Origin of the sequence: Actinomadura chokoriensis, assembly GCF_041463665.1 — a bacterium.
GTDB lineage: Bacteria > Actinomycetota > Actinomycetes > Streptosporangiales > Streptosporangiaceae > Spirillospora > Spirillospora chokoriensis_A.
The window spans coordinates 56139-168916 of sequence record NZ_JAXCEJ010000015.1; the positions used below are offsets into that span (position 1 = coordinate 56139).

Annotated in this window: 117 protein-coding genes (2 of these 117 cut by a window edge); 36 read left to right on the forward strand and 81 right to left on the reverse strand. The window is 70.7% G+C overall.

Annotated elements, in window-relative coordinates; genetic code table 11:
• Positions 1-264: the beginning of a LuxR C-terminal-related transcriptional regulator gene (locus tag SM418_RS22615; protein WP_371942885.1), read on the reverse strand. Its footprint begins 378 nt before the window's first position; the window shows 264 of its 642 coding nt (coding positions 1-264); its start codon is at positions 262-264; the stop codon falls past the left edge of the window.
• A gap of 49 nt (positions 265-313) precedes the next feature.
• Positions 314-1516, reverse strand: coding sequence for an ATP-binding protein (locus tag SM418_RS22620; RefSeq protein WP_371942886.1), 1203 nt, complete (start codon positions 1514-1516; stop codon positions 314-316).
• A gap of 149 nt (positions 1517-1665) precedes the next feature.
• Between SM418_RS22620 and SM418_RS22625 the strand changes: the two genes are divergently transcribed.
• The 3 genes from SM418_RS22625 to SM418_RS22635 all read left to right on the forward strand — a co-directional run bounded on the left by SM418_RS22625 (position 1666) and on the right by SM418_RS22635 (position 4080).
• The gene (locus SM418_RS22625; protein ID WP_371942887.1) at positions 1666-2961 is read left to right on the forward strand and encodes a PspC domain-containing protein; all 1296 of its coding nucleotides are present in this window, start codon (positions 1666-1668) and stop codon (positions 2959-2961) included.
• A 112-nt stretch (positions 2962-3073) separates the two neighbouring features.
• Positions 3074-3277 (forward strand): hypothetical protein, encoded by a 204-nt coding sequence (locus tag SM418_RS22630; RefSeq protein ID WP_371942888.1) that lies wholly within the window; start codon positions 3074-3076, stop codon positions 3275-3277.
• Between the two features lie 77 nt (positions 3278-3354).
• Positions 3355-4080, forward strand: coding sequence for a TetR/AcrR family transcriptional regulator (locus tag SM418_RS22635; RefSeq protein WP_371942889.1), 726 nt, complete (start codon positions 3355-3357; stop codon positions 4078-4080).
• Here SM418_RS22635 and SM418_RS22640 read toward each other — a convergent pair whose 3' ends face one another.
• Positions 4081-4494 carry a cysteine dioxygenase gene (locus SM418_RS22640; RefSeq protein WP_371942890.1) on the reverse strand — a complete coding sequence of 138 codons (414 nt, stop codon included), beginning with the start codon at positions 4492-4494 and terminating at the stop codon, positions 4081-4083. It abuts the gene before it with no gap.
• A 569-nt stretch (positions 4495-5063) separates the two neighbouring features.
• Here SM418_RS22640 and SM418_RS22645 point away from each other — a divergent pair.
• The 6 genes from SM418_RS22645 (at position 5064) to SM418_RS22670 (ending at position 11627) form a co-directional block, all read left to right on the forward strand.
• On the forward strand, positions 5064-5903 hold the full coding sequence (locus SM418_RS22645; RefSeq protein ID WP_371942891.1) for a peptidoglycan-binding domain-containing protein: 840 nt from the start codon (positions 5064-5066) through the stop codon (positions 5901-5903).
• Positions 5904-6087: 184 nt separating this feature from the next.
• On the forward strand, positions 6088-6579 hold the full coding sequence (locus SM418_RS22650; protein WP_371942892.1) for a (2Fe-2S)-binding protein: 492 nt from the start codon (positions 6088-6090) through the stop codon (positions 6577-6579).
• Positions 6576-8984 carry a xanthine dehydrogenase family protein molybdopterin-binding subunit gene (locus tag SM418_RS22655; protein ID WP_371942893.1) on the forward strand — a complete coding sequence of 803 codons (2409 nt, stop codon included), beginning with the start codon at positions 6576-6578 and terminating at the stop codon, positions 8982-8984. Before SM418_RS22650 ends, SM418_RS22655 begins: the two co-directional genes overlap by 4 nt.
• Positions 8981-9835 carry an FAD binding domain-containing protein gene (locus SM418_RS22660; protein ID WP_371942894.1) on the forward strand — a complete coding sequence of 285 codons (855 nt, stop codon included), beginning with the start codon at positions 8981-8983 and terminating at the stop codon, positions 9833-9835. The genes SM418_RS22655 and SM418_RS22660 overlap by 4 nt, the downstream gene beginning before the upstream one ends.
• Before the next feature lie 165 nt (positions 9836-10000).
• Positions 10001-10834 carry an SRPBCC family protein gene (locus SM418_RS22665; RefSeq protein ID WP_371942895.1) on the forward strand — a complete coding sequence of 278 codons (834 nt, stop codon included), beginning with the start codon at positions 10001-10003 and terminating at the stop codon, positions 10832-10834.
• A gap of 91 nt (positions 10835-10925) precedes the next feature.
• Complete coding sequence (locus tag SM418_RS22670) at positions 10926-11627, forward strand: class I SAM-dependent methyltransferase (protein WP_371942896.1); 702 nt, start codon at positions 10926-10928, stop codon at positions 11625-11627.
• A gap of 49 nt (positions 11628-11676) precedes the next feature.
• Here SM418_RS22670 and SM418_RS22675 read toward each other — a convergent pair whose 3' ends face one another.
• The 4 genes from SM418_RS22675 to SM418_RS22690 all read right to left on the reverse strand — a co-directional run bounded on the left by SM418_RS22675 (position 11677) and on the right by SM418_RS22690 (position 21316).
• Positions 11677-15201, reverse strand: coding sequence for a bifunctional glycosyltransferase/CDP-glycerol:glycerophosphate glycerophosphotransferase (locus SM418_RS22675; protein ID WP_371942897.1), 3525 nt, complete (start codon positions 15199-15201; stop codon positions 11677-11679).
• Between the two features lie 44 nt (positions 15202-15245).
• Positions 15246-18689 (reverse strand): bifunctional glycosyltransferase/CDP-glycerol:glycerophosphate glycerophosphotransferase, encoded by a 3444-nt coding sequence (locus SM418_RS22680; protein ID WP_371942898.1) that lies wholly within the window; start codon positions 18687-18689, stop codon positions 15246-15248.
• 127 nt (positions 18690-18816) lie between these two features.
• Positions 18817-19749 (reverse strand): LysR substrate-binding domain-containing protein, encoded by a 933-nt coding sequence (locus SM418_RS22685; RefSeq protein WP_371942899.1) that lies wholly within the window; start codon positions 19747-19749, stop codon positions 18817-18819.
• Positions 19750-19861: 112 nt separating this feature from the next.
• Positions 19862-21316, reverse strand: coding sequence for a carotenoid oxygenase family protein (locus SM418_RS22690; protein ID WP_371942900.1), 1455 nt, complete (start codon positions 21314-21316; stop codon positions 19862-19864).
• 398 nt (positions 21317-21714) lie between these two features.
• On the opposite strand from SM418_RS22690, the gene SM418_RS22695 reads away from it, so the two are divergent.
• Positions 21715-22269, forward strand: coding sequence for a peroxiredoxin (locus tag SM418_RS22695; RefSeq protein WP_371942901.1), 555 nt, complete (start codon positions 21715-21717; stop codon positions 22267-22269).
• Positions 22270-22336: 67 nt separating this feature from the next.
• Positions 22337-22879 carry an alkylhydroperoxidase, AhpD family gene (ahpD, locus tag SM418_RS22700; RefSeq protein WP_371942902.1) on the forward strand — a complete coding sequence of 181 codons (543 nt, stop codon included), beginning with the start codon at positions 22337-22339 and terminating at the stop codon, positions 22877-22879.
• 153 nt (positions 22880-23032) lie between these two features.
• On the opposite strand, the gene guaA is transcribed toward ahpD, so the two are convergent.
• Positions 23033-24601 (reverse strand): glutamine-hydrolyzing GMP synthase, encoded by a 1569-nt coding sequence (guaA, locus tag SM418_RS22705; RefSeq protein ID WP_371942903.1) that lies wholly within the window; start codon positions 24599-24601, stop codon positions 23033-23035.
• Positions 24602-24840: 239 nt separating this feature from the next.
• On the opposite strand from guaA, the gene SM418_RS22710 reads away from it, so the two are divergent.
• The gene (locus tag SM418_RS22710) at positions 24841-25776 is read left to right on the forward strand and encodes a zinc metalloprotease (RefSeq protein ID WP_371942904.1); all 936 of its coding nucleotides are present in this window, start codon (positions 24841-24843) and stop codon (positions 25774-25776) included.
• Between the two features lie 18 nt (positions 25777-25794).
• Here the strand turns inward: SM418_RS22710 and SM418_RS22715 are convergent, their stop codons facing one another.
• Positions 25795-26526, reverse strand: coding sequence for a DNA alkylation repair protein (locus SM418_RS22715; RefSeq protein WP_371942905.1), 732 nt, complete (start codon positions 26524-26526; stop codon positions 25795-25797).
• A 167-nt stretch (positions 26527-26693) separates the two neighbouring features.
• Here SM418_RS22715 and SM418_RS22720 point away from each other — a divergent pair, with 167 nt between their 5' ends.
• Positions 26694-27578, forward strand: coding sequence for a zinc metalloprotease (locus tag SM418_RS22720; protein ID WP_371942906.1), 885 nt, complete (start codon positions 26694-26696; stop codon positions 27576-27578).
• A 107-nt stretch (positions 27579-27685) separates the two neighbouring features.
• On the opposite strand, the gene SM418_RS22725 is transcribed toward SM418_RS22720, so the two are convergent.
• On the reverse strand, positions 27686-29437 hold the full coding sequence (locus SM418_RS22725) for an FAD-dependent oxidoreductase (protein WP_371942907.1): 1752 nt from the start codon (positions 29435-29437) through the stop codon (positions 27686-27688).
• A gap of 9 nt (positions 29438-29446) precedes the next feature.
• Complete coding sequence (locus tag SM418_RS22730) at positions 29447-31027, reverse strand: succinic semialdehyde dehydrogenase (protein ID WP_371942908.1); 1581 nt, start codon at positions 31025-31027, stop codon at positions 29447-29449.
• Between the two features lie 403 nt (positions 31028-31430).
• Here SM418_RS22730 and SM418_RS22735 point away from each other — a divergent pair, with 403 nt between their 5' ends.
• Positions 31431-32096, forward strand: coding sequence for a TetR/AcrR family transcriptional regulator (locus SM418_RS22735; RefSeq protein ID WP_371942909.1), 666 nt, complete (start codon positions 31431-31433; stop codon positions 32094-32096).
• 30 nt (positions 32097-32126) lie between these two features.
• Here the strand turns inward: SM418_RS22735 and SM418_RS22740 are convergent, their stop codons facing one another.
• The 3 genes from SM418_RS22740 to guaB form a co-directional block, all read right to left on the reverse strand.
• The gene (locus SM418_RS22740; protein ID WP_371942910.1) at positions 32127-33866 is read right to left on the reverse strand and encodes a glycerol-3-phosphate dehydrogenase/oxidase; all 1740 of its coding nucleotides are present in this window, start codon (positions 33864-33866) and stop codon (positions 32127-32129) included.
• A 127-nt stretch (positions 33867-33993) separates the two neighbouring features.
• A complete protein-coding gene (locus tag SM418_RS22745; RefSeq protein WP_371943031.1) occupies positions 33994-35109 on the reverse strand; it encodes a GuaB3 family IMP dehydrogenase-related protein in 1116 nt (371 codons plus the stop codon).
• A 234-nt stretch (positions 35110-35343) separates the two neighbouring features.
• Entirely contained in the window at positions 35344-36840 is a 1497-nt protein-coding gene (gene guaB / locus SM418_RS22750) for an IMP dehydrogenase (protein WP_371942911.1), read from the reverse strand.
• A 244-nt stretch (positions 36841-37084) separates the two neighbouring features.
• Here guaB and SM418_RS22755 point away from each other — a divergent pair, with 244 nt between their 5' ends.
• Positions 37085-37474, forward strand: a complete 390-nt coding sequence (locus SM418_RS22755; RefSeq protein WP_371942912.1) for a DUF5319 domain-containing protein — start codon at positions 37085-37087, stop codon at positions 37472-37474.
• A gap of 70 nt (positions 37475-37544) precedes the next feature.
• Here SM418_RS22755 and SM418_RS22760 read toward each other — a convergent pair whose 3' ends face one another.
• From SM418_RS22760 to groES, 4 genes are all read right to left on the reverse strand, one after another.
• Positions 37545-38288, reverse strand: a complete 744-nt coding sequence (locus SM418_RS22760) for a hypothetical protein (RefSeq protein ID WP_371942913.1) — start codon at positions 38286-38288, stop codon at positions 37545-37547.
• Positions 38285-38977 carry a sigma-70 family RNA polymerase sigma factor gene (locus SM418_RS22765; protein WP_371942914.1) on the reverse strand — a complete coding sequence of 231 codons (693 nt, stop codon included), beginning with the start codon at positions 38975-38977 and terminating at the stop codon, positions 38285-38287. Before SM418_RS22765 ends, SM418_RS22760 begins: the two co-directional genes overlap by 4 nt.
• Before the next feature lie 296 nt (positions 38978-39273).
• Positions 39274-40899, reverse strand: a complete 1626-nt coding sequence (groL, locus tag SM418_RS22770; protein WP_371942915.1) for a chaperonin GroEL — start codon at positions 40897-40899, stop codon at positions 39274-39276.
• 85 nt (positions 40900-40984) lie between these two features.
• Positions 40985-41293: a co-chaperone GroES gene (gene groES / locus SM418_RS22775; protein ID WP_067454521.1), complete on the reverse strand. Its 309-nt coding sequence runs from the start codon at positions 41291-41293 to the stop codon at positions 40985-40987.
• A 235-nt stretch (positions 41294-41528) separates the two neighbouring features.
• On the opposite strand from groES, the gene SM418_RS22780 reads away from it, so the two are divergent.
• From SM418_RS22780 to SM418_RS22790, 3 genes are all read left to right on the forward strand, one after another.
• A complete protein-coding gene (locus tag SM418_RS22780) occupies positions 41529-42743 on the forward strand; it encodes a THUMP-like domain-containing protein (protein WP_371942916.1) in 1215 nt (404 codons plus the stop codon).
• Between the two features lie 642 nt (positions 42744-43385).
• Entirely contained in the window at positions 43386-45035 is a 1650-nt protein-coding gene (locus SM418_RS22785; RefSeq protein ID WP_371942917.1) for a hypothetical protein, read from the forward strand.
• A 192-nt stretch (positions 45036-45227) separates the two neighbouring features.
• Complete coding sequence (locus tag SM418_RS22790) at positions 45228-46163, forward strand: phosphotransferase family protein (RefSeq protein WP_371942918.1); 936 nt, start codon at positions 45228-45230, stop codon at positions 46161-46163.
• Positions 46164-46191: 28 nt separating this feature from the next.
• Here the strand turns inward: SM418_RS22790 and tsaD are convergent, their stop codons facing one another.
• From tsaD to SM418_RS22830, 8 genes are all read right to left on the reverse strand, one after another.
• Positions 46192-47226 carry a tRNA (adenosine(37)-N6)-threonylcarbamoyltransferase complex transferase subunit TsaD gene (gene tsaD / locus SM418_RS22795; protein WP_371942919.1) on the reverse strand — a complete coding sequence of 345 codons (1035 nt, stop codon included), beginning with the start codon at positions 47224-47226 and terminating at the stop codon, positions 46192-46194.
• Positions 47223-47717 carry a ribosomal protein S18-alanine N-acetyltransferase gene (gene rimI / locus SM418_RS22800; protein ID WP_371942920.1) on the reverse strand — a complete coding sequence of 165 codons (495 nt, stop codon included), beginning with the start codon at positions 47715-47717 and terminating at the stop codon, positions 47223-47225. The genes tsaD and rimI overlap by 4 nt, the downstream gene beginning before the upstream one ends.
• Positions 47714-48382 carry a tRNA (adenosine(37)-N6)-threonylcarbamoyltransferase complex dimerization subunit type 1 TsaB gene (gene tsaB, locus SM418_RS22805; RefSeq protein ID WP_371942921.1) on the reverse strand — a complete coding sequence of 223 codons (669 nt, stop codon included), beginning with the start codon at positions 48380-48382 and terminating at the stop codon, positions 47714-47716. Before tsaB ends, rimI begins: the two co-directional genes overlap by 4 nt.
• 53 nt (positions 48383-48435) lie before the next feature.
• Positions 48436-49527 (reverse strand): hypothetical protein, encoded by a 1092-nt coding sequence (locus tag SM418_RS22810; RefSeq protein ID WP_371942922.1) that lies wholly within the window; start codon positions 49525-49527, stop codon positions 48436-48438.
• Positions 49528-49718: 191 nt separating this feature from the next.
• Positions 49719-50150, reverse strand: coding sequence for a tRNA (adenosine(37)-N6)-threonylcarbamoyltransferase complex ATPase subunit type 1 TsaE (gene tsaE / locus SM418_RS22815; protein WP_371943032.1), 432 nt, complete (start codon positions 50148-50150; stop codon positions 49719-49721).
• A 35-nt stretch (positions 50151-50185) separates the two neighbouring features.
• Positions 50186-51256 (reverse strand): alpha/beta fold hydrolase, encoded by a 1071-nt coding sequence (locus tag SM418_RS22820; protein WP_371942923.1) that lies wholly within the window; start codon positions 51254-51256, stop codon positions 50186-50188.
• An 11-nt stretch (positions 51257-51267) separates the two neighbouring features.
• Positions 51268-52392 (reverse strand): alanine racemase, encoded by a 1125-nt coding sequence (alr, locus tag SM418_RS22825; protein WP_371942924.1) that lies wholly within the window; start codon positions 52390-52392, stop codon positions 51268-51270.
• A gap of 374 nt (positions 52393-52766) precedes the next feature.
• Positions 52767-54242, reverse strand: coding sequence for an NAD(P)H-hydrate dehydratase (locus tag SM418_RS22830; RefSeq protein WP_371942925.1), 1476 nt, complete (start codon positions 54240-54242; stop codon positions 52767-52769).
• Between the two features lie 224 nt (positions 54243-54466).
• On the opposite strand from SM418_RS22830, the gene SM418_RS22835 reads away from it, so the two are divergent.
• From SM418_RS22835 to SM418_RS22845, 3 genes are all read left to right on the forward strand, one after another.
• The gene (locus tag SM418_RS22835) at positions 54467-55327 is read left to right on the forward strand and encodes a helix-turn-helix domain-containing protein (RefSeq protein ID WP_371942926.1); all 861 of its coding nucleotides are present in this window, start codon (positions 54467-54469) and stop codon (positions 55325-55327) included.
• Positions 55218-55589: a DUF397 domain-containing protein gene (locus SM418_RS22840; RefSeq protein ID WP_371942927.1), complete on the forward strand. Its 372-nt coding sequence runs from the start codon at positions 55218-55220 to the stop codon at positions 55587-55589. The genes SM418_RS22835 and SM418_RS22840 overlap by 110 nt, the downstream gene beginning before the upstream one ends.
• A gap of 260 nt (positions 55590-55849) precedes the next feature.
• On the forward strand, positions 55850-56056 hold the full coding sequence (locus SM418_RS22845; protein ID WP_371942928.1) for a DUF397 domain-containing protein: 207 nt from the start codon (positions 55850-55852) through the stop codon (positions 56054-56056).
• Positions 56057-56212: 156 nt separating this feature from the next.
• On the opposite strand, the gene glmS is transcribed toward SM418_RS22845, so the two are convergent.
• On the reverse strand, positions 56213-58057 hold the full coding sequence (gene glmS, locus SM418_RS22850; protein WP_371942929.1) for a glutamine--fructose-6-phosphate transaminase (isomerizing): 1845 nt from the start codon (positions 58055-58057) through the stop codon (positions 56213-56215).
• 123 nt (positions 58058-58180) lie between these two features.
• Here glmS and coaA point away from each other — a divergent pair, with 123 nt between their 5' ends.
• Positions 58181-59122, forward strand: coding sequence for a type I pantothenate kinase (gene coaA / locus SM418_RS22855; RefSeq protein ID WP_371942930.1), 942 nt, complete (start codon positions 58181-58183; stop codon positions 59120-59122).
• Between the two features lie 44 nt (positions 59123-59166).
• Here the strand turns inward: coaA and SM418_RS22860 are convergent, their stop codons facing one another.
• A complete protein-coding gene (locus tag SM418_RS22860) occupies positions 59167-60537 on the reverse strand; it encodes an alkaline phosphatase PhoX (protein ID WP_371942931.1) in 1371 nt (456 codons plus the stop codon).
• Between the two features lie 93 nt (positions 60538-60630).
• Here SM418_RS22860 and SM418_RS22865 point away from each other — a divergent pair, with 93 nt between their 5' ends.
• Positions 60631-61935 carry a sensor histidine kinase gene (locus tag SM418_RS22865; RefSeq protein WP_371942932.1) on the forward strand — a complete coding sequence of 435 codons (1305 nt, stop codon included), beginning with the start codon at positions 60631-60633 and terminating at the stop codon, positions 61933-61935.
• Between the two features lies 1 nt (position 61936).
• On the forward strand, positions 61937-62572 hold the full coding sequence (locus tag SM418_RS22870) for a response regulator (RefSeq protein ID WP_371942933.1): 636 nt from the start codon (positions 61937-61939) through the stop codon (positions 62570-62572).
• Here the strand turns inward: SM418_RS22870 and SM418_RS22875 are convergent.
• The 5 genes from SM418_RS22875 to SM418_RS22895 all read right to left on the reverse strand — a co-directional run bounded on the left by SM418_RS22875 (position 62569) and on the right by SM418_RS22895 (position 67097).
• Complete coding sequence (locus SM418_RS22875) at positions 62569-63285, reverse strand: ABC transporter permease (RefSeq protein WP_371942934.1); 717 nt, start codon at positions 63283-63285, stop codon at positions 62569-62571. The two genes, SM418_RS22870 and SM418_RS22875, sit on opposite strands and share 4 nt — an antisense overlap.
• Entirely contained in the window at positions 63282-64214 is a 933-nt protein-coding gene (locus SM418_RS22880) for an ABC transporter ATP-binding protein (RefSeq protein WP_371942935.1), read from the reverse strand. The genes SM418_RS22875 and SM418_RS22880 overlap by 4 nt, the downstream gene beginning before the upstream one ends.
• Positions 64211-65089, reverse strand: a complete 879-nt coding sequence (locus tag SM418_RS22885) for an ABC transporter permease (RefSeq protein ID WP_371942936.1) — start codon at positions 65087-65089, stop codon at positions 64211-64213. The genes SM418_RS22880 and SM418_RS22885 overlap by 4 nt, the downstream gene beginning before the upstream one ends.
• A complete protein-coding gene (locus SM418_RS22890) occupies positions 65086-66054 on the reverse strand; it encodes an ABC transporter ATP-binding protein (protein ID WP_371942937.1) in 969 nt (322 codons plus the stop codon). Before SM418_RS22890 ends, SM418_RS22885 begins: the two co-directional genes overlap by 4 nt.
• 86 nt (positions 66055-66140) lie before the next feature.
• Complete coding sequence (locus tag SM418_RS22895; protein ID WP_371942938.1) at positions 66141-67097, reverse strand: DUF389 domain-containing protein; 957 nt, start codon at positions 67095-67097, stop codon at positions 66141-66143.
• A 120-nt stretch (positions 67098-67217) separates the two neighbouring features.
• On the opposite strand from SM418_RS22895, the gene SM418_RS22900 reads away from it, so the two are divergent.
• Entirely contained in the window at positions 67218-67910 is a 693-nt protein-coding gene (locus SM418_RS22900) for an HNH endonuclease family protein (protein WP_371942939.1), read from the forward strand.
• Between the two features lie 33 nt (positions 67911-67943).
• Here SM418_RS22900 and glmM read toward each other — a convergent pair whose 3' ends face one another.
• The 3 genes from glmM to rplM form a co-directional block, all read right to left on the reverse strand.
• Positions 67944-69287, reverse strand: a complete 1344-nt coding sequence (gene glmM / locus SM418_RS22905; protein ID WP_371942940.1) for a phosphoglucosamine mutase — start codon at positions 69285-69287, stop codon at positions 67944-67946.
• A gap of 119 nt (positions 69288-69406) precedes the next feature.
• Entirely contained in the window at positions 69407-69916 is a 510-nt protein-coding gene (gene rpsI, locus SM418_RS22910) for a 30S ribosomal protein S9 (RefSeq protein ID WP_371942941.1), read from the reverse strand.
• 94 nt (positions 69917-70010) lie between these two features.
• The gene (gene rplM / locus SM418_RS22915; protein ID WP_371942942.1) at positions 70011-70463 is read right to left on the reverse strand and encodes a 50S ribosomal protein L13; all 453 of its coding nucleotides are present in this window, start codon (positions 70461-70463) and stop codon (positions 70011-70013) included.
• 759 nt (positions 70464-71222) lie between these two features.
• On the opposite strand from rplM, the gene SM418_RS22920 reads away from it, so the two are divergent.
• The 3 genes from SM418_RS22920 to SM418_RS22930 are packed head-to-tail and all read left to right on the forward strand — an operon-like array spanning position 71223 to position 74698.
• The gene (locus tag SM418_RS22920) at positions 71223-71966 is read left to right on the forward strand and encodes a CAP domain-containing protein (RefSeq protein WP_371942943.1); all 744 of its coding nucleotides are present in this window, start codon (positions 71223-71225) and stop codon (positions 71964-71966) included.
• A gap of 41 nt (positions 71967-72007) precedes the next feature.
• Positions 72008-73045: a hypothetical protein gene (locus SM418_RS22925; protein ID WP_371942944.1), complete on the forward strand. Its 1038-nt coding sequence runs from the start codon at positions 72008-72010 to the stop codon at positions 73043-73045.
• Between the two features lie 24 nt (positions 73046-73069).
• The gene (locus SM418_RS22930; RefSeq protein WP_371942945.1) at positions 73070-74698 is read left to right on the forward strand and encodes a hypothetical protein; all 1629 of its coding nucleotides are present in this window, start codon (positions 73070-73072) and stop codon (positions 74696-74698) included.
• A 67-nt stretch (positions 74699-74765) separates the two neighbouring features.
• On the opposite strand, the gene truA is transcribed toward SM418_RS22930, so the two are convergent.
• The 8 genes from truA to infA form a co-directional block, all read right to left on the reverse strand.
• The gene (gene truA, locus SM418_RS22935; protein WP_371942946.1) at positions 74766-75632 is read right to left on the reverse strand and encodes a tRNA pseudouridine(38-40) synthase TruA; all 867 of its coding nucleotides are present in this window, start codon (positions 75630-75632) and stop codon (positions 74766-74768) included.
• 174 nt (positions 75633-75806) lie between these two features.
• Positions 75807-76322 carry a 50S ribosomal protein L17 gene (rplQ, locus tag SM418_RS22940; protein WP_371942947.1) on the reverse strand — a complete coding sequence of 172 codons (516 nt, stop codon included), beginning with the start codon at positions 76320-76322 and terminating at the stop codon, positions 75807-75809.
• A 96-nt stretch (positions 76323-76418) separates the two neighbouring features.
• The gene (locus SM418_RS22945; RefSeq protein ID WP_371942948.1) at positions 76419-77432 is read right to left on the reverse strand and encodes a DNA-directed RNA polymerase subunit alpha; all 1014 of its coding nucleotides are present in this window, start codon (positions 77430-77432) and stop codon (positions 76419-76421) included.
• A 114-nt stretch (positions 77433-77546) separates the two neighbouring features.
• Entirely contained in the window at positions 77547-78173 is a 627-nt protein-coding gene (gene rpsD / locus SM418_RS22950; protein ID WP_371942949.1) for a 30S ribosomal protein S4, read from the reverse strand.
• A 20-nt stretch (positions 78174-78193) separates the two neighbouring features.
• Positions 78194-78595 (reverse strand): 30S ribosomal protein S11, encoded by a 402-nt coding sequence (gene rpsK, locus SM418_RS22955; protein WP_021596710.1) that lies wholly within the window; start codon positions 78593-78595, stop codon positions 78194-78196.
• A gap of 48 nt (positions 78596-78643) precedes the next feature.
• Positions 78644-79024: a 30S ribosomal protein S13 gene (rpsM, locus tag SM418_RS22960; protein WP_138636292.1), complete on the reverse strand. Its 381-nt coding sequence runs from the start codon at positions 79022-79024 to the stop codon at positions 78644-78646.
• Between the two features lie 186 nt (positions 79025-79210).
• Complete coding sequence (gene rpmJ, locus SM418_RS22965) at positions 79211-79324, reverse strand: 50S ribosomal protein L36 (RefSeq protein ID WP_021596712.1); 114 nt, start codon at positions 79322-79324, stop codon at positions 79211-79213.
• 70 nt (positions 79325-79394) lie between these two features.
• Positions 79395-79616 (reverse strand): translation initiation factor IF-1, encoded by a 222-nt coding sequence (gene infA / locus SM418_RS22970; RefSeq protein WP_067629441.1) that lies wholly within the window; start codon positions 79614-79616, stop codon positions 79395-79397.
• A gap of 258 nt (positions 79617-79874) precedes the next feature.
• Here infA and SM418_RS22975 point away from each other — a divergent pair, with 258 nt between their 5' ends.
• The gene (locus SM418_RS22975) at positions 79875-80432 is read left to right on the forward strand and encodes a hypothetical protein (protein ID WP_371942950.1); all 558 of its coding nucleotides are present in this window, start codon (positions 79875-79877) and stop codon (positions 80430-80432) included.
• A gap of 294 nt (positions 80433-80726) precedes the next feature.
• Complete coding sequence (locus SM418_RS22980) at positions 80727-81542, forward strand: phosphodiesterase (protein WP_371942951.1); 816 nt, start codon at positions 80727-80729, stop codon at positions 81540-81542.
• 59 nt (positions 81543-81601) lie between these two features.
• Here the strand turns inward: SM418_RS22980 and SM418_RS22985 are convergent, their stop codons facing one another.
• The 31 genes from SM418_RS22985 to SM418_RS23135 all read right to left on the reverse strand — a co-directional run bounded on the left by SM418_RS22985 (position 81602) and on the right by SM418_RS23135 (position 102692).
• On the reverse strand, positions 81602-82048 hold the full coding sequence (locus tag SM418_RS22985; RefSeq protein WP_371942952.1) for a DUF1707 SHOCT-like domain-containing protein: 447 nt from the start codon (positions 82046-82048) through the stop codon (positions 81602-81604).
• Between the two features lie 14 nt (positions 82049-82062).
• A complete protein-coding gene (map, locus tag SM418_RS22990; RefSeq protein ID WP_371942953.1) occupies positions 82063-82902 on the reverse strand; it encodes a type I methionyl aminopeptidase in 840 nt (279 codons plus the stop codon).
• 85 nt (positions 82903-82987) lie between these two features.
• Positions 82988-83638, reverse strand: coding sequence for an adenylate kinase (locus tag SM418_RS22995; protein WP_371942954.1), 651 nt, complete (start codon positions 83636-83638; stop codon positions 82988-82990).
• Complete coding sequence (gene secY / locus SM418_RS23000) at positions 83638-84936, reverse strand: preprotein translocase subunit SecY (protein WP_371942955.1); 1299 nt, start codon at positions 84934-84936, stop codon at positions 83638-83640. The genes SM418_RS22995 and secY overlap by 1 nt, the downstream gene beginning before the upstream one ends.
• 232 nt (positions 84937-85168) lie before the next feature.
• Entirely contained in the window at positions 85169-85645 is a 477-nt protein-coding gene (gene rplO, locus SM418_RS23005; RefSeq protein WP_371942956.1) for a 50S ribosomal protein L15, read from the reverse strand.
• Between the two features lies 1 nt (position 85646).
• Positions 85647-85829, reverse strand: a complete 183-nt coding sequence (gene rpmD / locus SM418_RS23010; RefSeq protein ID WP_021596720.1) for a 50S ribosomal protein L30 — start codon at positions 85827-85829, stop codon at positions 85647-85649.
• Complete coding sequence (gene rpsE / locus SM418_RS23015; protein WP_371942957.1) at positions 85826-86446, reverse strand: 30S ribosomal protein S5; 621 nt, start codon at positions 86444-86446, stop codon at positions 85826-85828. Before rpsE ends, rpmD begins: the two co-directional genes overlap by 4 nt.
• A gap of 49 nt (positions 86447-86495) precedes the next feature.
• The gene (gene rplR / locus SM418_RS23020; RefSeq protein WP_371942958.1) at positions 86496-86882 is read right to left on the reverse strand and encodes a 50S ribosomal protein L18; all 387 of its coding nucleotides are present in this window, start codon (positions 86880-86882) and stop codon (positions 86496-86498) included.
• 58 nt (positions 86883-86940) lie between these two features.
• Positions 86941-87477, reverse strand: coding sequence for a 50S ribosomal protein L6 (gene rplF, locus SM418_RS23025; RefSeq protein ID WP_371942959.1), 537 nt, complete (start codon positions 87475-87477; stop codon positions 86941-86943).
• Positions 87478-87494: 17 nt separating this feature from the next.
• Positions 87495-87893: a 30S ribosomal protein S8 gene (gene rpsH / locus SM418_RS23030; RefSeq protein WP_371942960.1), complete on the reverse strand. Its 399-nt coding sequence runs from the start codon at positions 87891-87893 to the stop codon at positions 87495-87497.
• Between the two features lie 142 nt (positions 87894-88035).
• The gene (locus tag SM418_RS23035) at positions 88036-88221 is read right to left on the reverse strand and encodes a type Z 30S ribosomal protein S14 (RefSeq protein WP_371942961.1); all 186 of its coding nucleotides are present in this window, start codon (positions 88219-88221) and stop codon (positions 88036-88038) included.
• 2 nt (positions 88222-88223) lie between these two features.
• Positions 88224-88799, reverse strand: coding sequence for a 50S ribosomal protein L5 (gene rplE / locus SM418_RS23040; protein ID WP_371942962.1), 576 nt, complete (start codon positions 88797-88799; stop codon positions 88224-88226).
• Positions 88800-88804: 5 nt separating this feature from the next.
• Positions 88805-89113, reverse strand: a complete 309-nt coding sequence (gene rplX, locus SM418_RS23045; protein ID WP_371942963.1) for a 50S ribosomal protein L24 — start codon at positions 89111-89113, stop codon at positions 88805-88807.
• Positions 89113-89481 (reverse strand): 50S ribosomal protein L14, encoded by a 369-nt coding sequence (rplN, locus tag SM418_RS23050; protein WP_067629407.1) that lies wholly within the window; start codon positions 89479-89481, stop codon positions 89113-89115. Before rplN ends, rplX begins: the two co-directional genes overlap by 1 nt.
• Before the next feature lie 97 nt (positions 89482-89578).
• Entirely contained in the window at positions 89579-89851 is a 273-nt protein-coding gene (gene rpsQ / locus SM418_RS23055; protein ID WP_371942964.1) for a 30S ribosomal protein S17, read from the reverse strand.
• Positions 89848-90093: a 50S ribosomal protein L29 gene (gene rpmC, locus SM418_RS23060; protein WP_371942965.1), complete on the reverse strand. Its 246-nt coding sequence runs from the start codon at positions 90091-90093 to the stop codon at positions 89848-89850. Before rpmC ends, rpsQ begins: the two co-directional genes overlap by 4 nt.
• Positions 90093-90512, reverse strand: coding sequence for a 50S ribosomal protein L16 (gene rplP, locus SM418_RS23065; protein WP_021596731.1), 420 nt, complete (start codon positions 90510-90512; stop codon positions 90093-90095). Before rplP ends, rpmC begins: the two co-directional genes overlap by 1 nt.
• A gap of 7 nt (positions 90513-90519) precedes the next feature.
• A complete protein-coding gene (rpsC, locus tag SM418_RS23070) occupies positions 90520-91383 on the reverse strand; it encodes a 30S ribosomal protein S3 (RefSeq protein ID WP_371942966.1) in 864 nt (287 codons plus the stop codon).
• Positions 91383-91769 carry a 50S ribosomal protein L22 gene (gene rplV / locus SM418_RS23075; RefSeq protein WP_371942967.1) on the reverse strand — a complete coding sequence of 129 codons (387 nt, stop codon included), beginning with the start codon at positions 91767-91769 and terminating at the stop codon, positions 91383-91385. Before rplV ends, rpsC begins: the two co-directional genes overlap by 1 nt.
• A 39-nt stretch (positions 91770-91808) precedes the next feature.
• Complete coding sequence (gene rpsS / locus SM418_RS23080) at positions 91809-92090, reverse strand: 30S ribosomal protein S19 (protein WP_132200473.1); 282 nt, start codon at positions 92088-92090, stop codon at positions 91809-91811.
• 12 nt (positions 92091-92102) lie between these two features.
• Positions 92103-92936, reverse strand: coding sequence for a 50S ribosomal protein L2 (rplB, locus tag SM418_RS23085; protein WP_371942968.1), 834 nt, complete (start codon positions 92934-92936; stop codon positions 92103-92105).
• Between the two features lie 43 nt (positions 92937-92979).
• Positions 92980-93279, reverse strand: coding sequence for a 50S ribosomal protein L23 (gene rplW, locus SM418_RS23090; protein WP_371942969.1), 300 nt, complete (start codon positions 93277-93279; stop codon positions 92980-92982).
• Positions 93280-93291: 12 nt separating this feature from the next.
• Complete coding sequence (gene rplD / locus SM418_RS23095) at positions 93292-93894, reverse strand: 50S ribosomal protein L4 (RefSeq protein ID WP_371942970.1); 603 nt, start codon at positions 93892-93894, stop codon at positions 93292-93294.
• The gene (gene rplC, locus SM418_RS23100) at positions 93891-94541 is read right to left on the reverse strand and encodes a 50S ribosomal protein L3 (RefSeq protein ID WP_371942971.1); all 651 of its coding nucleotides are present in this window, start codon (positions 94539-94541) and stop codon (positions 93891-93893) included. Before rplC ends, rplD begins: the two co-directional genes overlap by 4 nt.
• A 15-nt stretch (positions 94542-94556) precedes the next feature.
• A complete protein-coding gene (gene rpsJ / locus SM418_RS23105) occupies positions 94557-94865 on the reverse strand; it encodes a 30S ribosomal protein S10 (protein WP_018657599.1) in 309 nt (102 codons plus the stop codon).
• Positions 94866-94994: 129 nt separating this feature from the next.
• Positions 94995-96188 carry an elongation factor Tu gene (gene tuf / locus SM418_RS23110; RefSeq protein WP_371942972.1) on the reverse strand — a complete coding sequence of 398 codons (1194 nt, stop codon included), beginning with the start codon at positions 96186-96188 and terminating at the stop codon, positions 94995-94997.
• 83 nt (positions 96189-96271) lie between these two features.
• Positions 96272-98383 (reverse strand): elongation factor G, encoded by a 2112-nt coding sequence (fusA, locus tag SM418_RS23115; RefSeq protein ID WP_371942973.1) that lies wholly within the window; start codon positions 98381-98383, stop codon positions 96272-96274.
• Positions 98384-98423: 40 nt separating this feature from the next.
• Positions 98424-98894, reverse strand: coding sequence for a 30S ribosomal protein S7 (gene rpsG / locus SM418_RS23120; protein WP_021597494.1), 471 nt, complete (start codon positions 98892-98894; stop codon positions 98424-98426).
• Positions 98894-99268, reverse strand: coding sequence for a 30S ribosomal protein S12 (gene rpsL, locus SM418_RS23125; protein WP_089324469.1), 375 nt, complete (start codon positions 99266-99268; stop codon positions 98894-98896). The genes rpsG and rpsL overlap by 1 nt, the downstream gene beginning before the upstream one ends.
• Positions 99269-99859: 591 nt before the next feature.
• Entirely contained in the window at positions 99860-101470 is a 1611-nt protein-coding gene (locus tag SM418_RS23130; RefSeq protein WP_371942974.1) for a hypothetical protein, read from the reverse strand.
• Between the two features lie 241 nt (positions 101471-101711).
• Positions 101712-102692: an aldo/keto reductase gene (locus SM418_RS23135; protein WP_371942975.1), complete on the reverse strand. Its 981-nt coding sequence runs from the start codon at positions 102690-102692 to the stop codon at positions 101712-101714.
• A gap of 185 nt (positions 102693-102877) precedes the next feature.
• Between SM418_RS23135 and SM418_RS23140 the strand changes: the two genes are divergently transcribed.
• A complete protein-coding gene (locus SM418_RS23140) occupies positions 102878-103300 on the forward strand; it encodes a DUF7144 family membrane protein (protein WP_371942976.1) in 423 nt (140 codons plus the stop codon).
• 89 nt (positions 103301-103389) lie between these two features.
• On the opposite strand, the gene SM418_RS23145 is transcribed toward SM418_RS23140, so the two are convergent.
• The 4 genes from SM418_RS23145 to SM418_RS23160 form a co-directional block, all read right to left on the reverse strand.
• Positions 103390-103632, reverse strand: a complete 243-nt coding sequence (locus SM418_RS23145) for a hypothetical protein (protein ID WP_371942977.1) — start codon at positions 103630-103632, stop codon at positions 103390-103392.
• Between the two features lie 97 nt (positions 103633-103729).
• On the reverse strand, positions 103730-104752 hold the full coding sequence (locus tag SM418_RS23150; protein ID WP_371942978.1) for a DNA polymerase IV: 1023 nt from the start codon (positions 104750-104752) through the stop codon (positions 103730-103732).
• A gap of 48 nt (positions 104753-104800) precedes the next feature.
• Positions 104801-104983, reverse strand: a complete 183-nt coding sequence (locus SM418_RS23155; protein WP_371942979.1) for a DUF397 domain-containing protein — start codon at positions 104981-104983, stop codon at positions 104801-104803.
• Complete coding sequence (locus SM418_RS23160; RefSeq protein WP_371942980.1) at positions 104974-105789, reverse strand: helix-turn-helix domain-containing protein; 816 nt, start codon at positions 105787-105789, stop codon at positions 104974-104976. The genes SM418_RS23155 and SM418_RS23160 overlap by 10 nt, the downstream gene beginning before the upstream one ends.
• A gap of 161 nt (positions 105790-105950) precedes the next feature.
• Here SM418_RS23160 and SM418_RS23165 point away from each other — a divergent pair, with 161 nt between their 5' ends.
• Together SM418_RS23165 and SM418_RS23170 are read left to right on the forward strand one after the other, a co-directional pair.
• Positions 105951-106346 (forward strand): ATP-binding protein, encoded by a 396-nt coding sequence (locus SM418_RS23165; protein ID WP_371942981.1) that lies wholly within the window; start codon positions 105951-105953, stop codon positions 106344-106346.
• Positions 106331-106681 (forward strand): hypothetical protein, encoded by a 351-nt coding sequence (locus SM418_RS23170; protein WP_371942982.1) that lies wholly within the window; start codon positions 106331-106333, stop codon positions 106679-106681. Before SM418_RS23165 ends, SM418_RS23170 begins: the two co-directional genes overlap by 16 nt.
• 9 nt (positions 106682-106690) lie before the next feature.
• On the opposite strand, the gene SM418_RS23175 is transcribed toward SM418_RS23170, so the two are convergent.
• Positions 106691-107980, reverse strand: a complete 1290-nt coding sequence (locus SM418_RS23175; RefSeq protein ID WP_371942983.1) for an ABC1 kinase family protein — start codon at positions 107978-107980, stop codon at positions 106691-106693.
• 131 nt (positions 107981-108111) lie between these two features.
• On the opposite strand from SM418_RS23175, the gene SM418_RS23180 reads away from it, so the two are divergent.
• From SM418_RS23180 to SM418_RS23190, 3 genes are all read left to right on the forward strand, one after another.
• Positions 108112-109278, forward strand: coding sequence for a sensor histidine kinase (locus tag SM418_RS23180; RefSeq protein ID WP_371942984.1), 1167 nt, complete (start codon positions 108112-108114; stop codon positions 109276-109278).
• Positions 109275-109907 carry a response regulator transcription factor gene (locus SM418_RS23185; protein WP_371942985.1) on the forward strand — a complete coding sequence of 211 codons (633 nt, stop codon included), beginning with the start codon at positions 109275-109277 and terminating at the stop codon, positions 109905-109907. Before SM418_RS23180 ends, SM418_RS23185 begins: the two co-directional genes overlap by 4 nt.
• 117 nt (positions 109908-110024) lie before the next feature.
• Positions 110025-110597, forward strand: a complete 573-nt coding sequence (locus SM418_RS23190; RefSeq protein WP_371942986.1) for a hypothetical protein — start codon at positions 110025-110027, stop codon at positions 110595-110597.
• 115 nt (positions 110598-110712) lie between these two features.
• Here SM418_RS23190 and SM418_RS23195 read toward each other — a convergent pair whose 3' ends face one another.
• Positions 110713-112778 carry the 3' portion of a DNA-directed RNA polymerase subunit beta' gene (locus tag SM418_RS23195; RefSeq protein WP_371942987.1) on the reverse strand. Its footprint extends 1807 nt past the window's final position, so only the last 2066 of its 3873 coding nucleotides appear in the window; its start codon lies off the right edge, out of view; it ends in the stop codon at positions 110713-110715.

Below are 112778 nucleotides of genomic sequence, written 5' to 3' on the forward strand. Positions count from 1 at the left end.
CGCCGCGTCCGACACCGACAGCGCGAGGAACCTGGACGGGACGGCGCCGTGCAGCCGGCGCAGCACCTCGATGCCCCCGCCGCCGGGCAGGTGGACGTCCAGCAGCACCACGTCCGGCAGCGTCCCGCGGATCACCGTGACCGCCTCGTCGACGTCGCCCGCCTCGCCGACGATCTCGACGCCGCCGCCGAGCTCCGCCTTCACGCCCGTGCGGAACATCTGGTGGTCGTCCACCAGCACGACCCTCTTCAGAGACTCGCCCATGCCCACCCCTTCGCGGGGGACGGCGCCGCACGCCCCCGGTTCGCTCCGCTCATGCCTTCTTGATCTCCAACCGCACTTCCGTGCCCTCGCCCGGCGCCGTGCGGACGGTCGCCGTGCCGCCGTTGCGCTCCATACGTCCGATGATGGACCCCCGGACGCCCATCCGGTCCGCCGGGACCTGGTCGAGGTCGAATCCCTTGCCGCGGTCGCGGACGAAGATGGCGATCTCGTCGTCCGCCACCTCCGCGTACACCGACACCGACGGCGCCTCCGCGTACTTGGCGGCGTTCACCATCGCCTCCCGCGCCGCCTGCAGCGCCGCGCCGAGCCGCTCGTCCAGCGCCGTGTCGCCCACGCAGACGATCTCGATGGGCACGCCGTGGTCGTCCTCGACCTCCCCGGCGACCTCCTTGATCGCGGCGGCGAACATCCGGTCGGCGTCGTCGCGCGGCTGGTAGAGCCACGTCCGCAGCGTCCGCTCCTGGGACCGGGCGAGCCGCTGCACCTCCCGCGTGTCGTGCGCGTTCCGCTGGATCAGCGTCAGCGTGTGCAGCACCGAGTCGTGGATGTGCGCGGCCAGCTCGGCGCGCTCCTGGGAGCGGATGCGCTCGTGCCGCTCGGCGTCCAGGTCCTGCCAGAGCCGCACCACCCACGGCGTCACGATCACCGCGACCCCGGTCAGGATGATCAGCATCGCGATGATCACCGACCGCGCCTGGGCGGCCTCCACGTTCTGCACGACGACGCCGCCGATGCCGCCGACCACCAGCAGCAGGCCGAGCAGGCTGCGCAGCCACCGCTGGCGGAGCGGCAGCGTCCACCGCTGCCGCTGGTCGCGGTCGGCCTGCTGCCACAGGATCGCGGCGCCGACGCCGCCGACGACGAACGGCCACAGCGCCCACTGGACGACCCCGGCCGCGCCCCAGGGCAGCACCGCGAGGCCCAGCGTGACCGCCGTGTAGGCGAGCAGCTGGCCCCAGTCGCGCCCGCGCCGGCGCCCGGCGGGCCGCTCGGCCGCCGCGTCCTTCTCGGGCGCGGGGACGAGGATCCAGAACGCGGCGTACGCGGCGACGCCGAGCCCGCTCGCCACCGTCAGCAGCACGAACGCGGCCCGGACGAACAGCACGTCCACGCCGAGATGCGCGGCCAGGCCGCGGCACACCCCGGCCACGAGCCTGCCCTCGGCGGCGCGCTCCAGCGCAGGCGGCCGTGCCCGCGGCGCCTCCGGCCGCTCCACCGTCTCCTGGCTCACGGCCGCCCTCTTCCCGGTACTCCCACGTCATCGATCGTCACACGCGCGTACGCGAACCGCATCAGGGGCCTACCCCGGAACCGGCTCAGGGTCGGCTCAGGGACGTCCCCGATACCGCTCGCGGGAGGTGACGGGCCACGATGGCAGGCATGGAAAACGAGATGGCGCGGGAGAGCACGGGCTACCAGCGGCTGGCGCGGGACGCCGACCGGAGGCTGCTCGCCGGTGTGTGCACCGGCCTCGGCCGCTACACCGGCATCGACCCCGTCATCTTCCGCGTGGGCTTCGCGATCCTGGTCCTGGCGCACGGGCAGGGCGTCTTCCTCTACATCGCGGCGGCGCTGCTGATGCCCGCGAGCACCGGCGAGTCGTCGCTCGCGGAGCAGTTCTTCAAGCGGTGGTTCGACGCGCAGGCCGTCCTGTCGATCCTCGGCGCGCTGCTGTGCGTCGGCGTCGTGTTCACCCTGTTCGGCGGGGCCTACACCGACGCGATCGCCGTCCTGGTGGTGTTCGGGCTGGTGCTGCTGGTCGCGCACTCGCGGGGGACGGACCTGGTGGCGGCGGCGCGGTCCGTCCCCGAACGGCTCGCCGGGCATCCGCCGGAGCCGTCGGCGGCGTGGGCGCGGTCGGGGGACGCCACGGCCGGCGGCGTGTCCCTCCACAAGGACCTGCCCGGTAATGACCTCCTCGACGAGGACCTGCCGGGTGAGGCGCCGGCCGGCGGCGGGCTGCCCGACGGCATGATCGACCTCGCGGACTACTCGGCCACGCGGGCCGACGCCCTCGCCGACGACGTTCCGTCGGCGGGCAAGGCGCGGCGGGAGGGCGGGCGCGGCGACCGGTCGCCGGCGGCCGCGATCGCGCTGCTGGCCGCCATGGCCGCGGGCGCCGCGATGCTCCCCGTCGCGAAGGGATACCCGGCCCCCGACTCCTGGCTGATCGTCATGGCGCCCGCGCTCGCGGTCGTCGGGCTCGGCCTCGTCGCGGGCGGCTGGTTCCGCACGCACGGCCTCATGGCGGTGGGGACCCTCCTGACCCTCAGCATGCTGACAACGACCGTGGTGGGTGACATGCCGCGCAACGCCGAGTACGGGGACATCGACTGGCGTCCCACGAACGCATCGCAGACGAACCAGACCTACAAGATCGGCGTTGGCCAGGGCGACCTCGACCTCACCGCGCTCTCGCTCGCCCCGGGCCAGCACGTCACGATCGACGCGCAGGTGGGCCTCGGCGGGATCGCGGTCACGCTGCCGCCCGCCGCCCGGGTCACGGTGAACGCGCGAATCGCGCTCGGCGACCTGCGCGTCCAGCATCGGACGACGAGCGGCCCGAACGTGAAGGTCGTCCGCGTCCTCGAACCGGAGACGCGCGGCGGCAACCCGCCGGTGATCGAGCTGCGGATACGCGGCAAGGTCGGAGACGTGGACGTGCACCGTGGCTGAGCGACGGGAAACAGAACGGCGGGGAACAGAACGGCAGGGAACAGAACGGCGGGGAACAGAACGGCAGGGAACAGAACGGCGGGGAACTGAGCGGCCGGGAGCGGAGCGAGACGTGGCCAGGCGACACCGGTTCGACCCGGCGGGCCCGGTGACCGGAGTGTTCTTCCTCGTCCTCGCGGGGCTGTTCCTCGCGGACGGCCTGTCGGAGGAGCGCCTCCTGTCCGCGACGGTGCTGGCCCCGGTGGTGCTGATCGGCCTCGGCCTCGTCGGGACCGTCCGGGTGCTGACCCGCTCGCGCCGCCGCGACCTGCGCTGATCCGCCGACCGCGGCTCCCCTCGCCCGCCGGACGGGAAGTAGTGTGATCCCGACGGCAGGTGACGGAATGGGGCTGGATGTCAGGGCAGACCGGGACACCGGAGACGGGCCCCGCGAACGTGCTGCCCGGGTCTCGATCCGCGCTGGACCCGGGCCGCGCCATCAAGCCCGGACGGCACGGCCTCTCCCCCGAGACCGTCGCCGCCATCCAGCGGGAACGGCTGATCGACGCGTTCGTCCAGGTCGCGTCCGAGCGCGGGTTCACGCACACCACGATCAGCCGGGTCACCGAGGGCGCGGGCGTCACGAAGAAGACGTTCTACGCGCACTTCACCGATCTGGACGACTGCTTCCTCGCGGCCTACCAGCGCGGGATGGACATCCTGCTCGGGCGCATGACGCGGGCCTACGAGTCGGCGTCCAGCCGGCCGGACGGGATCCACGCGGTGCTGCGCACTCTGCTCGTCGACCTGGCCCGCGAGCCCCGGTTCGCACGGGTGTCGCTGGTCGAGGCGAACGCGGCGGGCCGGCGGGTCCGGCAGGCGCGCATCGACGACCTCGCGCGGTTCCGCGGCTTCTTCACCGGCCCGTCGCTGCCGCCGGTCCCGGCCGCCGTGGTGGACGCGATCGTCGGCGGCATCTACAGCGCGATCCACGTCCAGATGGAGACGGGCGAGGCGGAGGAACTGCCGTCGCTGCTGCCGTCGCTGACCTACTTCGCGCTGCTGCCGCTCATCGGCCGGGAGGCCGCCTCCCCCTATCTCACCGACGAATCCGCTGAAGAGCCGCCCGAGCGCGGCTGATCAGCGGCGTGCGGCGGCGTGCAGGCTGACCGCGAAGGCCGGGCCCGGGTTCGTCAGCGCCTGCGGGCCGCCGTGCACCCGGATCCGGTTGGCGCGCAGCGGCCGTTCGGTGACGCCGCGCTCGGTGATCGTGACGACGGCCAGCTCACCCGCCACCAGGGTGCTGACGCCGCCGTGCACCGTCCCGACATGACCGGGTGGCCACATCGTCAGCCAGGCGGTGTCGTCCAGCGGGACGTCGCGCGGCCGGACGGTGTCGAACGCGACGAGCCGCCACCACTCGTCGGGGCGCCCGGCGAGCTCGCGGACGCGGGCGGCGAGCTGCCCGACGGTCGGCGGCCGGACGGCGATCGCGCGGTCGTGCGGATCGTCCTGGCCGCGCATGGTGAGATCGGGAACCACGGAGAGGTCCACGGGAAGGTCCTTCGTGTACGTGTGTCAGCCGGAATGAAGGGGTTCAGCGACAACACGAAGGACACAGCGCGCTGGCCGCACGGCGCAGGGCCACGGGGCTGTCGGTCGACACGCGCTCGGTCACGGTCCCAAGGAGACACTCCGTCACCGAGGATTGTCAAACCGATCACCGCGAGTCCACCCGGAATCCGTCCCGCCCGGAGTCCACCCGCGAGACCGCGGGCGGGGTCAGCGGCTGATGATCAGGTAGACGACCGCGCTGAGGAACAGCGTCACGATCAGCGACCCCAGGCAGCCGAGCCGGGACGACAGGAAGATGAACATAGGCCGGGCCTACCCTCGAAATCCCCAATTATCGCCCGTCGGCGGGCGATGCACCCCCACGCCTTACCGTGCCGGAAGGGTGGTGTGCACGGTTGAGTTTGTTTTAGCATGGAAATAGAAGAAGTAATGGTTTACTCCATTACAGTCGGGCGGGAGGCGCGCCGGAACGGCGCGGCCGGGACCGATCGCTCCTGGAGGAGCATGTGACCCCCCAAAATAGAACAAGTGCGAACGAAGCCGACCATATGGACGAGGTGGACGTGCATTACGGCGTCCATCACGCCACCGAACCCGACGAGGAACAGATTCTCCGGGAGCTTTACGGCGAACCGGACGCCGCCGGTGTCTTTCCGGCCGCGCGGCTGATCAGCGCGGCGGCGGGCGCGACCGAGATGATCGACGAGGCCCGCAAGTCCCTCGGAACGTCGGGCCGCCCCAACGCCATCACCAAGGAGTACGCCTCCAGGCACGGGGACGACTTCCTCCGGGCGGCCTGGTGCGACATGGCCGTCACCTACTGGGCGCGGCACAGCGGGAACGCCGACGCCGTCCTCCCAGGTGGAGATCGCGCCTACACGCCGTGGCATGCGGAGGATTTCCGCAACGTCGGACGGTGGCACGCCGGGACGACCGCGAGCGTCGACCAGGCGAAACCCGGCGACATCGTGTTCTTCGACTGGGGCGCCACCAACACGATCAGCGCCATCGACCACGTAGGCGTGGTCGAGAAGGTGCTCGGCGGTGGGCGGCTCCAGACCATCGAGGGCAACACCGATGATGCGGTGAAGCGCCGCGTCCGCGGCTCCGGCGTGATCGCCGGTTACGGACGGCCCGCGTACGGCGGAGGCAACTGGACGGAGGACATGGTGAGGAAGCTCCCGGAACTGAGCAAGGGCGACACGGGCGAGCACGTCGAGAGCGTGCAGGGGCTGCTGATGGCGCGCAGCCATTCCGAGGTCAGGATGACCGGGACGTTCGACGACACCACCGAGGCGGCCGTGAAGGCGGTGCAGCGGTGGGGCGGCGTCGAGGACGACGGCATCGTCGGGCCGAAGACCTGGCCGGTTCTGCTTCGCGTGCACTAGCCGCCATCGTTGCCTCAGACGTCGGTAAATAAGCGGCGCAAGGGGCTAGTACGGGATTCAACCCCGGCATAGGTTCATAGGGTCGCTTCCACGGAGGTGGCCCCGATGACGTGGCCTGACCAGCGTGCCCCGCCCAGCGGGACGTCTCTCAATGTCCACCCCGAGACGTCCCTGGGAGAAACGCATGCCACGTATCCGTGTCGAGGTCGACGGCGCGACGTATGAGGACGACGTCGAACCGCGCCTCCTTCTCGTCCACTATCTACGCGAACGGCTGGGAAAGGTCGGGACCCCGGTCGGGTGCGACACCAGCAACTGCGGAGCCTGCACCGTCCTGATGGACGGCATGAGCGTGAAGAGCTGCTCCGTGCTCGCCGTCCAGGCGGACGGCCGTGACGTGACGACCGTCGAGGGGCTCGGCGTCAACGGCGTCCCGCATCCGATGCAGCGGGCCTTCCACGAGGAGCACGCGCTCCAGTGCGGCTACTGCACTCCCGGCATGATCATGGCATCGCTCGATCTCCTGCGGGAGGACCCCGACCCGTCCGAGGACGAGGTCCGGGAGGGCCTGGAGGGCAACCTGTGCCGGTGCACGGGCTACCAGAACATCGTCAAGGCGGTGCGGCGGGCCGCGAGCGAGATGCGCGAGCCCGCCGGGCAGGAGGTGACGCCGTGACCGTGCAGGAGGTCGGCAGCCCGCGCAAGCGGTCGGAGGACGCCCGGCTCATCACCGGCCGCACCCGGTGGACCGACAACATGACCCCGGCCGGGACGCTGCATGTGGCGTTCCTGCGCAGCCCGTACGCGCACGCCAGGATCGCGAACCTCGACACGTCCCAGGCGAAGCGGAGCCCCGGTGTGGTCGCCGTGTTCACCGGTCAGGACCTTGCTGAAGAACAGGGGTCGCTGCCGTGCGCATGGGTGGTGACCGAAGACATGAAGCACCCGGACCACCCGTCCATGGCGGTGACCGAGGTGCGCTACGTCGGTGAGCCCGTCGCGTGCGTCGTGGCCCGCGACAAGGCATCGGCCGTTGACGCCCTGGAAGAGATCGACGCCGACTACGAGCCGTTGTCCGCTGTGGTGGACATGGAGGCGGCACTGGCCGACGGCGCCGATCTCGTGCATGAAGACCTGGGGACGAACAAGTCCTACACGTGGGTGTTCGAGAACGGGGATCTCGACGCCGCGATGAGGGACGCACCGGTCGTCATTGAGCGCCGCTACGTCCAGCAGAGGCTCATCCCCACGGCGATGGAGCCGCGGTCGGTCCTGTGCGTCCCGGACGGGGACGAGTTCACGCTGTACTCGGCCACGCAGATCCCGCACATCCTGCGGCTGATGCTGGCCACGGTCACCGAGATCCCCGAGCACCGGATCCGGGTCGTCGCCCCGGACGTCGGCGGAGGCTTCGGCTCCAAGCTCCAGGTGTACGGGGAGGAGGTCATCGCGCTGCTGCTGGCCCGCAGGCTGGGCCGTCCCGTCAAGTGGACGGAGACGCGTAGCGAAGGCAACATGACCGTCCACCACGGACGCGACCAGATACAGCGGCTCACGCTCGCGGCAGAGCGGGACGGCCGGATCCGTGGGCTGAAGGTGGATCTGCTGGCCGACATGGGGGCATACCTCATGCTGGTCACGCCCGGCATCCCGTTGCTGGGCGCGTTCATGTTCAACGGCATCTACAAGATGGACGCCCTCTCGTTCACCTGCACGGGAGTCTTCACGACGAAGGTGCCCACCGACGCGTATCGCGGCGCGGGCCGTCCGGAGGCCACGTTCGCGATCGAGCGCCTGATGGACGAACTGGCCGCCGAACTGGGCATCGACCCCATCGAGGTCCGCCGCCACAACTGGATCAAGCACGAGGAGTTCCCGTACGAGACGATCGCGGGTCTCACGTACGACTCCGGCAACTACGAGGCGGCGACGGACAAGGCCCTGGAGCTGTTCGAGTACGACAAGCTCCGCGCGGAACAGGCCGACAGGCGGGAACGGCAGGATCCCGTGCAGCTCGGCATCGGGGTGTCGACGTTCACGGAGATGTGCGGGCTCGCACCGTCGCGCGTGCTCGGCTCGCTGTCGTACGGCGCCGGCGGGTGGGAGCACGCGGCGGTGCGTGTCCTGCCGTCCGGCAAGGTGGAGGTGGTCACCGGCTCGTCCGCACACGGGCAGGGCCACGAGACCGCCTGGGCGCAGATCACCGCGGACAGGCTCGGTGTCCCGTTCGAGGACGTGAAGGTCCTGCACGGCGACACGGCGATCTCGCACAAGGGCATGGACACGTACGGTTCCCGTTCCCTGACCGTGGGCGGGGTCGCGTTGTTCGCCGCCTGCGAGAAGGTCGTCGACAAGGCCCGCACGGTCGCGGCGCATCTGCTGGAGGCGTCCGAGCAGGACCTGGAGTTCACCGGCGGGCGGTTCAGCGTCCGCGGCGTCCAGCAGGAGGGCAAGACGCTGCAGGAGATCGCGCTGGCCGCGTTCGCCGCGCACGACCTGCCGGACGGCATCGAACCCTCGCTGGACTCCGACGCCACGTTCGACCCCGACAACTTCTCCTTCCCGCATGGCACGCACCTCTGCGCGGCGGAGGTCGACACAGAGACGGGGATGGTGAAGCTCCGCAAGTACGTGGCCGTGGACGACGTCGGCAAGGTGGTCAACCCGCTCATCGTCGAGGGGCAGGTCCACGGCGGGCTCGCGCAGGGCATCGCCCAGGCGCTGTACGAGGAGGCCGTGTACGACGCCGACGGCAACCTGACGACGACCACGATGGCCGACTATCTGATCCCGTCCGCGAAGGACCTGCCGACGTTCACGACCGACCGCACCGAGACGCCCGCGACGTCCAACCCCATGGGCGTGAAGGGCGTCGGGGAGGCGGGCACGATCGCCTCCACCCCGGCTGTGGTCAACGCGATCGTGGACGCGCTGCGCCCGCACGGCGTCAAGGACGTGCCCATGCCGTGCACGCCCGAACGCGTATGGCTCGCGCTGCGCGGAGAATCGAAGGCCGCCGTCGACACGAGCGCGCAACCGGGCGCGGGCGGCGGGCTCGGCTCGGCCGGAGGTGACCAGTGATCCCCGCGACGTTCGACTACGTGCGCCCCGCCTCGCTGGACGACGCCGTCACGGCGCTGTCCGACGCGGGCGAGGACGCGAAGGTGCTGGCCGGCGGGCAGAGCCTGATGCCGCTGCTGCGGATGCGGCTCGCCATCCCGGACGCGCTGATCGACCTGGACCGGGTCGGCGGGCTCCGCGAGATCCGCGACGCCGGCGACGCGATCGTGATCGGCGCGATGGCGACGCACTACCAGGTGATCCGCGACCCGCTGGTGCGCGAGCACGCCCCGCTGGTCGCGGAGACGACGGAGACGGTCGCCGACCCGGCCGTCCGGCATCGCGGCACGTTCGGCGGGTCCCTCGCGCACGCCGACCCGGCGGGCGACCTTCCGGCGGTCGCGCTGGCGCTGGACGCGGTGTTCCTCGTCCGGTCCGTGCGCGGCGAGCGGGAGATCCCCGCGTCGGAGTTCTTCGTCGACTGGATGACGTCGGCGATGGAGCCGGACGAGCTGCTCGTGGGCGTGCGCCTGCCGAAACTGGGCGCGGGCTGGGGCGTCCACTACGAGAAGTTCCATCGGACGGCGCAGGCGTGGGCGATCGTCGGTGTCGCGTGCGCCGTCCGCCGCAGCGGTGACGGGATCGAGGACGCGCGCGTCGCGCTGACCAACATGGGTCCCGCACCCGTGCGGGCCGGCGCGGTGGAGGTCGCCGTCAAGGGCGGGCCCGCGTCCGAGGACGCGTTCCGGACCGCCGCCGCGCAGGCCGCGGCCGGCACCGAGCCGCCCGCCGACCTGCACGGGTCGCCCGAGTACCGGACGCATCTCGCGACGGTGCTCACCGCGCGGGCGCTGGCCGCCGCCGCGGGCTGAGGCGATCCGCCGGGCATGCGGCCGGGTCCCGTCGCCCCGGGACCCGGCCGCATGATCGCCCCGCGGCCGGGTACCTGATCGCCTGTCGGGGTGCACCCACTGGCGGCGGGACGGGCCACCACCGTATGGTCGCGGCAGGTTCTCCGGACGATAAGGACTTTGATCATGGAGCTCGACCACGATTTCACCGTCCCCGTACCGGTGGATCAGGCCTGGTCGGTGCTGCTCGACGTGGAGCGGGTCGCGGCCTGCATGCCGGGCGCGACGCTCGACGCGGTCGAGGGCGAGGAGTACTCGGGGCGGATGAAGGTGAAGGTCGGCGCGATGACCATCACCTACCGCGGCACCGCGCGGATCGTGTCGGCGGACGAGTCGGCCCGGGTCGTGACGCTGGAGGCGTCGGCGAAGGAGGCACGCGGCTCCGGCACGGCGTCGGCGACGGTGCAGGCGAGGCTGCACGCGCAGGACGACGGCACGACGCGGGTGACCGTGCACACCAAGCTGAACGTGACGGGACGCCCGGCGCAGTTCGGCCGCAACATCCTGTCCGAGGTCGGCTCGAAGATCATTTCGCGGTTCGCGAAGGCGCTGGCGACCGAGCTGGAGTCGTCCGGTGAGACGGCCGAGGGCCCGGCCCCCGGCGCGCCCGCCGAGAGCGCCGAGACGCCCGCCGAGAGCCCTGCGGAACCCGCTGAGAGCCCCGCGAAGCTCGCCGAGGAGCCCGCCGAGGCGGTGCTGCCCGGGGAGGGGCAGGCCGACAAGCCCGGCCCGGTCAAGGCCACGGGGGAGGCCGTCGCGAGGGCCGAGGCGGCCGTTCCCGCCGCCGCTCCGGAGCGGCCCGCACGGCGGCCGCTGCACGTGGCGGACGAGGACGACGCGATCGACCTGCTGGAGGTCGCGGGGCCGTCCGTCGTCAAGCGCGCCGTCCCGGCCGCCGGCGGCCTGGTCGCGCTGCTGCTGGTCATCCGGTTCCTCGTCCGGCGCCGCCGGAAGCGCTGACGCCCGGCGGGGGTCAAACGCGGGTCAACGATCCGCCCGCGGACGGCGGCGACGGTGGAACGGGCCGCCGCCGATGCCGTCGGCTTGTCGCGTGGACACCATCGAGCTTCAGCGGATCGCGCGGATCGAGAACGACAACTGGTGGTACCGCGAGCGGCGGGAGACCCTGTCCGCGGAGCTGCTGCGGTTCAGCGCGCCCGGCACCGCCGTCGACATAGGCGCCGCGTCCGGGACGGGCTGCCGGGTGCTCGCCGAGCACGGATGGCGTGCGACGGGCATCGACCTGAGCCCGGACGCAGTGGCGCTGGCGCGCGCGCACGGCGTCGAGGCGTACGAGGGTGACGCCCGCTTCCTGCCGCTTCCGCCGTGCGAGTACGACCTGGCGCTGGCGCTGCACGTCCTGGAGCACGTCGAGGACGACGCGCGGGCGGCGGCGGAGATCACCCGGGTGCTGCGGCCCGGCGGGATCGCGCTGGTGTCCGTGCCGTGCGACATGGCGCTGTGGTCGGCGCACGACGTGGCGCTCGGCCGCGTCCGCCGCTACACCCGCCGCGCGCTCGTCGAACTGGTCGAGGGCGCCGGGCTGGTGGTGGAGGCGGTGTGGAGCAGGGGCGTGCTGCTCCGTCCGCTCCTGCGCCGGCTCAGGCATCGGACGGCGCGCCGCGAGGACCTGGCCCCGCTGCATCCGCTCGCCAACGAGGCGCTGCGCGCGTACGCCGCGCTGGAGCGGCGCCTGCCGGTGTCCGGATGGCCGGGCGTGTGGCTGTTCGCACGGGCCCGCCGTCCGGGCTGACCCGCACACGGCTGACCTGCGTTCGGCTCGCGCTGCGTCCGGCTGACGTTCAGCGGAAGACCCGGTCGACCACCCTGGCGGCCGCCTGGCCGTCGTCGTACGGGCAGTACTTCACGAAGAACCTGTCGTAGGCGTCGGCGTACCGCTGCTCGTTGTCCGGTGCTGCCTTGACCTCTTTGGCGACCGCCGCCGATGTCGTCACGACGGGTCCGGGTGCCTCCGCCTCCAGGTCGAAGTAGAAGCCGCGCACATGGTCGCGGTACCGCTGCAGATCGTAGGTGAACAAGACGATGGGCCGCCCTAGGACGGCGTAGTCGAACATCGCGGACGAGTAGTCCGTGACGAGGACGTCCGCCGCCATGTAGAGCTCGGCGATGTCGGGGTAACGGGAGACGTCGATGACGAAGTCGTCCGTCACCGTGCGGGCCTTGTCGGTGACGAGGTGGTGCGTCCGCAGAAGGAGGATGTGGTCGTCGCCAAGGGCCTGCCGCATGGTCTCCACATCGAGCTCCAGCGAGAAGCCCTGCCTGCCGGGGCCGTGGCGCCGGTCGTCTCGCCATGTCGGCGCGTAGAGGACGACCTTCTTGCCGTCGGGGATCCCCAGGCACTTGCGTATGCGCGACCCGACGCTCTCCCATTCGGGGGTGCTCAGGATGTCGTTGCGTGGATACCCGGCCTCCAGGATCTCTCCGTCGTACCGGAACGCGCGGCGCATGATCTGGGTGGCGTACGGGCTCGGGGACAGCAGCAGATCCCATCGCCGCACCTCCCACTCCAGCCAGTCCTGGCGTTCGGTGCGCTGGTAGGGCATGTCCCGGAGGTCGTGGGCGAGACGCTTCAGCGGGGTGCCGTGCCAGGTCTGGACGTAGGTCTGGCCGTCGCGCTTGAAGTACCAGGGCGGAAGCCCGCGGTTGGTGACGATGTGCCGTGCGCGCGCGAGAACGCGATAGTGCTCGCGGCTTCCGGCCAGAACCGTCCTGGTCTTCACATCCGTCGTGAGGTCGACCGAGAACTGGCCGTCCTGGGTGATCCAGACGCATTCCATCTCGGGGCCGCGCCGGGCGAGTTCCTCGTAGATGGCCCTCGGGCTACAGCCGTACTGCGTCCCGTCGTAGCTGTCGAAGACGGCGATGTCCGCCAGCGGGCTTCGCAGATAAACCGGGTAGTCGCGCTGCTGGAGCAGCACTTGCGCGTGGCAGCCTCGCTCATCGTCGCCCAGGGCGGGACGGCTGTGCAGCGTCAACGCGTCGATCTGGTGTACGCCGACCTCGAATTCGTGCATTCCGACACGTCGCCGGTCGGGCAGCGCCGAGATCGCCTCGCGCTCGACGACGACCGCGACTTCCCCGGAACGCGCGCGCGCCAGCACGTCCCATGTTCCGCTGCTCAACGGCAGGTCCGTCCCGAACACGGCCATGGTCGCGGGTGTGCAGGTGGCGGTGAAGCGGTGCTGTTCCCACGTGACGGGGATGCGGTGCTCGTCGCCCGACCGGCGGCGCCGCAGGACGAAGTGGTCGGGCCGGTCGGCGGGGTCGGCGAAGTCGCCGGTCAGGGTGAGCAGCCCACCGGCGTCCCATTCGGCCGCGCGGACGACCGGACGGAAGCTGCGCTCGACGGCCCGCAGGTTGCCGAACGCCGTCCGGGTGAGCGCCAGCTCCCTGCCTTCTCCGGCCGCCGCGGGCAGGGCGAACCGGACGGGCCTGACGTTGCTCGCGGCGGTGAGCCGCAGCGGGCCGCCCTCGCCGGTCAGCCGGATGTCCCAGTCGATGACGTCGCGCAGGTGCGTCTGGTGGGGCGCGGGGACGTCCCGTATGGACGTCAGGAACTCCAGCGGGAGCCGCGCCGTGAAGTCGAAGCCCGTGCCCTCCGCCATGCGCATGACGGCCGACTGGCGCAACATCACCTGGCCGCGGATCTCCTCTCCCCCGTGCCGGCGGGCCGCGACCATGGCGGCGCCCGCGCCGAGGGCCCGGCGCGTCCAGCCGGCCAGTACCAGGGTGTCCCCGTCGCGCCGGATCCGGGTGAGGACGGCCGTGGCCCGCTTGACGTGGACGACGAACGCGTCGTCGTCACCGGCCGCCGGCTGGACCGCCACGTGCTCGTCCACCTGGCGCGCCGCCGTCCACCGCACGGCCGGAGCCGTCGCGGTCAGCCGCTGCACCGCTCTGCGCCCGGCCGTGGACACCTCGGCGAACAGATCGTAGGTCGCCGTCCGCCATTCGTCGCCGTCCAGCAGGTACTCGGGCTCCACGCGCACGATGAACCCGGACCAGTCGTAGGAGACGCGCGACTGCCCGGAACGTGCCGTGACCTCAGGGCAGCGGGTCCGTTCGACGGGCAGCCGGATCTCCCTGCCGGTCTTGGCGTCCCGCATCCACACCCGGATGCGGGAATCGACGTCCGCCGACACGTCGAACCGGTCGAAGTAGGCGTGGCCCTCGACGATGAGGGTGTCGACGTCCCACTCGACACGGTCGACGTCCGCCCACAGGCCGATCTCGTCGGTGACGTCGTACACGTCCTCGGGAATGGCACGTTCCACATCGTCGAAGAAGGGGTAGCGGGCGTACCAGCGTGCGCGGAGCCGCCCCCTGGGCACGATCGGGACATCCTGGAGCCCGGCCTCCTCGAAGCGGAGCACTTCGAGCAGTTCGGGCACCATGCGCTCGCGGAGCAGATACAGCTCCAGGCGCCTGATCGCCTCCAGCCCGTCCGCGGCCGAACGGTCGGCGTCAGCGACGATATCCGCCCCCAGATCGACCAGGCGTTCGCGCTCCTCCCAGGTGGCGGCGGGCAACGCGAGCATCAGCTCGCGCACGTCCAGGTCCAGCGCGTACATGTCGTGGACGGCCAGAAGCTCCGGTTCATAATCGTGAACGAGGTTCCGGACGGCCGCGAGGAGCGCCATCCGGGCGGTGATGTGGGCAGGGTCGGGACGGAGCCGTGTCGCCGTCCCGGAGCGGTCACGCCAGTAGTAGACGGTGGTGTCCAGGACATCCACGACGGTGGCCAGGAGCTGGGTCTGCACGGCGACCAGGGCGTCCTGGTCCGTCCCCAGTTCGATGCGGTGCTCGTCCCAGAACGAACGCCGGTACACCTTGTTCCAGAGCGTCCGGTCTTGCAGGAGGGTGGGGCGACGGGTGACGTGCGTGGACCTCACCGTCTCCGCGTAGGGCTCGCGGTGCAGCGGCGACTGCCAGACCTGGTCCCCGTCCAGACACATGACGTTTCCGCCGGCCAGGTCTGATCCGGTCGAATCCAGGGTCCTGACCATCAGCTCGTAGGCGTAGGGCGGTAGCGCGTCCTCGCCGTCCACGAAAGCCAGGTACCTGCTCTTGGCCTGTTCCACACCGGCGTCACCGGCGGACATACCGGGACCCGGCTGGAGCAGCGTGAAACGGTCGTCGCGCCTGGCGAACTCCGTCGCGACGGACGCGCCGCCGTCGTCGGAGCCGTCGTCCACCATGAGCACCTCGACATCGCGCAGGGTCTGCCCTGCGAGCGATTCCAGGCACTCGGCCAGCCGGCCACCGGTGTTGCGGAACGGGACGACGATGCTGATCTGCGGGGACACGAGCGACTCCGTGATGGGGATGAGCGAGGTTTACGTGGAGCTGGTCAATGACCGGGTTGGAGGAGCCGATCGAGCACGCGGGAGGCGGCATGGCCGTCGTCGTGCGGGCAGTAGCGGGCGGCGAAGGCGGCGCGGGCGTCCCGGAACCCGGCGTCCAGCGCGGCCGGGTCGCGCAACGCGTCGACGACCTCCCGCGACGTGCTCAGCAGCGGCCCCGGGGCCTCCGCGTCGAAGTCGAAGTAGAAGCCGCGCACGTGGTCGCGGTAACGCTCCAGGTCGTAGGTGAAGAACACCATCGGGCGGCCGGTGACGGCGAAGTCGAACATGGAGGACGAGTAGTCCGTCACGAGCACGTCGCTGATCAGGAAGAGCTCGGAGATGTCGGGGTAGACGGACACGTCCATCACGCAATCGCCCGGGCGCAGCTTCGGCCGGTCGGTCACGAGATAGTGCGTGCGCAGGAGCAGGACGTGGTCGCGGCCCAGCGCCGCCCTGAACCGGTCGATGTCGAGTTCAAGGCGGAAGGCGCGCTTGCCGATGGCGTGGTGGAAGTCGTCCCGCCAGGTCGGCGCGTACAGAACGACCCGCTTGCCCTCGGGGATGCCCAGGCGCCGCCTGACCGCCGCCGCGATCTCGTGCCGGTGCGGGCTGCTCAGGACGTCGTTGCGGGGATAGCCGCTTTCGAGGACGTCCCCGTGGTAGCCGAACGCCCGCCGGAACAGCGGCACGGAGAACGAGTTCTGCGCGAGGAGCAGATCCCACTGGGGGACGTCGTACTCCATCCAGTCGACACCCTCGGTGCGCTTGTAGGGCATCTCCTTGACGTCGTGGCCAAGCTTCTTCAGCGGCGTCCCATGCCAGCACTGCACGTATGTCTGGTCGTCGCGTTTGGTGAACCATTCCTGCTGCGACCAGTTGCCGAAGACGAAGCGCGCGCGGGCGAGAGCCTCGTAGTGCTCCCGCGTGCCCACCAGAACAGTGCGGGCACCGGTCGGCTTACCGAACTGGCCGTTCTCGGTGACCCAGACACACTCCAGGTTGGTTCCGCGCCGTCGAAGCTCGTCATAGATGCCGCGCGGGTTGCACGAGTACTGGCGTCCCCGGTACGCGTCGAACACCGCGAGGTCGCGAACGGGCAGGTTGAGGTGGCGCCGGTAGTGGCCTGACCGTATGCGGCTCTGCGCGTAGGCTCCGCGCTCGTCGTCGTCCAGGGCCGTCTCGATCCGCAGCATCAACTGGTCGGTCTTGTGCGCGCGGACGGTGACGCGGTGCAGGCCCGCCTCAAAGGGTTCGGGCAGATCGCGGAGGGTGTGGCGCCTGACGAGGACCGGTTGTTCCTGTCCGCCGATGGTCGTGAGGACGTCCCAACGGCCGGCCACCAAGGGACGGGACAGGCCGAGCACGGGCATGCGCGCGGGAGAGAACTTCGCGGTGAAACGGTCGCCCTCCCAGAGCAACGCGACGGTGTGCTCCTCGGACGACCGTCGTCGCCGGAGGAACAGGGAGTCGGGCAGTCCGGCGCGGCCGGTGCACGTCCCGGCCAGATGCAGGGCACCGTCGGACTTCCAGGACACCTCGTCGAGGACGAGGGCCCGCCCGCGCACGACGATCCGCAGCGTGCTCCGCCTGGTCCTCGCGATCTCCAGCTCTCCGCCGGGGACGGGGAACGCGGACCCGGCCGCGTCCTCGTCCAGGTAGGGGCGGACGCCGTCGGGCAGGCAGACCTCCCAGTCGCCCTGGCGCCGCACCAGCCCGGCCGCGGGCAGCCTGGCCCGGAATCTCTCGCCGCCGGCCCGTTCGACCGGGCCGGTCACCGTCGCCCGGCCCGCCTTCGGCGTGGCCGTGACGCGCGGCTCGTCCCCGAACGGGACGCGGCTCCAGCCGTCCAGGCACAGCTCGCCGCCCTCCAGACGGCACCCGACGACCGCCGCCGGCGTCCGCCGCACCTGCACGACGAACCGGCTCCGCGCCGCCACGCCCTGGACGAGGACGCCCGGCGCGCACTCCCGGTCGTCCGGCCACTGCAGGCCGGTGAGGCGCGGGTTGGCGAGCGTGGAGCGCCGCCGCAGCCCCCGGTTGACGATCTCCACGCACGGGACCCAGTCGACGTCCCGCCAGCGTCCGAACATCTTCAGCGCGGCCGGGTCGATCTCCGCGACGAACCCGGACCAGTCGTAGGAGACCGTCGACTGCCGCGACCGGGCGGTCACGTCCGGCCGGCGGACCCGGCTCACCGGGACGCGCATGAGGCCGCGCCGGTTCGACGCCACCAGCCACAGCCTGATGCGCGAGCCGTCCTCGCTGGAGGAGTCCAGGTGCCGGATGTAGGCGTGCCCCTCGATGCGGAGCCGCCCGTCCACCCAGGAGGCCCGGTCGACCGCCGCGACCGGCCCCAGCTCGTCGGTCACGTCGTACACGTGCGCCGGGACGGCCAGCTCCTCGTCCTCGAAGAACGGGAACTCCGCGTACCAGCGGTGCCGCAGCCCGCGCCGGACCCGCGGCGCGTCCGCCACCCGCCGGAACCGAACGAACCGCAGGACTTCCAGCAACTCCGGCAGCATCCGGCGGCAGAGCAGGTGCAGTTGCAGGCGCGTCATCGCGGGCATCCGCTTCACCACGCGCGGGCTGATGCGCCGCGCCAGCGCGGCGCCCATGGCGAGGAGTTCCTCACGGTGCTCGTCCTGCGTCCTAGGGAGGGCCTCGAAAAGGACGCGCAGCTCGATCGGGACAAGGGCGTACTCGTCGTAGGCGTTCAGCAGGTGCGGCGCGTAGTCGGCCAGGCCTTCCCGCAGCAAGCGTGCCGATGCCATGCGCTGGTTGAGGTTGTCCCAGTCATAGCGTTCCTCGGTGATGGACCCGGGCCGCTTGCGCCAGTAGTAGACCGTCTCGCTCAGGACGTCCACGGACCGGGCCAGCGCGTGCGCGCGCGCCGTGACGGGAGGGTCCTCGTAGAAGCCCCTGGGGAATTCCAGGCCGACCTTGTCCCAGAACCCGCGCCGGTACACCTTGTTCCACGGCGTACGGTCGCGCATGAGGACCGGCTTGGACGACACATGCGTCCGCGAACAGGGCTCGGTGAACACACCGTCATGCAGAGGCGACTGCCATTTGCGGTCCGCGTCCATACGTTCGACGTTGCCCGAAGCCATGTCGGAACCCGTCCGGTCAAGCGAACCGACCAACCGCGCGTAGGCGTCCAGCTCCACGATGTCGTCGGCGTCGGCGAACGCCAGGTACTTGCCCCTCGCCTGCCGCACCCCCGCGTTGCGCGCGGGCCCAGGGCCCTCCTGCTCGCGCGGGAACAGCCGGAACCGCTGGTCGCGCGCGCACACCTCCTTGGCGATCACCGCGCTGTTGTCGGTGGACCCGTCGTCCACCAGGACCACCTCAAGGTCGCGCAGCGTCTGACGGGCCAGCGACTCCAGGCACTCCCGGAAGTACTCCTCGGTGTTGTGGAACGGCACGACGACGCTGAGCTTCGGGGACATGGGGCCTCCTTCTCGCCCACAGAGCATGATGACGCCGCGCGAGCATCTGAACGCGCATCGCTATTGCCAGCCCGTCCCCTGACGCAGACTTGACCTCGCCTGGCCGCGATTTACCGGCGCGTTAAGGTCAGGCCCGGCGGATGCCCGGCGCCACCCCGGACTCGGCGACGGCGACGCGGACGCTCTCGGCGAGCGCCTCGAACTCGTCCGCCCGGGGGGACGTCGCCCGGAAGCCGAGGCCGATCCTGCGGAACGGCGCCGGCGACGCGAACCGGTGCAGGCCGAGGTTCGGCGCCCGGCGCGTCTCCACCGGCAGCGCGGTCTCCGGGACGAGCGTCACGCCGAGCCCGCCCGACACGAGCTGGACCAGCGTCGCCAGGCTCGTCGCGTACGTCGCCGCGGCGGTGCGCGCGCCCACGTCCCGGCAGATCTCCAGAGCCTGGTCGCGCAGGCAGTGCCCCTTGTTGAGCAGGAGGACGTCCATGTCGTTCAGCGCCTCGCGCGCGATCTCCTCGTCGCCCAGCTCGAACCCGGCGGGCGCGACGAGCACGAAGTCCTCGTCGTACAGGACGATCTCCGTGACCCCGGCCGCGGGGACGGGCAGCGCCAGCAGCACCACGTCCAGCCGTCCGGCGAGCAGCTCCGCCACGACGTGCTCGGTCTGCTCCTCGTGCACCGACAACTCCAGGTCGGGGTACTCCTTGGCGAGCCTCGGCAGGACGATGGGCAGCAGATATGGCGCGACGGTCGGAATCACCCCGACCCTGAGCGGACCCACCAGCAGACCTTGGACGGCCTTGACCTCGTCTACCAGGCGATCCAGTTCCGCTAGGACGACCTCCGCGCGCCGTGCGACCTGCTCACCGGCGGGCGTCAGCAGAACCTTCCGGGTCGTCCGCTCGACGAGCCGTGTTCCCAGGTTCTCTTCGAGCGCGGCCACCGCGCCGGACAGCGCGGGCTGGCTCATGCGCAGCGCGGCGGCGGCGTCCCGGAAGTGCAGATGCTCGGCGAGCGCCAGGAACGCCCGCAACTGAGCCATCGTCGGTCTGCTGATCGCCATCTCGACCGAACGGTACCGAACGACCGTCACAGATCGTGATGCATCGCTGGTCAAGCCCCGGTGGGATTCACCACAACGTGCAATTCACCACAGCCTTGACCACAGGATCGCCCTACAAGAGGGGCAGCCGATCAGGGTGCGGGATGGGGGCGCCCGGTTCGGCGACCCGGCCGGTGAAGGTGCCGTGGAATCCGAACGGGAGGTGGTGCTTCAGCTGGAGCGTCGCGACACGTTCCAAGCCGCGGGCGTCCAGGATGGTGAGCTGCGAGCGGTGCTCTGCGGCGAGATACACCACGGCCAGCACCCACCCGTCGTCCTCGGCGGCATCCGGCGTGCGGGGAACGAAGATGGGTTCGCCCACATACGTGTCCGGCCCCATCTCGTGGACGTCCGTGCGGCCGTTGTCGTTGTCGACCTTCACGACGCTGTCGTACTCGCCACTGGGGCCCGTCCGTCCGGTCATGTAGGTGTACCTGTGCGGGCGGGTGGAGCGGCGCCAGTCGTACTGCGGGAACTCGCCGGGGGTGTCGGACAGCTGCGTCTCGATCACGCGGCCCGCCGGGGTGATCCGGTACCGCATGAGCCTGCTGGGCGGCAGGTCCGTGAAGCGGGTGCGGAACTCCGACAGGTCGCGTCTGATCGCGGCGAAGTCGTCCAGCAGCACCAGGTCGACGACGGTGTCGGTGCCGTCCTCGAACGCGTTCGCCACATGGACGTGGACGAGCGCGTCATGTTCCACGATCCGCGCGGGGCCGCCGTTGCGCGGGACGAGCACGAACCGCGTCCCCTTCTCCGGACGATGCTGGATCGCGTCGAAAACGGGGGCGCCGCTCAGCATGGTGCGGAGGTCGAACATGTACGGGTCCAGGACGAACACCATGTGCTGGGTCGTGAGCGCCACATCGTGGTTCCACGGCATGTTCAGCATGCGGACCTTGGCGAGCCGCTGCATCCGGCCGCGCCGGTCGACCTTCCAGCAGTTGATGGCGGGCAGCGGTGAGAAGTCCTGGCCGAAGTTGAACATCTCCCCGGTCGCGGGGTCCCACTTGGGGTGGGCGGAGAACGACTTGAGCGCCCCGCGCAGCCGGCCGTCGAAGTCGTAGGTGCCGAGGGTTTCCAGGGTGTCCGGGTCGAGGCGGTACGGGGGGCCGCCCTCCCATAGGGCCAGCAGCCGGTCGGCGTGCAGCGCGACCCCGGTGTTGGCGACGTTGGCGGGCCCTTTCGCCTTCGCGAAGTTGGCCCAGAACCCGCCCGGGACGGCCGTCCCCACACCGGGCTTGCGGGCGTGCCCGGCGACCATGCCGTCCTGGAACTGCGGCGTCCGGACGTACCGGTTGCGGAACCGGACCTCGCGGCCGTCGAAGCTGAACTGGGAGACCATCCCGTCGCCGTCGAACAGGTGGTGCAGCAGCGTGCGGCCGACCTCCCACTTGCCGGGGCCGATGCGGTACAGCGTCCCGGTGAGGCCGGACGGAAGCTCGCCGTCGATCTCGTCGACGACGTAGTCGTGCTCGTGCATCAGCGGGGCGAAGATCTTCCCCATGTCCGGTGCGGTCTGCAAGGGCACGGCGGCCTCCCGATCTGGACACAGACGTCGCCAGAAACGTAAGTTCAAACTTACCCTCGCGTCAATCGCCGTCTCCGGGGCCGCCCGACCGCGCCCGGGGGCTGCGCGGCCAGCTACAATTTGCGCGCTACGCAGCGTTAAGCGGGTTTTAGGGCGATTCTGTGTGATTTACGTCTACCGAACGGCCCTCCCACATTCCCTGCCGCCATGTCGGCGCAGGTCAGCGCGATCTCTCAAGGATTGATAGGCAGCCCCTATCGCATTCTTGGGATCTATCGATTTCTCTTTTCGATCGAGGCGCGGCACTCTGAGTGACATCGGCCGCCGAGGCGGAGACCCCGCGGCCTCCTGCGCCTCCTCATGTGGAGGCGACCCTTTCTCATGACGAAGGAGCATGCGTGCTTACTGTCGGTGACCAGTTCCCCGAGTACGAGCTCACCGCCTGCGTCTCGCTGGACGCCGAGAACGCGTTCGAGACGATCAACCACAAGTCCTACGAGGGCAAGTGGCGGGTCGTGTTCTTCTGGCCCAAGGACTTCACCTTCGTGTGTCCGACCGAGATCGCCGAGTTCGGCCGTCTCAACGAGGACTTCGCCGACCGCGACGCGCAGGTGCTCGGCGCGTCCGTCGACAACGAGTTCGTCCACTTCGCCTGGCGCAAGGACCACCCGGACCTGCGCGAGATCCCGTTCCCGATGCTGTCCGACCTCAAGCGCGAGCTGAGCGAGGCCCTCGGCATCCTCACCGAGGACGGCGTGGCGCAGCGGGCGACGTTCATCGTCGACCCCAACAACGAGATCCAGTTCGCCATGGTGACCGCCGGCTCCGTGGGCCGGAACGTCAAGGAGGTCCTGCGGGTCCTCGACGCGCTGCAGAGCGACGAGCTGTGCCCCTGCAACTGGAACAAGGGCGAGGACACCCTCGACGCCACCGAGCTGCTGGCCGGCGCCTGATCCGCCGAGATCGTTCACGGCCGGCCGCGACGCGCGGCCGGCCGTTCGCAGGAAAGGACGCATGATCATGAGCGTTGACGCGCTGAAGAGCGCCCTCCCGGGCTACGCCAAGGACACCAAGCTCAACCTGGGCTCGCTGACCTCCACCTCCGCGCTCACCGAGCAGCAGCTGTGGGGGACGGTCCTCGCCTGCGCCCTCGCCACGCGCAGCGCCGTCGTCATCCGGGAACTGGCCGAGGAGGCGGGCGACTACCTGTCCGCCGAGGCGTTCGCGGCGGCCAAGGGCGCCGCGTCGATCATGGCGATGAACAACGTGTACTACCGCGCCACCCACCTGATCGGGGACGAGACGTACGCGACGCTGCCCGCCAAGCTGCGGATGTCGATCATCGGCAAGCCCGGGGTGGACAAGGTCGACTTCGAGCTGTGGTCGCTGGCCGTGTCCGCGATCAACGGGTGCGGGCGGTGCCTGGAGTCGCACGAGAAGGTCGTCCGCGAGGGCGGACTGTCGCGCGAGCTCGTCCAGGAGGCGCTGCGGATCGCCGCCGTCGTCAACGCGACCGCCGCGACGCTGGAGGCCGAGGCCGCCCTGGCGCCCGCCACCGTCTGACCTGCGCGAAGACCGCGGCCGTCGCTGTCGGCCGACCGCGCTGCGAGATCGCGAAACGCCCGGCCGGGCTACCCGGCCGGGCGTTTCGCATCGTCGGCGGTCCGCCGATCGAGCGATGACCGATGGCTGCGCGGAATGCTCAGCGCGGCGGTCTCACTCCCACTCGATGGTGCCCGGGGGCTTGGACGTGATGTCGACCGTGACGCGGTTGATCTCGCGGACCTCGTTGGTGATGCGGGTCGAGATCCGCTGCAGGACGTCGTAGGGGAGCCTCGCCCAGTCGGCCGTCATCGCGTCCTCGCTGGTCACCGGGCGCAGGACGATCGGGTGGCCGTACGTCCGGCTGTCGCCCTGCACGCCGACGGACCGGACGTCCGCCAGCAGCACGACCGGGAACTGCCAGATGTCGCGGTCGAGGCCGGCGCGGGTCAGCTCCTCGCGGGCGATGGCGTCCGCGTCGCGGAGGATGTCCAGGCGGTCGCGCGTGACGGCGCCGATGATGCGGATGCCGAGACCGGGGCCCGGGAACGGCTGCCGCCAGACGATCTCGGGCGGCAGTCCGAGCTGCTCGCCGAGCGCCCGGACCTCGTCCTTGAACAGCGTCCGCAGCGGTTCGATCAGCTTGAACTGCAGGTCGTCGGGGAGGCCGCCGACGTTGTGGTGCGACTTGATGTTGGCCGCGCCGGTGCCGCCGCCCGATTCGACCACGTCCGGGTAGAGGGTCCCCTGGACGAGGAACTCGACCGGTTCGGCCGCGTCCTCGCCGACGATCTCCCGGGCCGCCTCCTCGAACACGCGGATGAACTCGCGGCCGATGATCTTGCGCTTCTCCTCGGGGTCGGTGACCCCGCCGAGGGCGGCCAGGAAGCGGTCCTGGGCGTCCACGACGTGCAGGTTCACGCCGGTGACCGCGACGAAGTCCTTCTCGACCTGTTCGGGCTCGCCCTTGCGCAGCAGGCCGTGGTCGACGAACACGCAGGTCAGCTGGTCGCCGATGGCCTGCTGGACGAGCGCGGCGGCGACGGCCGAGTCGACCCCGCCCGACAGCCCGCAGATCGCCCGCTTCGCCCCGACCTGCTCCCGGACGGCCTGGATCGACTCGTCCGCGATGTTCACCATCGTCCAGTTGGGGCGGCATCCGGCGCCCTCGTACAGGAAGCGCCGGAGGACCTCCATGCCGTGCTCGGTGTGCAGCACCTCCGGGTGGAACTGGACGCCGAAGAAACCGCGGTCCAGGTCCTCCATGCCGGCGACCGGTGTGACGTCGGTGCTGGCCGTCACCGTGAAACCGGACGGCGCGCTGCTGACGAAGTCGCGGTGGGACATCCACACCGCCTGCTCGTGCGGCAGCCCCGCGAACAGCATGCCCGGAGAGGCGACGGCGACGGTCGCGCCGCCGTACTCGGCGACATCGGAGTTCTCGACCGTCCCGCCGAGGGTCTGCGCCATCACCTGGTGGCCGTAGCAGATGCCGAGTGTCGGGACGCCGATGTCGAACAGGCCGTCCGGCGCGGCCGGCGCTCCCTTCTCGTACACCGACGCCGGGCCGCCCGACAGGATGATCGCCTTCGGCCGTTTGGCGAGCATCTCCGCCGCCGGCATCGTGGACGGCACGATCTCGCTGAACACATGGCACTCGCGGACGCGCCGCGCGATCAGCTGCGCGTACTGCGCGCCGAAGTCGACGACGAGGACGGTGTCAAAGGACTGGTCTGCGGCCACCAACTAAGCCTTTCGCACGGCCGGAAGGGTCCTCCAGTCTACGGGCCCGCTGCCTGCGCCGATGCGCCGCACCCCGGACACGGACATCACATGGTGCGATCGGCCGATAACGGTCGGCATCCATTTACCTTGATCACACCGACGGGAGCGCTGCGTTCTGGTACGTGTTAATGACGCCCTGTAGTCGAAGGCATGCGCCTGCATGGCTCCCGTCCGCAAGCGACCTCCCTAGGAGTGCCGTGAAGCTGCTCGCCGCCGCCGTCCTGCTCGCCGCCCTCGTCCCCACCGTGCCGTCCGGACCGACCGCCGCCCCCCAGCGTGGACGCGCCGGCGACTGCACGCACCCGGAGGCGCGGCTCCGGACGGGCGGGCGCGGCATGGAACGCAACGATCTGACCCCCGCGCAGGCGGCCACCGTGGAGCAGCGGCTGAATCGGGTCCTGGACGGTCTTCGCCTCGGCGGGCAGGGCGCGGACGCCCAGTCGGACGGCGCCGGCATCCGCACGGCGGCTCAGATCACGGTGCCCGTCTACTTCCATGTGATCCATGACGGGGCGAAGGGCAACGTGTCCACCGAAGAGGTCAATCGCCAGATCAGCACTATGAACGCGTCGTACGGCGGGGGCAACGGAGGTGCGGACACCCAAGTCTCCTTCGAACTCCGCGAGATCAGCCGTTCCGACAACGCGGCCTGGTTCCAGGACCCGGAACGCTACGAGGGCACCTACAAACCTCAACTGCACAAGGGCGGCAAGGGGACGCTGAATCTGTACAGCACGTACATAGGCGGGGATCTGCTCGGCTGGTCGACGTTCCCGTGGAAGTACCAGGCCGACCCCCAGATGGACGGCGTCACCATCCACTACGGCAGCATGCCGGACGGTTACATCGAGCACTTCAACAGGGGCTTCAGCGCCACCCACGAGGTGGGGCATTGGCTGGGGCTCTACCACACGTTCCAGGACGGCTGCGGCGGCAACGGCGACCGGGTCGCCGACACCCCTCCCGAGCGCGATCCCACGAACGGATGCCCGACCGACAAGGACACCTGCCCCTCACCCGGCACCGACCCTGTGCACAACTACATGGACTACAGCTACGACACGTGCATGACGTCCTTCACCGCGGGCCAGGGCACCCGCATGCACGAGGTGTGGGCGGCCTACCGCGCCTAGAACGGGCCTGAGATGCGCCTATGACGGTTTGCGCAGCCGGGCCGCGTCGTCGGCGGGCAGGCGCCGGACGGCCTCGCGCAGCGTCACACCCGACACGGCGGCAAGGCGTGGCTCGACCCACTGCACCACCCAGGCTGGGTCCTTCTTGGAAAGCTCCCGGAGGACCCATCCCAGGGCTTTCCTGATGAAGAACTCGCGTTCGCCTATCAGCGAGTCTCCGAAGCGGCTGATTCTCTCCAGATCCGGGTTTCCCGTCCGGATGCCTGGCAGCAACGCCAGAGCGGCCGTACGCCGTATCCACATGTTGGGGTCGTCGACCCATGCGTCCAAAACCGCCGCAAGGTCCGGATAGCTGACCACCAGCCGGCCGACGACCTTCTCCGCGATGGCGTCGACGTACACCCAACTCGTTGAGCCGCGGATGAGCCTTTCGACCGTCCCGAGGTCGCGGGGCTCCAACAGGGCGGCACGCTTGACGAGCACGTCAATGGCCGCCATACGAGCCTCATGCACGGGACGTCCTTCGTCGGTCGCGTCCCAGAGGATTTGGGCCAGGCCCAGCACCTCGTCCCGCGTGGGCTTGGCGCTCGCCTTCACCGCCGACACGGCGACCTTGCGCAGCGCCGGCACGGGCACGCCGATGTGGACGAAATCGCTTTTCAGATAGCGCTTCTCGCTCTCGGCTCGTTCCGGCTCCGCCTGCGCGCGCAACTCCGCCAGGATCCGCGCCGCCTCCCCTTTCACGTCCATGCGGGCCACGCTACGCCGCGGCGCTATGGCGCCGTATTCAGCGTTACCTGTCCCTGTTCGTCCAGGTTTGCCAAAGACGTGATGTTTGTTCGCATTCACTCTGGTTCCAGCGATGACTCCGCTCCCCCAGCGCGCTCCCCCGCTCGCGCCGCCCCCCAAGGAGTTCCATGAAACGCGCCGCACTCGCCACCGTCCTCGGCCTGGCCGCCGCCTTCACGGCGTACGCGCCCGCCGCCCCCGCCATCCTGGCCGCCCCGTCCACCCAGTGCGCGGACCAGCCCGCGCAGGCCCGCGTCCGGGCCGGCGCACACGTCACCGAACGGAACCAGCCGAGCGCGGCCAAGGTCGCCGCGATGGAGCAGGACTTCCAGAACCGCGTGAGCAAGCTCAAGAAGACGGCCATCGCCGCCACCGTCACCGTCAGGGTCCACTTCCAGGTCGTCTATGGCAGCGCAGGCAATGTCTCTGACTCGACGCTGCAGCAGCAGCTCAACGTCCTCAACAACGCCTATGCCGGCAGTGGCGTCACGTTCACCCTGTCGGAGATCAAGCGGACGCAGAACGCGGCCTGGTTCTCCGACCCCGAGGGCTACGAGAGCCAGATGAAGAGCGCGCTGCACACGGGCACCGCGCAGGACCTCAACGTCTACACGGCCGACCTCGGCGACAGCCTCCTCGGCTGGGCCACGTTCCCGAGCAGCTACAAATCCCAGCCCGCGATGGACGGCGTCGTCATCCACTACCAGAGCCTGCCGGGCGGTGCTCTGACCAACTACAACGAGGGCGACACCGCAACCCACGAAGTGGGCCACTGGATGGGGCTGTACCACACGTTCCAGGGCGGCTGCAGCGGCCAGGGCGACCGCGTCTCCGACACCCCGGCCGAGCAGAGCCCCGCCACGGGCTGCCCCACGAACCGCGACACCTGTTCCACCACGGGAGCCGACCCCATCCACAACTTCATGGACTACACCTACGACCCGTGCATGTACGAGTTCACGCCGGGCCAGGCCTCGCGCATGGCGTCCCAGTGGGCCGCCTACCGCGCCTAGCAAGAACCGGGTAACGCCCCCGAGAGCCCACCGCGGTACCACCCGACCGCGGTGGGCTCCCCACGTCACGGTGCCTGATCAGCGGGACGCCTTACAAGCCCGGCGTGTCACGTTATGTCGACGATCGGGAGTCTCAGGGCCGCCGGGGCGGCGCTCGGGACGGCCGGGTTCTTCGGCGCGACGGGGGCGACGCGGCGGTACGGGGCGCCCAGCGCCGGGCGCGGGTCGTCCTCGGAGCGGTTCGGCCAGAACGACATGGCGCGTTCGGCCTGGGCCGTGATGGTCAGGGACGGGTTGACGCCCAGGTTGGCCGAGATCGCGGAGCCGTCCACGACGTGCAGGCCCGGGTGCCCGTAGACGCGGTGGTAGGCGTCGATCACGCCGGAGTCGGCGGAGTCGCCGATGGCGCAGCCGCCGAGGAAGTGGGCGGTCATCGGGACGTCGAACAGGTCGCCCCAGGAACCGCCGGGCATGCCGCCGATCTCCTCGGCGATCAGGCGCGTGGCCTCGTGCCCCTCCGGGATCCAGGTCGGGTTCGGCTCGCCGTGCCCGGCGGACGCGCGGACGTCCCACCCGAAAGGCCCCTTCTTCGGGCGCAGGGTGATCGAGTTGTCGCGGGTCTGCATGACCAGCGCGATGACCGTCCGCTCCGACCAGCGCCGGACGTCGAAGAGCTGGACGAGGTCGCGGGGGCGGCGCACCACCTCGCGGGCGAACTTCCGGATGCGGGGCGTGTGCCGCTCGCCCGGCCGGTCCCCGTCGACGAGGAGGGTCTGCAGGCCGGCGAGGAGGTTGGAGCCCCGGCCGTAGCGGACGGGCTCGACGTGCGTGTCCGGGGCCGGGTGGAACGAGGAGGTGATCGCGACGCCCGTGGAGAAGTCGGGGCCGGGCCGGCCGTGCCGGCGGCCACCGCCGAGGATCGCCTCGGAGTTCGTGCGGGTCAGGGCGCCGAGCCGGTCCGACAGGCGCGGGAGGGCCCCGGTCGCCTTGAGCTTGTGCAGGAGCTTCTGCGTCCCGTAGGTGCCGGCCGCGAACACGACCTGCCCGGTCGTGAACGTCTTGCGGTCGCGGCCGAACGAGCCGGTCCGGACGATCCCGACCTCGTATCCGCCGCCGGGCAGCGGCCGGACCGAGGTGACGCGGCTGAGCGGCATCACGCGGGCGCCGGCCTTCTCGGCGAGGTACAGGTAGTTCTCCGTGAGCATGTTCTTCGCGCCGTGGCGGCAGCCCACCATGCACTCGCCGCATTCGAGGCAGCCGCGCCGGCGCGGGCCCGCCCCGCCGAAGTACGGGTCGGCGCTCTCGATCCCGGCGCCGCGCCCGAAGTACACGCCGACCGGGGTCTTGACGAACGTGCCGCCCTTGCCCATCCGGTCGGCGACCCGCTTCATGACCTTGTCGGCCTCGGTCGTCGTGGGGTTCTGGACGACGCCCAGCATCCGGCGGGCCTGCTCGTAGTGGGGGGCCAGTTCGTCCTGCCAGTCGGTGATGTGCGCCCACTGCCGGTCCTTGAAGAAGGGCTCCGGCGGGACGTACAGGGTGTTGGCGTAGTTCAGCGACCCGCCGCCCACGCCCGCGCCGGCGAGCACCATCACGCGGCTCGCCTTCGCGCCGCGGATGAGGTGCATCCGCTGGATGCCGGTCAGGCCGAACGCCGGCGCCCAGAGGTACCGCCCGACGCGCCAGTTCGTCTTCGGCAGTTCCGGATACCGGGACCCCGGCGCGCCGGACGGGTTCGTGTCGAAGCGGCGGCCCGCCTCGATCACCGCGACCCGGTAGCCCTTCTCGGTCAGCCGCAGCGCCGAGACGCTGCCGCCGAACCCCGACCCGACGATGAGCACGTCGAAGTCATGTTTCACAAACGTTCCCTACTTGATCCGCAGCTTCTTCATGAGCTTGATGCCGTTCACCAGGTAGCCGGCGAACTTGTCGTAGGCGATGGAGCCCGGCGGTTCGAGGTCCATGAAGTGCTGGCTCGCGACGGTCTGCACCTCGGTGTACTTCAGCAGGCCCTCGGCGCCGTGGCGGCGTCCCACCCCGGACTGCTTCATTCCGCCCATCGGGGAGTCGTAGGACGCGAACGCGGCGCCGTAACCGTCGTTGATGTTGACGGTGCCCGCCTGGATGCGGGCGGCGAGGCGGCGGCCCCGCGCCGGGGACTTCGTCCACACGGACGCGTTCAGGCCGTAGGCGGTGTCGTTGGCGCGGGCGACGACCTCGTCCTCGTCCCGGTACTTGTAGACCGCGACGACGGGCCCGAACGTCTCGTTCGCGCACAGGTCCATGTCGCCGTTGACGTCCGCGAGGATCGTCGGCTCGTAGAACAGCGGGCCGACGTCGGGCCGGGCCTTGCCGCCGGCGAGGACGGTCGCGCCCTCCTCGACGGCCTGGTCGACGTGCCGGGTCACCGCGTCCAGCTGGCGCTGGTAGGTCAGCGAGCCCATCTCGGCGTCGAAGTCGAGGCCGGCGCCGAGCTTCATGCCCTCGACCAGCTCGACGAACCGGGGGACGAAACGGTCGTAGACGTCCTCGTGGACGTACATCCGCTCGATCGAGATGCACAGCTGCCCGGCGTTGGTGAAGCAGGCCCGGACGGCGCCGCGCGCGGTCCGCTCGACGTCGGCGTCCGGCATGACGATCATGGGGTTCTTGCCGCCGAGCTCCAGCGAGTAGGCGACGAGGCGCGGCGCGACCTTCTCGGCGATGGCCCTGCCGCCGCGCGTCGAGCCGGTGAACGAGACGTAGTCGGCGTTCTCCACCAGCGGGTCGCCGATCTCGGCCGGCTCGCCGACGACGATCTGCCACAGGTCCTCGGGGAGCCCGAGCGAGACCAGCAGGTCGAGCACCCACAGGCTGGACAGGCACGTCTGGGTGTCGGGCTTGTGGATGACCGCGTTGCCCGCCATCAGCGCAGGCGCGATGTCGCTCGCCCCGAGGGCGAACGGGTAGTTCCACGGGGCGATCACCGCCACGACGCCCTTCGGGTGCCGCAGCTCCCGCACGCGCGTCACCACCGGCATCATGCCCTGCCGGCGCTTCGGCTTCAGCAGCTTCGGGGCCCGCCTGGCGTAGTACAGCGAGCACAGCGCCACGTCGAGGAACTCCTCCATCGCGTGGCGGCGCGCCTTGCCGGTCTCCAGCTGGATGATGTCGAGGATCTCTTCGCGCCGGTCGACCAGCGCCTCGGTCAGCTTCAGGAAGGGCTTGACCCGCTCGCCTGCGGGCAGCGCCGCCCAGGCCCGCTGCGCGTCCCTGGCACGCTCGTAGGCCTTGCGGACGTCGTCGGCCGTGGAGAGCGGAACGGTCGCGAGGGGCTCACCGGTGAACGGGCTGGGGATCGTCGCGCTGCCCGCGCCGGTCGAGGCGACGCGGGAGGCCAGCCGGTCGATCAGGGTCTGGGGAAGCGTGTGCTCTGCCGCGCCTTTGGCAGGGGCCGTCGGGGATGCCATGCAGGCAGAGTATGACCACCTGCCCATTCTTGGCTACCCACAAGTAACGCACCGTATCCGGTGATATGCCGCACCTAATCACGCCGTATCCGTCTCCGGATGACAACCCGAGATCCAACGGAGCGTTCCAAGACGGCCGGAATGCGCAACTCGCAGACTGACCATGTTCGACCGGTGTATTCCGAAGGGCGGGAGAGAATCTCGGCGCCCGACCCGCCGCCCGGACCGTCCGCTGCCGCGTTCCCGGGCACGGCGGGACGCGCGCCGACACGCAGGCACCGACACGCAGGCACCGACACGCAGGCACCGACGCACGCGACCGGAGTCGCGCGACCGCGCACGGGAGGGCCGGACGCGCACCCCTCGGGCACGCGCGTCTCGGACACGACGGAGGGAACAGCGAATGAGGGACGCCCACGGCGACCAGCGGCCCAACGGCGCCATCGCGGGAACCGGCGGCCCGCGGCCGCGCCGGCGCCGGCGCGAGCAGACCCGCACGGCCCTGCTCACCGCCGCCGAGCACCTCTGGGCCGAGCGCGGCATCCACGGCGCCTCGCTCGACGACATCGCGGCGGCGGCCGGCCTCACCAAGGGCGCCGTCTACTCCAACTTCGCGGGCAAGGCCGATCTGCTGCTCGCCCTGATGGAACGCATCACCAGCGACCGCACCGGCCCCGACGTCTGCGACGAACTCCGCGCCGCCGGGGAGGACGCCCGCCGCGGCACCGGTGAGGACTCCGACCGCGCCGGCCGCTCGTCCCTCCGCCACGAGACCGACGACCGCCCCCGCCGGCTCGCCCTGCTCCTCGTCGAGTTCTGGCTCTACGGCATGCGCGACTACGCCGCCGGCTGGCGCATCGCCGACTGGTACGCCGACCGCCGCGCCCAGCTGGCCAGCGAACTCGCCCCCGGGGACGGCATAGCCCCCGCCGACCGCGCCACCCTGACCATGGCCCTCGACTTCGGCCTCGCCTTCCAGCACCTCCTGGACCCTGCGCGAGTCCCTGCCGACCTGTACAACACCGGCAAGACCCTGATGCAGGCCCCCCGCTCCGCCCCCTCGGCCTAGCCGAGAGCCGGGCGGGATCGGCGGCCCCGGTCAGGGGGTCGCGATGGGGACGATGTCGGGGGCGCCCCGGCGATGGGCGTCGGCTTCCTGGTCGTCCACCTGGGTCTGGGAGGCGCGTTCGGCCTCCACGCGCTTGCGGTAGTACTCGATCTCGCGGTCGCGCTGCTTCTTGGACCAGCCGAGGACGGGCGCGAGGAGGTCGGCCGCCTCCTGGGCGACGCCGACGCCCCGGTCCCAGGTCTCGATGGAGATGCGGGTGCGGCGGGCGAGGACGTCGTTGAGGTGCCGGGCGCCCTCGTGGGTGGCGGCGTAGACCACCTCGGCGCGGAGGTAGTCGTCGGCGCCGGCGAGGGGCTTGGCCAGGTCGGGCTTGTCGGAGATCAGCCCGAGCAGGTCGTCCACGAGGGTGCCGTAGCGGCGCAGGAGATGCTCGATGCGGGCGACGTGCAGGCCGGAACGGGACGCGAGGCGTTGGCGGGCGTTCCACATGGCCTGGAAACCGTCCCCGCCGACGAGGGGGATGCGGTCGGTGCACGACTCGGCGACCTTGCCGTCCAAGCCGTGGGCGACGGCGTCGATGGCGTCCTTCGCCATGACGCGGTAGGTCGTGTACTTGCCGCCGGCCACCAGGACCAGGCCCGGGACGGGGTGCGCCACGACGTGCTCGCGGGAGAGCTTGGAAGTCTCCTCGGTCTCGCCGGTGAGCAGCGGGCGCAGGCCCGCGTAGACGCCCTCGACGTCGTCGTGGGTGAGGGGGGTGCTGAGGACCGAGTTGACGTGGTCCAGGACGTAGTCGATGTCGGTCTTGGACGCGGCGGGGTGGGCCCGGTCGAGGTCCCACGCGGTGTCCGTCGTGCCGATGATCCAGTGCCGCCCCCACGGGATCACGAACAGGACCGACTTCTCGGTACGGAGGATGATCCCCGTCGAGGAGTGGATGCGGTCCTTGGGGACGACGAGGTGAATGCCCTTCGACGCCTTCACATGGATCTGGCCGCGCCCGCCGACGAGTTCCTGGATGTCGTCCGACCACACGCCGGTGGCGTTCACGACCTGCTTGGCGCGCACCTCGCTGGTCGTGTTGCCCTCAAGATCGCGGATGCGCAGCCCGGTGACGCGCTCGCCCTCGCGCAGGAACCCGAGGCACTGCGTGCGGGACGCGATCTGCGCGCCGTACTCCGCGGCCGTCCGCAGCACCGTCATCACGTAGCGGGCGTCGTCGACCTGCGCGTCCCAGTACTGGATCGCGCCGGTGAAGGAGTCCTTGCGCAGGGACGGCGCGAGCCGCAGCGCGCCGCGCCGGGTCAGGTGCCGGTGGTGCGGGACGCCGCGGGTGCTGCCCATCTGGAACGCGAGCAGGTCGTACAGCGCCACGCCGGCGCCGAAGTACGCGCGCTCCCACACGCGGTGCATGGTCGGCAGCAGGAACGGGACCGGCTTCACCAGGTGCGGCGCGATCTGCTGCAGGAGCAGGCTGCGCTCGGTCAGCGCCTCCCGGACGAGATCGAAGTTGTACTGCTCCAGGTAGCGCAGCCCGCCGTGGACCAGCTTGGACGAGCGGGACGACGTCCCGGACGCGAAGTCGCGTGCCTCGACCACCGCGACCGACAGGCCCCGGGTGGCCGCGTCCAGCGCCGCGCCCGCCCCGACGATGCCGCCGCCCACCACGACCACGTCGAATTCCTCGCGGGCCATGCGGTCGAGCGACGCGGCCCGTTCGGCCGGGCCCAACCGGGAGCTTCCAAGACCGGTCACCGGTGATGCCGTCATCGCATATCCCCCCACAGCGGTTCGGTTCCGAGCATTACCTACCCAAGAGTAGGGACACCGCCACCCGGAGGCGGCCGAGTCCCTCCCGGGGGGACGCCCGGACCCCGGACGAGCGCGGGTAACGCCCTCAGTCGGTGGACCGGCGGGGAGCCACCACGACCTGTACCCGCTGGAACTCCTTCAACTCCGTGTAACCGGAGGTGGCCATCGCGCGGCGCAGCGCCCCGATCAGGTTCATGGAGCCGTCCGCGACATGGGACGGCCCGTGCAGGATCTGCTCCATCGTCCCGATCGTCCCGAGTTCGAGGCGGGTGCCGCGCGGGACGTCGCCGTGGTGCGCCTCGCTGCCCCAGTGGTAGCCGCCCCCGGGCGCCTCGGTGGAGCGGGCGAACGGGGAGCCGACCATCACGGCGTCGGAACCGCACGCGAACGCCTTCGCGATGTCGCCGCTGTTGACCATGCCGCCGTCGGCGATGACGTGCACGTACCGGCCGCCCGACTCGTCCATGTAGTCGCGGCGGGCGGCGGCCACGTCCGCGACCGCGGTGGCCATCGGGACGGCGACGCCGAGGACGGTCCGGGTGGTGTGCCCGGAGCCGCCGCCGAACCCGACCAGCACCCCGGCCGCGCCCGTCCGCATCAGGTGCAGCGCGGCCGTGTAGGTGGAGCAGCCGCCGACGATCACCGGGACGTCGAGGTCGTAGATGAACTGCTTGAGGTTCAGCGGCTCGGCGCGACCCGACACGTGCTCGGCGGACACGGTCGTCCCGCGGATCACGAACAGGTCGACGCCCGCGTCGATGACGGCCTTGTGGAACTGGGCGGTGCGCTGCGGCGACAGCCGCGCCGCGACGGTGACGCCCGCCTCCCGGACCTCCTGGATCCGCCGGCCGATCAGCTCCTCCTTGATCGGCTCGGTGTAGATCTCCTGGAGCCGCCGGGTCGCGCGCACGTCGTCCAGCGAGGCGATCTCGGCGAGCAGCGGGGCGGGGTCCTCGTACCGCGTCCACAGCCCTTCGAGGTCGAGGACGGCGAGGCCGCCGAGCCGTCCAAGGGCGATCGCGGTGGCCGGGCTGACGACGCTGTCCATCGGCGCGACGACCAGCGGCATCTCGAACCGGTAGGCGTCGATCTGCCAGGCGACGCTGACCTCCTCGGGATCGCGCGTCCGGCGGGACGGCACGATGCCGATGTCGTCGAAGGCGTACGCCCGGCGGCCGCTCTTGCCCCGTCCGATCTCCACCTCAGCAGCCACTGCGCCCCTCTTCTTCCTCACCCGGCGCCGTGCCGGTCGTCGTCCTGCCCGGGTGTTCCCGCCGGCCGCGGGAACAAGCCCCGCAAGAGCTTACGTCAGCGTCCGGCACGACCGTGATCTGCCCGGACCCGCCGCGGCCCGCCCCGGGCGCGGGCATGCGACCGCCTGGCGCGGGACGGACGTGCCTGGCGCCGGGCAGTACGCGCCGAGATGCCGAGCGGGTCAGCGGCCCTGGTAGTTGGGGGCCTCTACGGTCATCTGGATGTCGTGCGGGTGGCTCTCGCGGAGGCCGGCGACGCTGATGCGCATGAGCTGGCCGCGCTCCTGGAGCTCGGGGATCGTGCGCGTCCCCGCGTACCACATGGACTGGTGGAGGCCGCCGACGAGCTGGTGCGCGACGTTGGCGAGCGGGCCGCGGTAGGGCACCTGGCCCTCGACGCCCTCGGGGATCAGCTTCTCCTCGGCGCTGACGTCGGCCTGCGCGTAGCGGTCCTTGGAGTAGGACGCGCCGCGCTCGCGGTTGCGCATCGCGCCGAGCGAGCCCATGCCGCGGTACGACTTGTACTGCTTGCCGTGGACGAAGATCAGCTCACCCGGGGACTCCTCGATGCCGGCGAGCAGGCTGCCGAGCATGACCGTGTCGGCGCCCGCGACCAGGGCCTTGGCGATGTCGCCGGAGTACTGCAGGCCGCCGTCCCCGATCACCGGGACGCCGGCCTCCTTCGCCGCGCGGGCCGCCTCGAAGATCGCGGTGATCTGCGGGACGCCGACGCCGGCGACGATGCGGGTGGTGCAGATCGAGCCGGGCCCGACCCCGACCTTGATCGCGTCGGCGCCCGCGTCCACCAGGACCTTCGCACCGGCCTCGGTGGCGACGTTGCCGCCGACGACCTCGACCGCCGAGTTGCCCTTGATCGCGGCGATCGTGTCGGCGACCCCCTTGGAGTGGCCGTGCGCCGTGTCCACGATGATCACATCGGTGCCGGCCTCGATCAGCGCGCGGGCGCGGCGGAGCGCGTCCTCGCCGACGCCCACGGCCGCGGCGACGAGCAGCCGGCCGTCGGCGTCCTTGGTGGCGTGCGGGTACTGCTCGCTCTTGGTGAAGTCCTTGGTGGTGATGAGGCCCTTGAGCCGGCCGTCGGCGTCCACGAGCGGGAGCTTCTCGACCTTGTTGCCCGCCAGCAGCCGGAACGCCTCGCTCCGCGACACGCCCACCGGCGCCGTCACCAGCGGCATCGGGGTCATGACCTCGCGGACCGGACGGGACAGGTCCGACTCGAAACGCATGTCCCGGTTCGTCACGATGCCGACGAGCACGCCCCGCACGTCGGTGACCGGCACCCCCGAGATCCGGTAGCGGGCGCACAGCTCCTCGACGTCGGCGAGCGTCGCGTCCGGCAGGCAGGTGACCGGGTTGGTGATCATCCCGGACTCGGACCGCTTGACCCGGTCGGCCTCCTCGGCCTGGTCCTCGATCGACATGTTCCGGTGCAGGACGCCGATGCCGCCCTGCCGCGCCATCGCGACCGCCGTCCGCGACTCGGTCACCGTGTCCATCGCCGCCGAGACGAGCGGGATCCGCAGCGAGATCCGGCGGGTGAGCCGCGTCGTGGTGTCGGCCTCGCCCGGTTGCAGGTCGGAATAGCCCGGCAACAGGAGCACGTCGTCGAAGGTCAGGCCCTGCGGGAGGAACTTGTCGGGCTCGGCGGCGGGGTTCATGACAACCTTCCCGTAATGGTGGCGGCATCGGGCCAGGTCACAGGGGACCCTGTTCCCATGGTAGGGCGTCCGCCCGGGCGGGACCGGGCTCTTGCGGGCGGCGGGCAACGTGGTCTTGATGACATCAGGGAACACGCCGGACGGCGTCGAACATTCCCGCCGCCCGCGCACGCTTCGTGATCGTTCGCGCACAGAAGAGGCCGGGGGGTGCACCTTTCGGGGCGTCCGGCAGTAGCGTGGGTGTGTGCACGACGACGCTCCGCTCGACCCGTTCGCCGGAGATCCGGAGGATCCGGCGGCGGCGCTCGGCGACCCCGGCGACGAGGCCGCTCCGCTCAGTGTGACGGAGCGGGAGGACGTGCTGGCCGACCTCGCCGACCTCGAGGTCTTCCGCGCCCTCCTGGAGCCGCTCGGCGTGCGCGGCCTCACGGTCGACTGCGGCGACTGCGGCAAGCTCCACTACATCGACTGGGAGCTGCTGCACGGCAACCTGCGCCACCTGCTGGACGAGGGCCTCCCCCGCGTGCACGAACCCGCCCTCTCCCCCGACCCCGTCGATTACGTGAGCTGGGAGTACGCCCGCGGGTACGTCGACGGCGTCATCGACAGCGAAGAGGGCCGCGACGAGAACTAGCCCGCCCACCCGTCCCGAGCCATAGCCGCCGGACGGCGTCTCCACCGGCGGTGGCGGGGCGTACGGGCCGTCAGTCGGGCTGCTGGCGGTTCTGGTAGCGGTTCGCGCGCTTCTCGGCTTCGCGGCGCAGGTCGTCCAGGCGGCGGAGGGGATCGTCGTCGGTGGGGAGGTCCGGACGCGCGGACGGGGTCGACTGCGTGATCATGGTGGGTGCGTCCGGGCGGCCGTGGTGGTGCCGGGGCGGGAGCAGGTGCTCCAGGCGGCGCTTGAGGCGTCCGTCGTCCCCGCGGTCGCGGGACGGCTTCCGCGCCGTGGAGGTTCCCGGCCCCGGACGGGCGGGCGGCAGCGCGCGGTCGTGCGTCGCGGCGTCGACGTCGGAGGCGGCAGGCGTGCCGGGCGCCCCGGACGACCGCTGGACCGGCGCGGCGGAGGAGCGGTCGACGCCGCCGCCGCCGGCCGCCGCGACGCCGGTGCTGGCGAGGACGGCGCCGGCCACGCCCAGGGCGACGATGGTGCGGGGGCCGCGGCGGCGGGAGCCGGGGCCGGACGGCGCCGGCGGGGCGGGCTCGTCGGCCTGGTCGTCCACGTCGGTGATCAGTGCGCGCAGCAGCCGCACCGCCGGGTCGGGGTCGTCGGCCGGGCGCGCGGCCCCGGGGAGGCGCCGCGCCGCCAGCGCCTCGACGAGGGCGTCGGTCCGGCGGACCGCGGCCAGGTCCGCGGGCCGGGCCGCCGGCGCCGGGGCATCACCGGAGTGCGAGGGCCCGGCCGGATTCGGGGCGCCCCCGATGCCGGTGAGGGGGCCTCGCTCGGTCAAGCGATCGACTCCTCTCTGGCCATCGCCCGGAGCCGGGCGAGGGCCCGGTGCTGCGCGACCCGCACCGCCCCGGCGGACATGCCGAGGACGTTACCGGTCTCCTCGGCCGACAGGCCCGCGACGACCCGCAGCAGCACCAGCTCGCGCTGGTGTTCGGGCAGCCGGGTCAGCAGATCGCGGGCGCGCTGCGCCTCGATGTAGCGGACCACCGTCTCCTCGGGGCCGGGGCGGTCGTCGGGACCGTCCGGGAGGTCCTCGGTGGGCACGGCCGCGCGGACCGCGCTGCGCAGCGCGTCCGCGATCTTGTGCGCGGCGATGCCGAAGACGAAGGAGGCGAAGGGGCGGCCCATGTCCCGGTAGCGGGGCAGGGCCGACAGGACGGCGATGCAGACTTCCTGGGCCACGTCGTCGGCGATGTGGTACTGCCCGGAGACCCGGCCGAGCCGGGCCCGGCAGTACCGGACGATCATGGGACGCACCTCGGCGATGAGGACCTCGATGGCGCCCGGGTCGCCCTGGACGGCGAGGTTCGTCAGCTCCCGGAGGTCTCCGTCGCCCGCGTGCGCGGCACGCAGCGCCCGCGCGCCGCGACCGGTGTCGCGGGGCGCCGGCGGGGCCGGCCCTCCCGAGGGTTCGGCAGCGCGCGCGGTCATGGTCCCGGCGTAGCATCCCTCGGTCACGTCAAGCATGATGCCCAGCACCGACGGGCGTGTCTGCCCCGTCGTTGACAACGGAATGGTCACAGTGCTGAAACAAACCTGGCGATACTACGCTGCGCACTCATTTCGCTGCCCGGCGTCACGGAATTCCGACACTCCGGCAGGCGACGCCCAGCCCATTGACCGGCACGCTCACTGACCGGCACGCTCACTGACCGGCACGCTCACTGACCGGCACGCTCACTGACCGGCACGCTCACTGACCGGCACAAGGCAAGGCCCCCGCCCGAGCGGGCGGGGGCCTGCCGATCCGGCTTCCGGACGGCTCAGTGGCCGTGACCGTGCCCGTGGCCGTGACCGCCGGCGGGCTCTTCGGCCTCTTCCGGCTTCTCGACGACGAGCGCCTCGGTGGTGAGGAGCATGCCCGCGATCGAGGCGGCGTTGGTGACCGCGGAGCGGGTCACCTTCACCGGGTCGATGACGCCCTGGGCGATCAGGTCGCCGTACTCGTCGGTCGCGGCGTTGTAGCCGTGGCCGGCCTGCAGCGCCTGGACCTTGGAGACGACGACGTAGCCCTCCTGGCCGGCGTTCTCGGAGATCCAGCGCAGCGGCTCGACCAGCGCGCGGCGGACCGCCTCGGCGCCGGTGGCCTCGTCGCCGGACAGGCCGAGGGTGTCGAAGCCCTCCTTGGCCACGTGCACCAGCGCGCTGCCGCCGCCGGAGACGATGCCCTCCTCGATCGCCGCGCGGGTCGCCGAGATGGCGTCCTCGAGGCGGTGCTTCTTCTCCTTCAGCTCCACCTCGGTGGCCGCGCCGACGCGCAGCACGCAGACGCCGCCCGCCAGCTTGGCCAGGCGCTCCTGCAGCTTCTCGCGGTCCCAGTCGGAGTCGCTGTTCTCGATCTCGACCTTGATCTGGTTGACCCGGGCGTTGATCTCGTCCGCGGAGCCCTCACCGTCGACGATGGTGGTGTTGTCCTTGGTGACGGTGATCCGCCGGGCGCGGCCGAGGTCCTCGATGCCGATGGAGTCGAGCTTGAGGCCGATGGCCTCGCTGACGACCTGGCCGCCGGTCAGGGTGGCCATGTCGCCCAGCATCGCCTTGCGGCGGTCGCCGAAGCCCGGCGCCTTGACCGCGACCGAGAGGAACGTGCCGCGGATCTTGTTGGCGACCAGCAGCGCCAGGGCCTCGCCCTCGACGTCCTCGGCCACCACGAGCAGCGGCTTCTTGGTCTGCGCGACCTTCTCGGCCAGCGGCAGGAACTCCTGCACGTTGGAGATCTTGCCGTCCACGATCAGCACGTAGGCGTCCTCCAGGACGGCCTCCATGCGCTCGTGGTCGGTGACCATGTGCGGCGACAGGTAGCCCTTGTCGAACTGGAGGCCCTCGGTGAACTCCAGCTCGAGGCCCATGGTGTGGGCCTCCTCGACGGTGATGACGCCGTCCTTGCCGACCTTCTCGAACGCCTCGGCGATCAGCTCGCCGATCTGCGCGTCCTGCGCGGAGATGGTCGCGACGTGCGCGATCTCGCCCTTCTCCTCGACCTCGCGGGCCGACTTGAGGAGCTGGTCGGACACGAACTGGGCGGCCGCGTCGATGCCGCGCTTCAGCCCGAGCGGGGACGCGCCGGCCGCCACGTTGCGGGTGCCCTCGCGTACCAGGGCCTGCGCGAGGACGGTCGCCGTGGTGGTGCCGTCGCCCGCGATGTCGTTGGTCTTGGTCGCCACTTCCTTGGCGAGCTGGGCCCCGAGGTTCTCGTAGGGGTCCTCCAGCTCCACCTCGCGGGCGATGGTGACGCCGTCGTTGGTGATCGTCGGCGCGCCGAACTTCTTGTCGATGACGACGTTGCGGCCGCGCGGGCCGATCGTCACCTTGACGGCGTCCGCGAGAGCGTTGACGCCGCGCTCAAGAGCCCGGCGAGCGTCCTCCTCGAACTCCAGGATCTTCGCCATGCGGATACTCCTCTTTTACGCGATCCGCCCCGGCAGCCCCGCCGAAGGCGGCGCCGACCGGGGCGGGTGCATCACGTCTCGGTGATTACTTCTCGATGACCGCGAGCACGTCGCGGGCCGAGAGAACGAGGTAGTCCTCGTTGTTGTACTTGACCTCGGTGCCGCCGTACTTGCTGTAGAGCACGACCTCGCCGACCTTGACGTCGACCGGGACGCGCTCGCCCTTGTCGTCGACGCGACCCGGGCCAACGGCAAGGACGGTGCCCTCCTGGGGCTTCTCCTTGGCGGTGTCCGGAATCACCAGGCCCGACGCGGTGGTGGTCTCGGCCTCAAGCGGCTGGACGACGATGCGGTCCTCAAGCGGCTTGAGAACAACCTTGGTGGCGGTCGTCACGATCTGACCTCCCCTTCGATTGGTCCTCGGCCGGCCACGGATGACCGACCAGCACATGTGACAGAAGAGGCGACCCTGGACCGGCCTGCCGTCGCGGGTGCCAGACCGACCTTCGTCGCTGTGTTGGCACTCTCGCTACGAGAGTGCCAGTCATGGAGACTATTCCGTGCTCGGGAGCCCGTCAACACGGACACGGGCGAGCCCGGCAGTGTTCACCGGCAGCTAATTTCAGCTTATGGACATCGTGTCGTTCCGGGCCCTGCGCACACCCTCAGGCCAGGCACTCCTTGGCGAGGCGTCCGCCGCGGACCTGAGCGAGGACGGCTTGCTCGCGACGGCGACGCACCTGCGTGAACGGCACGACCCCGCGCTCGTGGCGGCGGCCCTCACGCAGGTGCGGCTGCGGGAGCGGGCGCGGGTCAAGTTCGGTCCGGACGCCGATCGCATGTACTTCACGCAGGCAGGTCTTGAGCAGTCGACCCGCGCGAGTGTGGCGGCGCATCGTGCTCGACGGTTCGCCACCCGTCTGGACGGCGCGCGTGTGCTGGAACTGGGGTGCGGGATAGGGGCCGACCTCCTCGCACGGGGGCGCGCGGGCCTAGCCGGAGAGGGTGTGGAAGTCGACCCGTTGACGGCCGAGGTGGCGCAGGCGAATGTGGCCGTTTTCGGCCTGGACGCCTCTGTACGCGTTGGGGATGCCACCAAGGTCACACCGGACGGGTTCGACGCGGTCTTCGCCGACCCTGGACGCCGTACAGCGCGCGGCAGGGTCTTCGATCCACGTTCCTATGAGCCGCCACTCGACGTCGTCCTGGAGATGGCGCAGAAGGTGCCCGCGGCGTGCGTCAAGGTGGCGCCCGGCATCCCGCATAAGGCCGTGCCTGACGGCGCGGAGGCCGAGTGGGTGTCGGTCCACGGCGACGTCAAGGAGGCGGCCCTCTGGCTGGGGTCGCTCGCGGGGGACGTTGGTCGCCGGGCCACGCTGCTCTCGTCCGACACCGATCCGGAGGTCTGGACGCTCACCCCGCAAGGCTTGGACGTCCCGGATGTGCGCGCCTGGGGACGTTACCTGTACGAGCCTGACGGAGCGGTGATTCGCGCCCATCTGGTGGGTGAGGTGGCAGAGCTGGTCGGCGGCGGGCTTGCGGATCCGCACATCGCGTACATCACGTCCGACCGGCTATGCCCGACACCGTTCGCGTCCGCCTACGAGATCGAGGACGTGCTGCCGTTTTCGGTGAAACGCCTGCGCGCGGAGCTCCGGCGCCGCGAGGTCGGCGTGCTGACCGTCAAGAAGCGCGGCTCGGCCGTTGACGTCGACCGGCTGCGGCGCGATCTCGGCTTCGGCGGACGCCGCGCGGGCCGCGGCGGCACGGAGTCGACCGTGGTGGTGACGCGCGTCGGGCGCGACCCGGTCGCGCTGCTCACCCGTCCCGTCCCGGCTCCCTGACCGCGCCCTGCCCGGACGGTCTGACCCGCCCGGCGCGGCGGCCGGCCGCGAACCGTGCCCAAAGATCTTCCGCCCGGACGGCCAACGCCAAGCGGGGATGCGCGACGCGCCACGGCGGTGCAAATCATCGACCTTTCCCGGCATCGTGTTCGCCAGGGAATTGCGGGCACCCGGCAAGGGCACGGCACCGGCCGCGAATCGGCGCACCGGGACCCACGCGCCGAAAACACCGAGGCGGGTTCATCGGCGGGGACTTCGGTGCCGCGGAATACCTTCCGAAATGGGGCCGGAATCCTTACCGCGAGCGTCGCGTCACCGCGGGCACGCGTCGGCCGTCCACGCTCGGACCCGCTCCGGGAACTGCCGATTTAGGACGAGATGTACGGACACGGCACCACCCCGAGCGGCTCCGAACCACCACCCCATCGCCATGATCCCCGCGATTGCCGCGAAGCGGTGAACCCACCCAGCGCACCGCCATCCCTCGCTATTCACCCCAGCCGGATAACAGGCGCATTCCGCAGAACTCGCAATCTTCTCTGCTACCCGTTTTAGCGGCCCTCCACACGCACTACAGTGGCCATCTCACAGATTCATTTGCCGTGCGTCATTTCGTCGCGCCGGCACACGAAGGAGCATCGGGTGGAAACGAATCACAACTTCCTGCAGACGGGGGGTCAACCGGTCTCGGATCGGATGCGGGAGTTGCTCGCCCGTGCGGCGCAGGACCACGTCTATGAACAGCGCTCACAGGGTCAGGTCCTGGACGAGATTCGGCAGCGGCTGGAAGGCATGGAGTGGCTGCTCCGCGAGGTCCGCGAGCGGGAGCTCAGCGGGCTGACCGGGCAGATCGAGAGCGTCCGCGGGCAGGTCGACGAACTGTCCGGCAAGCCCCCGGAATGGGCCGAAGGACTGGCCGAGCACATCGAGTCGTTCGGCGAGCGGGTCAAGCCCGTCGCCGAGTTGCCCGCGCTGTGGGCCGACGTCGGCGTCGTCGCCGAGAACGTCGACGAGGGCCTGACCCGGATCCAGGCCGTCCTCGACTCGGCGCAGCACATCGCCGACGCCGCGCAGCAGGCGTCCCAGCGCATGGACGAGATGGCCAAGCGGATGGACAAGCTCCAGGGCAGCATGGAGGCCGGGTCCGTCCGCTTCAACCGGCTCGACAAGTCGCTGGCCGAACTGGGCCACCGGTCCGAGCGGCTCGAACACTCGGTCAACGGGGTCACGGCACGGGTCGACCAGGCGCTCGGCGAGATGGCCGAGCGGATGGAGCAGGGGCTCGAGGCGGTCAGCGGCCGGGTCGAGGGCGTCGGCGGACGGCTCGACGGGCTGGACGGGCGGCTGGACGGCGTCGACGGGCGGCTGGAAGGGCTGTCCGGCAGGCTGGAGGGCGTGGACGGGCGGTTCGAGAGCCTCGACGGCCGCATCGACGGGGTAGGCGAGCGGATCGGCCGGCTCCCCGCCACCCTGGAGATCACCGAGCTGCACCGCCTGCTGGGCGACCTCGCGCAGCGTCCCGAGGCCGAGTACGGCGACCGGTTCGACGCGCTGGAGAAGCACCTCGCCGAGGCGGTCGACCCGCTGATCGAGGAGCTGCGCGCCCGGCCGGACCGCGCGGAGGTCAGGGCGGCCGTGGCGCAGGTCGCCGAGACGGCCTACGGCGACGTCGCCAAGCGCATGGACGAGTTCTCCCGCCGGTTCGAGGACGGGCACGACGACGTCCGCAAGCGCATCGAGAACATCCACTCGGCGGTCGCCAAGCGGGTCGACGGCGCGCTGGAGGAGTTCACCGCGCAGGTCGACATGGTCTCCCGCCGCGTCGAGTCGGTGCACGCGGACGTCGCCAAGCAGGTCGAATCGGTGCACAACGAGGTGACGCGGCAGGTCAGCAGCGTCCACGACGACTTCGGCAAGCGGATCGGCGACATCCACGAGGACGTCACGCGGCAGGTCGGCACGATCCACGAGGACGTCGCCAAGCAGCTCGGCAACATGCACGAGGACGTCGCGCGGCAGGTCGGCGGCGTCCAGGCGGAGTTCGCGCGGCGCGTGGAGCACATGCAGGACGAGGCCGGACGGCGCGCCGACACCGCGCAGGCCGACTTCGCCAAGCGTTTCCTGCACGTCGAGGACGAGGTCGGCCGGAAGGTCGACGGCGTCCACGACGACGTCTCCAAGCAGGTCAACGCGGTGCACGAGGACGTGCTGAAGCGTCTGTCCACGCTGGAGGAGACGATGCTCGCGCTGGCCGAGGCCCTCCTGCGTCCCCGCCGCGAACCCAAGGACTGAGCCGGAACCCCCGGGCGGGGCGCGAGGTGGCCCCGCCCGGGGGTTCCGGATACCCGACGAAATCCGCGGTTTTTGTCCCACAAACGACCGCGACGACCCGAAGGTTCTCCAGGGACAGGCCCGTACTGACGTGCAATTTGTTACGTTCCGTCTTCGCAAAATCACTCCCGATACCCCGCGGAATCCGTTTTCATGGATCGGGTGACTCGCACACCGGCTCCCTGCCTGCCGACCGGCTCCGCGCCCGGCCTCCCCACCCTGCGCTGGGTCGAGGAGTGCCTCGGCAAGGGCGCCGAGGTGCGCGTGGTGCGGCCGCTCGCCGGCGGCACCGCGCACACCAACCACGCCCTGCTCGTGGAGAGCGGCTCGGGCAGCGAGCACCGGCTCGTCCTGCGCCGCTGGACGTCGCGCGACCCCGCACGGCGCGGCTACAACGACGCCGACTTCTGCCCCGAACGCGAGATCGCCGCGCTCGCGCTCCTCGCCGGCTGCGAGATCCCCACCCCGGCCCTCGTCGCCGCCGACCCCGCCGGCGCCTACTGCGACGTCCCGGCGCTGCTCATCACCCGGCTCCCCGGCCACCCGCCCCGGCCGTCCCCCGACGACCTGCCCGAATACCTCATCCAGGCGGCCGCCGCGCTGCTGGCGGTGCACGCGCTGAACGGCGCGTCCACGATGCCCCCGTACGTCCCGCACAACCGGCTGGACGTGCGGCGCCCGCCCAAGCACGCGCTCCGCCCCGCGCTGTGGGAACGCGCCTTCGAGGCCGCCGCCCGTCCCGCCCCCGAGGCGCCCGCCCGCTTCATCCACCGCGACTACCACGCCGACAACACGCTGTGGTCCTACGGCAAGCTCACCGGCGTCGTCGACTGGTCGGACGCCTCGTCGGGCCCCGTCGCCGTCGACATCGCCTGCATGCGCCGCGGCCTGGCCCTTCGCTACGGGGTGTCCGTCGCCGACCGGTTCCTGTCCTCGTTCGACCAGGTCTCCGGCGGCCACGTCCACGACCCGTACTGGGACGTCCGCTGCCTCCTCGACCTGCTCCCCGAAGACGACGACTGCACCATGGACGAGGCCAAGGTCCCCCTCTTCGAGGACTACCTGGCCAAACTCCTGTCCGACTGCTGAACCCCGCTCGTCGGGGGCGCGGCGCTCGTCAGAGGGTCACGGCCTCGATGGGAAGGCTGGAGTCGGCGGGGAGTTCCAGGGTCGAGGGCGACACGCCGCACGCGACCAGTTCGGAGCCGAGGGCGGCGACCATCGCGCCGTTGTCGGTGCACAGCTTCGGGCGCGGGACGCGCAACCGCACGCCCGCCGCCTCGCAGCGCGCGGCGGCCAGGGCCCGCAGCCGGGAGTTGGCGGCGACGCCGCCGCCGATCAGCAGGTCGTGGACGCCGTTGTCCTTGCAGACCTTCAGGGCCTTCTGCGTCAGGACGTCGACCACGGCCTCCTGGAAGGACGCGGCCACGTCCGCGACCGGGACGGGCTCGCCGGCGCGCTCCTTGGCCTCGACCCAGCGGGCCACCGCCGTCTTCAGCCCGGAGAACGAGAAGTCGTAGGTCCCGTCGTTGTACTTGCCGCGCGGGAACGCGATCGCGGCCGGGTCGCCCTCGCGGGCCATGCGGTCGATGACCGGGCCGCCGGGGAACCCGAGGTCGAGAACGCGCGCGACCTTGTCGAACGCCTCGCCCGCCGCGTCGTCCACGGTGCTGCCGAGGGAGCGCACGTCGCCGGTCACGTCCGGGACGAGCAGGATCGACGAGTGCCCGCCCGACACCAGCAGCGCCACGCACGGCTTGGGCAGCGGTCCGTGTTCGAGCTGGTCGACGCACACGTGCGCGGCCAGGTGGTTGACGCCGTACAGCGGCTTGCCGAGCGACAGCGCGTACGCCTTCGCGGCGGCGACGCCGACCATCAGCGCGCCGGGCAGGCCGGGGCCGGCGGTGACCGCGAACGCGTCCACGTCGGCCAGCACCAGGCCGGCGTCCGCGAGCGCGCGCTCGATGGTCGGCGTCATCGCCTCCAGGTGCGCGCGCGAGGCGACCTCCGGCACGACGCCGCCGAACCGGGCGTGCTGGTCGACGCTGGAGGCGATGGCGTCCGCCAGCAGCGTGTGCCCGCGGACGATCCCGACCCCCGTCTCGTCGCACGAGGTCTCGATCCCGAGCACCAGCGGTTCGTCCCGGATCATCGGTCCTCCCGTTTGAAGCCCATGGGCGGACGCGGCCGGAGCGAGCGGCTCATGACGATCGCGTCCACGTTCGAGGGCTGGTAGTAGCGCTTGCGGAGGCCGACCCTGACGAACCCGAACCGCTCGTAGAGGCGGTGGGCTGCGTCGTTGTCGGCGCGGACCTCCAGGAAGACAGTCTCGCTGTTGCGGCGGGCGGCCTCGTCCAGCAGTTCGGTGAGCAGCGCCGCGCCCACGCCGCTCTTGCGCCGGTCGGCCCGGACCCCGATGGTCTGCACGTCGGCCTGCCCGCCCGCCGCGGCCAGGCCCGCGTAGCCGACGATCTCGCCGCCGGGCTCCTCGGCGACGACGTAGTGCCGGGTGCGCGGCTGGTCGGCCAGCTCGCCGCGGAGCATCTCCTCGCTCCAGGCGTCCTCGGGGAACAGCAGCCTCTCCAGCCGGTGGACGGCCGGCAGGTCGGCGTCCTTCATGGGCCGCAGGACGACGCCGCTCATGCCGGGGTCACCTTCTTGCGGGGGCCCGGCTCCTTCGCGTCCGGTCTGCGCAGGTAGAGCGGCTCCGGCGGGAGGAGTTCGGGCACCTTGAGACCGGCCAGGCGGGCGATGGTCAGCTCCGCGAGGGCGCCGGCGGCCGGCAGCAGGGGCTCGTGGCCGGAATCTCCGAGGATCTCCGGGTAGAGCGCGCCGCCCTCGCCGACGACGGGCATTCCTTCCGGGACGTCCGACGGCGGGCCCACGGCAGGCTCGGTGGCGCGCGCGCGGGCCGAGTCGTACCGCGCCCAGTAGACCTCTTTGCGACGGGCATCGGTGGCGACGACGAACGGCGCCTCCCTGCCGGTGGCCCAGGCGATGATGTCCAGCGTGCAGACACCGTGCACAGGGATGCTCAGGGCCTCGCCCATGGCGCGGCCCGTGACGAGCCCGACACGGAGCCCCGTGTAGGGGCCGGGCCCGACGCCGACGGCGATCGCGCTCAGGTCGGCCGGTGCGGCACCGGCCTCCGCCATCACCTGCGCGATGGACGGGGTGAGCAGCTCGGTGTGCCGACGCCGGTCGACGGCCTCGGCCACGCCGCGCGGCACGGCACCCTCGCCCGGAATCCACTCGTACAGCGCCACGGTGATCGCGGCGGTCGCGGTATCGAAAGCCAAGACCAGCACGGGTTGTAAGCCTACCGGTCAGGTGGACGGCGGTGGCCCGTCCCCGGGGCGGCTCAGCCCTGGCCGAGGGTCTGGATCACGGACTTGGCGACCTCGGTGGCGCCGCCCGTGGCCGACTTGGACGACAGCGGGTCGCCGTCGTCGGAGCCCGAGTAGTGGATCGTGATGAGGACGTTCGCGATCCGGACGTTGCCGACGGCCTCGCCGCCCCCCTGCTTGTCGTCGACGCTGTAGACGAGGTAGCCGTCGTCGCCGACGCCGTCGAGGCGGATCTTGTCGGTGAGCTTCTGGCCGGGCAGCAGCCCCTTGCCGGACTCGTCGGCGGTCCGCTCGGACGTGAACGTCCGGGTCGCGGCGTCCGTGGGCGTCTGCTCGGCGCTTCCGGCGATCGCGCGGAGCTCAAGGGTGAGCTGCCGCTTGGTGTCGCCCGCGTAGGCGCCCCACACGCACTGGTTCTGCCGCTCGTTGCTCTGGTAGCTGTCGGCCTGGGTCCGCTCGGAGCCGGGCGCCAGCCTGTCGACGAGGTCCTGGCCGACGATCGTGCAGGAGTCGGGGACGAGGGAGCGCTCGCCCTTCGCCGTCGGGGAGCTCTCGGCGGCGCCGCTCCCGACGACCTGGCCGCCGTCCTTGCCGTCGCTCGCGCCGACCCCCCTCAGGATGACGAAGACCGCGAGGACGCAGACACCGACGCCGGCGCCGAGGCCCGCCAGGACGGCGGCCCAGCGCCGTCCGCCGCGGCGTTCGCGGGCGACCCGGTGACTGCCGGTGCGGTAGCTGCCGCTGCCGGACCGGTAACCGCCGCTGTCGGTACGGCGGCCGCCGGCACCGGCGCCGTAGCCGCCGCTGCCGGACCGGTATCCGCCGCTGCCGGACTGGTAGGGGCCGGTCTCTCGCTGGTAGGGACCGCTCTCCCGCTGGTACTGGCTCGACTCGCGCCGGTAGGGGCCGCCGTCCCGCCGGTACTGGCTCGACTCCGGCCGGTACTGGCCGGACTCGCTCGAGTAACCACCGGTCGGGTGGCCGCCGGTCGGCTGGCCGCCGGTCCCCTGGGCAGGGCCGGAGTCACGGCCGCTCTGGTACGGCCCGTACTCCCCGCCGCCCGAGGCGTATCCGCCGCCGTCCGGCCGGTAACCGCCGCCTGGCACCTGGCCACCGCCCGAACCGCGATAGCTGTCGCGGTCACTACCGCTGCGATGGCTACCACTCACCGGTTCCCACTCCCGAGGAAATCGATATGTCGTGTTAGGTGAGGTTCGTTCCGGCAAAGAGTACGACATGTAGCCGTAATGTGGTCTACCCCCGCTTGGCAAAAACCGCAGAAGTCGCCCAGGGGGCGTCATCCAGCGTCGAGGTCCAGGTCGGACCAGCGATGACCGACCCCGACGATCCTTACTTCGCGCTCCTCTCCGGGCCCGTCCCCGCGAGAAATGATCAGTTCCAGACGGTCCTCGGCGAGGCCCTCCGCGAGCCCTTCGCCCCATTCCACGATCGTCACCGATTCCGCGACGGACGCGTCCAGATCGAGATCGTCCAACTCGGCGAAACCACCCAGCCGGTATGCGTCCACGTGCACCAGCGGCGGCCCGCCCGCGAGCGACGGATGCACCCGCGCGATCACGAACGTCGGCGAGGTGATCGGCCCCCGCACCTTCAGGCCCTCGCCGATCCCCTGGGTGAGCGTCGTCTTGCCCGCGCCGAGATGCCCCGTCATCACGAGCAGGTCGCCCGCCCGCAGCAGGCCGGCGAGGCGCAGCCCCAGCTCGTGCATGTCCGCCGCGGTGGGCACGGTGACGGTGATCGTCTTCACGCGGTGCGCTCCTCCTCGTATCCGGGCCGGACGCGGGCGATCAGCCGCCGGAGCCCGCCGGTCACGACCCCCGGGTACTCCAGCGGCAGCACGTGCCCGGCCACCTCCACCTCGACCAGCTCCGCCTCCGGCAGCGCCTCGGCGATGCGGCGCGCGTGCTCGACCGGGGTCAGCCGGTCCCGTCCCCCGGCCAGGATCAGCGTCGGCACCCCGCCGAGGACGCCGAGGCAGCCGCTCTTGTCATGGCCGATCAGCGCCGGATAGAACTCCGCGATCACGTCGATCGGCGTCGCCCTGATCATCTGCTCCAGGAAGTCGACGACGGACGGGCTCACGTACCTGTCGGCGAACGCCATCTTGCGGGTGACGACGAACGCGAGGTCGGCGCCCAGCCCCCGGGCCCTGTCCACCAGGTCGGCGCGGCGGCCGAGGCCGCGCAGCGTCCCCGGCGCCAGCGGCCGGAGGACCTTGGCCAGCACCAGCGGCAGCCCGAGCGTCATCTCCGCCAGATCGCCGCAGGACGTGTTGACGAGCGCGACCCCCACGACCTGCCGGTCGAACAGCTCGGGATGCCGTTCGGCCAGCGCCATGATCGACATTCCGCCCATGGAATGCCCGACGAGGACGACGGGCTCGTCCGGGCCGACCGTCGCCTTCAGCACGGCGAACAGGTCGTCGCCGGTCTGGTCGACCGTCGCGTGCCACGGTTCGCTGCGCCCCGACCGGCCGTGGCTGCGCTGGTCCCAGAACACCGTCCGCAGCGAGCCCTGAAGGTCGCGGCGCTGGTAGTGCCAGGAATCCTGGTTGAGGGTGTAGCCGTGGGAGAAGACGACCGTGAGGCCGGCGTCGTCGGGGCCGTCCACCTCCACATGCAGCGGGACGCCGTCATCGGCCTCGACGGTCAGCTCCCGGCCGCGCAGCCGGCCGAACGGCTCGCCGGCGTCCGGGTCGGGCCGCAGCCGCACCCGGCCGACGGCGAAGTGCCGCAGCCCGACGGCCGCGCCCACGCCCGCCGCGCCGATGCCCGCGGCCGTGACGCCGATCCTGCGCCTGCTCCTGCTGTCCATGCACGCGCCCCCTACAGCGCCCGTCCCGGATACGCCCTCGGCACCCGGGACCCGATGCGGGTGACGATCTCGTAGGAGATCGTGCCCAGTGCGTCCGCCCACTCCTGCGCGGTCGGCTCGCCAAGGTCGCCCGGCCCGAACAGGATGATCTCGTCACCCGCCGACAGCCGGTCGTCGCCGAGGTCGATGACGAACTGGTCCATGCAGACCCTCCCGGCGATCGTCCTGCGGCGCCCACCCGCGAGAACCTCCAGGACGTTGGAGCCGTGCCTCGGGATCCCGTCGCCGTACCCGACGGGCACGACGGCCAAGGTGGTCGCCTCACGCGTGGTGTACGTGTGACCGTATGACACTCCACGACCTGCTGGAACCCGCTTGACCAGCGCAGCGTCCGCCACCAGCGTCATCGCGGGGCGCAGCCCGAACGTCCCGAGCCGCGGCACCGGCGTCAGCCCGTAGATCGCGATCCCCGGCCGGACGAGATCGAACCGCGCCTCCGGAAGCGTCAGCGTCGCCGCCGAGTTCGCCAGATGCCGGACCTCGAACCGCGCCCCCGCCCGCTCCGCGTGCGCCACCATCTCGGTGAACGCGCCGAGCTGCGCCGCGATCGAGGGGTGGCCCGGCTCGTCCGCGCAGGCGAAGTGCGACATCACCCCGGCCACCCGCACATGGCCGGTGGCCTCCGCCTTCAGCGCCGCGCCGACCAGCGCCTCCCAGTCCGCGCCGCACGCACCGCCCCGCGACATGCCCGTGTCGGCCTTGAGGTGCACCCGCGCCTGGCGTCCCGCCCGCTCCGCCGCCCGGACGACCTCGTCCAGCAGCCAGACCGCCCCCACGGTCAGATCGACGTCCCGCGCGACGGCCTCCTCGTACGGCTCACCGGGCACGCCCAGGCACACCAGCGTCCGGACGGTGAGGCCCGCCTCCCGCAGCCGCAGCGCCTCCGCCAGCTTCGCCACCCCGAGCCACGACGCGCCGCCGGCGAGCGCGGCCCGGGCGGCCTCCACCAGCCCGTGCCCGTACGCCTCCGCCTTCACCATGGCCATGACCTCGGCGCCCCCGGCATGCTCGCGCAGCAGCCCGATGTTGTCGCCGATGGCGGCCAGATCGACGCGCGCCTCCGCAGGAACCCTCATGGCACCAATTTATTGCTTCGCCCTCGGCGTCGGGCGCTGGAGCGCCCTCCTTCAACGGACCACGCGGCGATCGCTGTGTTGATTGCGCCGCCCTCGGCGTCGGGCGCTGGAGCGCCCTCCTTCAACGGGCCACGCGGCGATCGCTGTGTTGATTGCGCCGCCCTCGGCGTCGGGCGCTGGAGCGCCCTCCTTCAACGGGCCACGCGGCGATCGCTGCATCGCTCCGGCTCGCCCAGGGGCTCGCTGCGCGATCAGGTTTCTCGCAGGCTCGAAACCTGGCTTCGCACGCGATCGCAACGCTCAGGCCGTTGCGTCCTCAGCTTAAGGACGATCGCCCTGCGGTTGGCGCGTCATCGGAGTGCGGCGATGGCGGCTCACTGGGTGATGGCGCGGAAGGCGGCGGGGAGGGACTTTATGACGTCGTCGGCGCTTATGGGGGAATCCGGGCCGGGGGTGGGGGCGGCGGCCAGGCGGGCGGCCAGGCCGTGGAGGTAGGCGCCGGCGGCGGCCGCGTCCATGGCGGGGAGGCCGCCGGCCAGGAGGGCGCCTGTCAGGCCGGACAGCACGTCGCCCGTGCCTGCCGTGGCGAGGCGCGGGGTGCCGGTCGGGTTCACCCGGACGGGGCGGTCCGCCTCGGCGACGAGTGTGGTGGAGCCCTTGAGGAGGACGGTCGCCGAGAGTTCGGCGGCGGCGCGGCGGACGTGGTCGAGGCGGGCGGCCTCGATGTCGGCGCGGTCGGCGGCGATGAGGCGGGAGAGCTCGCCCGCGTGCGGGGTGAGGACGGTCGGGGCGGCCCGGCCCAGCAGGTCGCGGCGGCGGGACAGGACGGTGAGGCCGTCGGCGTCCACCAGGACGGGCAGGTCGGTGGACAGGACGGCTTCGAGGAGGGATTCGGCGGCCTCGCCCGTGCCGAGGCCGGGCCCGACGACCCAGGCCTGGACGCGTCCGATGCGTTCGAGGACCTTGGCATCGTGGCGGCCCGGCTCGATGACCGTGGTGACGGCCTCGGGCCAGCGGTGCCGGACGAGCTCGACCGGGTGCGCGACGGAGGCGAAGCGGACCATGCCCGCGCCGCCGTGGACGGCGCCACCGGTGCACAGGACGGCCGCGCCGGTGAACTCGGGGCCGCCCGCGAGGATGCCGAGGACGCCGCGGCGGTACTTGTCGGACTCGGGGCCCGGCTCGGGCGGCTGGACGTCCGGCGGGCGCGCCGCGACGACGTCCGGGTCGGGCAGGTCGGGGCCGAGCCCGATATCGACCAGTTCGACCACTCCGCAGTAGGACGCGCCGGGATCGATGAGAAGGCCCGGCTTGTGCGTCCCGAACGTGACGGTGACGTCGGCGTGGACGGCGGTGCCCGCGACGCGGCCGGTGCTCGCGTCCACGCCGCTCGGCACGTCGCAGGCGACGACGAGGGCGGCGGATTCGGAGGCGAGGGCGGCGTACCGGGCGTGCGGGTCGCGGAGCCCGCCGGTGCCGCCGATCCCGGTGAGGCCGTCGATGATCAGGTCGGCGCCGGCGATGGCGGCGTCCTCGCCGCCGGACAGGAGGCGCCCGCCGGCGGCGCGCAGCGCGGCCAGCCCGGCCTCGTGGATCGTGGAACCGGCCTGGACGGCGTGCACCCGGGAGCCGCGCCGGGCGAGCCGGGCCCCGGCGTAGAGGGCGTCGCCCCCGTTGTCGCCGCCGCCGACCAGGAGGACGACGCGGGATCCGTACACGGCGGGCAGGATGCGGGCGCAGACCGAGGCGAGGCCGGCGGCGGCGCGCTGCATGAGGGCGCCGTCCGGGAGCCGGGCCATCAGGGCCCGCTCGGCCGCCCGCACCTTGCCGACCTCGTGCGCGTACCTCATCCGCCGCTCCCCCAGTCGATCACACACTTAGAGTGCCACGGGAACGCGCTCCGCAACCCCCGACGGAAAACCTTGTAACTTGCATCGCAAGTTTTGGTGTCACGTGCGCAAAAGAATCTCCGGCCGTAGAATCCTCCTCATCCGCTCCGATGTATTCGCACTGCGGCACCCCGTGCGGCAGAATGCGCCCTGATCAGTCCGCCGGGACTGGAGAGGCCCGAGCAATGAGCACTTCCCGAGGTCCCTCCGTCCGGCAGCGGCGACTGGCCGCCGAGCTCCGGAGGCTGCGCGAACGCAGAGGGCTCACCGGAGACGAGGTCGCCGAACGGCTCGCCTGGTCCACCGCCAAGGTCAGCCGGCTGGAGAACGCGCGGACCGGCGCGAAGATCGGCGACGTCCGGCGGCTGCTGGAGCTGTACGAGGTCGACGACCCCCGGCACGCCGACCTCATCTCCCTGGCGCAGGACGCCGCCGAGCGCGGCTGGTGGGAGGAGTACCGCGACCTGCCGAGCCCGCTCGCCGATTTCATCGCCCTGGAGTCGGAGGCCACGGCGGCCAGGGAATGGGGCAGCACCGTCTTTCCCGGCCTGCTGCAGACGGAGAACTACGCGCGGCACGTGATCGGCGGCTGGAGCGACCTGGCCACGCTGCCCCCGCAGGAACTGGAACGCCGCCTCGACGTGCGAATGCGCCGGCGCGCCCTGCTGGACGGCCCGCACCCGCTGGAACTGTCGGCGGTGCTCGACGAGTCGGTCCTGCAGCGCCGGATCGGCGACCAGAAGGTGATGCGCGAGCAGCTCGAACATCTGTGCCGGATGACCGAGTCGCCGAACGTGAACGTACAGATCCTGCCCTTGGGTATCGCACACTCGGTGTTGGCTGAATCGTTTATACTTCTGGAATTCTCACCTGTGCATGACATCGTTTTCCCTGATATCGTGCACGTTGAATCCCTGACAATCAGCCACTTCGCGGATGAGGCTGTCACCTATATGTACAGCCTCGCCTATTCAAGCCTGGCCGGCCAGGCGCTGGACGCCGAGCAATCCCGGCGCCGCATCGCCGCGGCCAAAGACGCCTGGTGACGGGTCCGCTGAGGGGCTCAATCCTTGTGAAAGGCACCGAGTGTCCCCTTTCGCCACTCCTGCTCCACAATGGAGGAGAAGCGCCCACTGCGGGGCGAGTAACACGTGCGTCGAAATCGGCAACCTGGCCGATTCGTCCCATCCCATCGGGGCGCGTGACGCCAAGCACGGCACGCAGAGCCCGGTCCTGTCATTCTCGTCCGGAGAGTGGCGCGATTTCCTCGAACGGGCCAAGAAGGGCGAATTCGACCTGGGTCGATGAGACGGCGCTGAAGCGCCGCCGAGCCCGCTACCGCCGCCTCACGAGGGCGCGCGAAGGGCCACGCCGGACGGGCCGGGTCCCACGCTAGACCCGGCCTGGTCGCACCCCACCGGAAACTCTGGGCCTACCTCGGCACGCCTGACACACGGGTACCGCACCACCCGTTCGTGATCAGGCGTTTTTTGCGATCTTGTTACCGTGTGCTTGATGCACCGGCAGCGCGGCCGCGTTCAATGCAACTTTCGATGCAGGGAGCCGGAATGAGTTTCCATGCGACACCGCCCGCCCAGTGGAGAAGGAGCACCCGATGCGGCGCCAGCAACGGCTGCGTCGAGGTCGCCCGTCTCGATGACGAGGCGATATCCGTCCGCGACACGGAGGACGTCTCCGCACGCCTCGCCTTCGGCCTCGCCGAATGGCGGGCGTTCACCGAGGCCGCCAAGGGCGGGCGTTTCGACCGCCCCTGAAAACCTCACTGCAAATTACACCAGACTGAGATTCTCACAACGGTGCGGGAATTGCATTTTGGTCGCGAGTCACTGGACCGTTACCCGCTTCAGGTTACGCCATGCCCGGACGCCTCTCGAAAGCGGCTGAGAAGCGTCCGGGAACGGGCCGCCGCCCTACTCGACCGTGACGGACTTGGCGAGGTTGCGGGGCTGGTCGACGTCGTGCCCCTTCGCGGTCGCCAGCTCGCACGCGAACACCTGGAGCGGGACGGTCGTGACGAGCGGCTGCAGGAGCGTCGGGACGGGCGGGACGCTGATCAGCGTGTCCGCGTACGGCTCGACCGACTCGTCGCCCTCCTCCGCGATGACGATCGTCCGGGCGCCGCGGGCGCGGATCTCCTGGATGTTCGACACGATCTTGTCGTGGAGGACGGCCCGCGCGCGCGGCGGCACCACGACCACGACCGGCAGGTTCTCCTCGATGAGCGCGATCGGGCCGTGCTTCAGCTCGCCGGCGGCGAAGCCCTCGGCATGCATGTAGGCGAGTTCCTTGAGCTTGAGCGCGCCCTCCAGCGCCACCGGGAAGCCCACATGGCGGCCGAGGAACAGCACGCAGTGCTCGCCCGCCAGCGACCGGGCCAGCTCGCGGACGGGCTCCATGGTCTCCAGGACCTTCTCCACCTTCTCCGGCATCCGCTCCAGGAGCTGCACCATGGCGAACACCTCGTCCCCCCACTTGGTGCCGCGCACCTGCGCGAGGTAGAGCGCGATGAGGTAGACGGCGACGAGCTGGGTGAGGAACGCCTTGGTGGACGCGACCGCGATCTCCGGCCCGGCGTGCGTGTAGAGGACGCCGTCGCACTCGCGCGGCAGCGTGGAGCCGTTGACGTTGCAGATGCCGAGCAGCTTGGCCTTCTGCTCGCGGGCGTGCCGGACGGCCATCAGCGCGTCCATCGTCTCGCCCGACTGGGAGATCGCGATGACCAGCGTCGTCGGCGACAGGATCGGGTCGCGGTAGCGGAACTCGCTCGCCAGCTCGACCTCGCAGGGCAGCCCCGCCCAGTGCTCGATCGCGTACTTGGCGATCAGGCCGGCGTGGAAGGACGTCCCGCACGCCACGATGATGATCTTGTCGACCTCGCGGAGCTCCTGGTCGGAGATGCGCATCTCGTCCAGGTGCAGCCGCCCGTCGGAGCCGATCCGGCCGAGCAGCGTGTCGGCCACGGCGCGCGGCTGCTCGGCGATCTCCTTGAGCATGAAGTAGTCGTAGCCGCCCTTCTCGGCGGCGGACACGTCCCAGTCGACGTGGTACTCCTTCACCTCGGCCGGGCGCCCGTCGAAGTCGGTGACGGTCACCCCGCCGGAGCGCAGCTCGACGACCTGGTCCTGGCCCAGCTCGATCGCGTCGCGGGTGTGCGCGATGAACGCGGCGACGTCGCTGGCGAGGAAGTTCTCGCCGTCCCCGACGCCGACGACGAGCGGGGAGTTGCGGCGCGCCCCGACGACGAGGTCCGGCGCGCCGGTGTGCACGGCGACCAGCGTGAACGCGCCCTCCAGCCGGCGGCAGACGCGGCGCATGGCGTCGGCGAGGTCGCCGCCGGACTTCAGCTCGTCCTCCAGCAGGTGCGCGACGGCCTCGGTGTCGGTGTCGGACGCGAGGCCGTGCCCGCCCTCCTCCAGCTCGGCGCGCAGCGCGGCGAAGTTCTCGATGATCCCGTTGTGGATCACCGCGACGGAGCCGGTGCAGTCGACGTGCGGGTGGGCGTTGCGGTCGTTCGGCGGGCCGTGCGTCGCCCACCGCGTGTGCCCCATGCCGAGCGTCCCGGCGGGCGGCGGTTCCTCCGCCAGGGCCCCCCGCAGGTTCGCGAGCTTGCCCGCGCGCTTCGCCGTCGCCAGCTTCCCGTCGGCCAGCACGGCCACTCCGGCCGAGTCGTAGCCGCGGTACTCCAGCCGCGCCAACCCCTCGACGACCACGTCGAGTGCCGGCCGGCCGCCTACGTACCCCACGATTCCGCACATGACGGCAACTCTATTCGGTGTCCTCACCAGGGCCCACCCACAGGAGTCGTGGTGCGGTTCCGCTAGCGTGAACCGACGGTGAAATACCGGTGACCAGCCGACAGGCATGGTTAGTGTTCAGCCATGACGAGCGGATGGGACAGCGTGCCTAGCCCCTATGTGGAACTCTCCCGCGACGCCTGGCGGGCCCTGCGCGAGAATACGCCGCTGCCGCTCACGCCCGGTGAGCTGGAGGCCCTGCGCGGCCTGAAGGACCCGATCGACATCACCGAGGTCGAGGAGGTCTACCTGCCGCTGTCCCGGCTGCTCAACCTGTTCTTCCTGGCGGACTGGCGGCTCCGCGACACCGTCAGCGGGTTCCTCGGCGGCGAGGTGCGGCCGACGCCGTTCATCATCGGCGTGGCGGGCAGCGTCGCGGTCGGCAAGTCCACGACGTCGCGGCTGCTGCGCACGCTGCTGGCCCGCTGGCCGGAGCATCCGAGCGTGGAGCTGGTGACGACCGACAGCTTCCTGTACCCGAACGCCGTGCTGTCCGAGCGCGGGATCATGGACCGGAAGGGGTTCCCCGAGTCCTACGACCGGCGCGCCCTCGTCCGGTTCGTCTCGGAGATCAAGGCGGGCGCGGCGGAGGCGGCGATCCCCGTGTACTCGCACCTGGAGTACGACATCGTGCCGGACACGGTGCAGACCGTCCGGCGGCCGGACATCCTGATCGTCGAGGGCCTGAACGTGCTCCAGGCGCCCCCGCCCGGCACCCTCGGCGTGTCCGACCTCTTCGACTTCTCCATCTACGTGGACGCGCGGGTCGAGGACATCCGGCAGTGGTACGTCGACCGGCTGTTCGCGCTCCGCCGCACCGCGTTCACCGACCCGCGCTCCTACTTCCACAAGTACGCCCGCGAGCTGGACGAGGACGAGACCGCCGCCTTCGCGCAGCGCGTTTGGCGGGACGTCAACGAGATCAACCTCGTCTCCAACATCCTGCCGACACGCGCGCGCGCCACTCTCGTCCTGCACAAGGACCGTGACCACGCCGTCCAGCGGGTCCGGCTGCGCAGGATCTGAACAGCGCAGGATCTGAACAGCGCAGGATCTGAACAGGGCAGGATCTAGCCGCCCCAGGGGCCGGTCACCGCGAACGTCGTGCCCGGCTCGTAGACGTTGACGAACATGGTCCTCTCGTCCGGGGAGAACGTGACGCCGGCGAACTCGCCCCACGCGGGCTCGTCCTCCGTGCCGATGTTCTGCCCGTTCCGCGCCATCGCGTAGACCTCCCGGCGGCGCGACACGCCGAACACGTACTGCGCGCCGTTCCCGTCCTCGCACACCATCAGCCCGCCCTGCGGCGCCAGGCAGATGTTGTCGGGCGAATCGCCGGGTTTCTGGACGTCGGTGCCGGGGCCGAACACGATCACGAGGGTGAGCCGGCGGTGGTGCGGCTCGTAGGACCACACCTGCCCGAAGTGGTCGGCGCGCGACCCGTCCGCCGTCTTCGCGAAGCTCGACACGAAGTAGACGCGGTCGCCGCCCCAGTAGCAGCCCTCCAGCTTCTGCGCGTGCGTGATGCCGCCCGGGCCGAAGTCCTGGAACCGGATCCCGGTCTCCTTCGCCAGCGGATCGGGCACCCGCTTCCACTCGACGTGGCCGAACACCGTGCCGGGCTCCTGCACGACCGACAGGTCCGGGACGTCGGGGACGCACAGCGCCTCAAGCCGTCCGCTTGCGCGCAGGCTGCCGGAACCGCCCCGCGGCCGCTCCGGCAGGAAGCGGTAGAACAGCCCGAACGGCTTCTCGAAGGCGTCCTCGGTCTCGTAGACGGTGCCGTCGCGCGGGTCGACGGCGACCGCCTCGTGCTGGAACCGCCCCATCGCGGTGAGCGGCTCGGGGACGGTCCGGTCCCGCCGGTACGGGTCGACCTCGAAGATGAACCCGTGGTCCTTGGTGTAGTTCCCGGTGCCGGCCCTGTCCTCGGTCTCCTCGCAGGTCAGCCAGGTGCGCCACGGCGTCGGGCCGCCGGCGCAGTTGACGGCCGTCCCGGCGATGGCGACGCGCTCGGTGCGCACGCGCCCGGCAGGGTCGATCTCCAGGGCCGTGCAGCCGCCGAGGCCCCCGGGGTCGTAGGTGACGCCCGCGACCGGCGGCACCCGGTGCGCGGCGTCCGGACGGTTCTCGTGGTTGCGGACGAGCCAGGTCGTCCGGCCGCGCCCGGGGAAGGCGGACATGCCGTCGCAGTGGCTCGGCACCGCGCCCTCCCCGGAGCGCAGCGGCTCGCCCTCCCGGGACAGGACGGTGTACCGGAACCCGCGCGGCAGGTCCAGCAGGCCCTCCGGATCGGGCACGAGCGGCCCGTACCCGGCATGACGGCCGGTCGGCGCGGCGGCGGCGCTTCCTGCGAACAGCTGCTCGACGGCGCCGGTGAAGGCGATCCCCGCCCCCACCGCGCCGGACCGCGCGAGGAGCTGGCGGCGCGTGACTGACATGGGTGCACACTCCCTGGTCTGGGATGATCAAGTACCCTCCAGAGCCGTTGTAACACGGGTCACATTCACGGGCTACGGCACACCTCGACAGACATGTCACACGCACGGCATACCCGGGCCGCGCTGATGCCGCTGCTCGGCGACCGCCGCCGGTGGCCGGCGCGGGGCGTGCGGCGGGCCCGGGACGGCTGGGGGGATCTCGCAGGCCATAGGCTGATCGCCATGCCGATGCCGGAGCCCGGTGAGCGTCCCCAGGTGCGGGCACTGCGCCGCTGGTACGTCACCGTCTGGGTGCTCCTCGGGCTGCTCCCGCCAGGCATCGCCGTGTGGGACCAGCCCGACGGGACGCGGTCCACCACGCTCGCCCTGCTGTCGGTGCTTGTCCTCTGCTACCCCCTCACCGGAACGTTCCCCGGCGATCCCGTGATCCGCCGGACCGCCTTCCTGGGCGTGCTCGTCGCCGGGATCGGCGCCGTCTCCTACCAGATGGACGGCGCCGCGTCGCTGCTCATCGTGTCGCTCCCGCACTTCTGGATCTTCGCGGGTAGTCCGCGGCGCGCGGTCGTCCTGAGCGGCGCCGCCGCCGCGGCCACGGTGGCAGGCGAGGCCGTCCGGTCGGCCCCGGACGGGCAGGTGCTCACCGGCAACTCGGTCGCCGCGCTCATCGGGTACGCGGCCGGGGTGCTGTTCGGGCTGTGGATGCACCGGGTCGTCGGGCGGCACGACGAGCGCGCGCGCCTCCTCGCCGCCGACCTCGCGGACGCCGAGCGGCGGCTCGCCGAGGCGCAGCGCCGGCAGGGCGCCGCCGACGAGCGCGAACGCCTCGCCCGGGAGATCCACGACACGCTCGCGCAGGGGCTGGCGTCCATCGTCGTGCTGGCGGAGGCGGCCCGGAACGGCCTGCGCGCCGACCCGGACCGGAGCGCGCAGCAGCTCACCTCCATCGAGCAGACCGCGCGGGAGAACCTCGCCGAGGCACGCGTCCTCGTCGGGGCGGCAGATCAGGGCAGCGTCGCCCCCTCGTCCATCGCCCGGACGCTGCGCCGCACCCTCGACCGGTTCGCCGAGGACACCGGGCTCGCCGTCCACGCCGAACTCCCGGACGTCGACTGCGACCAGACGACCCGGATCGCGCTGCTGCGCTGCACCCAGGAGTCCCTCGCCAACGTCCGCAAGCACGCCGCCGCGTCCACGGTCGGGGTCGTCCTCGAACGGCGTCCGCACGGCGTCGAGCTGGAGATCACCGACGACGGGCGGGGCTTCATGGTGGCGGAGTCCCGCGGCTTCGGCCTGGACGGGATGCGCCGCCGCCTCGCCGAGCTGGGCGGCGAGCTGAACGTGACCAGCTCCCCCGGCGACGGCACCCGGATCCTCGCCATGATTCCCGCAAAGGCATGACATGACCGAGAAACTCAGGATCATCGTGGTGGACGACCACACGGTCATGCGCGCGGGCGTCGTCGCGCTGCTGGCCGCCGAACCCACCATCGAGATCGTCGGCGAGGCGGACGACGGCCGGGAGGCGATCGCGCTCGCCGCGCGGCTCCGGCCCGACGTCGCCCTCCTCGACCTGCGGATGCCCGTCATGGACGGCGTCGCCGCCACCGCCGAGCTCGGCCGGCTCGGGACCCGCGTCCTGGTCCTCACCACCTACGACACCGACACCGAGATCGAGCGCGCGATCGAGGCCGGCGCCATCGGCTACCTGCTGAAGGACACGACCCGCGACCAGCTCGTCGAGGCGATCCGTTCGGCGGCGCGGGGCGAGACCGTCCTCGCGCCCCGCGTCGCGGAGAAGCTCGTCGCCCGGATGCGCCGCCCGGAGCCGGCGACGCTGACCGCCCGGGAGATCGACGTGCTCCGGGCGGTGGCCGACGGCCTGTCCAACACCGAGATCGGGCGGCGGCTCGTCATCGCCGAGGCGACCGTCAAGACGCACCTGCTCCGCGTCTTCGCGAAACTGGACGTCGGCGACCGCACCCGCGCCGTCGTCGTCGCCATGGACCTCGGCCTCCTCCCGGGCCGGAACGGCTAGTCGGCGCTCGCGACCGGGAGTGAGCGGAGGCGGAAGGTCGCCAGCAGCGTCCCCACGGCGGTGACCAGGACGAGCAGCGTGATCGCCAGCGGCAGGTCGACGGTCGACTGGACCGGCGACGCCTCCGTCAGCGCGTCCGTGATGGACAGGGCCCACTGCTGGATGGACGCCGACTTGGCGCCCGGCGCGAAGCTGCCCAGCAGCGACTCCCACACCAGCGCGTACAGCAGGCCGATCGTGACGGCGTTGCGGCTGGCCACGGCGAGCGCGACGAACACCGCGCTGTAGGCGACGCCGCCGACGAGGACGCCGATCGCGAACGCGGGCGTCAGCTGCGCGGTCGTCCCGGTGAGGACGAGGCCCGCGAGCAGCGTCGGGACGGTCGCGAACGCCGTGACGAGGACGATCGCCACGACGAGCTTCGTCAGCACGATCACCTCGCGCGGGATCGGCTTCGTCAGCACGTACATGATCTGGCCGTCGTCGATCTCCGGCCCGATCACCCCGGTGCCGGCGATCAGCGCCAGCAGCGGCAGCAGCGTGGCGAGCCCGAACTGCTGCAGGACGTGCGAGGAGGTGGACAGGTCGTCGTTGCCGGTCGCCCGCAGCACCATCGCGAGCACCAGCATGATCAGCGGCAGCCCGAGCAGGAGCAGCGCGCGCTTGCGCCCGAGCATCCCGCGGAACGTGATCATCGCAATGGTCGGGTTCATGTGGTTCCTTGCCTCGCTGAATGGCCCACCAGGTAGGAGAAGACGCTTTCGAGGGACTCGTCGGCCGGGGAGACCTCCCACAGCCGCACGTCCGCGTCGCGGGCGACCTGCGGGAGCAGCAGGGTGAAGCGCTGGAAGTCGACCGCCTCGATCCGCAGCCCCTTGTCGGTGAGCTGGACGCTGCGGGCCGAGCCGTCCGCGATGATCGAGGCGGCGAGCCGCCGGTCGTCGGACGAGCGGACGAGGAAGATGTGCGGCCGGTCGGTCATCAGCCGCCGGATCTTGCGGAAGTCGCCGGACGCCGCGTGCCGGCCCGCCACGATGACCTCGATGTGGGTGGCGAGCCGCTCGACCTCCTCCAGGATGTGCGAGGAGAACAGGATCGTGCGTCCCTCCTCGGCCATCCGGGTGATGAGGTCCATGAGCTGGAGCCGCTGCCGCGGGTCCATGCCGTTGAACGGCTCGTCCAGCAGGAGGACGGGCGGATCGTGCACCAGCGCCGACGCCATCTTGATGCGCTGCTTCATGCCCTTGGAGTAGTTGCCGATGGGGCGTCCGGCGGCGTAGTCCATCTCCACCAGGCCGATGGCGCGGCGGGCGGCGGCGGACGGGTCCGGCAGCTTGTGCAGCTTCGCCATCGCGACGATGAACTGCTCGCCGGTGAGGAAGTCGTAGGCCGACTCCCGTTCGGGGACGAGACCCAGGCTGCGGTAGGCGCCCGGGTTGCGCCATATCGGCTTCCCGTCCAGCGTGACGCCGCCGGACGACGGAGCCAGGAACCCGCCCATCATGTGGATGAGCGTCGACTTCCCGGCGCCGTTCGGGCCGAGGAGCCCGGTGACGCCCGGCCCGACCTTCATCGACACGCCGTTGATGGCGACGACGTTCCCGTACCAGCGGGACACGTTCTCCAGAACCAACTCACTCACGAGAGCCCCGCCTTCCGGAACCGGCGGTAGAGAACCGCGATCGAGCCGACGACGATGAGGGCGCACAAGGCGAGCGCGACGACGCCGCCTCCGACGCCGGGCGCGACGCCGGGCGAGGACGACTGCGCGCCGAGCAGCCTGACCTGCACGATGTCCACCAGGTTGAACGGCGTGAACAGCCCTGCCCAGCCCTGGAGGGTGAAGTTCGTCTCCGCGTCGGCGATCCCCTGGATGACGCCGACGACCGTGGCGCTGATCAGGTAGACGGCGATGACCGCGGCGACGCCGAACCCGCGGCGCGGCGTGAACGCCGCGATCACCATCCCGATCGCCGCCAGCACGAGCGCGTACAGCAGGCAGCCGACCAGGGCGCCGAGGTACTTCAGCAGCTGCTCCCCCGAGTCGGGCATCTTGGTGATCAGCCCGCCGAGGTAGAGGACGGTGACGGGCACCGCCATCAGCGTCAGCAGCGCGGTCGCCAGCGCCGCGCCCTTCGCGAGGACGAAGTCCAGATGGCCGACCGGGCGGGAGAAGTACAGCGGGATGACGTGGAAGCGCACCTCCCGCGAGGCCAGCACCGGCGCCTGCGTGGCCAGGAAGATCGCCACGATGACCTGCATGATGTTCACGTAGGACGAGTAGCGGATCAGTGCGTCCGGCTCCTTGCTGAACGCGAACGCGGCGACCGACCCGGCGGCCGGCACCAGCATGATCGCCGCCAGCAGGAACGGCATGACCTTGGCCCGTGCGGGACGCCCGAGGCCGAACGCGGCGCGCAGGTTGTGCACGTACAGCGACCGCAGCACGTACGCGCGGCCGTTGCGGCGCCCGTCGTAGTGGCGGTAGCCGATGTCGTGGATGGTGCTCGTGCTCATCGCGGCGCTCCCTGCTGGACGGTCCCCGCGGGGGGCTGGACGGTCCCGGCGGGGGCCGGCGGCGCGGGCGGCCCGGTCTGGAAGACCTCCTCGATGTGGTGGCGGCGCTGCTCCATCCGGATCAGCCGCAGCCCGAGGCCCGCGACGCCGTCGCGGACCAGGTCGTAGGTCGTCTCGCCGGCGATGTCGACGATGAGGAACCGGCCCTCGGGACGGACGGACACGCCCTGGTCGTACAGGTGCTGCCCGAGCACGTCCCGCCCCTCGTCGACCTCGACGGTCAGCACGCCGCTCGCGGCGGTGTACGCCTCGACGGCCTGGGACCGCAGCAGCTTCCCGCCGTCGATGATGACGACGTGGTCGCAGACCCGTTCCAGCTCGCCGAGCAGGTGCGAGGTGACGAGGACGCTGATCCCGAACTCGGCGCCGATGCGGCGGATCAGGTCGAGCATCTCGTCGCGCCCGGCCGGGTCGAGGCCGTTGGTGGGCTCGTCCAGGAACACGAGCTTCGGGTCGTGGACGAGGGCCTGCGCGAGCTTCACCCGCTGGCGCATGCCGGTGGAGTAGCCGCCGATGGGGCGGTAGCGCTCCTCGTACAGGCCGACGTGCCGGAGCGTGTCGGCGGCGCGTTCGCGGGCGGCGGTCGGGGGGAGCCCGCACATCCGGGCCATGTGCACCACGAACTCGGTCGCGGACACGTCCGGCGGCAGGCAGTCGTACTCGGGCATGAACCCGACGCTCTCCCGGATCCGCAGGCCCTCGCGCGCGATGTCGAGGCCCAGTACGGTCGCGGTGCCGGAGGTCGGCGGCAGCAGCCCGAGCAGGATCTTGATGAGCGTCGACTTGCCGGCGCCGTTGGCTCCGACCAGCCCGACGACGCCCGGCTCGACGGCCACGGAGAGGTCGTCCAAGGCGGTCACCCGGGGGAACCTCATCGTCAGGCCCTGGGTGGCGATTATCGGCATAACGACGAACCTAGCGGCTGGCACCGCACGGCACGTCACCCTCAAGGGCGATGCCGGGGCAGCCTTTCGTCCAGTCTTGGAGCGACCTAAGTACGCCGTCCGACCGCCGGACGTCTCCCCTGCCGGAGGACGACGCCCCACAGCGTCTTCTGGACGAGCAGCGTCAGCGTCCCCGCGATGATCATCCCGGCGATGTTGACGGCCAGCTGGAGCAGTGAGCCGGTGATCTCGCTGCCGTGTTCGAGCGCCAGCGCGACCGCGAGGTTCCCGGCGGCGGGCACCGTGGTGACGGAGATGAACACCCCGACCAGCGCCGACGACTTGCCCGCGGTGAGCGACAGCACCCCGGCGGCGCCGGCGAGCAGCGCGACGATGAACGACCAGCGGTCCGGGCTGTAGATGAACGCGGTGAGCGGGCGCTCGTCGGGCAGCCGGTCCAGTTCGATGACCCCGGTCCACCGGCTGACCAGCGCGCACACATAGGTGATCACGATCGCGACGACGAACCCGACGACCAGCGCCCGCACCGCCTGGACGATGGGGGACGCCTGCCACCGGACGAGCCCGTAGCAGATCGCCGCGATCGCGCCGAACTCCGGCCCGAGCACCATCGCGCCGACCACCAGCACCGGCGAGTCGATCAGCGCGGCGATCCCGGCCAGCTGCGTGGCGAGCGCGAGGAACGCGACGAACGACCAGGTCAGCGCCGTCCCTTCGGTGACATGCCGGTCGAGTTCCGCCCAGACGACGGCGTCGTCGCCGTGGCCGGGCGCCCGCTCCTTGGCGGTCTCGGCGGTCTCCGAGAGCGTCAGGTCGACCTTGTCGAGCGCGATGGCCCCGTCCCGGTCGACGTCCAGGGCGCGCAGCGCGCCCAGCACCTCGTTGGCGGACTCGCGGGCGATGTCGCTCGTCACGAGGTCGCCGCGGGGGGAGCGGGCGGCGTCGCCGATGACGACGACGTTGGTGGCCCCCGCGCAGTCGGCCAGCGCCGCGCAGACGGCCTCCGTACGGTCCGCCGGGACGATCGCTCTGAGATGCAGCACGGGAGCAATCGTGCCGTAAACGGCGGGCCCGTGTGACCGGTACGCCAGGTCATAAGGTTCGATCGATTATTTGCTCAAAAATCGGCAAACAACCACAGAAACCCCCGGGACGGTGAAGGTATGGCGGCACGAACGGCTGTGCTGGTGAAGGCGGGACGAACGGCTGCGGCGGGACTCGTGCTCGCCGTCCCCCTTGCCGCGGGGTGCAAGGCCGACGTCGGAGTGTCGGAGAGCGGCTCGCCGTCTGCGGGCGGCACGAAACCCGCGTCCGGGGATGAGGCCCGCGCCCGCAAGGACCTGTCCCGGCTGCGGATCGCCGCCGAGGGCGGCGGCTCCGGCTACCGGCGCGACAAGTTCGGGACGCGCTGGAAGGACACCGACCACAACGGCTGCGACCAGCGCAACGACGTCCTCGACCGCGACCTGACGAAGGTGGAGAAGAAAGGCGGGTGCGTCGTCGTGGCCGGGCGCCTGCACGACCCCTACAGCGGCAAGGAGATCACCTTCGCGAAGAAGGACGCCGCCGAGGTGCAGATCGACCACGTCTACCCGCTCGCGCTCGCCTGGCGGATGGGCGCCTCCCGCTGGAGCGAGGACAGGCGCGAGCAGTTCGCCAACGACCACGACAACCTGCTCGCCGTCTGGGGCGTGCCGAACCGGCAGAAGAGCGACTCCGGCCCCGGCGAGTGGAAGCCGCAGAAGGGCTTCCAGTGCAGCTACGCGATCAAGTACGTCGCGGTGGCCAAGGAGTACTCCCTGCCCGTGACCCGCTCGGACCACGACGCCCTGCAGGACTTCCTGGGACGCTGCTGACCGCCGGGCGCCGACCGCCCGCCGGGGGCGCGGCTAGCCCAGTGTGGTCTTCACCACGTCGGCGAGGTGCTCGGCGACCGACTGCGCCTGGTCCTGCGAGGCCGCCTCGACCATGACGCGGACCATCGGCTCGGTGCCGCTCGGGCGGATCAGGACGCGGCCCGTCTCACCGAGGCCGCTCTCCGCGGCGGCGACGGCCTCGGCCAGTTCCGGGGACGTCTTCGCGCGGGTCTTGTCGACGTCCCTGACGTTGATGAGCACCTGCGGCAGCCGGGTCATCACCTTGGTCAGCTCGTCCAGGGGGCGGCCCCGGCGGACCATCGCGGCCAGCAGGTGCAGGCCCGTCAGGACGCCGTCGCCGGTCGTCGCGTGGTCGAGCATGATGACGTGGCCGGACTGCTCGCCGCCGAACCCGAAGCCGCCCTCCTTCATCGCCTCCAGGACGTACCGGTCGCCGACCGCGGTCTCCACCACGGTGATCCCGGCCTCCCGCATGGCGAGCTTGAAGCCGAGGTTCGACATCACGGTCGCGACGACGGTGTCGGACGGCAGCGCGCCCGTCTCCAGCAGGTCGAGCGCGAGGACGGCCATGATCTGGTCGCCGTCCACGACCTCACCGGACGCGGTCACGGCCAGGCAGCGGTCGGCGTCGCCGTCGTTCGCGATGCCCGCGTCGGCGCCGTGCTCCCGGACGGCTTTGCGCAGCGCGTCGAGGTGGGTGGAGCCGCAGCCCGAGTTGATGTTCAGGCCGTCCGGCGCCGTCCCGATCGTGAGGACCTCGGCGCCCGCGCGGCGCAGCGCCTCGGGGGCCACGTCGCTGGACGCGCCGTTCGCGCAGTCGACCACGACGCGCAGGCCGTCCAGGGACACCTTGACGGTCGAGACCAGGTGCGCGACGTACTGCTCGACGGCGCCGTGCGCCTCCCGGACGCGGCCGACGCCGGCGCCGGTCGGCGGTTCCCACGTCTCGCCGAGCCGCGCCTCGATCCGGTCCTCGAGCTCGTCCGGCAGCTTGTAGCCGCTACGGTCGAAGAACTTGATGCCGTTGTCGGGGGCCGGGTTGTGCGACGCCGACAGCATCACGCCGAGGTCGGCGTCCAGCGTGTGCGTGAGGTACGCGACCGCCGGGGTCGGCAGGACGCCGAGGCGCAGCACGTCCACCCCGGAGCTGGCGAGGCCCGCCACGACGGCCGCCTCCAGGAACTCACCGGAGGCCCGCGGATCGCGTCCGACCACGGCGAGCGGCCGGTGGCCCTTGAAGGTGCCCTGCTCGCCCAGCACCCGCGCCGCCGCGACGGACAGGTCCATGGCGAGCGGGGCGGTCAGGTCGCGGTTGGCGAGCCCGCGCACGCCGTCGGTCCCGAACAGACGAGCCACAGTTCAACTCCCGATGAGACTGGGTGACACCGGAAAGCGGACGAGCCGCCGCACCCGGTGCTCCGGCCACGCGGAACTGCCGCGTGGCGGGCACGGGGTGCGACGGCTCGTACCGTCGATCAACGCTTGCTGTACTGCGGAGCCTTGCGGGCCTTCTTGAGACCGGCCTTCTTGCGCTCCGGCACCCGCGCGTCGCGGGTGAGGAAGCCGGCCTTCTTCAGCGCCGGGCGGTGCTCGATGTTGGCGAACTGCAGCGCGCGGGAGATGCCGAGGCGCAGCGCACCGGCCTGGCCGGTGGTGCCGCCGCCGCCCACGCGCGCGAGCACGTCGAACTGGCCCTCCAGGCCCAGCAGCACGAACGGCTCGTTCACGATCTGCTGGTGCACCTTGTTCGGGAAGTACTGGTCCAGGGTGCGGCCGTTGATCTTCCACTGGCCGCTGCCGGGGACGATGCGGACCCGCGCGATGGCCTGCTTGCGGCGGCCGGTGCCCGCGGCCGGGCCGGTCGCGACCGGCTGGCCGAGGTAGCTCTCGCCGGCGGCCTCGGGGGTCTCGGTGCTGTACTCGGACGGAGCGTCCTCGTACGAGTCGAGTTCGGCGCCCTGCTCGGCGCCGGTGGTGTCGTCCACGGTTCTCCTCGGGTCTTCTGGCCAGGGCGGCTGGCCCGTCCAACGGGTGCCCCGGCGGCCTCGTGTCTCTTCGTCGCGCCCGCGGGCGCGAGCGTCACTTCGCGGTCTGGCTGATCTGGGTGATCTCGAACGGGACCGGCTTCTGCGCCTGGTGCGGGTGGTCCGGCCCGGCGTAGACCTTCACCTTGCCGAACATCTTCCGGCCGAGGGAGTTCTTGGGCAGCATGCCCTTGATCGCCTTCTCGACCGCCCGCTCGGGGTGCTTGGCCAGCAGCTCGGTGTAGGTCACCGAGCGCAGACCGCCCGGGTACCCCGAGTGCCGGTACGCCTTCTTGCGCTCCGCCTTGTTGCCCGACAGCGACACCTTGCCGGCGTTCACGATGACGACGAAGTCACCGGTGTCGAGGTGCGGAGCGTAGATCGGCTTGTGCTTACCCCGAAGCAGCTGCGCGACCTGACTGGCGAGACGGCCCAGCACGACATCGGTCGCGTCGATGACGTACCACTGACGCTGGACGTCAGCGGGCTTAGGGGTGTACGTGCGCACGGTCGTCAGCCTTCGTTTCTCGTCGACTTTCAGCGGTTTCGATCCTCCGCTCCCCCTCGCGGGCGAGCGCCACGTGTCAGCGGAATCCTGCTCGCGCCGATCAGAGGATCATCCGACCCGGCGCTCCGGGAGGCCGGGGGCCCGCATCCGCGGCAGTTGACGCGAACGTTTCTGGGACGCACCGGCTCGCTGCGGCGTCGCCCCCGCCCACCGGGCAGGCTTCACGCACACAACAAACAAGCAGAATACTCGGCCCCTTAGTCGGCGGTCAAAACGAACCGCCATGACCGCGGGTGGCCGCGCCTCCATCATACGGAGCATCCACCGAAAACCCCAGCCGGAGGGGACGGACAGCACCTCGCCGACCGCGCAGCGTAGTGATACCGATCTTTCTTGAGAGATTTTCGTAACTCGGGGTGCATATGGGGATAAGGTGCCGGGCGACCGAGTCCACGCCGGCTCGCGCCGGCCCGCACCCGGGAGCCCCCGCTGTCCACTCCCCGCAGACCCGGCGGTCCCGCCGGAGGCCACCAGCCCAGGCACGACGGCCGGCGCGGCGCCCCGCCCCGCGCCGACGTCCCCTCTCCCCGTGACGAGCCCTCTCCCCGTGACGAGCTCGTCGCCGGCGGTCCGCGGCGCGGCACGTCCCACCCGGGCCCGCCGCCCGGTGGACGCCGGCCGAACGGCGGCGCTCCCGGAGACCGCGGCCCCCAAGGCAGGGGACGCAGGAGGTCCCGGGCGAAGAGCACGACCAGGCTCGTGGCGGTCGTCACCGCGTCCGGCCTCGCCATCGGCGTCGGCGTCGCGATCGACCGGCTCGTCCTGCCCGAACTGCGGTCGGACAGGACCTCGGCGTCCGAGCCGGACGCGGGCCCGTCCACCCTGGACCTGCCGGGCCCGCAGAGCGACACGCCGACCACCGCCGGCCCCGGGACCCCCGGGGGCGGCCGGACGGGCGCGCCCGGGGCCTCGGCCGCGCCCACGACGCAAGAGCCGACGCCGCCGCTGAAGCCGATCCACCCGAGCAGGACCGCGTCGGCCGAGCCGTCCAAGTCCACGAAGGCCGCCGACCCGGACGCGCCGCCCTCGTCCGGCGGCGGTTCGCCGGGCGGATCCGGCGGATCGTCCAGCGCCGAGGCCGCCGTCGTGTCGCTGACGAACACCGAGCGCGTCAAGGCGGGCTGCAGTCCGCTGCGCACCGACCAGCGGCTCGTCGTCGCGGCCCGCAAGCACTCCGCGGACATGGCGGCCAACAACTACTTCGACCACACGTCCCGCAACGGCGACAGCCCCTGGAAGCGGATGGAGGACGCCGGCTACACCAGCCCCGGTGCCGAGAACATCGCCAAGGGCTACCCGACCGCCTCGGCCGTCGTGAAGGGCTGGATGAACAGCCCCGGCCACCGGGCCAACATCCTGAACTGCGGCCTGCGCGCCATCGGCGTCGGGAGGGCGTCGGGAGCGGGCGGTCCGCTCTGGACGCAGGACTTCGGCTGGAAGTGACCGGCACCCGGTCCCGAACGAGGGACGGTATGGTCCAACCCATGGGTTATCCGGGCGATCAAGGCAAACCCGGCGACTGGCCCCTCAGGCAGCCGCCGCACACGCCGTACGGACCCGGAGCCGAAGCGCCGCCGTACGGCCACGACAACGACGAGTCCCCCTTCGCACCACGCGACCGGGAGAACGACGGCCCCTCGCCGTGGAGCGACCAGCCCGCGGGATGGGACGACCAGCCGACCGCGGCCTGGGACGACGAGCCCGTCGCGGGCGGCACGTTCGGCGCGGACGCCTTCGGCTCCCCCGAGGGCGCGCCCCCCGGGCCGTCCGGCCGGTCGGCGCCGCCCGAGCGGCGGCGGAACCTGCCGCTGATCATCGGCGGCTCGGCGGTCGCCGGGATCCTGCTCATCGGCGGCGGCGTCGGGCTGTCGTCGATGCTGAAGGACGACCCCGAGCCGAAGGCCGAGCCGACGCAGGCCGCGTCCACACCGGCGCAGCCGACGCCGAGCCCGACCGAGCCCGTCCTCGCGCCGGTGAAGCTCCAGAGCCGCAGCACCGACCCCAAGCCGCTGACCCTCAAGGAGGTCTTCGGCAAGGCGACGTTCAAGGCGGGCGGCTACAAGTACGTGCGGACGGCGGTGAACGCGAAGAAGGGCTGTTCCGGCGTCGTCGGCGGCGCCGCCCTGGAGAAGGCCCTCAAGAAGGGCCGCTGCACGCAGGCGCTGCGGGGCACCTACGCGCTCTCCACCGGTTCGCTCATCGGTACCGTCGGCGTGTTCAACCTCGAGAACGAGGCCGCCGCCAAGGCGGCCGTGAAGGCCGCCGCAGGCAAGAACGCCTTCCTGCAGGCACTGCCGGGCACGGGCGTGTCCAAGACCAACGGTAAGGGCGAGGCGTTCGGCACCTCGCAGGCACGCGGCCACTACGTCATCATGACATGGGTGCAACGCCCGGACGGCAAGAAGGTCGCGAGCAAGTACCATGCGGCCGTCCGAGTCTTCGGCGCGCAGATGATCAAGGGCAGCAACCTCGCCCTGGCCCTGCACTACAGGGAAACCGAAGGCAAGCCCCTCCAAAAGTGACCCCTCCGAATACCCTCACTGCTTATGTCTGGACCTGAAGACACCCGGGAGACCGCCGAGGCGGCGGGGCCGTCCGGCGTCCCCGCGGACGCGGCGCCCCCGAGCTTCGGCGGTGCGGCTCCCCCGGCCGGCGCGCCGCCCGCTGAAGCGGACGCGGACGCGCCGCCCCCCGCCGCCGACCCGGCCGGCGAGGCGGGCGGTGAACCGGCCGGCGAGGCGGAGTCCGCCGCCGAGGCCGCCTCCTTCCGGCTGCCCGCGTTCGGCCTGGAGGCTCCCTGGTGGGCCGCCGAGTCCTCGGACACGGCCCCGCCCGCCGGAGCCCCCGCTCCGGCCGCCGCGGCGGCCGAACCCAAGGCCGCGGCAGGCGCCGCCGGCCCGGACACCGCCGTCGAAGAGGCCCCCGCCAAGGAGGCCCCGGCCGCCCGGCCGCCCGGAAGGGTCGTCGCGGGCGCCGGAATCCCGTCCGTCGACTCCCGCGGGGCCGTGCCCGCCGAGCCGATCGTCAAGCCCCCCGTCTCGGGCGCCGACACCGACCCCGACGGCTTCCAGGCCGTCCGCCCGGAAGGCGGCGCCCCGGGCTCCGAAACCCCAGAGGACGACACCACCGTGGACAACTCCGCCGTGAACGAGACCGCGGGGAACGGTCCCGCGCCGGTCACCGCCTTCGAGAAGGCGAAGGAGGCAGAGAGCGCGGCCGCCCAGACGGCCGTGCTGGTGCCCGACGCGATCCTGCCGCGCGGCGTGGTGCCGCCCACCGGCAGCGGACCGTTCCCGAACACCGAGGCGGCGGAGGATACGGCCCCCGGCGCGCCGGCGACCGACGCGTCCTCCCCCGTGATCACGCCGGTGTACCACACCGAGGGCGGCGTCCCGCTCGACAGCCCGCCGCCGCCCGGCCGGCCCCCGGAGGGCGCGCCCGGCGGACGCGGCGGCGGTAACCGGCACCGGACGGTGCTGATCGGCGGCGGCGCGGCGCTCGTCCTCGCGACGTCCGTCGCCCTGTTCGCGGTCGGCGGGACGGGGTCGGGCAGCGACGGCGAGAACCGCAAGCCGGCGAAACCGTCCGCGGCGCCCACTCAGGCGCCCACGCCGACGCCGTCCGCTCCCGCGACGAAGGCGCCCCCGCCCGGCCCCGTGAACATCGCCAACGAGAAGACCGACCCCAAGGACCTCACGTTCCGCGACGTGTTCCCCGAGCAGACGCTCAAGCTCGGCGGCCGGACCTACCTGCGCGACCGCTGGTCGCTCAACCGCGACGTCCGGTACGCGGCCCGGGGCGCGATGCTCGGCACCCTGATGCGGGAACAGTGCCGCAAGATCATCCGAGCCACGTACATCGACCAGAAGAACGGGCTCGCCGTCACCTCCGGCATCGCGGTGATGCCGACCAAGGCCGCCGCGATCACGGTGAGCAAGGCCGGCGACCCCGTCAAGTACGAGTGGTTCCGCGGCATGGCGGGCAAGCACTCCCCGGACATCGACCGCGCCGGCGGCTACGCGGCGGCCACCGTCCGCGGCCGGTACGTCGCCTACGCCTACGTGCAGTGGGCCGACGGCAAGAAGGCCAAGCCGGGCGACCCGCTGATCAAGCAGGCCGCCCAGCGTTTCATCGACTACGACCTCCGCCCGATCCTGGCCCGCACCCACGACTGACCCGAAGACGTCGGCCGCGGACCCCGGGCGGGGTTCCGCGGCCGCGTCATCGCCGGGGCGTTCCCCGCTAGGACGATGCGGGCTGCTGGTCGGCGGCGGCCGCGGCGGCGTTCAGCGTCCGGACCCGCCGCGTCTCCTGGGCGCGCTTCGCCAGGCTGTCGTCGTCCGGATAACGGATCTCCTCCAGCGACAGGCCGTGCGCGGGCGCCACGTTCACTCCCGAGTCGCGGACGCGGGCGGCGAGCACCTCGGCGGGCCACTCCACCTCGCGCCGCCCGTCCCCCACCATGAGCAGCGCGCCGACGAGCGCGCGGACCATCGAATGGCAGAACGCGTCGGCCTGCACGGTCGCGAGCGCCAGGTGCGGGTCGCGGTCGTCACGCGCCCACTCGTAGCGCAGCAACTCGCGGATCGTCGTCGCGCCCTCCCGCTTGCGGCAGTACGCGGCGAAGTCGTTCTCGCCGACCAGCAGGCGCGCGGCGTCGTTCATCCGGTCCAGGTTCAGCGGGCGCGGATGCCACAGCACGTCGTGGCGGCGCAGCGGCTCCACCCCGACGGGGTTGTCGCACACCCGGTACACGTAGCGGCGCGACAGCGCGGAGAACCGCGCGTCGAACCCCTCGGGCGCGATCGACACGCGCCACACCCGCACGTCCGGCGGCAGCAGCCCGGCGAGCCGGCGCGGCATCGTCCCGTTGATCGCCGAGTACGCCGCGACCGGCACCACCAGGTGCGCGACCTGGCCGCGCGCGTGGACGCCCGCGTCGGTGCGGCCGGCGACGGTGAGCATCGGCGGCGGGTCGAGGCGCAGCATCCGCGCCAGCGCGTCCTCGATGACTCCCTGGACGGTCCGCTGGTTCGGCTGCCTCGCCCAGCCTGCGAAGTCCGACCCGTCGTAGCCGATGTCGAGCCGGAGTCGTACCAAGGCGGTCATGTCAGCCGATTGATCCTTCTGCAACGTGGCTGTTCCGTTCCCCTGCGCGTGCACGCCGCCGCTCCCCTGACCTGACCATAAGTCCAGTCTGGCAAAGATCAAGGCCCACCGCCCGTTACGGACGGTGGGCCCTGACGAATGTCGAGCAAACGCTCGGCCAGTTCGCGCGGCGGTTTACTGGTCCTTGACGTCTTCCGCCTTGGCGTCCGCCGTCTCGTCCGCGGCCGTGGCCTCGGGCTCGTCGGTGTCGGCCTTGCTGAGGGTGACCTCGCCCTCGGCGGGGAGCTCCTCCTCGCTCGGCTTCGGCGCGGCCTTGCCGGCGGCGGCCGGCATCGGCTCCCGCACCAGCTCGATCACGGCCATGGGGGCGTTGTCGCCCTTGCGCGGCCCGATCTTGGTGATGCGGGTGTAGCCGCCCGGACGGTTCTCGAAGCTCGGCGCGATCTCGGTGAAGAGCTCGTGCAGCACGCTCTTGTCGCGGATCGTCCTGGCCACCAGGCGACGGTTGTGCAGGTCGCCCTTCTTCGCCTTGGTGATCAGCTTCTCCGCCAGCGGACGCATCCGCCGGGCCTTGGCCTCGGTGGTGGTGATGCGGCCGTGCTCGAACAGCGCGGTGGCGAGGTTCGCCAGGATGAGGCGCTGGTGCGCGGCGCTGCCGCCGAGGCGGGCGCCCTTGGTGGGCTGAGGCATGGCGTTGTCCTTCCTGCACCGGCCGTACGAGGTACCGGTGTCAGCTGGTTCCGGTGCGGCCGGGGAACGCGCCCCCGGCCGCCCGGAATCGGGTTTCTAGTACTGCTCGGTCTCGGCGTAGCTCTGGTCGTCGTCGCCGTAGTTGTCCGCCGCCGCGCTCGGGTCGAACCCGGGCGGGGAGTCCTTCAGCGACAGGCCCATGTCGTTGAGCTTCTGCTTGACCTCTTCGATCGACTTGGCGCCGAAGTTGCGGATGTCGAGCAGGTCCTGCTCGGAGCGGGCGACGAGCTCGCCCACCGAGTGGATGCCCTCGCGCTTCAGGCAGTTGTAGGAGCGGACCGTGAGGTTCAGCTCCTCGATCGGCAGGGCCAGGTCCGCGGCGAGCGCGGCGTCCGTCGGGGACGGGCCCATGTCGATGCCCTCGGCCTCGACGTTGAGCTCCCGGGCCAGGCCGAACAGCTCGACGAGGGTCTTGCCCGCGGACGCGACCGCGTCGCGCGGCAGCATCGCCTGCTTGGTCTCCACGTCCAGGATGAGGCGGTCGAAGTCGGTGCGCTGCTCGACTCGGGTCGCCTCGACCTTGTAGGTGACCTTCAGCACGGGCGAGTAGATGGAGTCGATCGGGATCCGGCCGATCTCCTGGCCCGGCTGCTTGTTCTGCGCGGCGGAGACGTAGCCGCGGCCGCGCTCGACCGTCAGCTCCATCTCCAGCTTGGCCTTGTTGTTCAGCGTGGCGATGTGCAGGTCCGGGTTGTGGACCTCGACGCCCGCCGGCGGCGCGATGTCGGCCGCGGTCACCTCGCCCGGGCCCTGCTTGCGCAGGTACATGACCACGGGCTCGTCGTGCTCGGAGGAGACGACGAGCTCCTTGAGGTTCAGGATGATGTCGGTGACGTCCTCCTTGACCCCGGGCACGGTGGAGAACTCGTGCAGGACGCCCTCGATCCGGATGCTGGTGACGGCCGCACCGGGAATCGAGGAGAGCAGGGTACGACGCAGCGAGTTGCCGATCGTGTAGCCGAAGCCCGGCTCCAGCGGCTCGATGGTGAACCGCGACCGGTACTCGTCGACCTGCTCTTCGGAGAGAGTGGGACGCTGAGCGATGAGCATGGTGGTGCCTTCTTTCCGCGGTGCCCGCTATTTGACGACCGCGTTCCGTAGTGTTCCCCGATCCGCCGGGGTCTCGCGCGGAGACCCCGGCGGACGTAGAGCCCTACCCGTTTCCTACTTGGAGTAGAGCTCGACGATCAGCTGCTCCTGGACGGGAGCTTCGATCTGCTGCCGGACGGGCAGCGAGTGCACGAGGATCCGCATCTTCTCGCCGTCCACGCCGAGCCACGCCGGGACGGGACGCTCGCCGATCTCGGCCTTGGCGACCTGGAACGGCGTCGTCTCCAGCGACTTGGCCTTGACGTCGATGATGTCGGCCTCGCTCACCAGCGCCGACGGGATGTTGACCTTCTTCCCGTTGACCCGGATGTGACCGTGCCGGATGAGCTGACGGGCCATGTCGCGGGACTTGGCGAAGCCGCCGCGGTAGACCACGTTGTCGAGCCGGCGCTCCAGGAGGGCGAGCAGGTTGTCGCCCGTCTTGCCCTGCTGGCGGTTCGCCTCGACGTAGTAGTTGTGGAACTGCCGCTCCAGGACGCCGTAGATGCGCCGCGCCTTCTGCTTCTCGCGAAGCTGCAGCAGGTACTCGGTCTCCTTGGGCCGACCGCGGCCGTGCTCACCCGGCGGGTAAGGACGGATCTCGATCGGGCACTTCGGGCCCATGCACTTGCTGCCCTTGAGGAACAGCTTCATCTTCTCGCGGCGGCAGAGCTTGCAGTCCGCACCGGTGTAACGAGCCATTGTCTGTGTTCTCCCCTGCCTCAGACGCGCCGGCGCTTCGGCGGGCGGCAGCCGTTGTGCGGAACGGGCGTGACGTCCTGGATCGAGCCCACCTCGAGGCCGGTCGCCTGCAGCGACCGGATGGCGGTCTCGCGGCCCGAGCCCGGGCCCTTCACGAAGACGTCGACCTTGCGCATGCCGTGCTCCATCGCGCGCCGGGCGGCGGCCTCGGCGGCCTGCTGCGCGGCGAACGGGGTGGACTTGCGCGAGCCCTTGAAGCCGACGTGGCCCGAGGACGCCCAGGAGATCACGTTGCCGTTGGGGTCGGTGATCGAAACGATCGTGTTGTTGAACGTGCTCTTGATGTGGGCGTGCCCGTGAGCGACGTTCTTCTTTTCCTTGCGGCGCACCTTCTTGGCGCCGACACGGCTCTTAGGAGGCATGTGCTCTCTCTACTCTTGAGGTCATCGATCCGGAGGACCGACTCCGGACTACTTCTTGCCGGCCTTCTTCTTGCCGGCCACGGTCTTCTTCTTGCCCTTGCGGGTGCGCGCGTTGGTCTGCGTGCGCTGCCCGTGCACCGGAAGCCCGCGGCGGTGCCGGATGCCCTGGTAGCACCCGATCTCGATCTTGCGGCGGATGTCCGCCTGGACCTCGCGGCGGAGGTCGCCCTCGATCTTGTAGTTCGCCTCGATCCAGTCACGGAGCTTGATCAGCTCGTCGTCGCCGAGCTGGTGCACCCGCAGATCGCCGCTGACGCCGGTGCCCGCGAGGGTCTCCAGCGCCCGTGTCCGGCCGATCCCGAAGATGTAGGTGAGAGCGACCTCCAGGCGCTTTTCGCGCGGGAGGTCGACGCCGAGGAGGCGTGCCATCGTGGGCAGTTCCCTTCATAGTGCGGAGGTATGGACGCATCGCGTCCGCACACACCCTGCCCGGGTGGCGGCCCCGGCCTCCGACGATCCGAGGGTGGTCCTCACACGCCGCTGCCGCACGTCCCGATCATGGAACGTACGGCCACGTGCGCGAAGGCTGCGATGCGCTTGCTTGTGTTGTGGGCGTCAGCCCTGACGCTGCTTGTGGCGCGGGTCTGAGCAGATGACCATGACCCGGCCGTGCCGGCGGATGACGCGGCACTTGTTGCAGATCTTCTTGACGCTCGGCTTGACCTTCACTGGGTCTCCTGGAGATGAGGGTCACCCCCGCGCAGCCACGCACGGGGAAGGCAACCCCAGTGGGACGGATTTACTTGTAGCGGTAGACGATCCGACCGCGCGTGAGGTCGTAGGGGCTCAGCTCCACAACGACGCGGTCGTCCGGCAGGATCCGGATGTAGTGCATCCGCATCTTGCCGCTGATGTGGGCGAGCACCTTGTGCCCGTTCTCGAGCTCCACCCGGAACATGGCGTTCGGGAGCGACTCGATGACGGTGCCCTCGATCTCGATGGCCCCTTCTTTCTTGGGCATGTCCTCCGCGCTTCACTGGTCGGCTCATTGGACGCGGCCCGGCACTCCGTAGAGAATCGACCGCAACCCACCACGACGCCAGAGCGTCGGAAACGGGGAATCAGGCGGTCGGCGACGGGCCGACAAAGGAGTCTACGTCAACCGGACGCGCAATGCGAAATCGACGCACGCCACGGCTCCGGAGACTGCTCCCGAGTCAAGCATACAACGCCCGCGCGTTGTACCTTTCCAGGAGAGAGACGTCAGAGGAGGATCAGCATGCCGAGCTATGACTTCGCGCTGATCCTCAGCCGTCCCCTCTTCGAGGACGAACTGGATCCGCTGTTCGACCGCACGCACGGCGCGATCACAGTGTCGATCATCAGCGAGCCCGAGCACGCCGAGCGCCCCGGCAACGCCTCCTGCTCCTGGCCGGGCGCCACCCTCGCCGCGGCGATCATGGAAGTGCTCGAGCACGTCGAGGAGAGCGCCCCCGGCCTGCACGTCCTGCAGGTCGAGGCCGACCCCCTGCTGACGATCCGCGACATCGCCGAGCGCGTCGGCCGCTCGCTCGACTCCGTCCGGCACGCCATCACCGGCGCCCGCGGCGCCACCGGCTTCCCCTCCTCGGAGATGTCGAGCGCCGGTCACCGGCTCTGGCGCTGGTCGAAGGTGGCCGCCTGGTACGGCCTGGACGACCCGCAGCTCGTCGAGGCCAAGCCCACCGTCCAGGCGATCAACGGCTGGCTCGCCCTCCGCGACGTCGTCCCCGACGTCGCCCCGCCCGCCGAAGAGGTCACCTCGGCCCTGTCCCTGGTCATCCCCCACGTCGCTTGAAGGACGCGCCTACCAGAGGGAACGGCGGCACCGCTGAGGCCGGGGCTCGACGCTGGCGAACCAGAGCGGAGGGGATGACCCGCCCGTCCGGTAGACGATGCACCCCCTGCCCGCCGACCGGGTCGCCGCGCACCGGGTAGAAGAGCAGAGCCGGGCGCGGGGGGGTGTTCGCAATGTCGTTCTCGGCGGGCGGAGTCGACAGTGCGGGCGGGTGGGCGCGAAGATCGTCTCGGGGACGGCCGGGCGGCGCCCGCGACGAGGGTCCGTGATGTGCTTGGGGCAAGGGGAGGATCCATGGCGATCATCGCGCAGCTGAGCGACATCCATCTGGCGGCCGGGCGGGACGGCGAGGTGGACGACGGCTCGGGGCCGGTGCGCGCGCTGCGCTCCGCCGTGTCGAGCCTGCTGTCGCTGCCCGCGCGTCCCGACGCCGTGGTCCTCACCGGAGACCTCGCCGACGCCGGCCGGCCCGCCGAGTACGCGCGGCTGCACGCGCTGCTGTCGCCGCTGCCGATGGCCGTCTACCCCCTGTGCGGCAACCACGACGACCGCGACGAGCTGCGGAACGTGTTCAAGGACCACCCTGCCATCGCCGCGACCGCGACGTCCCCGCAAGCTCCCCTGCAGTACGCCGTGGACGTGGCGGGCGTGCGGCTCGTCTGCTGCGACACCGTCGCTGACGACCACTTGCGCGGGCACATGAGCGAGGAACGGCTCGCCTGGCTCGACGAGGTGCTGCGGGCCGCGCCCGACAGGCCGACGGTCGTCGCGACCCATCACCCGCCTTATCCGATCGGAATGCGGTTCATCGACGATGTGCGGTTCGTCGACCCCGCCGGGTTCGCGTCCGTGATCTCGAGGCACCCGCAGGTCGTGCGGATCATCTCCGGACACGTCCACCGGGCGTCGGTCGGGTCGCTCGCCGGGACGGTCAGCATCACGTCCCCGAGCACCTACCGGCAGCTGTTCCTCGACCTCACCAAGCAGGGGCGCGCCGCCGTCACCGGCGAGCCCGCCGGGTTCGCGCTGCACCTCATCGGCGAGGACGGCACCGCCACCACGCACTTCGCCCCGACCGGCAACTACCGGCCGCTCATGGACGTGGAGTAGGGGACGTGGAGTAGGGGACGTGGAGTAGGGGACGTGGAGTAGGGGACGCGGAGTAGCGGTCAGCAGTTCCCGCGGCGGTCGCCGAAGATCGTGCGAATCAGCAGGATCGCGCCCCACGGCCCCGCCACCCAGATCCACCACGGGTAGACCGCGCCGGCCGTCACCAGGATGATCAGCCAGACGGTGACGTTGATCGCGCTGACCGTCGCCCACGCGCCCCACATCGCCCTCATGCGCTGCGATTCGAGGTCCCGGGGCGGGGCCTTCGCCGGCGAGGCCGTGCTCTTCGGCTGCGTCGCGGGGACGGGCAGCTGGTAGAGGTCCTCCTCGGGCAGGTCGGAGGTGACCTCCTGGAGCTGGCCGAGCGTCTTCGCCCCGTACACCGACTCGAGCCGCTCCTCCAGCTCGTCCATGGTGATCCGGCCCAGCGCGCAGTGCTCGCGCAGGCTCCCGGCCACCCGGTCGCGGTCGGCGTCCGACGCCCGGACGTCAGGGTTCGCCGCCATCGTTCCTCCCGCTTCTAGGACGAGCTGTCAGTTCCATTCTGCGCGGCCGCACCCAGCTTCTGGAACCATTCCCGGCCTTCGTCGAGGGCCGTGAGGACGCGCGGGCCGTCCGGGGTGACCGCGAACGTGTGCTCGAAGTGCGCCGAGTACCGTCCGTCGGTGGTCACGACCGTCCAGCCGTCGTCCAGTTCGAGGGTCTCCTTGGCGCCGAGGTTGACCATCGGCTCCACCGCGAAGCACATCCCCGCCTCCAGGACGGGCCCGTGCCCGGCCGCGCCGTGGTTGGGGATCAGCGGGTCCATGTGCATCTCGGTCCCGATGCCGTGCCCGCCGTAGCCCTCGACGATGCCGTAGCGGCCCTGAGAGCGGATGTGAGCCTCGATCGCGTGCGACATGTCAGTCAGGTGCGCCCCGACCTGTCCGGCCGCGAGACCGTGCCACAGGGACGTCTCGGTGACCTCCAGCAACTGCGCCAGCTCGTCGGTGATCTCCCCGACGGGGACGGTGATGGCCGCGTCGCCGTGCCAGCCCTCCACGATCGCGCCGCAGTCGATGGAGATGACGTCGCCGTCCGCCAGCACCTTCCCGGCCCGGGGGATGCCGTGCACGATCTCCTCGTTGACCGACGCGCAGATCGTGCCGGTGAAGCCGTGGTAGCCCTTGAAGGACGGGACGCCGCCGTTGTCGCGGATGTGCTGCTCGGCGAGCGCGTCGAGGTCCAGGGTGGTGATCCCCGGCTCGACGGCGCCGCGCAGCAGTTCCAGCGTACGGCCGACGAGCAGGCCCGCCGCCCGCATCAGCTCGACCTGCTCCGCGGTCTTCATCTGGATCGTGGGCCTACGCCGTTTGAACATCATTCCCCCTGCACCGGGCCCGACCGCCGGGCGGGCGCGGAGCCGTCGGCCCCGCGCCCGCGACGTCGCCTCTCCGGCGGACCGGTCACTTCTCCAGCGGACGCAGCGCGGACAGAGCGCGCTTGGTCACCTCTTCGACCGGGCCCGTCGCGTCGATGCCGACCAGGATGCTCTCGTCGGCGTAGAACTGCACCAGCGGGGACGTGTCGTGCTTGTAGACCTCCAGGCGGTGCATGACGACCTCTTCCTTGTCGTCGTCGCGCTGGAACAGGTGACCGCCGCAGTCGTCGCAGATGTCGTCCTGCTTGTCGTCGAAGTCGACGTGCCAGATCCGGCCGCACTTGTCGCAGGTGCGCCGGCCCGACAGCCGCCGGACGACCTCGTCCTCGTCGACGACCAACTCCAGGACGATGTCGAGGCGCACGTCCCACTCGGCGAGGATCTTCTTCAGCGTCTCCGCCTGCGGCACGTTGCGCGGGAACCCGTCCAGCAGGAACCCGTCGCGGGCGTCGTCCTCGGCGAGCCGGTCGCGCACCATCGCGATCGTGACCTCGTCGGGGACGAGGTCGCCGCGGTCCATGTACTGCTTGGCCTGGAGGCCGAGTTGGGTTCCCCCGCTCACGTTGGCGCGGAAGATGTCACCTGTCGAGATCTTCGGGACCGACAGATGAGATGCGATGAACTGGGCCTGCGTCCCCTTGCCCGCTCCCGGGGGGCCCACCAGCACGATACGCACTACCGGAGGAAGCCCTCGTAGTTGCGCTGCTGCAGCTGACTCTCGATCTGCTTCACGGTATCCAGTCCGACGCCGACGACGATGAGGATGCTCGCGCCACCGAAGGGGAAGTCCTGGGTCGCGTTCAGGAGTGCGAACGCCACCATCGGGATCAGGGACACGAGCCCCAGGTACAGCGCACCGGGTGTGGTGATCCGGGTCAGCACGAAGTCGAGGTATTCGGCGGTCGGCCGACCAGGACGGATACCTGGGATGAATCCACCATACTTCTTCATGTTGTCGGCGACTTCAGTGGGGTTGAAGGTGATCGCCACGTAGAAGTAAGTGAAGAAGATGATGAAGACGAAGAAGATCCCCATGTGCCAAGCGTTGTCCTGCTTCAGGTAAGGCTGGACCTGCTGCAGCCACTTGGTGTTGGGCCACAGCTGCGTCGCCAGGATCGGCAGGTAGAGCAGCGAGGACGCGAAGATGATCGGGATGATGCCGGCCTGGTTCACCTTCAGCGGGATGTACGTCGACGTCCCGCCGTACATGCGCCGGCCCACCATCCGCTTCGCGTACTGGACGGGGATGCGCCGCTGCGCCTGCTCGACGAACACGACGCCCGCCATGATGGCGAGGCCGACGAGGATGACCACCGCGAAGACGAAGCCGTTCTTGGCCTTGTAGATGCCCCAGAACTGGGCGGGGAAGACCGCCACCACCTGGGTGAAGATCAGGATGGACATGCCGTTGCCGACGCCGCGGTCGGTGACCAGCTCGCCCAGCCACATGATGACTGTCGTGCCCGCCACCATGCAGATCACCATCGTGACGATCGGGAAGATGCCCTTGTCGTACAGGATCTCGCCGGCGCCGGACACGTTCTGGAACAGCTGTCCGGTGCTCGCCATCGCCACGATGCCGGTGGCCTGCAGGATCGCCAGCCCGACCGTCAGGTAACGGGTGTACTGCGTGATCTTGGTCGTCCCGGCCTGGCCCTCCTTCTTCAGGGCCTCCAGGCGCGGGATCACCACCGTCAGCAGCTGCAGGATGATGCTGGCCGTGATGTACGGCATGATGCCCAGCGCGAAGATCGACAGCTTGAGAAGCGCGCCACCGCTGAACAGGTCCACGAGACCGTAGAGCTGGTTGCTCTCCTTGGCCGCGGCCGCGGTGTCCTTCAGCACCTTCACGTTCACGTTCGGCGTCGGGACGATCGATCCCAGCCGGAACACCAAGATCATGAAGAGCGTGAACAAAAGCTTTTTACGCAGGTCAGGCGTACGGAAAGCCCGAGCGAACGCGGTCAGCACCATTCCTCCTGCGTGACTGGCGGGTTCATCATGGCCAGCGAGGGGCCGGTTACAGGTCCATGAGGTCGGGCGGAGGATACCCGGGGAGACGCGTACGTGCGCAATCTCACGCGAGTCACCTTCGCCCGTGTGACTCTAACAGCAGATGGCACCGGGGCCGCCCCGCCTTTCCCGGTGACCTTGCGGCCCCGGGAGTCAGGCGAGCACGGCCCCGGCATCGAACTGCGCTCTCTTCTTAAAGCTCGTCGGTGGTTCCACCGGCGGCGGCGATCTTCTCCTTCGCGGCGCCGGAGAAGGCGTGCGCCTTCACCTGGACCGCGACGGAGATGTCGCCGGTGCCGAGGACCTTGACCGGACGGCCGCGGCGCACCGCGCCCTTGGCCGCCAGATCCTCCGCCGTGACCTCGCCGCCCTCGGGGTAGAGCGCGGCGAGCTTGTCCAGGTTCACGACCTGGAACTCGACCCGGTTCGGGTTCTTGAAGCCCTTCAGCTTCGGCACCCGGCGGATCAGCGGCATCTGGCCGCCCTCGAAACCGACGGGGACGGTGCTGCGGGCCTTGGTGCCCTTGGTGCCGCGGCCCGCGGTCTTGCCCTTGGACGCCTCGCCGCGGCCCTTGCGGACCTTGGCCTTGTTGGCGCCGGGAGCCGGACGCAGGTCGTGCACCTTGAGCGGGGTTCCCTCGGAGGTGTCCTTACCGAGATCAGCCGCCATGTCAGTCGACCTCCTCGACGGTGACCAGGTGCGCCACCGTCCGGATCATGCCGAGCACCTCGGGGCGGTCCTCGCGGACCACGCTCTGCCCGATCTTCTTCAGGCCGAGGGTGCGCAGCGTGTCACGCTGGTTCTGCTTCTCGCTGATCACGGACTTGGTCTGCGTGATCTTCAGGTTGCTCACGACGACGCGACCTCCGCCCTCGGCTCGCTGCCCGCGGCACGCGCGCGCAGCATGGCCGCCGGGGCGACGTCCTCGATCGGCAGGCCGCGCTTGGCCGCGATCTCCTCCGGACGCTTCAGCGACTTCAGCCCCGCGATCGTCGCGTGCACGATGTTGATCGCGTTGTCGCTGCCCAGCGACTTGCTCAGCACGTCGTGGATGCCGGCGGCCTCCAGCACCGCGCGCACCGGGCCACCGGCGATGACGCCGGTACCGGGGCTGGCCGGACGCAGCAGGACCTCGCCCGCCGCGTCCCGCGCCTGCACCAGGTGCGGGATGGTGCCCTGAATCCGCGGGACCTTGAAGAAGTGCTTCTTGGCCTCTTCGACGCCCTTGGCGATCGCCGCGGGCACCTCCTTGGCCTTGCCGTAGCCGACGCCGACGGTGCCGTTGCCGTCACCGACGATCACCAGGGCGGTGAAGCTGAAGCGCCGCCCGCCCTTGACGACCTTGGCGACACGGTTGATCGCCACGACCTTCTCGATGTACGACTGGCCCTTGTCGGCGCCACCGCGGCGGTCGTCGCGGCGATCGCGACGGTCGCCACCCTGACCGCCGCCACGCCTCTGCGCTGCCATCAGTGGTTCCTTCCCTGAAAGGTGGTGGGTGGGGGCTGGAGGACGGTCATCAGAGCTCGAGGCCCCCCTCGCGCGCACCGTCCGCGACAGCGGCGATGCGGCCGTGGTACTTGTTGCCGCCGCGGTCGAACACGACCGCGTGGACGCCGGCCTGCTTGGCCCGCTCGGCGACGAGCTCGCCGACCTTGCGGGACTTGGCCGTCTTGTCGCCGGAGTCGGAGCGCAGGTCCGTCTCCATCGTCGACGCGCTGGCCAGCGTGTGGCCCTTGTCGTCGTCGATGACCTGGACGAACACGTGCCTGCTGGAGCGGGTCACGACCAGGCGAGGCCGCGCGGCGCTGCCCACGACCTTCTTGCGGACCCGCAGGTGCCGGCGCTTGCGGGACTTGGCCCGCGCCGACGTGGCCTTCGCGGCCAGGGCCTTGGTGCCTGCCATGACTACTTACCAGCCTTTCCGACATTCGGAAGCGCAGCGGCGGATCTGCTCCCCCGCATCACTTGCCAGCCTTTCCGACCTTGCGGCGGATCTGCTCACCCTCGTAGCGCACGCCCTTGCCCTTGTAGGGGTCGGGCTTGCGCAGCTTCCGGATGCGGGCGGCGATCTCGCCGACGAGCTGCTTGTCGATGCCCTCGACCGTCAGCTGCGTCGGCTTCTCGACGGTGAGCTTGATGCCCTCCGGCGCCTCGAACGGGATCGGGTGGCTGTAGCCGAGCGAGAACTCGACGTTCTGGCCCTTGGCCACCACCCGGTAGCCGACGCCCTGGATGACCAGGGTCTTCTTGTAGCCGTCGGTGACCCCGACGACCATGTTGTTGATCAGCGTCCGGGTGAGCCCGTGCAGCCCGCGCACCTTGTTGATGTCGTTCGGCCGGGTGACGACGAGCCTGCCGTCCTCCTGGCTGACCCCGATGGGCTCCGCGACGGTGTGCGACAGCGTGCCCTTCGGCCCCTTGACGGTGACCTCCTGGCCGTCGAGGCTGACCTCGACGCCGCTGGGCACGGTGATGGGGAGACGTCCAATACGAGACATTTTTTAAGTACCTCCCCTCACCAGACGTAGGCGAGGACTTCCCCGCCCACGCCACGCTTGCCAGCCTGCCGGTCGGTCATCAGGCCGGCGGACGTCGAGATGATCGCGACGCCCAGCCCGCCCAGGACCTTCGGCAGGTTGTCCTTCTTCGCGTACACGCGCAGACCCGGCTTCGAGACACGCTTGATGCCGGCGATCGAACGCTCGCGGGTCGGGCCGAACTTCAGCTCGATCAGGAGCTCCTTGCCGACCTTGGCGTCCTGCACGTTCCAGCCCGAGATGTAGCCCTCCTGCTGGAGGATCTCGGCGATGTGCGCCTTGATCTTCGAGTACGGCATCGCCACGGAGTCGTGGTACGCCGAATTCGCGTTCCGCAGACGCGTCAGCATGTCTGCGATCGGGTCGGTCATCGTCATGGCCTACTGGCCCTCCCTCGCCACGGTTTCCTCGGGTTGATGCGGCCCGTGGACCTTTGGCGCGGTCGTGGACGTCCTCGCGGACGCCCGGTTGGTCATTACAGGCCGGTGTCCCGTCCCCGGGGAGACCCCGGGGACGCGGTCACCAGCTGGACTTCGTGATGCCAGGCAGCTCGCCGCGGTGGGCCATCTCCCGGAAGCACACCCGGCAGAGGCCGAACTTCCGGTAGACGGAGCGCGGACGCCCGCAGCGCGAGCACCGAGTGTACGCGCGCACGCCGAACTTCGGCTTCCGCTCCGCCTTGGCGATCAGCGACTTCTTCGCCATGCTCAGCTCTCCTTGAACGGGAAGCCCAGGAGCTTCAGGAGCGCCCGGCCCTCGTCGTCGGTCTTCGCGGTCGTCACGACCGTGATGTCCATGCCCCGCTGCCGGTCGACCTTGTCCGGGTCGACCTCGTGGAACATGACCTGCTCGGTCAGCCCGAAGGTGTAGTTCCCGTTGCCGTCGAACTGCTTCGGCGACAGGCCGCGGAAGTCGCGGATGCGGGGCAGCGCGGTGGCGAGCAGCCGGTCCAGGAACTCCCACATGCGGTCGCCGCGCAGCGTGGCGTGCGCGCCGATCGGCATGCCCTCGCGCAGCTTGAACTGCGCGATGGACTTGCGGGCCCGGTTGACCGCCGGCTTCTGGCCGGTGATCAGCGACAGGTCGCGGATGGCGCCCTCGATCAGCTTGGCGTCCTTGGCCGCGTCGCCGACCCCCATGTTGACCACGATCTTGGTCAGCGTGGGGATCTGCATGACGTTGGCGTAGCCGAACTGCTCGCGCATCTGCCCCGCGATCTCCTCGCGGTAGCGGACCTTGAGCCTCGGCGTCGGCACGGGACGCTCGGTGACGGTCTCGGTCATCGGTCTCAGATCTCCTTACCGCTACGGCGCGAGATCCGAACCTTCGTGCCGTCCTCGTTGATGCGGTAACCGACCCGTACCGGCTTGCCGTCCTCGACGATCGCGACGTTGCTGGCGTGCAGCGGCGCCTCGACCGTGACGCGACCGCTCTCCTTGCCGGCACGCTGCTGGTCGGCCTTGATGTTCTTGGTGATGAGGTTGACGCCCTCGACGACGACCCGCTCCTCGCGCGGGAGGACGCGCAGGACCTTGCCGGTCGCGCCCTTGTCCTTGCCGGCGAGGACGATGACCTCGTCGCCCTTGCGGATCTTCATCAGAGCACCTCCGGCGCGAGCGAGATGATGCGCATGAACTTCTTCTCGCGCAGTTCGCGGCCCACCGGGCCGAAGATACGGGTGCCGCGGGGGTCGCCGCCGTCCCGGATCAGAACGGCGGCGTTCTCGTCGAAGCGGATGTAGGAGCCGTCCGGGCGCCGGCGCTCCTTGCGGGTGCGCACGACGACCGCCTTGACGACGTCACCCTTCTTCACGCCCGCGCCGGGAAGGGCGTCCTTCACCGTCGCGACGATGATGTCGCCGACTCCCGCGTAGCGCCGACCCGAGCCGCCGAGAACCCGGATGCAAAGGATCTCCTTCGCACCCGTGTTGTCGGCGACCTTGAGTCGCGACTCCTGCTGGATCACGTCAACTCCTGTTCGTCACACCGGTTCTGCACCGGACGTCGTCCGGCCAGCCTGGTGGAACCAGTCATGTACATTGCGAGGCTGCCGCCCCGCGGGCCTACTTGGCCTTCTCGAGGATCTCCACCACGCGCCACCGCTTGGTGGCCGACAGCGGGCGGGTCTCCATGAGCCGGACGCGGTCGCCCACGCCGCACTCGTTGGCCTCGTCGTGCGCCTTGTAGTTCTTCGTGCGGCGGATCACCTTGTGGTACCTGCGGTGGGTCACCCGGTCCTCGACGGACACGACCACGGTCTTGTCCATCTTGTCGCTGACCACGAGACCCTCAAGGACCTTGCGGCTGGTCCGCTTCTCCGTCTGCTGCTCGGTCATTCGTCGCCCTCCGCGGCGTCGTCCTCGGCGACCGTGACGATGCCGAGCTCGCGCTCCCGCATCACGGTGTAGATGCGGGCGATCTCGCGCTTGACGGTGCGCAGCCGCCCGTGGCTCTCAAGCTGTCCGGTGGCGGCCTGGAAGCGCAGGTTGAACAGCTCCTCCTTGGCCTCCTTGAGCTTGGTGACCAGGACGTCCTCAGGCTCGGTCCGCAGGTCGTCGGCGGTAAGACCCTTGGCCATCAGGACTCACCCACCTCTCGCTTTACGATCTTGCACTTCATCGGGAGCTTGTGGATCGCGCGGGTGAGCGCCTCCCGAGCGATCTGCTCGTTCGGGTAGGAGATCTCGAAGAGCACGCGGCCCGGCTTCACGTTGGCCACCCACCACTCGACCGAACCCTTACCGGAGCCCATGCGGGTCTCGGCGGGCTTCTTGGTCAGCGGACGGTCCGGGAAGATGTTGATCCAGACCTTGCCGCCACGCTTGATGTGGCGGGTCATCGCGATACGCGCGGCCTCGATCTGCCGGTTCGTCACGTACGCGGCCTCGACGGCCTGGATGCCGTACTCGCCGAACGTCACCCTCGTGCCGCCCTTGGCCATGCCACGGCGCTTCGGGTGGTGCTGCTTGCGGTGCTTGACCTTGCGAGGGATCAGCATCGGTTACTCAGCTCCCCTCACCCTGCGGAGCAGCCTCGGCCGCCGGGGCCGGCTGCTCGGACTGCTGCTGCTTCTGCTCGCCACCGCGACCGCCGCGCTCGCCACCGGCGCCGCCACGTCCGCCACGGCCGCCGCGACCGCCGCCACGGCGCTCGCCGCCACCGCCGCCGCGCCGCTCACGGCCGCCGCCGCCACCGCCGCCGGCGGCGCGCTGCTGCGCGGCCTTCTGTTCACGCTCGGCGCGGGTCGCCGCGGCCTCGCCCTTGTAGATCCACACCTTGACGCCGATGCGGCCGAACGTCGTCCGGGCCTCGTAGAAGCCGTAGTCGATGTCGGCGCGCAGCGTGTGCAGCGGGACCTGGCCCTCGCGGTAGAACTCCGACCGCGACATCTCGGCGCCGCCGAGACGGCCGCCGCACTGCACCTTGATGCCCTTGGCGCCGGACTTCATCGCGGACTGGATCGCCTTGCGCATGGCGCGGCGGAACGCGACCCGGCTGGACAGCTGCTCGGCCACGCCCTGCGCGACGAGCTGCGCGTCGATCTCGGGGTTCTTCACCTCGAGGATGTTCAGCCGGACCTGCTTGCCGGTCAGCTTCTCCAGGTCGCCCCGGAGGCGCTCGGCCTCCGCGCCGCGGCGGCCGATGACGATGCCCGGCCGGGCGGTGTGGATGTTGACCTCGACACGGTCACGGGTCCGCTCGATCTCCACCTTGGAGATGCCCGCCCGGTCCATGCCCTTCTGCAGCATGCGCCGGATCTGGACGTCTTCCTTGACGTAGTCCTTGTAGAGCTTGTCGGCGAACCACACGGACTTGTGGTCGGTGGTGATGCCGAGCCGGAACCCGTGCGGGTTGATCTTCTGACCCACTACCGGGCCCTCCTCGTCTTCTTACCGCCGCCGGACGCCCCGCTGGACGCCGCTTCGCGCGACTCCACGACCACCGTGATGTGGCTCGTGCGCTTGTTGATGCGGTAAGCCCGGCCCTGGGCGCGGGGACGGAAACGCTTGAGCGTCGGCCCCTCGTCCACCCACGCACGGCTCACGACGAGCGTGTCCGAGTCGAGCTTGAAGTTGTGCTCGGCGTTGGCGATGGCACTCGCCAGCACCTTGCCCACCGGCTCACTAGCGGCCTGGGGGGCGAACCGCAGCACCGCCTGAGCCTCCGCGGCAGGCAGGCCGCGGATGAGGTCCACCACGCGGCGGGCCTTCCTGGGCGTGACGCGGATGTACCGCGCCTGGGCCCTGGCTTCCATCGCTGTTCCCTCTCTCCTACGTGCGTACTGCTCTGCCTGCTAGCCGCGACGGCTGCGGCGGTCTTCCTTGACGTGGCTGCGGAACGTCCGCGTCGGCGCGAACTCGCCGAGCTTGTGTCCCACCATCGAGTCGGTGACGAACACCGGGACGTGCTTGCGGCCGTCGTGCACGGCGATCGTGTGACCGATCATGTCCGGCACGATCATGGAGCGCCGCGACCACGTCTTGATGACGTTCTTGGTGCCCTTCTCGTTCTGGACGTCCACCTTCTTCATCAGGTGGTCGTCCACGAACGGGCCCTTCTTAAGGCTACGTGGCATGACGAGCGACTCCTACCGCTTCTTCTTGCTGCGACGACGGACGATCAGCCGGTCGCTCGACTTGTTCGCCTGGCGAGTGCGGCCTTCCTTCTTACCGTTCGGGTTCACCGGGTGCCGGCCACCAGAGGTCTTGCCCTCACCACCACCGTGCGGGTGGTCGATCGGGTTCATGGCCACACCGCGGACGGTCGGGCGCTTGCCCTTCCACCGCATGCGTCCGGCCTTGCCCCAGTTGATGTTCGACTGCTCGGCGTTGCCGACCTCGCCGACCGTCGCGCGGCAGCGCACGTCCACCATCCGCATCTCGCCGGAGGGCATGCGCAGCGTGGCGTACTTGCCCTCCTTGGCCAGCAGCTGGACGCCGGCGCCCGCGCTGCGGGCGATCTTGGCGCCGCCGCCGGGGCGGAGCTCGATGGCGTGGATGACCGTACCGGTCGGGATGTTGCGCAGCGGCAGGCAGTTGCCCGGCTTGATGTCCGCGCCCGACCCGTTCTCCACCCGGTCGCCCTGCTTCAGACCGCGCGGGGCGAGGATGTAGCGCTTCTCGCCGTCCACGTAGTGCAGCAGCGCGATCCGCGCGGTGCGGTTCGGGTCGTACTCGATGTGCGCGACCTTGGCCGGCACGCCGTCCTTGTCGTGCCGGCGGAAGTCGATCACGCGGTAGGCCCGCTTGTGCCCGCCGCCCTGGTGCCGGGTCGTGATGCGGCCGTGGTTGTTGCGGCCGCCCTTCTTGGGGAGCGGACGCAGCAGCGACTTCTCCGGCTCGCTGCGCGTGATCTCGACGAAGTCGGCCACGCTGGAGCCGCGACGCCCCGGCGTCGTCGGCTTGTAGTTACGGATGCCCATCTTTTTCGTTCATCCCTTTATCTGCTCCGGGACCTCGGCCTGGTTAGGCCGGGCCGCCGAAGATGTCGATCCGCTCGCCCTCGGCCAGGCTGACGATGGCGCGCTTGGTGTCCTTGCGCTTGCCGTAGCCGAACCGGGTGCGCTTGCGCTTGCCCTGCCGGTTGAGCGTGTTCACGTTCGTCACCTTGACGCCGAACACGGCCTCGACGGCCTGCTTGATCTGCGTCTTGTTGGCGTCCGGACGGACGATGAACGTGTACTTGTTCTCGTCCAGCAGCCCGTAGCTCTTCTCCGAGACGACCGGCGCGAGGATGATGTCGCGGGGGTCGGCGATCTTGTTCATGTGCGACCCTCCTTACTTCTTCGCCGCGCGCGAGATGAACTCGTCGTACGCGGCCTTCGTGAAGACCACGTCGTCGTTCACCAGCACGTCGTAGGTGTTGAGCTGGTCGGAGACGAGGACGTGCACGCTCGGCTCGTTGCGCAGGCTCTTCCAGGTCAGCTCGTCCTCGCGGTGCAGGACCAGGAGGACGCGCTTGGCGTCGGTGACCTCGCGCAGCGCCTTCAGCGCCGTCTTCGTCTTCGGGGTGTCGCCCTCGATGAGGCCGTCCACGACGTGCACCCGGCCGTACCGGGCGCGGTCGGACAGGGCGCCGCGAAGCGCGGCGGCCTTCATCTTCTTGGGCGTCCGCTGCGTGTAGTCCCGCGGCTGCGGGCCGTGCACGATGCCGCCGCCGGCGAACTGGGGCGCGCGGGTCGAGCCCTGGCGGGCGCGGCCGGTGCCCTTCTGGCGGTACGGCTTCTTGCCGCCGCCGCGGACGTCGCCGCGGGTCTTGGTCGAGTGCGTGCCCTGGCGCGCGGCGGCCAGCTGCGCCACCACGACCTGGTGGATCAGCGGCACGCTGGTCTTCGCGTCGAAGACCTCGGCGGGCAGGTCGATGTCGAGCTTGGAGGTCACTTGCCCGTCCCCTTCACTGCGTCGCGGACGAGGACCACGCCGCCGTTGGGACCGGGAACCGCGCCCTTGATGAGCAGCAGGTTCTTCTCCGCGTCGATGGCGTGGACGGTCAGGTTCTGCACGGTGGTACGGGCGTTGCCGTGCCGTCCCGCCATGCGGAGGCCCTTGAAGACGCGACCCGGGGTCGCGCAGCCGCCGATCGAACCCGGCGAGCGGTGCTTGCGCTGGGTGCCGTGCGAGGCGCCGAGGCCCTTGAAGCCGTGGCGCTTCATGACACCGGCGGTGCCCTTGCCCTTGCTGGTGCCGGTAACGTCGATCTTCTGGCCGGCCTCGAAGACGCTGGCGGTGATCTCCTGGCCGAGTTCGTACTCGGTGGTGTCGTCGGCCCGCAGTTCGACGAGGTAGCGGCGCGGCGTCACGCCGGCCTTCTCGAAGTGACCCGCGCGCGGCTTGTTCACCTTGCGGGGGTCGATCTGCCCGTACCCGATCTGGACGGCGGTGTAGCCGTCCGTCTCCTGGGTGCGGAGCTGGGTCACGACACACGGCCCGGCCTGGACGACGGTCACCGGAACCATCCGGCCCTCATCGTCGAAGACCTGGGTCATGCCGAGCTTCTCGCCCAGGACGCCCTTCCTCTGCGTACTCATCTCTCGGTGCGTCCCTTAGAGCTTGATCTCGATGTCAACGCCGGCCGGAAGGTCGAGCCGCATCAGCGAGTCGACCGTCTTGGGCGTCGGGTCGATGATGTCGATCAACCGCTTGTGCGTGCGCATCTCGAAGTGCTCGCGGCTGTCCTTGTACTTGTGCGGCGAGCGGATGACGCAGTACACGTTCTTCTCGGTCGGCAGCGGCACCGGGCCCGCGACCTTGGCGCCCGTCCGCGTCACCGTCTCAACGATCTTCTTCGCGGAGGTGTCGATGACCTCGTGGTCGTAGGCCTTGAGCCGGATGCGGATCTTCTGTCCCGCCATGGTGGCCTCGGTGTCCTTTGCTGTAGTGCCGCTGTTTACTTCATGGTCGTGACGCGGCGGCCCATTCGCCTTGCCGGTCCGGGGGAGACCCCCGGGGCGGGCGGCCGGGCCGCCGCGTTACGAGAGGTGTTACTTGATGACCTTGGTGACGCGACCGGCGCCGACCGTCCGGCCACCCTCGCGGATGGCGAACTTGAGGCCCTCCTCCATGGCGACGGGCTGGATCAGCTCGACGCGCATCTCGGTGTTGTCGCCCGGCATGACCATCTCGGTGCCCTCGGGGAGGTTCACCACGCCGGTGACGTCCGTGGTCCGGAAGTAGAACTGCGGACGGTAGTTGTTGAAGAACGGCGTGTGGCGGCCGCCCTCGTCCTTGGACAGGATGTAGACCTGCGCCTCGAACTCGGTGTGCGGGGTGTTGGTGCCCGGCTTGATGACGCACTGGCCGCGCTCGACGTCCTCGCGCTTGATGCCGCGCAGGAGCAGGCCGACGTTGTCGCCCGCCTGGCCCTGGTCGAGCAGCTTGCGGAACATCTCGACACCGGTGACGGTGGTCGAGGTGGACTCGGACTTGATGCCGATGATGTCGACGGTCTCGTTGACGTTGACGACACCGCGCTCGATGCGGCCGGTCACGACGGTGCCGCGGCCGGTGATCGAGAAGACGTCCTCGATCGGCATCAGGAACGGCTTCTCGGTGTCGCGCACCGGCTCCGGCACGTTCTCGTCGACGGCGTCCATGAGCTCGACGATGGACGCGGCCCACTTCTCGTCGCCCTGCAGCGCCTGGAAGGCGGAGACGCGGACGACCGGGACGTCGTCGCCCGGGAACTCGTACTCGGAGAGCAGCTCGCGGACCTCGAGCTCGACGAGCTCCAGGATCTCCTCGTCGTCCACCATGTCGCACTTGTTCAGCGCGACGACGATGTAGGGGACGCCGACCTGGCGGGCCAGGAGCACGTGCTCCTTGGTCTGCGGCATCGGGCCGTCGGTGGCGGCGACCACCAGGATGGCGCCGTCCATCTGCGCGGCACCGGTGATCATGTTCTTGATGTAGTCGGCGTGCCCCGGGCAGTCGACGTGCGCGTAGTGCCGGGCCTCGGTCTGGTACTCGACGTGCGCGATCGAGATCGTGATGCCGCGCTCGCGCTCCTCCGGCGCCTTGTCGATGTCCTCGAACGGCGTGTACGGGTTGAGGTCCGGGTACTTGTCGTGGAGCACCTTGGTGATCGCCGCGGTAAGCGTGGTCTTACCGTGGTCGATGTGTCCAATGGTGCCGATGTTCACGTGCGGCTTCGTCCGCTCGAACTTGGCCTTCGCCACTGGTTGCTCCTTGTTGCGATCCTCGGCCGTCTAGACGACCGCTTCGATGTACGTCCTGGTGATCTGTGGGCAGGCCCGGGTGCTTATTCGCCCCGCGCCTTGGCGATGATCTCCTGCGCCACATTCGTGGGAACCTCGGCGTAGGAGTCGAACTGCATCGTGAAAACAGCCCGGCCCTGGGTCTTGCTGCGCAGATCACCCACGTAGCCGAACATCTCCGACAGGGGCACGAGCGCCTTGATGACGCGCATGCCGTGCCGCTCGTCCATGGACTGGACCTGACCGCGGCGGCTGTTGAGGTCGCCGATCACATCGCCCATGTTCTCCTCGGGCGTGGTGACCTCGACCGCCATCATCGGCTCCAGCAGCGTGGGCTTCGCCTTGCGGGCCGCCTCCTTGAACGCCATGGAGCCGGCGACCTTGAACGCCATCTCCGAGGAGTCGACCTCGTGGTAGGCGCCGTCCTGCAGGGTGACCTTCACGCCCACCATCGGGTAGCCCGCGAGGACGCCGAACTCCGCGGCCTCCTGGCAGCCCGCGTCGACCGACGGGATGTACTCCCGCGGGATGCGGCCACCGGTGACCTTGTTCTCGAACTCGTAGCCGTCGGACCCGCCACCGAGCGGCTCCAGGTCGATGATCACGCGACCGAACTGGCCGGAGCCGCCCGTCTGCTTCTTGTGGGTGTACTCGACCTTCTCGACCTTGCGGCTGATCGTCTCGCGGTAGGCGACCTGCGGCTTGCCGACGTTGGCGTCGACCTTGAACTCGCGCTTCATCCGGTCGACGAGGATCTCCAGGTGGAGTTCGCCCATGCCGGAGATGACGGTCTGCCCGGTCTCCTCGTCCGTGCGGACCTGGAAGGACGGGTCCTCCTCGGCGAGCCGCTGGATCGCGGTGCCCAGCTTCTGCTGGTCGGCCTTGGTCTTCGGCTCGATCGCGACGTGGATGACCGGCGCCGGGAAGTTCATCGACTCCAGGACGATCGGGTCCTTGTCGTCGCACAGCGTCTCACCGGTGGTGGTCTGCTTGAGGCCCATCACCGCGACGATGTCGCCGGCGCCCGCGCGCTCGATCTCGGTGCGCTTGTTGGCGTGCATCCGGTAGATCTTGCCGATGCGCTCCTTGCGCTCCTTGACGGAGTTCATCACGTTCGCGCCGGACTCCATGACGCCGGAGTAGACGCGCACGAAGGTGAGCTTGCCGAGGTGCGGGTCGCTCATGATCTTGAACGCCAGCGCGGAGAACGGCTCCTCCTCGCTCGGCTTGCGCGAAAGCACCTTCTCCTCGTCCCGGACGGCGTGGCCCTCGATGGCCTCGACGTCGAGCGGAGAGGGCAGGTAGCGGACGATCGCGTCCAGCAGGGGCTGCACGCCCTTGTTCTTGAACGCGGTGCCGCACAGCACCGGGGTGAGCTTGGCGGCGACGGTCGCCCGGCGGATGCCGGCGTAGAGCTGCTCGACGGTGGGCTCGTCGCCCTCCAGGTACAGCTCCATGATCTCGTCGTCGTTCTCCGCGAGGGTCTCGACGAGCTTGTCGTGCCACTCGCGGGCCGTCTCGGCGTGCGACTCGGGGATGTCGACGGTGTCGTACATCTCGCCGAGCTTGGCCTCCTCGTTCCAGACGAGGGCCTTCATCGTGACGAGGTCGATGACGCCCTTGAAGTCGGCCTCGGCGCCGATCGGCAGCTGCAGCGACAGCGGGGTCGCGTTGAGCCGGTTCTCGATCATGTCGACGCAGCGGTGGAACTCCGCGCCGACCCGGTCGAGCTTGTTGACGAAGCACATGCGGGGCACGCCGTAGCGGTCGGCCTGGCGCCACACCGTCTCGGACTGGGGCTCCACGCCGGCGACCCCGTCGAACACCGCGACCGCACCGTCCAGCACCCGGAGGTTGCGCTCCACCTCGACGGTGAAGTCGACGTGCCCGGGGGTGTCGATGATGTTGATCGTGTGATCGGTCTCGTCCACGGGCCAGTGGCAGGTGGTGGCGGCGGAGGTGATGGTGATCCCCCGCTCCTGTTCCTGCTCCATCCAGTCCATGGTGGCCGCACCGTCGTGGACTTCACCGATCTTGTAGCTCATCCCCGTGTAGAACAGGATGCGCTCGGTCGTCGTGGTCTTGCCCGCGTCGATATGGGCCATGATCCCGATGTTGCGGACCCTGGCCAGGTCCACACCGGTTTTGGTAGCCACTGTCGTCCTCGCGTCGTCTCGTCGTTGCAGTTCGCCGGGGTTACCAGCGGTAGTGGGCGAAGGCCTTGTTGGACTCCGCCATCTTGTGCGTGTCCTCGCGCTTCTTGACAGACGCGCCGAGGCCGTTGCTCGCGTCGAGCAGCTCGTTCATCAGCCGCTCGGTCATGGTCTTCTCGCGACGCTGCCGGGCGTACACCACCAGCCACCGGAGGGCGAGCGTGGTGCTGCGGGCCGGCCGCACCTCGACGGGGACCTGGTAGGTCGCGCCACCGACGCGGCGGCTGCGGACCTCCAGGGTCGGCTTCACGTTGTCGAGCGCGCGCTTCAGCGTGACGACCGGGTCGTTGCCGGTCTTCTCGCGGGCGCCCTCGAGGGCGTCGTAGACGATGCTCTGCGCGATCGAGCGCTTGCCGTCCAGGAGAATCTTGTTGATGAGCGCGGTGACCAGCGGCGAGTTGTACACCGGGTCAGCGATCAGCTGGCGCTTGCCAGCAGGGCCCTTGCGCGGCATCAGCTCTTCTCCTTCTTCGCGCCGTAGTGGCTGCGCCCTTGCTTGCGGTTCCGCACGCCCTGGGTGTCGAGCGCCCCGCGGATGATCTTGTACCGAACGCCCGGGAGGTCCTTCACACGGCCGCCGCGCACGAGCACGATCGAGTGCTCCTGCAGGTTGTGGCCGACGCCGGGGATGTAGGCCGTGACCTCGATCCCGCTGGTCAGCCGGACACGTGCGACCTTGCGAAGCGCGGAGTTCGGCTTCTTGGGCGTCGTCGTGTAGACGCGCGTGCAGACTCCCCGGCGCTGGGGGCTGCCCTTGAGCGCGGGCGTCTTGTTCTTGGTCACCTTGTCCTGGCGGCCCTTTCGGACCAGCTGCTGGATCGTGGGCACCGCGTCTCCGTCTTCCTCGTACCGAGCCGGTAAGTCTTTTTGCTGCAATCACCACCTCAGGCGAGGCTGTGACCTGCCGGTTTCCCGACCTCTCCGACCCCCGCGGTCGGGCGTGTCGCCGCCTCACGGAAATACAACCGCGCGAAACCGACACAGACCGCCCGGCCCCTAGAAGGGCCGAATCAAGCCGGGGAGTGAGCCTCCCCCACCCGGCGCGTCCGGGCGGCGTCGAACCGCCGAGCCCGCCGAAAAGGGAAGAGCCCCATCAGATGCGGCGCTGGGGCTGGCCTACCGGCCTCGCCGACGCGCACGCATAGTGGCCCGCAGAGCGGGCGCAAGTGAAGAGATTACCGACCCGCGCGGCAAAGTGCAAAACAAGGAGCGCACTACCGTGCGCACCCCCTGGTACGCAAGCCCGAGGGGCGGTGGGGAGCCTACTCCCATGATCATGAACGGCAGAATACCGGCGGATGTTCCCGTCGCGGACATGGACGTCCGGGACGGGCCACCCGCCGGCATTGTGTCCCACGTTCCCGCTGTTGGGGAAGATGTGGACGAGGTTTTACCTGGTTCGCCGCGCCCGAGCCCGGCCTACAGGACGAAGGCGACGACCAGGACGACGAGGATCACCACGACGGCGACGCCGCCGATGACGAGCCAGAGCGTGTTCTTGCCGCCCTTGCCCTCCCCGGCCCCGGTGCCGTAGCCGGCCTGCTGACCGTACTGGCCCTGCTGGGCGGGCTGGCCGTACTGCCCCTGCTGGCCAGGTTGACCGTAGCCCTGCTGCTGGCCGTACTGCTGCTGGCCCTGTTGGCCCTGCTGGTCGTATTGGCCCGGCTGGCCGTAGCCCTGCTGCTGGTACGGCTGACCGTACTGCTCGGGCTGGCCGAAGCCGCGCTGCTCACCGGCCTGCTGACCGGGCTGCTGCTGAGCGGGCTGCTGCTGGCCGTAGCCCTGTTGCTGCTGCTCGCCGGGCTGGCCGTAAGCCTGCTGCTGCCCGTACTGCTGAGCGGCCTGCTGCTGGGGCTGCTGGGGCTGCTGGCCCCACTGCTGCTGGCCGATGTCGAGCCGGGTGCTGTCGCCCTGGCCGGGCGCCTCGGCGGCGTGCCGTCCCTGGGACACGGCGGACGGGTCGAACGCCTCGGTCGAACGCGCGTCCTCGACGCCGCTCTCACCGGGCGGGCGGTACAGATCGTCCACCGACGGCGAGGCACCCGACGACTGCGAACCCGCGCCGAAGCCCGACTCGGGCGGCGGCACCATCATCGTCCGCTCGTGGTCGACCTGACCCTGCTGTCCCTGCTGGCCCGGCTTGGGCGCCTCGGGCGACCAGGGCTCGGGCGTGGACGGCGGCGTCGGCGCCTGCCACGGCTCGGCCGGCGGTTCCTGCTTGCGCTCGGGGCCGGTGGCGACGGGGACGTCGGTGCCGGGCGACCAGTGCAGCGTCGCCTGGTCGTCGATCGCGGGCCGCGGCTGCTCGGGCTCGGGCGCGCGGGCGGCGGGACCGGGGACGATCACCGTGCGGTCGCCGGAGACGTCCTGCGGCTGCTCGGGCAGCGGCGGCGCCTGCTCGGCGGGCGCGGCGGGCTCGGGCGGCGGGAAGCCGCCGGGCTGCCCGCCGAACGGCGGCGGCCCGTACTGCGGCTGGTCCTGCGGCGCGCCGTGCATCGGCTGCTGCGGGTACCCGGACGGCTGCTGCGGAGGCTGCTGCCCGTACTGGGGCTGCTCGTACTGGGGCGGCTGGCCGTACTGGGGCTGCTCGTAGCCGGGCTGGGGCCGGCCGTACTGCGGCTGCTCTCCCGGCGGGACGTACTGCTGCGGGTCCTGCGGGGGCGTGAACCCTCCCGGGACCTGGGGCGCGGCGTACGGGTCCTGCCCGGCGGGCGGCTGCCCGTACGGGGGCGGCCCCTGGGGTGCGCCGTAGGGCTGCTGGGGCGGTGCCGGGGGCTGCTCGCCGAACTGCGGCATCGGCTGCTCGACCATCGTGGGGGGCGGCGGGGGCGGTGCGGGCCGCTCCTCCTCGCGGGGCTCCGGCGGCGGGGGCGGCTTGGCGCCGCTCTGGCCGCCCAGTTGCGGAGCTCCGAACACCACCGTGCGGTCCCCGAGCGGCCGGGCGGGGGGCTCCTGCTCCGCCGGCCGGGGCTGCCCCTCGTCCTCCGGCAACGGCCGCTGCGGGCCCTGCGTGCCGTCGTTCTCGGTCATCGTCGGGCTCCTTCAGCGCCGTCGTCCCGGGGCTCCTCAGCTCCCGGAGGCCCGGAGGCGCGCGGCGCATAACGCCGCCTCCGAACTTTTCCTCTTTTCCCCGCGTGGCGGTCTTGCCATGCGTGGGCGTTCTCGTCCACAGCCTGCCCCGATCGCCCGGGGGATCGCAAATCACCACCCTCTTGATGGACGCCGGACGTCCCCGGAGCGTTCCGTCCGGGGACGTCCGTGTCGTCCTCGGTCAGGAGTGCCCGATAACCCCGTGCGGGCGGTAGGGAGCCTCCAGTCGCGCCACTTCCTTCTCGTCCAGTTCCAGGGTCTCCGCGGCGATCGCGTCGTCCATGTGAGTGAGTTTCGTCGCTCCCACGATCGGGGCGGTCATCCCGGGACGGCCGAGCAGCCAGGCGAGGGCCACCTGAGCCGCCGACACGCCGCGCTCGGCCGCGACCTCCATGACGGCGTCGACGACGTCGAAGTCGGTCTCCGTGTACAGGCCGTCCCCGAAGGCGTCGTTGCGGGAGCGGACGGTCTTGCGCTCGCCGCCCCTCTCCCGGTTCCCGGCGAGCATCCCGCGCGCGAGCGGACTCCACGGGATGAGGCCCACCCCCTGGTCGGCGCAGAGCGGGTTCATCTCCCGCTCCTCTTCCCTGTAGATGAGGTTGTAGTGGTTCTGCATCGAGACGAACTTCGTCCAGCCGCGCGTCTCGGCGACGTGCTGCGCCTTGGCGAACTGCCACGCGTACATGCTGGACGCCCCGATGTACCGTGCCTTGCCGGACTTCACGACGTCGTGCAGGGCCTCCATGGTCTCCTCGATGGGCGTCTCATAGTCCCAGCGGTGGATCTGGTAGAGGTCCACATAGTCGGTGCCGAGCCGCCGTAGCGAGTCGTCGATTCCCGCCATGATGTGCTTGCGGGAGAGGCCCCGGTCGTTCGGCCCGTCACCCATGGGCATGCAGACCTTGGTGGCTAGGACGTAATCGTCCCGCCGGGCGAAGAGCTTCGGGAGCAGGCGTCCGGTGATCTCCTCGCTCACTCCCTGCGAGTACATGTCAGCGGTGTCGAAGAACGTCACTCCGCCTTCGACGGCCCGCCGGACGATCGGCTCCGCCGCCTCCTCGTCCAGGGCCCACTTCCGCAGCGCGGGGTCGCCGTAGCTCATCATCCCCAGGCAGATGCGTGAGACCTTCAGTCCGGTCGTGCCGAGGCGTACCTGTTCCATGACCAACTCCTCTCAACGTTCTCCACGGTGCACCTCCACACCGCCGATCACCAGCCCTTCCCGCGTCCCACATCTCCATAAAGGTGACGTCAAATGATGGTTGGTCACGATTTGCGGCATCCGGGGAGGGCACCTTCCGGTCACCGGGTCGGCGGCACCGCCAGCCCGACCGGGAGGGGGATCACATGACGACCAAGACTGCCCACGGCCCCGCATCGCCGATGACGCGGCACAGGACATCGGGGTGGCTGGCCTTCGCCGGCACGCTGGCCGTGGTAATCGGCGCCTTCAACATCATCGACGGCTTGGTGGCACTGTTCAAGGACAGCTACTACCTGGTCGGCCAGAATCAGATCCTGGTATTCGACTACACGACATGGGGATGGATCTGGCTGATCTTGGGCGTCGTCCAGATCGCCGTCGGCGCGGGCATCCTGTCCGGCAGGATGTGGGCTCGCGCGACCGGCGTCTTCTTCGCAGTCGTCGCCGCGATCGGGCATCTGGCCTTCCTGGTCGCGTTCCCGATCTGGTCGGTGCTGACCATCGCCCTGTGCGTCCTGCTGATCTACGCGCTCACCGCACCGCCGGCGGGGGCGCGGGCCAACTGACCGGACCTCGACGAGAGAGGTCGTCGCGCACTCCGCGACGGGGCCCGTCCCGGGATGGGACGGGCCCCGTCGTTCGTGCGTGGCGGGTCCTATGCGAAGGCGTGGCACTCGACCACGGCGCGGCGCTCGGTCATGCCCTGCTGCACGGCCGAGGTCACGCACGCGCGCTGCTTCTCGTCGAGCTGGGGCTGACCGCACTCGGTAACGCCGGAGTAGGTGCGGCAGTCCTGGCGCACGGTCTTTCCGGGGGACGGCTGGGCGGCGGCGACGCCGCCCATTCCACCGACACCGACCACGGCGGCGATCAGCGCGCCGGTCATCACCCGCTTCATATCTTCTCTCCCCCGACACTGACTTCAGGCAACGAGGCAATTCCTCCCCGCCCATGACACCTACAAAACCGGACAAAAAGGTAAAAAGCCTGGCAGGTCACCGGGAGAACTCGGCGCGGACGCCCAGGAGCCGCACCGGGCGTCCTCCGGTGAAGCCGTCGAGCGCGGCAAGAGCGGCCTCCTCGATCCGGGCGGGCTCGACGGTCGGTGCGTCCAGCGTCCGGCCGTGGGTCTGGGTGACGAACGGCGCGTACCGGACCTTGACGATGACGCGGACGACGTCCCTCCCGTCATCGGCCACGTCGCTTGCGACCCGCCGGGCCAGCCGGGAGACCTCGCGGCGCACGTCGTCCCAATCGTCCAGATCACGCTGGTAGGTGGTCTCCCGGCCGCTGGAGCGCGGAACGTACGGCGCGTCGCTCACCGGCGAATGGTCCCGGCCCTGCGCGAGCCGCACGAGCCACGGGCCGATCGTTGGGCCGACCTCCCTGGCAAGAGCGTCCGGATCGGTCGCGGCGAGGCCCCCGACCGTGGTGATGCCCAGTCCCCTCAGCCGCTTGGCGGTCTTGGCGCCGATGCCCCACAGCGCGTCGGGCGGCCGGTCGCCGAGCACCTCGAACCAGGTCTCCGCGGTCAGCCGGAAGACCCCGGCGGGCTTGCCGAAGCCGGTCGCGAGCTTCGCCTGCAGCTTGTTCTGCCCGATGCCCACCGAGCACTCCAGGCCCGTCGCCGCACGCACACGCGCCCGGATCTCCTGGGCCACCGCCTCCGGGTCGTCGCCGTCGACGGCCAGGAACGCCTCGTCCCAGCCGAGGACCTCGACCACCACGCCGAGACTCCGCAGCGCGGCCATGACCCGATGCGAGACGTCCTCGTAGACGTCCCTGTCCACGGGCAGGAACACCGCGTCCGGGCACCGCCGCGCCGCCGTCCGGAGCGGCAGCCCCGAATGCACGCCGTACTCGCGCGCCTCGTACGAGGCCGTGCTGACCACACCGCGCTTCGTCGGATCGCCGTCTCCACCGACGACGACCGGCCGCCCCTTCAACTCCGGGTGACGTAGCACCTCGACGGCGGCGATGAACTGGTCCAGATCAACGTGCAGGACCCAACGAGCCACGCCCCCATTGTTCCCAGCCGCCTGCCGGGGAGTCAGGCGGAGCGGCAGCTACCGCTTGAGGTCGGCCAGCAGCGCCGCGAACGCCTCACGGGACACCAACAACTCCGGCCCATCCGGGTTCTTGCTGTCACGGACCGCCACCATCTCGGAAAGTGAGGCCAACTCCACACAATCACCACCGTTGGCCGTGGTGTAGCTGGACTTACGCCATGCAGCCTTGGTCAAGTCCATCTCTCCCTTACCACCTTACGAATCATTTCGAGGGATTGGTTCGTGGGCAGAGCCAGCGATCGGACGATCATCAGCGTCCTTCTGAGGGTGGCAATGTCCTCTGCGTCGCTCATGGTGAGCCCACGCGCTGCCATGTCCGCGTAAGCGATCTCGGTCCGGTCAGCCAGGGTAGCGATGTTGAACGCGCCGCTGTTACCGACATGCTCCCCCCGGCTGGGGACGACCTGCAGGGTAATGGTGCCGCACTCCGCCATGTAGATCAGATGCTCCAGTTGCTCCCTCATGATCTCGGGAGTGCCGGTGAGCCGAGTGAGGGACACCTCGTCCTGGAGGAGTGAGAAGTCGGGCGGCGGCGGGTTCTCTCTGGTCAGGATGCTCTGACGGTTGATTCGAGCTTCTACCGCATCCTTATCGCCCTTGAGGATCGCGGATGCGTAGGCCGGAGTCTGGAGCAACCCGTGCACTAGGAGCGGTTGGTACGACTCCAGCATGATCGCTTCCGGCTCGACGGTGTGCCAGTCGAACCAGGTCGGGAACGTGGCGTCCTTGACCAGATCGTCGTAAAGGTAGAGCAGTTCGCCGTTCGCGTCCAGGTAGTGGTCCATCGTTTCGGCGAATTCGCGCGTGCAGCGGGTGCGGCCGTTCTCGACGGCACCGATGTACTGCGATTTTACGCCCTGCCCACCGTTCGCGCGCCGGGCTACGGCCTCCTGCGTCCAGCCCTTGGCCTCCCGGAGCCGCCGGAAGCGGCGGCCGAACGCGAGCAGCGTCGGCGAGACCGTTCCGCGCATCCGTTGTGGCGCCATCTCCTCACTCTCCCTCATTGAAGGGCGCCCAACCAGTACCCAAGTGGTGCGGGCGCATGGAACCTGACTTGCCTCGCATGTTCTGCACTTTGTAACGGAGAGTACATCTGCCATGACTGACTGGCATCAGAAATTCATGACTCAGTCAAAGGTGGTGGGTGATGCTTCCGACGACCGTTGTGCCTGATGAGGGGCGGACAACGCTCGTTCTCGAACCGTCCGATCGGGCTCCGGCGCTCGCGCGGCGGTTCGTCGCCGGCTGGTTCCGGGAGTGGGGGATCGCGGACGACTCGGACGCGCGGGTCGTCGTCTCCGAGCTGGTCACGAACTCGCTCGTGCACGAGGAGGGGCCGATCGTCGTCCGGGTTCTGCGGGACGAGCGCGACGGGCGCCCCGTCATCGAGGCATGGGACGGCGGCGAAGGGGTGCCCGAGATCCGCCCGGAGGATCACGCGGCGACCGGCGGGCGCGGGCTACTGATGGTCTCCCGGCTCGCCGTCGCGTGGGGGACGCGGCCGCTGCTCGAAGGGGGGAAGGTCACGTGGGCCAAGTGCTGAACCTGGAACGTTCCGCGCTGTACTGGCGGACGCGGCTGGGGCGGGCGACCGCCGTCCGGTATCTGGACGCACTTTCCGTTGCGCTCGGGCCGCAGGGGTGGCGGTTCGTCAAGTTCTACGGGCCCGCGCCGATCCCGCTGCTGCGGGTGTACGCGAACGGGCCCGGGGAGGTCGGGATCGTGGTGAGTGCGCTGGTCGTGCCGGGCGGGAGATGGGCGTACCACGAGGCCCGGCGGGGGCGGGGCGGCTACCTGGGGCCGTGCGGGGACGCGGAGTCGGCGGCCGGGGTGGTCGGCGACATCCTGAAGCACCGGATGTACCCGTCCACCTGGTAGGACGCCGTGTCAGTCGCCCAGTGGGAGCCAATTCAGGGCTTCTTGCTGGAACGGGACCTCGGCCTCCAGTTGGCAGAGGACGCCTATCCCGACGCCGAGGGCGCGTTGCGCGTGGACGTAGTCCGGCGGGAAGGCCAGGCTGAGGCCGACCGACATCGAGGAGGTCATCCCTTCGACGGTTTCGCGGAGGTAGGCGCCGTCGAAGCGGAACGTCTCGGTCTGGACGGCCTTCCCGGAGTGCTCGAAGAGCGCCTTGAGGCGCGCGCCGTCCGGCCGCACGCCGGGACGCAGGAAGCCGAGTTCGCGGAGGACGGCGACGAGTTCGTCCGGGTCTTCGGCGAGATGGATCAGCATCCACTTGTGGAGGGGGCTCGGGGTGTCCGGCTCGTGGCGGTACATCGCGCCGAAGTCGAGCACGGCGAGGCGGCCGTCGTCGAACAGGCGGAAGTTGCCGGGGTGCGGGTCGCCGTGCATCATCCCGGTCCGGGGGATGCCGGAGAACATCAGCCTGGTCAGCAGCAGCCCTGCCCGATCCCGCTGGTCCCTGCTCCCGGTGGCGATGATCTGGGCCAGCGGGGTCCCGTCGACCCACTCAGAGACGAGGACACGCCCCTCCTGGAGCATCACCTCCGGGATGACGTAGTCGGGGTCGTCCAGGAAGCCGGTCCTGAACGCGGTCTGCGCCTCGGCTTCTTGCGCGTAGTCCAGTTCCTGGGCGAGGCCGTCCATCAGCTCGGTGGCGAGGGCCCGTCCGTCCAGTTCGGGGGCGATCACGGAGGTGAAGCAGCGCATCGCGAAGACCGTCAGGTCCCGGTCGTCGAGCAACTGGGCCCTGGCGTCGGGATGCTGCACCTTGACAGCGACGGGACGCCCGTCCGGCAGGACGGCGCGGTGGACCTGGCCGAGGGAGGCGACCGCGACGGGTTCGGGGTCGAAGGAGGCGAAGAGGCCTTGCCAGTCCGGGCCGAGATCGTCCTCCAGGACCTGCCGCACCCGGGCGGCGTTCTCCGGCTGCGCCGCCTCCTGCAGTCTGGCCAGCCGCTCCCGGTAGACGGCGGAGATCGACGGCGGAAGCACCGTCTCGTACACCGACAGGACCTGGCCGAACTTCATCACCCCGCCCTTGAGCCCGCCGAGGACCTCGAAGAGCTGGTCGGCGGTGCGCTCGTGCAGGTCGAGCGAAGCCTCGTCGGTGAGGCGGCCGAGGGCCTTGAGCCCTCCGGCCACCGCCATCCGCCGTCCGATGCCGAGCGGGATCGTCGACAGCCTCGCCAGCCGGGGCAGTGCCTGGAATCGCATGCCGACAGCGTCGCGAGCGCGCCGCCCCCGCCGCATCGCCCGGCGGTCCCCGCCTCGCTCTGACCGTGGTCGGAGCCGGTCTGCGACCACGGTCCGATGACGAACGACCTGGCGGTCCCTAGGATCTGCGCATGCGATGGACCGCCCCGCCCTGGCCGTTGCTGAGGCTGCTCGCCTGGGTGGGGACGTGCTGGGCGCTGCTCGCGGTGCTGCTCGAACCGGCCCCGCCCGTCCGGACCGTCCTGGTCACCGGGTACGCCGTGCTGTGGGCCTGGCAGGCGGTACGGCCATGGAACCCGCCGGCGGCGGCCGTGCCGCCGCTGGCGTCGGCGATTCTCCTCGTCATCGTGCTGGCTCCCGAGGCGGGACGGGGCGAGGGGTTCCGGCCGTTCCCGTTCGCCGAGGGCACGTACGCGGACGGGGCGCTCGCGGTCGCCACCGCCCCGGTCTGGATCCATCTCGTCGTGCTCGCCCGGGGCCGCGACCTCGCCTGGGCGGTGCCGCTGACATTGGTGCTCGCCCCCGCCCGGCATCTGGTGGCCGGAGGGCTGCCGCTGTGGCCGACCTGGATCATGTGGGGAGTCGGGTTCATGGTGCTCGGCTCGGCGTTCCGGATCCACGGGATGCTCTACGAGGCGCGGCTCCGGATCGACCGGGAGGCCGTCGCGGAGGAGCGCCGGAAGATCGCACGCGAGGTGCACGACCTGGTCGGGCACGGGCTGGGCGCGGTCATGCTGAACATCACCGCGGCCCGGCTCGCCACCACCAGGGGCGACGCCGAGGCCGCGGCCAGGGCGCTGGCCGAGGCCGAACGGGCCGGGCGGCAGAGCGTCCGGGACGTCCATCGCGGCCTGGTGCTGCTGCGCGACCCGGCCGCCGGCGCCGGGCCCCCGATCGCACCCGCCCCGCCCACCGCGGAGGACACCGGGGCCCTGGTCGCCGAACTCCGGGCCGGCGGGCTCGCGGTGGAACTCACCACGCGGGGCGACCTCGGCGCGGTCGATCCTGCGGTCGGGCTCACGATCTTCCGGGTGGTCCAGGAAGCCCTGTCCAACACCGCCCGGCACGCTCCCGGCGCGGCGGCCGTCGTCACCGTGGACGTCGACGGCGGCACCGCGGAGGTGACGGTCACCGATCCGGGGCCGGCGGAGGCTCGGGGGCGCCCCGCGTCCGGCGGGCTTGGGCTCGTCGGGATGCACGAACGGGTCACCGCGCTCGGCGGGACGCTGCGCACCGGGCCCGACGGCGCCGGCTGGACCGTCCACGCCACCGTCCCCCTCGCCGGGACGGCATCGTGATCAGGCTGCTGCTCGTCGACGACCAGCAACTCGTCCGCGCCGGGCTGGCCCGCATCTTCGAAGGCGAACCCGACGTGGAGATCGTCGGCGAATGCGCAGACGGCGACGAGGTCATGGACGCCGTCACCCGGTGCGATCCCGACGTCGTGCTGATGGACATCCGGATGAAGCGGATGGACGGCGCCGAGGCGACCAGGCTGCTGCGGGCCCGGCCCGGCGCGCCGCCCGTGCTCGTCCTCACCATGTTCGGCGACCAGGACGTCGTCGCCGCCGCGCTCGCCGCCGGCGCGGCCGGTTTCGTGCTCAAGGACGCGCCCGGCGAGGAGATCATCCAGGCGGCCCGGGCCGTCGCCGCCGGCAAGGGCTGGCTCGACCCCGCCGTCACCCCCCACGTCCTGCACGCCTACCGGACCGCGTTCCGCCCGAGGCCCACGCCGTCCGCCACCCTCTCCGCCCGCGAACGGCAGGTGCTGGAACTCATCGGCACCGGCGCCACCAACCCGGAGATCGCCGCCCGGCTCAACATCGCCGAAGGGACCGTCAAGACCCACATCGGCAGCATCTTCACCAAGCTCGACCTCCGGGACCGCGCCGCCGCGGTCATCTACGCCCTCCGACACACCCCCTAGCCTCTCCGTTGACCTGCGGCGTGTTGTTGCTTACGCCGCGCTCATACCAACAACTCGCCGCAAGTCAACGTAGAGTTCGCTCGCTCGGCGTGAGGGCGGAGCCGCTAGCGTGCCGTTATGAGAGCTAAGCGCTGGCTGGCGGTTGTCGGCGTCGGGGTGGTTGTGGCCGGGCTCGTAGTCTGGCGGCAGTCCTGGCGGGTCTGGCCGCCGGCACCGCACGTCGACCAGCGGCTCGCAGGGGCGGCGCTGCCCGTCATCGATCGGTATCTGCAAGGCGGCCACGCGGTGGTGTGGCGGAGTTCCCTGCCTGCGCGGCTGCGTCCGCGCTGGTTCTGCGCCGAGGACCCCATCGAGACCCGGCGGCGCGGCTCGCTGGTGCGCGTGTCGCTGGATGCCGTGTGCCAGGACTACGCACGGGACGGCGACGCCCTCGTCACCCAGGCCGGGGTGCGGACGGCGCTGCTGGTGACGCTGGACCACCGCGGCGAGGTGCCGACGGTGCGGCACGTGGCGCATGCGGTTGACGGTGCCGGGTTCAGCCCGTCCCTAGAACGCATGTTCTCCGCGCGAGCGTTCGCCGAGTACGACCGGCGCCGCCGCCTCGGCACGGGGCCGGACGCACCGGACGCCGAGGCGGCCCGCGCGTTCGGGCTCCCCGCCGGCGCCAGAGCCCGCCCCTACGGCGGTTAGCCCCCGGGACGCGCGAAGGCCGCCGCCCGCGTGGTGCGGGCGGCGGCCTTCGCGTGTCGTCAGTCAGGTGTCCGCGAGCCGGGACGCCGCGAGCGCGGCGCCCCGGGACGGGACGCTAGCGGTTGTACTGGCCGAAGTCGTACTCCTCCAGCGGGACGGCCTCGCCGGAGCCCTGCCCGAAGGCGTACTCGGCGCCGTCGTCGTAGGAGCCGACGGAGTACACCGCCGCCTTCGCCTCCTCGGTCGGCTCGACCCGGACGTTGCGGTACTGCGGCATGCCGGTACCGGCCGGGATGAGCTTACCGATGATGACGTTCTCCTTGAGGCCGAGCAGCGGGTCGCTCTTGGCGTGCATCGCGGCCTCGGTGAGCACCCGGGTCGTCTCCTGGAAGGACGCCGCCGACAGCCACGACTCGGTAGCGAGCGAGGCCTTGGTGATGCCCATCAGGACGGGACGGCCGGCGGCGGGGACCCCGCCCTCGGCCACGACGTTCCGGTTGCGCTCCTCGAAGATCGGACGCTCGACCAGGTCGCCCGGCAGCAGCTCGGTGTCGCCCGACTCGAGGATGTTCACCCGCTTCAGCATCTGGCGGACGATGATCTCGATGTGCTTGTCGTGGATCGACACGCCCTGCGACCGGTAGACCTCCTGGACCTCCTGGACCAGGTGGAGCTGCACGGCGCGGGGACCGAGGATGCGCAGCACCTCGTGCGGGTTGATCGCACCCGCGATGAGCTGCTGGCCGACGCCCACGGACTCGCCCTCCTTGACCAGGAGGCGGGACCGCATCGGCACCGGGTAGGCGATCTCGTCGGAGCCGTCGTCCGGGACGACGACGACCTTGCGGGCCTTCTCCGTCTCGTCGATCTTGACGCGGCCGGCGACCTCGCTGATCGGGGCCACACCCTTCGGGATGCGGGCCTCGAACAGCTCCTGGACGCGGGGCAGACCGTGCGTGATGTCGCCGCCCGCCACACCGCCGGTGTGGAAGGTGCGCATGGTCAGCTGCGTGCCGGGCTCACCGATGGACTGCGCCGCGATGATGCCGACGGCCTCGCCGACGTCCACCCGCTTGCCGGTGGCCAGCGAGCGACCGTAGCAGGCGGCGCAGACACCGATCTTGGCCTCGCAGACCAGGGCGCTGCGGGTGCGGACCTTGTCCACCCCCGCCTCGACCAGGCGGGTCACGACCGCGTCGGACAGGTCGGTGTCGGCCGGGAAGATGACCGTCCCGTCGACGACGACGTCCTCGGCGATGGTGCGGCCGACCAGGCTCGTCTCCGAGGTGGCCAGCTTGACCAGGGTGCCGTCCGCCAGGCGGTCGGCGACCTCGAACGGGATCGTGCGGTCGGTGCCGCAGTCCTCCTCGCGGACGATGACGTCCTGCGCGACGTCCACCAGGCGCCGGGTCAGGTAACCCGAGTCGGCGGTGCGCAGCGCGGTGTCGGCGAGGCCCTTGCGGGCGCCGTGCGTCGAGATGAAGTACTCGACGACCGACAGCCCCTCGCGGAAGGACGACTTGATCGGACGCGGGATGGTCTCGCCCTTCGGGTTGGAGACCAGGCCGCGCATGCCGGCGATCTGGCGGAGCTGCAGCGGGTTGCCGCGGGCGCCCGACTGGATCATCATCCAGATCGGGTTGGCCTTCGGGAACGCCTTCTCCATGTCCACCGCGACGTCCGCGGTGGCCTTGTTCCAGATCTCGATGAGCTCCTGCTTGCGCTCGTCGTCGGTGATCAGGCCGCGGTTGAACTCCCGCTGCACCTTCTCCGCGCGCTGCTCGTAGCCCGCCAGGATGTCCTGCTTGTTGGGCGGCGTGATGACGTCGTCGATCGCGATCGTGACGCCGGACCTCGTCGCCCAGTGGAACCCGGTGCTCTTCAGCGCGTCGAGCGCGTTGGCGACGGCGACCTTCGGGTACGTCTCCGCCAGCTCGTTGACGATCGCCGAGAGCTGCTTCTTGCCGATCTCGTCGTTGACGAACGGGAAGTCGTCCGGCAGCGTCTCGTTGAACAGCGCGCGGCCGAGCGTGGTCTCCAGCCGGTACGGCCGGCCGGGCTCGTAGCCCTCCGGCGCGATCCACTCGCGCGGCGGCGGGACGTCCTTCAGCCGGATGCTGATCTTCGCCTGGAGGTCCAGCTCGCCCCGGTCGTAGGCCATGATGCCCTCGGCGATGGAGC

Bases quoted from the DNA above. Each gene is read 5' to 3' on its own strand.
- SM418_RS22625 (WP_371942887.1), top strand. From the start codon at position 1,666: ATGGAAAACGAGATGGCGCGGGAGAGCACGGGCTACCAGCGGCTGGCG.
- SM418_RS22635 (WP_371942889.1), top strand. From the start codon at position 3,355: ATGTCAGGGCAGACCGGGACACCGGAGACGGGCCCCGCGAACGTGCTG.
- SM418_RS22645 (WP_371942891.1), top strand. From the start codon at position 5,064: ATGGACGAGGTGGACGTGCATTACGGCGTCCATCACGCCACCGAACCC.
- SM418_RS22650 (WP_371942892.1), top strand. From the start codon at position 6,088: ATGCCACGTATCCGTGTCGAGGTCGACGGCGCGACGTATGAGGACGAC.
- SM418_RS22665 (WP_371942895.1), top strand. From the start codon at position 10,001: ATGGAGCTCGACCACGATTTCACCGTCCCCGTACCGGTGGATCAGGCC.
- SM418_RS22680 (WP_371942898.1), bottom strand. From the start codon at position 18,689: ATGTCCCCGAAGCTCAGCGTCGTCGTGCCGTTCCACAACACCGAGGAG.
- SM418_RS22685 (WP_371942899.1), bottom strand. From the start codon at position 19,749: ATGGCGATCAGCAGACCGACGATGGCTCAGTTGCGGGCGTTCCTGGCG.
- ahpD (WP_371942902.1), top strand. From the start codon at position 22,337: ATGAGCGTTGACGCGCTGAAGAGCGCCCTCCCGGGCTACGCCAAGGAC.
- SM418_RS22715 (WP_371942905.1), bottom strand. From the start codon at position 26,526: ATGGACGTGAAAGGGGAGGCGGCGCGGATCCTGGCGGAGTTGCGCGCG.
- SM418_RS22720 (WP_371942906.1), top strand. From the start codon at position 26,694: ATGAAACGCGCCGCACTCGCCACCGTCCTCGGCCTGGCCGCCGCCTTC.
- SM418_RS22730 (WP_371942908.1), bottom strand. From the start codon at position 31,027: ATGGCATCCCCGACGGCCCCTGCCAAAGGCGCGGCAGAGCACACGCTT.
- SM418_RS22735 (WP_371942909.1), top strand. From the start codon at position 31,431: ATGAGGGACGCCCACGGCGACCAGCGGCCCAACGGCGCCATCGCGGGA.
- SM418_RS22740 (WP_371942910.1), bottom strand. From the start codon at position 33,866: ATGACGGCATCACCGGTGACCGGTCTTGGAAGCTCCCGGTTGGGCCCG.
- guaB (WP_371942911.1), bottom strand. From the start codon at position 36,840: ATGAACCCCGCCGCCGAGCCCGACAAGTTCCTCCCGCAGGGCCTGACC.
- SM418_RS22765 (WP_371942914.1), bottom strand. From the start codon at position 38,977: ATGCTTGACGTGACCGAGGGATGCTACGCCGGGACCATGACCGCGCGC.
- groL (WP_371942915.1), bottom strand. From the start codon at position 40,899: ATGGCGAAGATCCTGGAGTTCGAGGAGGACGCTCGCCGGGCTCTTGAG.
- SM418_RS22780 (WP_371942916.1), top strand. From the start codon at position 41,529: ATGGACATCGTGTCGTTCCGGGCCCTGCGCACACCCTCAGGCCAGGCA.
- SM418_RS22790 (WP_371942918.1), top strand. From the start codon at position 45,228: ATGGATCGGGTGACTCGCACACCGGCTCCCTGCCTGCCGACCGGCTCC.
- tsaD (WP_371942919.1), bottom strand. From the start codon at position 47,226: ATGATCCGGGACGAACCGCTGGTGCTCGGGATCGAGACCTCGTGCGAC.
- rimI (WP_371942920.1), bottom strand. From the start codon at position 47,717: ATGAGCGGCGTCGTCCTGCGGCCCATGAAGGACGCCGACCTGCCGGCC.
- tsaE (WP_371943032.1), bottom strand. From the start codon at position 50,150: ATGCACGAGCTGGGGCTGCGCCTCGCCGGCCTGCTGCGGGCGGGCGAC.
- SM418_RS22820 (WP_371942923.1), bottom strand. From the start codon at position 51,256: ATGGACAGCAGGAGCAGGCGCAGGATCGGCGTCACGGCCGCGGGCATC.
- alr (WP_371942924.1), bottom strand. From the start codon at position 52,392: ATGAGGGTTCCTGCGGAGGCGCGCGTCGATCTGGCCGCCATCGGCGAC.
- SM418_RS22830 (WP_371942925.1), bottom strand. From the start codon at position 54,242: ATGAGGTACGCGCACGAGGTCGGCAAGGTGCGGGCGGCCGAGCGGGCC.
- SM418_RS22835 (WP_371942926.1), top strand. From the start codon at position 54,467: ATGAGCACTTCCCGAGGTCCCTCCGTCCGGCAGCGGCGACTGGCCGCC.
- SM418_RS22840 (WP_371942927.1), top strand. From the start codon at position 55,218: ATGAGGCTGTCACCTATATGTACAGCCTCGCCTATTCAAGCCTGGCCG.
- SM418_RS22845 (WP_371942928.1), top strand. From the start codon at position 55,850: ATGAGTTTCCATGCGACACCGCCCGCCCAGTGGAGAAGGAGCACCCGA.
- glmS (WP_371942929.1), bottom strand. From the start codon at position 58,057: ATGTGCGGAATCGTGGGGTACGTAGGCGGCCGGCCGGCACTCGACGTG.
- coaA (WP_371942930.1), top strand. From the start codon at position 58,181: ATGACGAGCGGATGGGACAGCGTGCCTAGCCCCTATGTGGAACTCTCC.
- SM418_RS22860 (WP_371942931.1), bottom strand. From the start codon at position 60,537: ATGTCAGTCACGCGCCGCCAGCTCCTCGCGCGGTCCGGCGCGGTGGGG.
- SM418_RS22865 (WP_371942932.1), top strand. From the start codon at position 60,631: ATGTCACACGCACGGCATACCCGGGCCGCGCTGATGCCGCTGCTCGGC.
- SM418_RS22870 (WP_371942933.1), top strand. From the start codon at position 61,937: ATGACCGAGAAACTCAGGATCATCGTGGTGGACGACCACACGGTCATG.
- SM418_RS22875 (WP_371942934.1), bottom strand. From the start codon at position 63,285: ATGAACCCGACCATTGCGATGATCACGTTCCGCGGGATGCTCGGGCGC.
- SM418_RS22885 (WP_371942936.1), bottom strand. From the start codon at position 65,089: ATGAGCACGAGCACCATCCACGACATCGGCTACCGCCACTACGACGGG.
- SM418_RS22890 (WP_371942937.1), bottom strand. From the start codon at position 66,054: ATGCCGATAATCGCCACCCAGGGCCTGACGATGAGGTTCCCCCGGGTG.
- SM418_RS22900 (WP_371942939.1), top strand. From the start codon at position 67,218: ATGGCGGCACGAACGGCTGTGCTGGTGAAGGCGGGACGAACGGCTGCG.
- SM418_RS22925 (WP_371942944.1), top strand. From the start codon at position 72,008: ATGGGTTATCCGGGCGATCAAGGCAAACCCGGCGACTGGCCCCTCAGG.
- SM418_RS22930 (WP_371942945.1), top strand. From the start codon at position 73,070: ATGTCTGGACCTGAAGACACCCGGGAGACCGCCGAGGCGGCGGGGCCG.
- truA (WP_371942946.1), bottom strand. From the start codon at position 75,632: ATGACCGCCTTGGTACGACTCCGGCTCGACATCGGCTACGACGGGTCG.
- rplQ (WP_371942947.1), bottom strand. From the start codon at position 76,322: ATGCCTCAGCCCACCAAGGGCGCCCGCCTCGGCGGCAGCGCCGCGCAC.
- SM418_RS22945 (WP_371942948.1), bottom strand. From the start codon at position 77,432: ATGCTCATCGCTCAGCGTCCCACTCTCTCCGAAGAGCAGGTCGACGAG.
- rpsD (WP_371942949.1), bottom strand. From the start codon at position 78,173: ATGGCTCGTTACACCGGTGCGGACTGCAAGCTCTGCCGCCGCGAGAAG.
- rpsK (WP_021596710.1), bottom strand. From the start codon at position 78,595: ATGCCTCCTAAGAGCCGTGTCGGCGCCAAGAAGGTGCGCCGCAAGGAA.
- rpsM (WP_138636292.1), bottom strand. From the start codon at position 79,024: ATGGCACGCCTCCTCGGCGTCGACCTCCCGCGCGAAAAGCGCCTGGAG.
- infA (WP_067629441.1), bottom strand. From the start codon at position 79,616: ATGCCCAAGAAAGAAGGGGCCATCGAGATCGAGGGCACCGTCATCGAG.
- SM418_RS22975 (WP_371942950.1), top strand. From the start codon at position 79,875: ATGCCGAGCTATGACTTCGCGCTGATCCTCAGCCGTCCCCTCTTCGAG.
- SM418_RS22980 (WP_371942951.1), top strand. From the start codon at position 80,727: ATGGCGATCATCGCGCAGCTGAGCGACATCCATCTGGCGGCCGGGCGG.
- SM418_RS22985 (WP_371942952.1), bottom strand. From the start codon at position 82,048: ATGGCGGCGAACCCTGACGTCCGGGCGTCGGACGCCGACCGCGACCGG.
- map (WP_371942953.1), bottom strand. From the start codon at position 82,902: ATGTTCAAACGGCGTAGGCCCACGATCCAGATGAAGACCGCGGAGCAG.
- secY (WP_371942955.1), bottom strand. From the start codon at position 84,936: ATGGTGCTGACCGCGTTCGCTCGGGCTTTCCGTACGCCTGACCTGCGT.
- rplO (WP_371942956.1), bottom strand. From the start codon at position 85,645: ATGGCGGCTGATCTCGGTAAGGACACCTCCGAGGGAACCCCGCTCAAG.
- rpsE (WP_371942957.1), bottom strand. From the start codon at position 86,446: ATGGCAGCGCAGAGGCGTGGCGGCGGTCAGGGTGGCGACCGTCGCGAT.
- rplR (WP_371942958.1), bottom strand. From the start codon at position 86,882: ATGGCAGGCACCAAGGCCCTGGCCGCGAAGGCCACGTCGGCGCGGGCC.
- rplF (WP_371942959.1), bottom strand. From the start codon at position 87,477: ATGTCTCGTATTGGACGTCTCCCCATCACCGTGCCCAGCGGCGTCGAG.
- rpsH (WP_371942960.1), bottom strand. From the start codon at position 87,893: ATGACGATGACCGACCCGATCGCAGACATGCTGACGCGTCTGCGGAAC.
- SM418_RS23035 (WP_371942961.1), bottom strand. From the start codon at position 88,221: ATGGCGAAGAAGTCGCTGATCGCCAAGGCGGAGCGGAAGCCGAAGTTC.
- rplE (WP_371942962.1), bottom strand. From the start codon at position 88,799: ATGACCGAGACCGTCACCGAGCGTCCCGTGCCGACGCCGAGGCTCAAG.
- rplX (WP_371942963.1), bottom strand. From the start codon at position 89,113: ATGAAGATCCGCAAGGGCGACGAGGTCATCGTCCTCGCCGGCAAGGAC.
- rpsQ (WP_371942964.1), bottom strand. From the start codon at position 89,851: ATGACCGAGCAGCAGACGGAGAAGCGGACCAGCCGCAAGGTCCTTGAG.
- rpmC (WP_371942965.1), bottom strand. From the start codon at position 90,093: ATGGCCAAGGGTCTTACCGCCGACGACCTGCGGACCGAGCCTGAGGAC.
- rplP (WP_021596731.1), bottom strand. From the start codon at position 90,512: ATGCTGATCCCTCGCAAGGTCAAGCACCGCAAGCAGCACCACCCGAAG.
- rplV (WP_371942967.1), bottom strand. From the start codon at position 91,769: ATGGAAGCCAGGGCCCAGGCGCGGTACATCCGCGTCACGCCCAGGAAG.
- rpsS (WP_132200473.1), bottom strand. From the start codon at position 92,090: ATGCCACGTAGCCTTAAGAAGGGCCCGTTCGTGGACGACCACCTGATG.
- rplB (WP_371942968.1), bottom strand. From the start codon at position 92,936: ATGGGCATCCGTAACTACAAGCCGACGACGCCGGGGCGTCGCGGCTCC.
- rplW (WP_371942969.1), bottom strand. From the start codon at position 93,279: ATGAACAAGATCGCCGACCCCCGCGACATCATCCTCGCGCCGGTCGTC.
- rplC (WP_371942971.1), bottom strand. From the start codon at position 94,541: ATGAGTACGCAGAGGAAGGGCGTCCTGGGCGAGAAGCTCGGCATGACC.
- rpsJ (WP_018657599.1), bottom strand. From the start codon at position 94,865: ATGGCGGGACAGAAGATCCGCATCCGGCTCAAGGCCTACGACCACGAG.
- rpsG (WP_021597494.1), bottom strand. From the start codon at position 98,894: ATGCCGCGCAAGGGCCCTGCTGGCAAGCGCCAGCTGATCGCTGACCCG.
- SM418_RS23130 (WP_371942974.1), bottom strand. From the start codon at position 101,470: ATGACCGAGAACGACGGCACGCAGGGCCCGCAGCGGCCGTTGCCGGAG.
- SM418_RS23135 (WP_371942975.1), bottom strand. From the start codon at position 102,692: ATGGAACAGGTACGCCTCGGCACGACCGGACTGAAGGTCTCACGCATC.
- SM418_RS23140 (WP_371942976.1), top strand. From the start codon at position 102,878: ATGACGACCAAGACTGCCCACGGCCCCGCATCGCCGATGACGCGGCAC.
- SM418_RS23145 (WP_371942977.1), bottom strand. From the start codon at position 103,632: ATGAAGCGGGTGATGACCGGCGCGCTGATCGCCGCCGTGGTCGGTGTC.
- SM418_RS23155 (WP_371942979.1), bottom strand. From the start codon at position 104,983: ATGGACTTGACCAAGGCTGCATGGCGTAAGTCCAGCTACACCACGGCC.
- SM418_RS23160 (WP_371942980.1), bottom strand. From the start codon at position 105,789: ATGGCGCCACAACGGATGCGCGGAACGGTCTCGCCGACGCTGCTCGCG.
- SM418_RS23165 (WP_371942981.1), top strand. From the start codon at position 105,951: ATGCTTCCGACGACCGTTGTGCCTGATGAGGGGCGGACAACGCTCGTT.
- SM418_RS23175 (WP_371942983.1), bottom strand. From the start codon at position 107,980: ATGCGATTCCAGGCACTGCCCCGGCTGGCGAGGCTGTCGACGATCCCG.
- SM418_RS23180 (WP_371942984.1), top strand. From the start codon at position 108,112: ATGCGATGGACCGCCCCGCCCTGGCCGTTGCTGAGGCTGCTCGCCTGG.
- SM418_RS23190 (WP_371942986.1), top strand. From the start codon at position 110,025: ATGAGAGCTAAGCGCTGGCTGGCGGTTGTCGGCGTCGGGGTGGTTGTG.